The sequence below is a fragment of the Nitrospira sp. genome, from assembly GCA_029194535.1.
In the GTDB taxonomy this organism is placed as follows: domain Bacteria; phylum Nitrospirota; class Nitrospiria; order Nitrospirales; family Nitrospiraceae; genus Nitrospira_C.
In genome coordinates this window covers 1,612,163-1,727,505 of record JARFXR010000001.1, presented here as the reverse complement: position 1 = coordinate 1,727,505, position 115,343 = coordinate 1,612,163, and the positions used below count along the sequence as shown (strand labels likewise).

Genomic DNA, 115,343 nt, shown 5'->3' with positions numbered 1-115,343 from the left:
CATTATGCGGCATGACAACCGCTCGACTACTAGGGATGTCTCTAGGGCCGACCAGAGTACCTCCGGTAGGTTCCTGCACTCTTCCGATCCGCAGAAATCCATGCAGTCGGACGACCCGTTGCGCTAGACTGGCGATCCCAAAGCCGCGGATTTGACGTTCACTTGTATGGAGGCCATCCCATGTTCACAGAGTCGTCCGACCATCTGAAGCAACCGGCTCACGTTCAATTGGTTCACATGGCGACGGCGCACTGGGTGTCCCACATTCTCTATGCTGCCGCAAAGCTGGGCCTGGCAGACCATCTGGCGGCCGGGCCGGCGCGCGCGGAAGAGCTGGCTGCCGCCACGAAGACCCATGCCCCTTCCCTCGGTCGCCTGCTCCGGACCCTCGGGCATCTCGGCCTCGTCACCGAGGAGGGAACCGGCCGGTTCGCTTTGACGAACCTCGGCGAGGCGATGAAGACCGGAGCGCCGGGTTCGGCAAGGGCGGCGACCTTGACCCTGGCCGGTCCCATGATGACGCAGGGATGGGGCCGGCTGCTCGAATCGGTTCAGACCGGAAAGCCGGGCTTGGAGCAGGCGCTCGGCATGCCGCTGTTCGACTGGCTCGCGACACATCCGGAGGACGCCTCTCTGTTCAGCGAGACGATGGTCGGTTTTCATGGCGCCGAGCCGGCCGCCGTGGCTTCCGCCTACGACTTCTCCGGCATGCAGACGATCGTCGATGTCGGAGGCGCGACGGGCAATCTGCTGGCGGCGGTTCTGAGCAGGTATCCGACATCGCGGGGCATTCTCTACGATCTGCCGCATGTCGTGCGCGATGCCCCGGGATTGCTCCGGGCTCGAGGCCTCTCGGATCGCGTGACGATCCTCTCCGGCAGCTTCTTCGAGCGTGTACCGGAGGGAGGAGACGCCTACCTTCTCTCCCACATCATTCATGATTGGACCGAAGAGCAGTGCTTCACGATCCTGGACCGCTGCCGGAGCGCGATGAAACCGGGCAACCGATTGCTCATCATCGAGATGGTGTTGCCGGCCGGCAATGGGCCCCATCCCGGAAAGATGCTCGACATGATGATGCTCGTCGGCCCCGGCGGCCAAGAACGAACGGAACCGGAATATCACAGCCTCCTCGCCAAAGCCGGCTTTCGCCTGACCCGAATCGTGCCCACCGATTCAGCCGTGAGTGTCGTGGACGCTGTGCCGGCCTGACAGCGCCCCTGGCTGCTCCACGGAGCGGCCGGTCTCTTTGGTCGAAGCAACGGGCACTGTGCTGATCCTGTCGTGACAAGGGGAGCCTGGAGACCGACACCCTTCCCTCGCGGCTGCCTGCCCGCCCCGTGGCTTCGGCAGGCAGCCGCGTACGGTCTTGTATCTTGCGCCACAGGCGACACTGGTACGTCACAGGATCTCTGTCGCTGACAGGACGCCGCATAGATCAGCATCACGGACGGCCATCCTCGAACGTGTCCGGCGGATGCACGCGTGCTCGCTGCTCGTCGGTGAGCACCCGTCTGGCATCGAGATAGCCCTGCACTTTGACCCTGGTCATCCTGCTGCGATTCTGCTCCATCCCCTGCACGGCTGCCGTCAGCTTCTCCTCGGAAGGCTGGGTCGTATCGCCGCCGCCGCGAAGCAGGTTCAGCAGTTTCAGCTCGCTCGCCTTGAACTTGGCCTGCTCGATGAGCAGCGTCTTTCTCGTCTCGTTCTTGACCTGAACCAGCGCCGCGGTCTGCTCCTCGTTGATCCCCATCCTGCTTCCTTGATCCAGAAAATAGTCGAAGCCGGCCTGATGGATGGGAGTTCCGTGAGGACTACCGGGGTGGCCGGCCCGCTGCTTGTCGGACGACGTCCGCGTAGAGTGACGCTTGAGCTCCGACAGCTTGGTTCGCTGCTCTTCTGTGAGATGCGCCTGAATCTTGTCGGTCACCTCGAAGAGTTGGTTGAACAGCACCCCTTCTGTCTCGCCGGTCTTCTGCATCTTCGCGCGGATCGCTTCCGGATCGACATCGGGCCGCATGACAAGCTCATCGGCCTCCACGCGACTGAGATCGATCTCAGTCCCGACCCGCAGCACCTCCCGCCTGGCTTCTTCCAGAAGCGAGCGGATGTCCCGGGCCTGGGGATCGGTCAGGCCCAGCTCACGACGGAACCCGTTGTAGACCTGGCCGATGCCGTCCAATGACATCAGGCCGATCTTCGTATTGAACCCCTGCGACACCCGAAATGCCATCGTCGGATGCGCGAGTTCCCGGACCTTGGCCGCCTGCTCCGGCGTCAGCACGGCGTGAAGCGCGGTCAAGGTTTCGATAAACAAGTTCAACTCGTCGGTTTCGATGCCGCCGGTGAGGGCGTTGGCCGTCCGGTATTCATGGTCCTGGAGCAGTCCGCGCCGGCGCTTTTCTTCCAATTCCTGGAACATGCCGACCAACACCGCTTCCTTCAACCACATCTCCGTCTTCATACGTTGAACCAGATCCGCCATGCCCTGTTTCTGCTGCCCCGACAATCCGAGGCTGTGCCCCAGATGCGCGTAGGATCCGGCGATCCGCTCGATCATCCGGATCATCCGTGGGCCGGGCGTGAACTCCATCTCCGCCTGGGGCATCTGAGCCCGGCCCTCCTGACAGGTCAACCCGAACACCAGCACTGCCAGCATCCATCGCTTCATCGGTGCGCTCCTTCGCTAGAAAGAAGGACTATTGAACGCGCGTCGAACATCCTCTTCCTCAGACCGAACTATTGTGGCGCGACACCCCGGCGGCGAGCAGACCGAGGACGAGTCCGAATCCGAATCCCTGTGCGCGCATGATCCTCTTCCTTTCCCGTCTACCGCAGATTGGAGTCGCGGCCTTCCGGTCTATTGTACGCCGAGGACGCCGTTTGCGCCGCCGGGAGCCGCGTTCAACGACGGCGGCCTGGCTTCACGACGATCGCGACCCGGCATCGGATGCGGACAGGATGGAGAATCGCCCGCCGGGCTCCTCGATCAAACCGTTCCTCACTCGGACAGCAAGCCAAGTCAACAGCGCGCCCACGACGAATGCGGTGATGTCGATCGCCGCCAGCCCCCATCGGCCGTCTGGTACCGTCGTCAGCAGATGGCTCCTGGTGGTCAGCAGATTGAGTCCCGGTAGCAGCGCCAACAGGATGGCGGCCGCCGCCAATTGGTCGCGCCAGGCCAGAGCGATGTCGCGTCGCAGCGCACCAAAGGCGACACAGATCGCCCACGCGCTGAAGAAGACACGCACTTCCCAATCCGCTCGGTGAGGCACGACGGCGGGCAGGAGGCGATTGGTCCAGAGAAATGCGGCGACGGCGACCAGCAACCCGGCCACCGCCCCGACGGCGAGCCCATCCGTCACGCGAGAGACGATCGACTCTGATCGATCGACTCGACCCCTCCGGCGTTTGACGATCCGGGTCGCCAAGCCCGTTGCAATCACCAGGCTGGAGGCCAACCCCATAATGAAATAGGCCCAGCGGCTCGCAACCCCGCCGAATCTCCCGAAGTGCAACAGGCCGGGCAGCGAGACCCCAGCCTCTCCCGACGCCGACGTTCCTCCAGCCAGGTAGATGGACCATAGAACGACCAACCCGGTGAAGGTGATGGTCAGAAGGAACGGCAGCATCAACAGGCCGACCGCATTGTGAAGGTCCGACCAGGCGCGCAACGAGACCGTTCGAAAACCGGCCAGCAACAGATCCGCGAGAAGCCGCCGACGCCTGATCAGCACCCCGGTGAGCGTTGCCGCCAGCATGGCCATGGCCGACGTCCCCACCGTCCATACGCCGGCGAGGCCGGCGAGCAATCCATAGTGAAAGTGATAGAAGAGGTCTCCCCCTCTCGTCTCCCTAAACACCATGAGATGTCCCGTTGCCGGATCGATCGACTGGCCCGAGAACGTCCGCTTGTCCTGCCATTTGGCCGGCCGCGCCGACGGATCACCAGCTGACCTGTCCGGTGCGGACGCATGGCGAAATGCGGCCGTCCGGAGCCAAGCTCGTCGGGATAGGCCCGGCTCCGAGGCAGTCGTGATCTCGTGGATCTGCGGCTGCTGCATCCAGTAGGTGATCTCCTCGTCGAAGACCGTCAGGGTGCCGGTCACGAACACGGCAAAGAGAATCCAGACGGAGAGCAGAGCGATCCAGGCATGTACCCGATTCAACCATTGTGAAATGTGGTCTTTCATCAAGCCGGCTGAGGCTGTCCGGCCCATACCCGATGAGCGGACGCCTCAAAGATCGGACGCTCCGACTATAGTAGAGCGAGGGAGAACCGGCTTGCAAACGGCCGCGGGTTCGTCGTTTCCGGCGTAGGCATGCTGGCGAACGCGACCCTGATGTAGTACTGTCTGCACGTGGCGGCCTCCTCTCACCGCCCACCGAAGGGACCTCCGGGCCGGCGGCGTTCACACTCAGGTGATGACCATCCTGTTGGTACGAAACAACACGGCGCGAACACTACTGATGCTGCTCATCCTATTTTCCTGTGTGGGGTGCGATCAGGTGACCAAGGAGTGGGCCCGCACGTATCTGGCGTTTCAACCTCCCCTGTCCTGTTGCCGCGACGTCGTCCGACTTCACTATGTGGAGAACGCCGGCGCGTTTCTCGGCCTAGGTTGGAATCTGCCCGAGGAGATGCGCATCCTGGTCTTCCAAATCGCGGCAGGCATCGGCCTTCTCACGTTGTTCGTCGTCCTGCTACGGTCGCAGAATCAGCCCTATGGCTTCCTGATCGCTTGGACCCTGATCTTGAGCGGAGGCATCGGCAATGTGATCGATCGCCTGCTGCATCACGGCCGGGTGATTGATTTCATGAACCTCGGCGTCGGCCCTCTGCGCACCGGCATCTTCAACGTCGCGGACGTCTTCATTACGGTCGGTGTCCTGTGGTTGCTGCTCGCCCTCCGGCAAAAGGATCCATCGCGTGAGGCGGCGACGTAGGATGGAACCGGGACTCCCGCAACGGGCCTGGACGACACGAGCTGCAAGCCTGTCGGCGACCTTGGCCCTGTGGCTCGCCTTTGCGGCCGGCTGCGACGGCAATCGGGCGACCGGTCCCGCGTTCGAAGATCTCATCCATCCGAGTCCGGAAACCGCGCTTGTTTACTTCTACCGGCCTCCAAGACCGGACAGGGATCAAGCCCCGGACTGGGTCTACGCCTTCGACCGGATCATTCGACTGGATGACGGCGGTTACAGTTTTCACACCGTTCCGCCCGGCCGGTACCTGATCGCACTGCGATCGCAAACCGATCCCAAGGCCGACTGGTACGAGTTGGCCGGAGGCCGGGCCGTTTTTCTCAAATGGGACCGTGTGAAAGCGGAAGGGCAGTCGGACCTGATTCCGGTCGAAGAACGGCGGGCGCTTGAAGAGTTGCCTCGGTGCCGGCTCATGCAGCAGGACCCGGCCGGCAGGCCGTGAGTTCGCCCGACCTTATCGATTGGGGACGTTCCTCTGATTACCTGATCGAGAGGTTGCAACGATCCTGAACTATCGAATGGCAGAGTTCCCCAGGAGGCGAGAGTGGTCACACAGACGCTAGAGATCCTCGGATCATGGCCTACTCCACTGACCGGCCATGTACTCTGTGCACGACGCCCTCGACAAATCGACTAGCGATAGGACATGGCGTGCTGTTGCTCCGCCACCGCCACGAGCATTAAGGCCCGCCCGTCTTGCAGCCCCAGCGCATATCGCTCGAACACCGCCGCCCCGCAATCACGATAGAGGTTCGAGTGATCCTGGCTGAGGAGCGCATCGCGGAGGCCGTCCGCCTCCGCATGCCATCCTTCCCGCTCAAGGGGCTGGGCGGCCTTTGCCCTTTGCTGCCGACACCACTCAATACGTACCTCGACGGATTCAATCGCCAATGCCATGGTCGCCTCCCTTTCTCTGCCCGGGTGTTCATTTCCGTTCACCACGCCGTCCGGGCCGTCACACTCGAAGAGGGGAATCGCAAGGAAAGTACCACGTCATGGGCAGGTCATTCGGCTTTCTATGAGCCGGCGCGATACGCGCCATCTCGGCGGTTTGCGAGGAGATTTGACGACGAGACCGCTTTCCTGGTCCAGCCTCTAGTTATTTCCCTAGTGGTGGCCGCCTGCAGTTTCGCAGTCAAAACCCTACAGGTTTCCCCTATTCGACACAGTGGCGGCCTGTGCGCTTCCGTACAGGCCGCTCGATCGCACCCGCCGAATTCAGAAGCCTGTGGCGGCATGCGTGCCATGGATAATGCCCCGGCCGTCAGGCAACGCTTCAGCGGCAAGGACCGACTCGACGACTTCGGGCTCCATCGCCCCGCTCTCTCCTGAGACCTCAAACTCGAATGCCGACCACCTCCAGATATTCGGCAAACACCGTAGTGCATTCGCTGTCGGCCCGGTTATGCAACGTCCACAGCGCTTCGAGTTCTTCGCGCAGGCGCTCTCGACCTTCCGCATCCAGAGAGGCGAACGCCTGGTTGGCCGGGCCATAGTAGCGACGAAAGATTTCCACCACCTCCGCCGGAGAAAACGGATAGCTGAAGGGATACAGGCGCCGCGTGAGGGACAGGTCGGAGAGTCCAGGGCCGAGCCGCTCCTGGACCACGGCTTCTTCGCCCCACAGCAACGGTGAGGGCATTCCGGATGGTGCAATGAACTTCGAAATCGTCTTGAACATCTGCCCGACGAACCCTTGCGGCGTCCAATTGCCCATCGCGATGGTGCCCCCCGGTACACAGACCCGCAGCAGCTCCCCCGCAACCACCTCGGGACGCGGCGCGAACATCGCGCCGATCAGACTCACCACCGCGTCAAAGCTTCCGTCTTCGAACGACAGCGACTCGGCGTCGCCTTGCTCGAAGCGCACCTCAAGTCCTTCCGCCTGTGCTCGTGCGCGCGCCCGCGCGATCAGGTTGCTCGCGATATCGACTCCGGTGACCCCCAGCCCGTCCTTTGCGGCAATCAGGGCCACCTGGCCGGATCCGCATCCCACGTCGAGCACCCGGCATCCGGGCGCCAAACCGAGCCTCTCGTAAAACTCCCGGGCGCCGCTCTCCATGTAGCGTGAGAACCGGTCGTAATCTCCGGCCATCCACATCGTTTTGAGTCGAGCCTTGAGACGATCCGTTTCAGAAACCATGATGCCGGTAGACATGATGCCCTCCTTTGATATGAGAGTGATTCATGCAGCGACGCGTCACGTGCTTCGCCGCTTCAATGCTAGAGCACACTGTACGGGCAAAACGCGCCGGCGTCTTATCCGGGAGTCTGATTCTCTTGACAGCAGCCTGCTCACGCACATAAACCCGGATTCCGCAGTAGCAAAACAAAGATTCATCTCGAATGTCATTTCGACCCTTGTCACGAGTCTTTCGAGGGAACTTGCGAGCAAATCAAGGATTTCTCACTCCGTTCGAAATGACAACGTGATCATCGACATGACCACGCGATCAGGGGCTGATCGTCTGATATCCAGACTGGAGCACGCATCGCCCTTCCAACACCACAGGCCAAATCCAGCTGCGGAATCCTGGATTCTTCATACCTGAAGCGTGTCATTCCCGCGGAAGCGGGAATCCCGTCAAGACCTGCTCCTCAGCAGTGAGTCATGATCGAGCAGTGGATGCCCGCTGGAGCCTGCCCTCGACACCGATCGAGGGCGAGCATGACGCGAGCGGATACTGACCAATTACGCTTCGATGCGACGATCTGAACGTCGCCCGGTTCGACCGCTTGCGCCTCGTGTTGCGCCCCAGAAGGTCGTTCGTGGTGAGCCCTTCGACTGGCTCAGGACAGGCCTGTCGAACCATGAACGAAACTCATTGAACGTGGGCGCCCTTCGACCGGCTCAGGGCGAACGGATATTTTCGGACCTTACGGGACACCACACTAGCCCGCATTATTCACGAGAGTTCGTGACGAAACCGCCAAGACGCCATGCGAGACGGGCGCGCGGAGCGCCGAGAGGTCGAGGCATACTTGAAGAGGCATACTTGAAACAGTATGTCGAGGCCGCGAGGGGCGAGCCCGCCCGCTGGCATGCCGCACAACCGCATGTCAGCTTGTCGCAGCGGCGTATCGGCGGTTGCAGTAGAAGTCGTCGTGAATAATGCTGGCTAGGCCTTCGCGACGAGACCATGGACTCGTCCAGCGCGAGCCAGTAGAATAGCCGCGTTTTTGCCGAGCGAGGGCGAACCGCCGCACACCGCCTACCCGGAGGACTCACACCGTGACCGAGCGAGCCACCTATACCGTCACGACGTTGCTGGACGTGAACGACGTCCAGAACGTCGACGACCGGGCGGAGAGCCGCACGTACATCGTGGCCGACGGGGCGTCGCGGCTGGCGGTCATCATCGATTCGGTGCTGGAAAACGTCGACCGGGATCTGTTGCTGCTGAAGGAGTTGGACCTGACCCTGGCTTACGCGGTGGAAACCCACATCCACGCCGACCATATCACCGGAGCCTCGGCCATCAAGGATCGAACCGGCGCGCCGATCGTCTACGGAGGGGCCGCCGAAGGCGTGGTCACGGGAGCGGACCGCTTTCTCTACGACGGGAAGGATCTCACGTTCGGAGCCACCTCGATCAGAGCCCTGGCGACCCCCGGACACACCGACAGCTGCACCAGCTATCTCCTGCCAGGCGCGGTGTTCACCGGGGATACGGTGTTCATTCGGGGAAACGGCCGGACGGATCTCCAGGGCGGCTCGTCAAAGAGACTCTTCGAATCTGTCCATACCAAGCTGTTCACTCTGCCGGACGAGACGGTGCTGTATCCGGGGCACGACTATACCGGCCGCGTGGCGTCGACCATCGGAGAAGAAAAGCGGTTCAATCTGCGGCTCAATTTAGCCATCGACTTGGACACCTTCGTCGACATGATGAGCAAACGCCGGGTGCCGCTGCCGGCGAAGATTGACATTGCCGTGCCCGCCAACATGAAAGCCGGCCGTATGTGATGGCAGTCGGCTTCTCCGGCTTGACTCACGTCTCTTCTCCGCCTACCGTACGGTGCCCGGATCAACGGCTCACTTGACCGAGCCTGCCGTCGCACCGGGCCGACTCATCGCCAAAAAAAGGAGACCTGCATGCGATTCGTCAAGGTGAAGGATGAGGAACGGGCCGGAGAGGTGGCGATCAATCTGGATCTCGTGCGCGAAGCCCATTACGGCGGCGGCTTGCTGCATCTCTATTTCGAGCGCAGCTCCAGTGCGCAGGACGACATGACCTTCACCGGCGAGAACGCCCAAAAGATCTGGGCGGCCTTGGGCTGACGGAACCCACCCGCTCAGTCGAGAGTTTGCTTGAAGCGCGTGACCCCGATGGTCAGTGCCACCGCGGCGAACAGGGCGACTTGCCAGAGCTGTAACAAGACCTCCTCGACCCCGTTGCCTTTGAGCAGGATGCCCCGGACGATCCGCAGAAAATGTGTCAGCGGGAAGACTTCGCCGATGGCCTGCGCCCAGGCAGGCATGCCGCGGAAGGGGAACATGAATCCCGACAACAGCAGGGACGGCAGAAAGAAAAAGAACGACATCTGCATCGCCTGAAGCTGATTCTGCGCGATCGTAGAAAAGGTAATACCGACCGCCAGATTGGCGGCGATGAAGACCAGCGCCGCGGCGAGCAGCAGCACGAGATTGCCTTCCATCGGCACCCCGAACAGAAAGCGAGCGGCCAGCAGAATCAGCCCCAGCTGAACGTAGCCGACGAGAATGTAGGGAATGAGCTTTCCGATCATGACCTCGAACGGCCGCGTGGGCATGGAGAGGAGGTTCTCCATCGTGCCGCGCTCGCGTTCCCGCGTGATGGCCAGCCCCGTGATGACGACCATCGTCATGGTCAGCACCACACCCATGAGGCCCGGCACGATGTTGTAGTGCGTGACGGCCTCGGGATTGTACTGGGCATGCACGCGCAGCTCCACCGGATCCTCCTGCCGCGCCAGAAATCCGAGCGGCCCCTTGAAATCGTGCTGGAAGGCCGAATTCACGAGCATCCGCAACGAACCGATCGCGTTGCCGGTGGCGGCGGGATCCGTCGCGTCGGCTTCGACCAGGATGGCCGGCCGGTCGCCGCGCCATAGATCGCGGGTAAAGTTTTCCGGAATCGAGACCACGAACTGGACCTCCCCGCGCGCGATCGCCGCGCGAGCCTCGGTTTCAGTCCGCAGCTCTCGGACAAATTCGAAATAGTTGCTGTGGCGAATCGCTTCAAGCAGGCTGCGACCCTGCGGCCCCCGATCGGCCAACAGTACCGCCGTCGGGAGGTGCTTGGGATCGGCGTTGATCGCCAGCCCAAAGAGGATCAGCTGGATCAGCGGGATTCCGATCATCATGCCGAACGTCAGCCGGTCCCGACGCATCTGGACGAACTCTTTCACCACCATGGCCCAAAATCGTGCGGGTGAAAACACGTTCCGTGTTGTCATGATGAAAAATTGTCCTGGGACCCGCCCATCAGGTGGATGAAGACGTCTTCGAGCCCGGGCCCGATCCGACGCCAATCGTAGTCCGTCGTCTTGAACGGCGCGATGGCCTCGGAAAGCGCCGCGTCATCGTCGCCGCTCACATGCAGGCGGTTGCCGAACGCGACCGCCTGTGTGACACCGGGCCGCGTGCGGAGCGTGGCGGCTAGCCGGTGCAGGTCGGGGCCCGCCACGAGCCAGGTCGTGAGGCCGGCATGGTCGATCACCTCCTGCACGGTTCCATGGGTCAGCAGCTTGCCGTAGGCGATGTAGGCCAACCGGTGGCACCGTTCCGCCTCGTCCATATAGTGGGTCGTAATCAGGCAGGTCAGGCCGTCGGCCGCCAGATCGTGGACCTGCTCCCAGAACTCGCGCCGCGCCTTGGGGTCCACTCCGGCTGTCGGTTCGTCTAGGAGGAGGAGCTTCGGTCGGTGGATCAAACAGGCGGCCAGCGCGAGCCGCTGCTTCCACCCTCCCGACAGCTCCCCGGCCAGCTGCCGCCGGCGCTCGAGCAAGCCCAGCCGCTCGAGACTGAGGCGGACGGCGCTCCGCCGATCCGGCACGGCGAACATGCGCGCCACGAAATCCAGGTTCTCCGCGATGCTCAGATCTTCGTAGAAACTGAACCGTTGGGTCATGTAGCCGACATGCCGCTTGATGGCCCGGCTCTCCCGAATGACGTCGTACCCCAAACAGGTGCCGCGGCCGTCGTCGGCGCGCAAGAGCCCGCACAGCATGCGGATAAACGTGGTTTTGCCGCTGCCGTTGGGACCGAGGAAGCCGCAGATCTCGCCCTTGCGGACCTGCAACCCGATCCGATCGACCACGGTCCGGTCGCCGAAACGCTTGGTCATGTTCTGCACGTCGATGGCCGGCGCGTCCTGCGTCATCGATCGCCTCCGATCCGGACGTCCACCGGCTGTCCCGGATGCAGCTTTGCCGCAACCGACGGATCGAACCGCGCTTCGACCATGAAGACGAGCTTGGAGCGGCTTTCCCGGCTGTAGATCACCGGGGGAGTAAATTCCGCCTTCGGTGAGATATAGTTCACCGTGCCGACAAACGACTCTGCGATCCCGTCGACGGATACGCGCACGGACTGTCCCGGTTGCACCGTGCCGGCCAGATCCTGCGACACGAAGGCCCGCACCTTGACGTTTTGCGGCGGCAGGAGCGCGACGACGGGACGTCCCGCCGCGACCCATTCTCCTTCTCGATACAGTATCTCGAAGACCAGGCCCGCCTTGGGAGCCTGCTGCTGCTTCTGCGACAATTCCCAGGCGGCCTTTGTCAGGGCCGCTTCGCGCGCGCGCACTTCCGCTTCCGCCGCCGCGATCTGGTCGGTTCGGGAGCCGGCCTGCGCGGTGTCCAGCTCCGCTTCGAGTTCGGACACGCGATGGCGGTCCTGATCCCTCGTCGCCCGAGTCCGATCGAGTTCGATCTCCGACGTGGCGCCCGGCACCCGACTCAAGGCGGCCTGCCTGGTGAATTCCCGCTCCGACAACCGGACCGCGATGCGGGCCTGCTTGAGCTGGGCTTTGATGACCTGGATTTCCGAGGGACGTTTCCCCTTCTTCACATCCTCCAAGGTCGCCCTGGCTTGCGACAGTCGCCGCTCCGCTTCTTCCCGCGCCGCCTGCTCCGGCTCCCCGTTCAGACGAAAAAGCGGCTCACCCTCCTTGACCTCCTGCCCGCGCTGCACCATCAACGATTCCAGCGCACCCGCATAGGGCGAAGCCACATAGACGAATTCGCCCTCGACATACCCCTGCACCAGCGTCCGGTCGGGCGGCGTGCAGGCCGGCAGCCCCGTCCACACCCCGATCAGCGCGGCGAGCGTGCCGGCGGCTCGAACACCGGTCACGGCGGCGGACCGTATGGCTTTCATGACGTCCTCCGTGCCGTGCCGGCGATCAGTCCCTCGAAGATCACCGACATGATCGCGCGGTATCCCTGTTCGGGCGTCAGACCCAGCTCGATCAGCTTGGGTGGATTCATGACGGCACGAACGGCCCCGAGCAGAATTTCCATGGCCAGGTGTATCGGAATATCCCGCCGGATGACTCGGGCTCTCCGCCCCCGGCTCAGCAGTTTGCCGAAGTACCGCCGGATGAGCCCCCGGCGCTTCCGCTCGATCACCTCGAACAAATGGGGAGCGTCGCGTTGGATGTCACGCACGAAGGGCGCCTGGATCTCCTGGGTATGGGTCTGCACCGCGGCGAGCAGACGGCGCAATGCGCCGAGCACGTCGCCCCGGCCGGCGGCCGTAATTCGGCGCAGATCGGCTTCCACACACCGAAACTTCTCCAGAATCACCGCCTCGACGAGCGCTGTCTTGCTGGGGAACAGGCCGTAGAGGGTCTTCTTGCTCATCCCCAATTCATCCGCCAATTCATCCATCGTGACGCGGCGGAACCCCTGGCTCAGAAAATGACGGCGGGCGGTCGCCACGACTCGCTGCGTCGCGTCGGTCTCGGACGGCAGATGCGTGATCGGTTTGCGGGTCTGCATGCGGCTCGGATACTATGGAAACTTGAATAGTACTATCAGTTTCCCCAGGCCGAACGCAAGGGACCGCAGAGGCTGCGGCGCCTCCTCGATTCGTGTTATAGAATGCCACACCTTCTGGAGGACACTGATGGGCACTCACCGGTCCGATCTTCGCGGCATCGCCAGGCGCGCCATGATCGAGCGGGATTTCTACCCCGATTTCTCTTCCCCGGCCCTGGCGGAATTGTCACGAATCTCCGCCCCGGCGGACCGCAAGGGAGATCCGGGGGTACGCGATCTGACCCACTGGCCATGGGCCTCGATCGACAACGACGACTCCCGGGATCTCGATCAACTCACGGTAGCCGAGCCCGCACCCGACGGCGTCATCGCGATCCGTGTGGCGATCGCGGACGTGGACGCTCTGGTCGCGAAGGATTCGAGCCTGGACGCCCATGCCCTGCACAACACGACCTCGGTCTACACCTCGGGGGGTGTCTTCCCCATGCTGCCCGACAAGCTCTCGACCGATCTCACTTCACTTAATGAGCACCAGGACCGTCTGGCGATCATCGTGGAGATGAGCGTGGGGGAGGACGGCGAGGTGCTGGGCTCCCGGATCTACCGCGGCATGGTGCGCAACCAGGCGAAGCTGGCCTACGGCGCCGTCGGCGCCTGGCTGGAGGGCGACGGACCCGTACCCGGCGCCGTCAAGGAGGTCGAAGGCCTGGAGGCGCAGTTGCGGCTGCAAGACCGCGTCGCGCGCCGGCTCAAGGCCAGACGTCATCAGGAAGGCGCGCTCAGTCTTGAAACGCTCGAGCCGAAGGCCGTCTTCGATGGCGAGCGGCTCTCCAACGTCTTGGTGGAGCGAAAGAATAGGGCCAGGGACCTGATCGAAGATTTCATGATCGCGGCCAACCAGGCGACCGTGACCTTCCTGAAAGCCGAAGGCATGCCGTCGTTCCGGCGTGTGCTCCGGTCGCCCGAACGCTGGCAGCGTATTGTAGAGGTCGCGGGCCGCTGGAACGAGCCGCTGCCCGCCCAGCCGGATGCACGTGCGCTGGAGAGCTTCTTGGTCAAGCGCCGGGAAGCCGATCCCCTGAGGTTTCCCGATCTCTCTCTCGCGATCGTCAAGCTCATCGGCCGCGGGGAATATGTGCTCGACCGCCAGCAGAACGGAGCATCCGAACACTTCGGTCTTGCGGTGAAGGACTATACCCACTCCACCGCGCCCAACCGCCGCTTTCCCGACCTCATCACCCAACGGCTCATCAAAGCAGCCCTGGCGCAGGCGTCCCTTCCCTATCGTCCGGACGAACTTCAATTTCTGGCGGATCACTGCACCAGGAAAGAAGACGACGCCGAAAAGGTCGAGCGGCAGCTCCGAAAATCGGCCGCGGCGCTGTTGCTCGAATCGCAGATCGGCCGGCGCTTCGACGCCATCGTGACCGGCGCCTCGAGCAAGGGCACGTGGGTGCGCCTCCTCGATCCGCCGGTGGAAGGGAAATTGGTGTCGCGACTCGGAGGGCTCGATGTGGGAGACACGCTCGCCGTGGAACTGCTGCACACGGATGTCGAGCGGGGCTTCATCGACTTCGCTCGGGTCGGGCATGGTCAGGATCGCAACCAGTCGGCAGAATGACCGCCGCAACATCCCGATGCGCCGGTTGCCGGAAGGCCATTCGCACTCTGCGCAGGGCCGCGCCGCTTCGCTGCTACGCTTCATGGATCGGAGAGACCGGTCCATCGAGCTCGCGGCTTGAACTTCCCGCGTCAAGCTGAGTAGGATTACGCTTTACCGTTTTGACTCGTTCACCCTGAACAGGATCACTCGCGAGAGTGCTCGGTGAAGGATTTGGTGAGATTGTCCCATGCCAAAATCATTCTATTCTCCGTACCTGTTGTGGCTGCTGTGCTGTCTGCTGACCTCCTGCGTCACCGAGGATTCACCGACCGATCGCCCCAAGTCCGTGCTCCCCTATGAAGAGTCCGCGGTCTCGATCTCCGACCTACGCAAGGCGGCGGAGCAGGGCAACCCCGAGGCTCAGAATCGGTTGGGGACGCTGTATAGTGAAGGCCGCGGCGTGCCTCAGGACTACAGTCGGGCGAAGCAATGGTTCGATAAGGCCGCGGAGCAAGGTCATCCAGGCGCACAGGTCAACCTCGGCACTCTGTACTTCCAGGGCAACGGGGCGCCTGAAAGCGAACAGATGGCCCTCTCCTGGTTCCGCCGGGCGGCGGCGCAGGGGGATGCGCTGGCCTTCGCCAAGCTCGGCCTGATGTACGAGCAAGGCCGCGGCGTACCCCAAGACTTCATCCAGGCGCATATGTGGTACAACCTGTCGGCGGCGCACGGTGAGAAGCGGGCGCTCGAGCGTCGTGACGCGCTCACCAGGCAGATGACGCCCGCCCAGATCGCCGAAGCACAGCGGCTGGCTCGGGAATGGACCCCGAAACAGAAGTAGTTGCGGCTACACCCTGCCCCCATCGCGTAAGGGCTTCGCCAGATTCTCCGGTGTGCCGATATCATGGCGGCGTTGCGCTCATCGATCCGGCATTATCGCCGGATCTCGGCGTAAAGCCAAGACGGCGCAGTCCCTTTCTTGACAGAGTTTCAGGCGGCTCGTATTCTGCGAGTGCCGGGTCCGTCGCTTATCTGCCGCCTCTTCGGTCAAGGTGGAGATGCCCGATGAAGATGTTGGGTCATCGGTCCAGGCTGCCGCCGCTTCTCCCGATTCTCGCTCTGCCGGTCTGTCTCGCCGTGCCGTCCGGCGTGGCGACAGCCGCGCCGCCCGGGCCCTCCGTGCTGGTGGCAACCTACGACGGCGTCATCAACCCGGTCGCAGCCGAATTCGTGCACGATGCCCTCGCGTCGGCCCTGGAGACCGGAGCGCGGGCCCTGATCATTCGTCTCAACACGCCGGGTGGGCTCGACACGTCGATGCGCCTCGTCATCAAGGACATTACCGGGGCCGCGATCCCCGTCGTCGTATATGTCGCGCCGTCCAGCGCTAGGGCCGCCTCGGCCGGAGTCTTCATCGCGATGGCCGCGCACGTGGCGGCCATGGCTCCCGGCACCAACATCGGGGCGGCCCATCCCGTGGCGGTCGGAGGAGGCGAGCTGGGCGACGCGATGAAAGCCAAGATAGAGAACGACTCCGTGGCCTACATCAAATCGATCGCCGAACAGCGCAAGCGCAACGTCGTCTGGGCGGAAGACGCCGTCCGGAAGAGCCTGTCCGTCACGGAGCGCGAGGCCTTGAAACTGAAGGTTATCGACCTGATCGCCGACGACCTGCCCTCCCTGCTCAAGCAACTCGATGGCCGCGCCATCCAGCTCCAGACCGGACGGACCGTGGTGCGCACTGCCGGAGTCGAGATGCGCGAATTCCCGATGGGGCTGCGCCTCGAATTTCTGAAAGCCCTCAGCGATCCCAATATCGCCTACCTGCTCATGACCATCGGCACGGTCGGACTCATGGCCGAACTGTACAATCCTGGAGCGATTCTCCCCGGCATCGTCGGCGCGATCAGTCTCGTCATGGCGTTTTACGCCCTGCAGTCGCTGCCGGTAAACTATGCCGGTGTTCTCCTGTTCCTGCTGGGGATCGTCTTCTTTATCCTGGAAGCCACCGTCACCAGTTACGGCTTGCTCGCCATCGGCGGCGTCATCTCTCTCCTGCTGGGGTCGGTGATGCTGATCAAGACCGACGCGGAGTTTCTACAGATCTCCTGGTCGGTCATTCTTCCGGTCGTCACGCTGGTGGCCATCTTTTCGCTCCTGATCGTCGGTATGGGCGTCCAGGCCATGCGCCGGCCTCACGCCACCGGCCCAGAAGGCATGATCGGCCTCGTCGCTACCGCCAGAACGGCGCTGGCTCCGCACGGACATGTGGCGGTACAGGGCGAACTCTGGGACGCGGTCAGCGAGCAGCCGCTTCAACCCGGCGAAGAAGCCGAAATCACCGGCGTTGAAGGTCTGCGCCTTCGCGTCAAACCCTGCTCCACGAGAAAAGAGGCGTGACCATGCCGTTCAGTCCATTTGCGATCCTGATCCTGGGCGCCGTTCTCGTCCTGATGGGATTCAACGTCCTGCGGGAATACGAACGGGCCGTTATTTTCCGATGGGGGCGTCTCGCCCGGGGCCTGGTCGGCGGTAACGGCCCCGGCGTCATCATAATTCTCCCGTTCATCGACAAGCTGGTCCGCGTCAGCTTGCGAATCGTAGCCATGGACGTCCCGCCCCAGGACGTGATCACACGCGACAACGTGACCGTGAAGGTCAATGCCGTCATTTACTTCCGGGTGGTGGATCAGGAGCGGGCCATCATCCAGGTCGAAGACTATCTCCAAGCCACGTCCATGATGTCTCAGACGACGCTCCGAAGCGTGCTGGGACAGAGCCAACTCGACGACCTGCTGGCGAAGCGCGAGCAGATCAACGCCGATCTCCAGCGCATCATCGATCAACAGACCGAGCCCTGGGGCGTGAAAGTCACGGCCGTGGAGGTCAAGAATGTGGACTTGCCGCAGGAAATGCAACGGGCGATCGCCCGCCAAGCGGAGGCCGAGCGCGAACGGCGCGCGAAAATCATCCACGCCGAAGGGGAATTTGAAGCGTCACGGCGGCTGGCCGATGCCGCCGACGTGATCAGCAGAAACCCCGCGGCGCTGCAGCTCCGGTACCTTCAGACGCTCGTCGAGATCGCGGCCGAAAAGAACTCGACGACGATCTTTCCGATTCCGATCGACACCATCGCGCCATTCCTCAAACCATCGGGCAAGCAGCCGGAGCCGTAGCTCGTGCCGCCGCACCGGAGACTAGCCCGCTGCGTGCCGCCAGGAATGAACCGGGTCTTGACGCGCGCGATCATCCGCCGACGATCTCCTGATAGTACGTCTCCAGCATTGCGCCGCGCGCCGGTTCGACGATCACCAACTGACGCCGGTCGAATGTGTTGGCGCAATACAGATACTGACCCGCATCGCACCGTCCATACTCCGCATGCAGTTGCCGGCCGTCGGGTTCGGACAGGGTCCGTTCCTTGACGACGACGCGGCCACTCAGCCCCTCCCAGGCCGATTGGGCCGACGGATAGTGGTTTTCGTATAGCGGCGCCTCACCGCCGGTCGCGGGCGGTTCGACGGCCGGGTCGAACGGCGCTCCTTCATCCGGCTCGGGCGCCTCGTCCCACTCGACCGCCCCGTCCCCGTTCTTCTGTAATGTGTAGAACGGCCCGTCCTGGGCAATCTCCTCCACGAGGCTGTACCGGATGGGCCGGGGAGACTCGATCTGGATCAAGCCTCGCGCCGCCAAGGCCCGTTGAAACGGCACGCGACGGGACAACTGACGTGTCTTCTCAAACACCACCATGCGGCCCTGCGCCGTCAGGACCGAGCAGAGCGCGTCGAGTCGAGGGCCTACACCGGTACGCTCCTCGAACCCCCGCTGACCGCCCCTGTCTCGATCCCGTTCAAACGTCCGCCAATCGTGGCTCGGCAGGCCGGGGTCCTGCTCCGCCTGCAACAGGGCATGGGTCGCCACGACAAGATCGACCGTCATGGACGTGCGGCGATCCACGATGTCCAGACACTCAAACCGAATATTCTGCAGGCCGAGCGCGACCGCCTGTTCTTCGGCCCGACGCAGCGACTCGGGTGACCGGTCGACCCCGAGAAAGGACACGTGGGGAAATTGTCTGGCATAAAACGTCGTCAGCACACCGGTCCCGCAACCGAAGTCGAGCACCGACGTCGCCAGACCGATGCGCTCCGCAGTCAACGCTCCGACCGCCAGATAATACTCGTATCGTTGGCTATAGAGCACCGGGAGTATGCGCGGATCGGCCGTGGCGTCGTAAAAGGCGATTTCGTCGGCGGAGGTTCCCTGCCGCTTCTGCTCGACGTGGCGATGGAGGAGACTCAGCTCCTGCATCGAGAGGGATCGGCGCTGCCACTCGAAATAGGCGTCGTCGGAGTCGAATCGCTTGAGTCCCCAGAAGGCTAAGTGCTCGTGAAGCATCACTCGCATCTCGTCTTTCGACGCACTGGGCACGATGTACCTTTACGAGCTGCGCTTCACGTCCCACGCTTCATGAGGCTTAAGGCCGTTTGAGCATGATGGCGTCAAAATAGGTTTCAGGCACCGGGTGAGGCAGGCGCAACTGACCGCTGCCGAATGCCACATACTTTTCACAGGTCAACTGATCAAGTCCGATCGGTCCCTTCGCATGGAGCCGCGATGCACTGAGACCGATGTCCGCGCCAAGACCGAAGCCGTCGCCGGCGTTCAGCCGCGACGAGGCATTGACCATCACCGAGGCCGCGTCGACCTCCCGCGTAAATCTCATTGCGGACACGTAATTGGTGGTGGCGATGACGGCGGTCAGAACCGGGCCGTGCTGGGCGATGTGCTGCAGAGCTTCATCCAAGCCGGTCACCATCTTCACGGCCAGCAGAGGCCGTTCGAACTGCGTCGTCCAGTCTTCCTCCGCGGCCGGCTTGATGGACGTGTGTCCGCTCATGGCCATCTGTCCCATCAGCGCGATCGTCTTCGGGCAGCCCCGGACTTCGATCTTGAACTCATCAAGCAACCGGTTGATGAGCGCCGCTAAAAATTGCCGGCCCACCACCTGCTGCACGAGCAATGTATCGAGGGCATTCGGCGCGCCGGCCAGCTGCGCCTTGGAATTGACGACGATGTTCTGCGCCATCGGAATGTCGGTGTCGGCATCGACGTACAGATGGTTCAAGCCCCCGTCGTGACACAGTATCGGCATTCTGGCTCCCTCGAGCACCGCCTTGCGCAGGCCCGGGCCGCCTCGCGGAATGATCGCATCGAGATGCTTGCCCGCCCGGATCAGTTCGACCGCCACCTCTTTCTCCTGGCGCTCGACCAGCACCCACGCGCCGGCCGGCACGCCTTGCTGCTCCGCCGCTTCCCGCAACGCTTTACCGATGACCTGATGCGTCAGGGCCCACTCCGGCGCTCCGCGGAAAATGCAGGGGTTGCCGGCCTTGAGACAGAGCGCGATGGATTCGACGGTCACCAGCGGCTTCCGTTCCGAAATCACGCCGATCACCCCGATGGGAACGCGTACGCGGGATACTTGGAGCCCGTCCGGCTGTTCCCACCGAGCGGTCACCGCTCCGACGGGATCGGGGCCATCCGCGATCCTCCGGAGTCGCTCCACCATCTCCTTGATGTCGTCGGCCTGGATACGCACCCGTGCGACCGCCGCCTTGAGGCGATCTTTGTTCGACTCGCCTTCAAAAGATTTCCCCAACGCATCGACGTCCTGATCGTTGGCGGCAAGGATCGCGTCCGCATCCGCCTCGATTCGCTCGGCCATGGCTCGAAGAGCCCGATCTTTGATCGGCCCCGCCAGTAAGGCCACGGGAGACGAAAGCTTTCTAATTTCTTTCAATAGCTTATCGACATAAATCTTAACTGGAACTTCAGGCATTTGACCTCCTTCGTATCCTAAAATCTCACCGCGCGCCGCCGAACTATAGCACGCGATTTTTCGGACAGTAAACCATCACCCGATCGTCCCTTCCTTGACAATTCCGACCTGCCGTCTGCGTTCTTCCTGTCGCGCGAGCGACCATCCCAACCAGGCCCAGCAGCAGGCGATCGGAACCAGCATCCACGAGATCTGCGCGGCCGAGATCCCGAGCGCCTTCACTCCGTTCACCACCCATCCGGTGACGGCGTCCCCGCCGCGGGAGACCGCCGTGTCGATGAAGTTCTTCGCTTTGTACTTTTCTTCTCGGGTTACGACGGTAAAGAGCACCTCGCGGGCCGGTTTCGAGACGGCATATTCCCCCACGCGGCGGACGACCGTAAAGAGCGCATAGAGCACCAGAAGCGGCGCCGTCCCGATCAGCGCAAATCCCGCGGCGCTGGCCAGGGGCAGAGCGACCAACGCTGCGGCCAATCCCAATCGCCCGATCAGCTGGCCGGTGATGAAGAGTTGCGTCAGGAACGTGATGGCGTTGACCGAGAGATCGATCGTCGCAAAGAGTCTGGTCCGGCTCTCGGACGACGGGATCTGCTCGCTGACCAACCGCGCCTGTTCCAGGTACAGGAAGGTCGCCGTCGTCGTGAGGCAAAACAGATAAAGACAGATCCCCAACAAATAGCGTGACGAGACGACGAGCCGGACTCCCTCCCACATACCGCCTCCAAGCGGATGTCCGGCTCGCGCGTCCTCGGCCTCCGGCCGAGCAAAAGCCCATTCGTGCAGGCGGTGGATACAGAGCCCGCAGGCGGCGAGAAATCCCGTCGACACCAGCATCAGCCACGGAATGGGCGCCACGTACGTGACGGTCGCCGCCAGGATCGGTCCGCAGATGGCGCCCGTGCTTCCTCCGGCGGCGATCACCGCGAACAGCCGAGCCCCCTGGGCGGGCGTGAAGAGATCGGCCATGAAGCTCCAAAATACCGACACGACGAACAGGTTGAAGACGGACAGCCAGACGAAGAACATGCGCGCCACCCAGGCCGGCGCCGTGTGGCTCGCCATGAGCAGAAAAAATCCGACGAGATTGGCGCCGAAAAACGTATAGACGCTCAGGAGCAGCTGATGGCGCGGCACGCGGGCCGAGAGATAACCGAACAGCGGCGTCACCGTCAGCAGGGCGACAAAGGTGGCGGTCATCATCCAGGGAAGATGCTGCACGCCGCCTTCGATGGCCATCTCGTCCCGCACCGGACGGAGAATGTAGTAGCCGCACAGCAGGCAGAAAAAATAGAGAAACGACCAGGCCACCGGCACGACCTCGTCGGGCTCCGCCCCGGTCACGGCTAGAATGGTCGAGCGCACGCGCGTCACAGGGCGGCATCCTGACGGGCACGCTTGATGGGTGCAAGCGGAAAATCCCCGGAAGCCCGCCGGCCCGGGACTTTTCTCCCGCCTCCCGCTGTGGTATGCACTCGGGGATGACGGTGATCGACCTTCGCAGCGACACGGTGACGAAACCGACCCCAGCCATGCGAAAGGCTATGGCGCAGGCCGACGTCGGCGACGACGTCTACGGGGAAGACCCGAGCGTCAACAAACTTCAGGACACCGTCGCGGCCCTGCTCGGGAAAAAGGCGGCCCTCTTCGTTCCCTCCGGCACCATGGCCAACCAGTTGGCCATCCGCGTGCACACGCAGCCGGGCCAGGAAGTCATCGCGGAGAGCAAGGCGCACATCGTACGGTATGAACAAGGCGCGGCCGCCGCGCTCTCGGGCGTGCAGCTGCACTGCATCCCCGGAGAACGCGGCCTCATGGGCGCCGAACAAGTCGAAGCGGCGATCAGGCCGACCGATCCCCACACCGTGCGGACCGCGTTGATCTGCATCGAAAACACGCACAACAGCGGCGGCGGCACGATCTATCCGCTCTCGACGATCGAACGAATCAGAGCCGTCGCCGCCGACCGCCGTATCCCGATGCACCTGGACGGAGCGCGGTTGTTCAACGCGGTGACGGCGACCACGCTCCCGGCCGCATCCTACGCCCAGCATTTCGAAACCGTCTCGGTCTGCCTATCGAAGGGGTTGGGCGCGCCGGCCGGCTCGTTGCTCGCAAGCAACGACCTCGCCCTCATGGACCGAGCCCGCCGATTCAGGAGAATGTACGGAGGCGCCATGCGTCAAGCGGGCGTGCTCGCGGCGGCCGGACTCTATGCGCTGGAGCACCATGTCGCGCGGTTGAAGACGGATCACGACAACGCCAAACGTCTCGCCAGACGGCTGCAGCAGATCCCCACCGTCGCGATCAGCCCGCAGCACGTCGAGACGAATATCATCATCTTCGAGGTCGCGGGTCACCGGCTCGAGCCCGCCGCGCTTGTCGCAGCCCTCAAGCAGGAAGGCGTGTTGATCAACGCAATCGGCGGAACGAGTTTCCGCGCCGTCACCCATCTCGACGTCCCGACGGAGGCGATCGACCACGCGGCCGACATCTTCGCTCGGGTCCTCGGATGACCGCCGCGCATTGACAGTGCCGCCATCCAAAACTAGAATGCGTGACGAAAGGACGCATGTCGCCGTTGCAGGCCGTTTCATTCGCCCAAATCAGCCGAATTCTCGAATTGACCGACCGTCTCGGGTTGAATCGCGAATGGGTGGAAATTCCTCTCTCCCCTGAACAGCCCGGTCTCGTACGGCGCCTGGCGAACGGAAAGCTGGAGATCGTGGTCGACGCGGACGAGCCGTTTGAGCTTTGGCTTGCGTCGCTCGAAGCGCGAATTCTCCAAGCCCAGCGATCATAAAGTAAGCGAGGCCCGTACGTGATGGACATCGACCAAACCAAGGCGCTGCCGAGCCGTGAAGAGTTGCAAGCTGAACTCCTGGCTGTTCCGGAACCGCCCGAGCAGCCGGAGGCGGTCAACGAGCCGGGCTTCGAAGAACTCGTGCAACTGGCGCTGCGTCACGCAAAGGGACGCCGAGGAGGCGATCTGGTCAGCGTCATCCTGGTCGGCTCCGGCGCTCGGCGCTCCGTCACCGCGCACAGCGACATCGACCTGATCGCGCTGGTGAAGGGCCAGGCCGACGCGCACGAGATCGTGCGGGTTGCGGCTCGGTTGGCGGACATCCGGTATCACGGGCATCGCGAGCTGGAAGACGAACTGTCCTATTCGCCCCGTCTACCGCCCCTGCTGCGCAAGGGGCGGATCTTGTTCGACCATGACGCGATCGGCGCCAAGTTGATCGAGCGGGCGAACCAGCGATTCCGCCAGGGACCGCCCCCCGCCAGCGTCAACGAGCAGATTCGCCTGAAAGCGCAATGCCTGCACTGGCTGGGCAAGGCTCAGGATCTGGCGGACAAGCCGACGACGGCCAACTATCTCATGATGATGTTCTTCGACGACTGCACGAACGCCTTTTTCCGTCTGAAGGGCCTGTGGTTGACCGCCCCCGCCGACCTGGTGCGCTTCATCGCGTCCCGCGACCAAGCCTTGGGCGAGTTGGTCGGACGATTTCTGACCGCGAGCACTCTTCCGGAGCGGTTGAATTTCGGCCGCGACTTGGCGGATCTGCTGTTCCGGGAGGTGCCGAACCCCGCCAGAATCGACTAACCGAGCCACGCGGACCTCCGCGCGGCAGACAGGGCAGCGGATCTTCGACGACCGCTCCCGGGCACGACAAGGAGAGGATCATGGAGCTGGGATTCATCGGACTCGGCAAGATGGGGATGAACATGGTGACCCGTCTCCGCCGCGATCAACACCGGGTGGTCGTTTATGATCGTTCGGCCGATCTGGTCGGCCAGGCCGCCGCGCAGGGCTGCATCGGCACCGCCTCACTCGCCGACCTCGCCGCCCAATTGAACGCGCCGAGAGCGGTCTGGTGCATGGTGCCGTCCGGGACGGCGACTGAGGAGACGGTCCAGACGCTCGGAACGCTCCTGAAACCGGGTGACACCATCATCGACGGCGGCAATACGCACTTCCATGACGACGTCCGCCGAGCCGACGAACTCAAGCGCAAGAGGATCGCCTACGTGGATGCCGGAACCAGCGGCGGTGTGTGGGGCCTAAAGGTGGGATACTGCTTGATGGTGGGAGGAGAAGAACCGGCGGTCAAGCGCCTCGCGCCCATCTTCACGACGCTCGCCCCCGAGAACGGATGGGCGCACATGGGCGCCCCGGGCGCAGGCCATTACGTGAAAATGGTGCACAACGGCATCGAGTACAGCATGATGCAGGGGTACGCCGAGGGGTTCGAACTGATGTCGAAGAGCGACTATCGTCTGGACCTGGCCCGCATTGCCGACCTGTGGATGCAAGGGAGCGTCGTCCGATCCTGGCTGTTGGAGCTGGCCGCCGGAGCCCTCAAGGAAGACCCCAAGTTGGAACACCTCAAGGGCTTCGTGCAGGATTCGGGCGAAGGGCGATGGATGATCGCGGATGCGGTCGAAAAGGCGGTGCCGGTTCCGACGCTGACCGCCGCGCTCTTCACCCGGTTTCGATCCCGCCAGGAAGACTCGTTTGCCGAGAAGATGCTGGCGGCCCTGCGCAACGCATTCGGCGGACACGCGGTCAAACGGTAAGTGATTCCCGCCATGCCACCCGTCGCCAAGAAACTCGACGTCAAGCCGGACCCGGAAAGTCTGCCGCCCGCCGACCCCTGCACGCTGATCATCTTCGGCGGATCGGGAGACCTGGCTCGGCGGCGGCTGATTCCGGCCTTGTACAATCTGCTCCTCGACGGGCTGCTGCCGGCCAAGTTTGCGGTGTTGGGGCTCGGCCGCCGGACCATGTCGGACGAGGAATACCGAGCATCGCTGCGGGAGGGAGTCGCGAAATTTTCGCGGCAGGCCCTGGACGAAGCGAAGTGGGCGGCATTCGCCGAACACCTTTTCTATCTGGCCGGAGAGAACGAAGCGCCCAACACTTTCACCGAGCTGAAGCGGCGCGCCGAGGAACTTGAAAAGACGTTCGGCCTGCCGGGAAACCGCATCTTCTACCTGAGCATCCCCCCCAGTTCGTTCACGCCGGTCTGCGAAGGGCTCGATCAAGCCGGGCTGGCCACTCCTCCATCTCCGTCCTCTCCCTACTCCCGCATCATCGTGGAGAAGCCGGTGGGTCGCGACCTTAACTCGGCCAAAGAGATCAACGCCGTGACCGGCCGCGTGTTCGACGAATCCCAGATCTTCCGGATCGACCACTACCTCGGCAAGGAGACCGTGCAGAATCTCATGGTCGTGCGGTTCGCCAACAGCATTTTCGAGCCGATCTGGAACCACAAGTACATCGACCATGTGCAGATCACGGTCAGTGAGACGGAGGGAGTCGGCTCTCGGGCCACCTACTATGAGGAAGCCGGAGCCTTGCGCGACATGGTGCAGAACCACATTCTGCAACTGCTCTGTTTGGTCGCGATGGAACCCCCGTACTCGCTCGATCCGGACGTGGTCCGGAACGCCAAGATGGAGGTGCTCCGCTGCCTGCGCCCGATCGTCGGCAAGGACCTTGAGCGCTGCACGGTCCGCGCGCAGTATGCGCCTGGAACGATTCACAGCCGGCCGGTGCCGGGCTATCGCCGCGAGAACGGGGTCGATCCGAACAGCACGACGGAAACCTATGTCGCCATCAAGTGCTTTGTCGAGAATTGGCGCTGGTCCGGCGTGCCGTTTTATCTACGGACCGGCAAGGCGCTTCCCTTGCGGGCCAGCGAGGTCGCGGTCCAGTTCAAGGAAATCCCTCAAATCCTGTTCAACGCCAACGCGCGGCACCCCCAGCCGCCGAACGTGTTGGCGCTTCGGATTCAACCGGAGGAAGGGTTGTCGCTCCGCATCGTCTCACGGGTGCCGGGCACAAGAGCGCAGACCCTTCCCGTAGAAATGGACTTTCGGTACGGCGAAGTGTTCGGGCAAGCCTCGCCGGAAGCCTACGAACGGTTACTGCTCGACGTCATGACGGGGGATGCCTCGCGGTTCATGCGGCGCGATGCGGTCGAAGCGTCCTGGGCTTGGATCACCACCATCTTAGAGGGTTGGCAACAGCAAGGGTCCCGTTGGCTCCCGGAGTACCAGGCCGGTACCTGGGGACCGGTCGAAGCGGACCGACTGATCCAGGAAGACGGACGACTCTGGCGCACGCTTTGAGCCGGAGTCCTCAGTGCTGAGTGCTGAGTTCCGGCGGACAGCCTAGACGCTTCACTCAGTACCCAGCACTCAGCACTTGCTTCAGAATTTCCTCCTTCGTGCCGATCCCTCCGATAAATCGATCGAATCGACCCCCGCGATAGAGTGCCAGCGCCGGAAGCGACGAGATCTCCAACTCGGCCGGAATCTGGTAGTTCTCCTCCACGTTTATCTTGACGACGAGCAGCCTTCCCGCCGTTTCAGCCTGGACTTCGACGAGCCGGCACAGCAGGGCCCGACAGCCTCCGCAGCCGGGTTTCCAGAACTCCACCAGCACGGGCACCGGCGAGCCTTCTACCAGGTGATCGAACGTTCGATCCGTGACCTCGTCGATCATGCTCCGCGCCCCGGCGCGCCCGGACAGACCGGCTCGAAGATCTGATCGAACAGCAGTTCCGCGAACCGTCGATATCCCGCCGTCGTCAGATGGAGCCCGTCGTTCGAGTAGGGAGCCGCGAGCCGTCCCGTTTCGGGCTCCGCGGTGGCGGCGAACAGATCGACCGCGGCGAGCTTTTTGGACTCGGCATACGCGCGGATCAACTCGTTCAGCTGCCGGCGCCGCTGCAGATGGTCTTCGATCCAGGCGGCGGCCGGCGCGCCTCCCTCGTCCGCGATCCGAATCGACGGCACCGTGACCGGCACCGGAATCACCCGCTCGGCGCGCGAAAGTTCGTACATCTTGAGCAGGTTCTCCATGATGTCCGACGGCTGGGCGTTCCACCCGAGGTCGTTGGTGCCGCCGAGGATCACCACATAGTCCGGACGGTGCGACAGGACATCTTGCCGAAACCGCATGGCCATTTCGCTGGTCAGTTCTCCGCAGTGACCGCTCACGCGGACCAGACTCGACGCGCCCAGCCATTCCTGGAGAAAATCTCCGTACGGCGTGTCTCGTCCGGTCGGATGGGAGGGAGTCGGCGATTGAAAGCCGGCCGTCAGACTATCTCCGAAGCAGATGATGTGCCGCACCATGCCGACCTCCGCCGGCGGAGTCTACCGCTCCTCAAACCCGACCGCAACCTCGGACGGATCACGGCGCAATCTCGGGAAAAGAACAGTGATTTTCTTGACGAATGCCTGGATGACGGATAGGTGTACTGAATATGTCCGATCTCCAAAGAGCGCAAGAAATGATGGCGGCGGCCATGGCCTCCAAGGCCTCGGACGATCCCGAAATCGGCTCCCTCAAACGCGTTCTCAAACTCCTGGACAAGACCGCCAAATCGAACCGAACCTACGGGGCGAGCAATCCTGTCGCCCAAAAATTTTCCCAACAATTGTTTGAAGAAATTTCCGCGCACCTCTCCAGTTACGCCAAGCTGACCTTCCTCGTCCAACGCTCGGCGTTGCTGTGCCGGGACCAGATCGTCTACCAGCCGGAATCCGACAGCGGCGGCGAGAGCATGGCCTTCAAACTGTATGCGGACGGCGTTCGTGAAGTCGCGCTCTTGCAAGGCCTGACCCAGGAGGAACTCAGCTACTTTCTCGATTCCCTCTGGGGAGGCGACGAACCGGGGGCAGAGGACGACGACATCGTCACACGCCTGTGGTCCCAGAATCTCTCCACGGTCACGCTGGTGACGGCGGAAGAGGTGGCCAAGGCGTCCGGCGGCCACGAAGGCTTTCTGGTTCTCGACACGGGCATGTCGTCCGAGTCCACGTTGCGGGAGTTGCTGGACCGGGAACGAGCCCGCACCACGTCGCGGGAGTCGAGCCCGGCGACCGGCGGCGCGACGGCCGGCGCCGAAACCGGCAGGAGGCTCTTCAAGTCCAACCTCATCGGTTACGAAGTCACCGATGAGGAACTCGCGGCGTTGGCCAAGGAAATCGACGCGGAAACGAAGCGGGACGCCACGCTCTATGTCCTGGACATGGCCACCGCCATCATGGCTTCGGAAAAATCCCCGGCATTGCTGACAAAACTCATCGGGCTCTGGGGCAACGTCGTGGACTCCCTGCTGGGGCAGGGAAGGTGGACCATCCTGGAGAACGTCTTGGGCGTGCTTCACGAAACCGGGGCGGTCCGGCCGGACCTCAGCGAGGAGCATAAGGCTCAGCTGGCGGCCCTCTTCAGCGGGCTGGGCCAGCCGGAACGACTGAAGGCGATCGAATCGTATTTGAACAGGACGACGGGAGCCGATACTGAAGGTTTGTCGACGATCCTGCTCCTGATGAAGCCGGATGCCGTCCAGGGAATCTGCGGGTTGATGGCGGCGCTGGAATCGCAGGCCCACCAGGCCATCGTCGCCGAAGTCTTGCTGACGCTCGCCAAGAACCATCCTGAGCCGCTGCTGCGCGGCCTCTCAGACCGCCGGCCCGGCTACGTGCGAAACCTGATCACGATCCTCATCAAGCTGAACAATCCGCGTTTCATCGAATCGATCGATAAGCTGGTGCGATACCCCGACCCGCAGGTACGCAAGGAAGTCATCAGAGCCATGAGCGTATTCCGTCCGAACGGAAACGGCGCAAAACTGGTGACCTTTGCCACGGACGCCGATGAAAGCGTCCGAGTGACCGCCTTCAAGCTCCTCATGTCGGGTCAATACACGGCTCCGTTTTCGCTCTGGTCTCCGATTGTGTCCTCCGAGGAGTTCATGGAGCGTGCGTTGAGCGAACGCCGGCTCATCTACCACGCGATCCGCGCCACGTGCGGCGACGAAGCGATCCCTCATTGGTCACAGCTCTTCACGGAATGGCATTTCGCGAATCGGAAGAAAAAGGAGGAACTGGCGCTCTTGGCCGCGGAGGCCATGGGCAAACTCGGCACCCCGGCCGCCGTCGCCGCCTTGGAACTCGGTCAGAAGAAGGGGGCCACCACCGTGCGGCAGGCCTGCACCATGGCGCTGGCCCACATCAACAAGCACCGCGGCAAACCGCCGATGGCGGCCGCCTCGTGAGGAGCATTCCGTCGTGAGCGATCCCAGACCTGCCGACGCGCAAGCCTCGAACGATCAACTGCAGCCGTTCCTGACCCACGAGAAATCTCTCTCGCACAAGATCGCGCAGGGATCGGAAGCCGGGGACATCCTCGACCAGCAGATGGTGATGCTGGGCTTCCAGCTCATCACCCAACTGAACACGTTGATCAAGACCTCCCGCATTCACGGCCGCACGAACTCGGCGCTGGACAAGCCGGTCGAGGCGATGCTGACGATCGTCCACACGTTGACGCACGATCAACCCGTGACGCTCCGGCTCCAAAACGACTTCTTGTTTCTGGGTGACAGCCACCTCAAAGTCAACGCCCAGCAGATGACGGTGGTCGCCAGCGTCATCGACGCGATGAACAAATGGAGGATCGGCGGATTTACGTTCACCGCTTCGGTCACCTCCAAGGATCTCAGAGAATTCGCCCATTTGTTCGTCACGCTCGATCCGGCGGCCAAGACCGTCGAGGACTTTCGGCAGGAACTCAAGCAGCTCGGCATCGCGAGCATCGAGATCGAGGACCCTCGCGAGCTTGTCCTCAAGGAAGATGCCGGTACGACCGGGGCCGCCCCCTCGGAAGCTGAACAGAAGGAGCAGCGCAAAGCCAACGCCAAATCGGCATACGGGAAAGCGGGGGGGGCGCTGGGACACCTGTCGCAATCTGCGCGCGACGGGGGAACGCTCAACTTCAAGCAAGCCAAGCGGGCGATCCAGAACATCGTCGACCTCATGATGCACGACGAATCGACCCTGCTCGGCCTCACCAATCTTCGCTGCCACGACCAATATACCCACAACCACTCCGTCAACGTGGCCCTGCTCTCCATGGCCCTGGGCAACCGTGCGGGGTATCCGAAAGCCGAACTGGCCGATCTCGGCATGGCCGCCCTCTTTCACGACGTCGGCAAATGCGCGATCTCGCTCGACGTGCTGAACAAACCCGGTGAATTCACCAAGGAAGAGTGGGACATCATGCGGACGCACCCCACGGAGGGCGTGCTGACGCTCATTCAGCTGCGAGGCCTAGGCAACGTCCCGGCCCGCATGGCTTCGACGTCGTTCGAACATCACATGAACTTCGATTTTTCCGGTTACCCGAAACTGGCGGTGCCCTGGACGCAAAGTCTCTCCAGCCGCATCGTCACGATCGCCGACTGTTACGACGCGATGACGTCCTCGCGGGTTTATCGACGAGAGCCGATGTCGCCGGCGAACGTCTTGAAGTTCATGTTCAACAAGAGCGGGCAATCGTTCGATCCGGTCCTGCTGAAACTGTTCGTCAACTGCGTGGGCATCATCCCGATCGGCAGTCTGGTGATGCTGGAGTCCGACGAGTTGGCCGTGGTCATGAAACCGCCCGCGGACAAGGCCAACGCCGAGCGGCCGCTCGTTAAAGTCATCGCCGATGCCCAGGGCAACCTCAAAGAGGACGGTCCGGACCTGGATTTGAACCTTCAGGACAACACCGGCGCCTACCCGAACCGCATCCTGCGACTGGTCGACAATACCGAGTACAAATTCGACACCAGCCGCTATTTCGTCTAGCCCGTCGCTCCCTTGACAGCGTCCGGCGGCCCCGCTATTCTCGCCAGTTGAATTCGTCACCGACTTCTCACCATCAAGGAGTTCTCCCTATGTATAGACCGACCACTCTCGCGCGGCAGTCGATGCTGTCGTTCTGTGCCGCGGCTCTGCTCTGTCTTGCCTCGCCACCCGCGCAGGCGGCCGAAGCGTTCAAGATGGGCGTCATCGATCCCCAGAGCGTGCTGGAGAAATCCAAGGCGGGCCGGCGCGCGCTGGATGGGCTCAAGGAATACGTGTCGACGCGCCAGAAATTGCTGTCTCGCGACGAAGAGGAATTGCGGAACACGGAAAAGACGCTGAAGGAATCGGCCTCGAAGCTCAGCGAGGCGGAAAAGAAGGAAAAAGAAGCGCAGTTCCGAAGCAAGATTCAGGATTACCAGAAGCGCGCGCAGGAATTTAATCAGGAACTGCAGGGCAAGCAGAAGCAGCTCGTTGAAGAATACATGAAGAAGATCGCCGCCGCGACCCAAACGGTCGCGGAGAAGGGCGGCTTCTCCCTGATCGTCGATAAGGGCAGCGAGCAAACCGTCAAGATCGTGATCTACAACAAGGACACGATCGACATCACCGAGCAGGTGATCAAGGAATTCGACCGGGTCAACCCCAAGTAATTCTCGGCGGCGCGTGGCGGGACCGCCGGTTCGGAGGTCCCGTTACGGCGCCATCGGATAGCCCGCTTCCTTCCAAGCCTTGATCCCGCCGTCCATCGAGATCACGTTCGAATAGCCCATCTGCGCAAGGGCGTCCGCGGCCAGTATCGAGCGGAACCCTCCGCCGCAATAGAGAATGATCGAGGCGCCCTTGTCCGGCACAACCGATTCGATGTCGCGCTCGATGATGCCTTTGCCGAGATGGCGGGCCCCTTTCGCATGCGTCTGCCGAAATTCGTTGTCTTCCCGCACGTCGATGAAGTGCGCCACCTCACCACGGTCCAGCCGTCCCTTGGCCTCGGCCACCGTGCATTCTTTCACCCGGCGGCGCGCGCTCTCCACCAATCGCAGAAAGGATTCGTTGTGCTTCATACCGGCTCCTTATTGATGAACGCGACGAACTAAAATAACACAGCTTGCGCCCCCTCGGGGCGACGAAACGTCTGCGGCACGGTCTCATGGTCGAGCGAGGAGAATCCCGCCTTCCGCTTGGCCACCGCGAACAATTGTTCCACCATGCTCCAGTAGGTCCCCGTGCCGCGGTGACGGCTGAAATATGCGCCGTCGGTCATCGCCCCCGCACGAACCTCCTGAATACGGCGCACGATCTTCGCCCTGCGATCCGGAAAAGCCTCGCCGATTCTTTGGAGGAACACCTCCTCGACCGGCCCCGACAAACGCAGCAGCGTCAACATCGCCTCCGTAGCCCCAGCCGCTCCGGCCCGCGCGAGCAACTCCGGAATGTCTTGGTCGTTCAGGCCCGGAATAATCGGAGACACCGAGATACCCGTGGAGATGCCGGCGTCCCTCAGCGCAGCCATGGCCTCGAATCGCTTGCGGCTGGACGGCGCGTGCGGCTCCATCTGGCGGGCTACAGCATCGTCCGCGAACGGGATGCTGAAATAGACCCGCACCCAAGCGTCACGCCGCAGCCGTTCGAGCACGTCCAGATCGCGGAGCACCAGAATGCCTTTCGTAATGATGCCGACGGGATTCCGATATTCCGCGCAGACCTCCAGACAGGCCCGGGTCAGTTCGAACGACGCTTCCGCCGGCTGATAGCAGTCGGTGTTCCCGGAAAAGACGATCACCTCCCCGCTCCAGGATCGTTTGTCGAACGTCCGTCGAAGCAGACGCGGCGCATCCCGTTTGATGACGATCTTGGATTCGAAATCGGTCCCGGCGCCGAAGCCCCAATACTCGTGAGTCGGCCGCGCATAGCAGTAGGCGCAGGCATGGAAACAACCCCGATACGGATTGAGGCTCCACCGAAACGACAGGTCCGGGCTGTCGTTTCGGCTGAGAATCTCTCTGGTGGCATCGTCGTACATTTGAAGCCGGCTGGGAGGCGCGGGCTCGAGATATTCCCGATGCCGGGATTCGAACGGATTGGGAGGATTGGACATGGCGCGCATGCGCTATCGTCGCCTTCCGCGGCATGTGCTGTCAACCTGAGCGGACCACGACGGACATGGCACGCACCGACCAAACAGACGCGTTGCACGGGTACGTTGGGGATGCGTTGATTGACTCCCATCGACCTCGATGCTAGATTCCTCTCGACCGCGGGACTCCTCCATTCCATGCACGATCTACGTCTCCTTCGCGATCAACTCGACGATATCCGCGTACAGCTCGGCGCGCGAGGGGCCGACGTCCAATGGGACAGCCTCAAAAAACTCATCGACGAGCGACGGACTCTCACCATCGACGTGGAACAGCTCCGTCATGAGCTCAAGAAAGGCTCCGACGAGGTTGCGCAACTCAAACGAGCCAAGCAGCCGGTAGACGCAGCCATCGCGTCCATGAAGGCCGTCGGCGAACGGATCAGCCGGGGCGAAACGGATTTGCGACAGGTCGAGGACGCATTGAGCGACTTGGCCCTGCGTATTCCCAACCTTCCCCATTCCACTGTGCCGGCGGGCAAGGACGCGGCGGACAACGTCGAGGTCCGCCGGATAGGCTCGCCTCCCTCATTCGCCGCTCGCCCGCACAGTCACTGGGAACTCGGCGAAGCGCTCGGCATACTCGATTTCGAGCGCGCGGCCAAGATCGCCGGCGCACGGTTCGCCGTCCTCACGGGAGCGGGAGCCAGGCTGGAGCGGGCATTGATCAACTTCATGCTCGACTTGCACACGACCCAACACGACTATCGCGAGGTACTCCCTCCCTTCATGGTCAACCGGTCGGCGATGACCGGCACCGGACAACTACCCAAGTTTGAAGAAGATCTGTTCCGCCTTTCCGAAGAAGACTATTTTCTGATTCCGACGGCGGAGGTGCCGCTCACCAATCTGCACCGGGACGAAGTGCTCAACGAGGGGCTGTTGCCGATCCGGTACACGGCCTACACGCCCTGTTTTCGGCGCGAGGCCGGGTCGTACGGCAAAGACACGAAAGGCCTCATCCGTCTGCATCAATTCAACAAGGTGGAGCTTGTCGCCTTCACGATGCCTCAGGAGTCCGCTGCGGAGTTGGAGCGGCTCACCGGCCACGCGGAAACCGTACTGCAGCAGCTCGGACTCCATTATCGCGTGATGCTGCTCTGCAGCGGTGACATGGGATTCTCCTCCGCCAAGACCTATGACCTTGAAGTCTGGCTCCCGTCACAGAATCAGTTCCGAGAAATTTCCTCCTGCAGCAACTTCGAAGGGTTTCAGGCGAGGCGCGCGGGCATTCGGTTCAAGAGCGCCGCCGGAAAGAAGGACGCCAAAACCGACTTCGTGCATACGCTCAACGGCTCGGGCCTCGCAGTCGGCCGTACGGTGGTCGCCATCATGGAACAGTACCAGCAGCCGGACGGCTCGGTGCTGATTCCTCCGGTTTTGAGACCCTATATGGGGGGCTTGGAACGCATCACCTCTTAGCTTTTTCTCACACCATCACCGCATCCTTGTGAACCATGGCGGCGCTGGATGAGAAAACTGCTTGGTGAAGAATGATCCGGCAGGAGCTCAGGCAGCGGGCAGATCCTCGTCGGCCTCTCGCGATCGGTGGTCGGTATAAAAGCGCTGATTACAGGTCTTGCAGCGCCACGGGAACAGGCCGAACAGTCGGCGGAAGAAGTCCCGCCAGTGCTGACGGCTGGAGCGATAGCAGGCAGGAGACGCACAACGGGGGCACACCACCCCGCTTCCCAATAGTCGCCAATTCCTCACCCCGGTACCTTTGGACGCGAGTCTGAACATACTGACAGAGCGTAGCGCAGGTCCCGGATCTGTCAACTGAAAGCGAAGTTGTCAGAGATGAGGAGCCCTTGACTGCAGTGCCATATGGCAATACAATCACGCCATATGCTGACAGAGGGATTGGGTCATGACGCAGGCAGAAGAACTATTTAGAACATTAGGTGGAACCACGATTTTCAAGCGTCAAGTCCATTCGATGGAAGAGGTTCGTGCGATTATTCACAGAGGACTCCCCTATAAGTCGCTCGAAGCGATTCAAGCAAAATATCATCTTGATACACACGTCATTATGAAGATCCTGAGCGTCCCTGCTAGGACGATGGCTCGGCGCAAGGAAGAGCAACGCCTTAACGCACAAGAGTCGGATCGTTTGTCACGAGTAGCCAGGATTCTGGCGTACGCCACTCAGGTTTTCGGCACGGACGAAAAGGCTTCAGCGTGGCTCACGAGACCCAATCACCTTTTACAACGCACCGCTGCTCCAATAGATCTGCTTGATACCGACACAGGCACCCAAGTCGTTGAATCGATGTTGGGACGTATCGACCACGGTGTCATAGGTTAAGTGGTCGTCTGGCGCCTCACGCTCAAGAAGCATGTTGCCCCAGACGGAGAGGGAGCGAGACGGTATGGAGGACGTTGGAATAGACCCGGAACACGAGTCGTCTATACCTCCGGCACACTTTCGCTCGCGGTCCTCGAATACCTTGTTCATGTTGACTCGGACATGCTTCCTGACTCGCTGATCAGCGTGCAAGCAACGATTCCAGACGGCCTTGCGATAGAAACGATCTTTCCTTCCGATTTGCCGGGTAATTGGAAGGATACAATGATCCCTGTGACCTTACAGGAGTGCGGCACGACGTGGGCTCACAACGGTAAATCCCCCGTGTTAAAGGTTCCATCAGTCGTGATAGACCACGAGTGGAATTATCTCCTCAATCCTTCTCACCCCAACTTTTCCCAGATAACCTGGACCAGTGCCGTTCCGTTTAGGTTCGATCCTCGTCTTCCCAGCTGATCCTCACATCAGGTCTCTTCGACAATTCGCCAGGGATTTAGGAAGGACAGCAGAAGGCAGAATTCGCCTATCGGCGATACACTGTCGTGGGTGAAGCGGATTTCACTGAAGGGCGTAAGAAATTGGCTCAGTTAGAAGAGCCACAGGGAAGAAGCGGCGTAGTGGGTCAGTTTCCTCTTGCGTCATGCCCGCCCTCGATCGGTGTCGAGGGCAGGCTCCAGCTGGCATCCACTCCTCGATCAAGACTTCATACTGATGAGACGGCCTTGACTGGATTTCCGCTTCCGCGGGAATGACACACCTCAGTGGTTCTGATGGCCAACTGAGCCACTACCAAGAACTCCGACTCAGAACTCCCACGTAGCTGGAATATTTGGCGGAGGGGGCGAGATTTGAACTCGCGGACCCCTTGCGAGGTCTCCGGTTTTCAAGACCGGCACGTTCGGCCGCTCCGTCACCCCTCCATCTTGCGGGCTGTTCCAATTCCATTCTCGATCCTGTGCAAGTCTGGGTTTCGTGTGTCCCAAAATGTTTTCACCAGCCTGCCAGTGAAGTGTCCCGTAAGTTCCGCTAATACTCCGTTCGCCCTGAGCCGGTGGAAGGACGCCCACGTTCAAGGAGTTCGGGTCATGGTTCGACAGGCCTGTCCTGAGCCAGTCGAAGGGCTCACCACGAGCGAACTTCTGGGACGCAACACTAGGGTTTGATATCGCCGGCGATCGCGCTCAGGTTTTTCGGGAAGAGCACGATCTCGATCCGACGGTTTTCCGTGCGCCCTTCCTCAGCGGCATTGTCCGCCACCGGCCTGGTATCCGCAAAACCGACGGCCTCGAAGTTTTCCGCGCCGACCCCACCCTGCTCGATGAAATAGCGGACGACGTTGGTCGCCCGAGCCGTGGACAGCTCCCAATTGGTCGGGAACTTCTCCTTGAGCTTTCCGCCGATCCGGACGTTGTCCGTATGGCCTTCAATCCTGATCTCCTTATCGTGGACGTCCTTCAACACGTCCGCCACCTGCTTCAACACCTTCAATCCCTCTGGCTTCACCTGCGCCTGACCAGAATTGAACAGCACTTTTTCGACCATGTTGATGGTCAACCGGTCGCGGACTTGTTTGATCTTGATGTCGCCCCTGTCGATTTGCGCCTGCAGGGACTTGGTCAAATCCTCCTGCGTCTTCGTCAGCCGCTGAATTTCTGCTTCCTTCGCGACCCGTTCCTTCTCGAGTCTTGCCTTTTCCGCGGCCAGCGCATCCTTTTCCGCAGCCAAGGCTTCACCGCCCTGCGTCAGCCGCCCCACCTCAATATCCCGTTCGGACAACCGTTGTTCAAGATCCTTGGCTCGGCCGGCCTGACCTTCCAAATCACCTGCACGCTTCTGCAGGTCGGCAAGCTGTTGATCCAGATCCTTCGCGCGGCTCGCCTGGCTTTCTAGATCGCCCGCGTGCTTTTGCAGATCGGAGAGCTGCTTGTCCAGATCCTTGACACGGCTCGCCTGGCCTTCCAGATCGCCTGCGCGCTTCTGCAGATCGGCAAGCTGTTGATCCAGATCCTTGGCGCGGCTCGCCTGGCCTTCCAGATCGCCTGCGCGCTTCTGCAGATCGGCAAGCTGCTTGTCCAGATCCTTGGCGCGCGCGGCGTCCACTTCCAACTCTCCCATGTGTTTCTGGGCCTTGGCCAGTTCATCGGTGGCCCCCGTGGCCCGTGCGATCAGCATATCTTTGTCGCGTTGCAGCGACGCAACGGTCTCCTGCTCGGCCTTCAGCTTGTTCTCCAGATCCTGCTTGGTCGCGTCATGGTCATGCTGCAGATCGTTGAGCTTGCCCTGCAGCAGATCCCGTTCCCTCCGCAGCTCCCCGTTCAACCGCTCCATCCCCGTCGTTTCTGCGCGGATCTTCCTGACATCGTTTTCAAGCTCGCTCCGGCTGGCCAGGGTCGAATCCAGGCTGCCCTTCGTTTGATCGAGATCTCGCTTGAGCTGAGAACCAGCGCTTTGCGAGTGAAGCAGTTCGTCCGATAGCTTCGTCTTGTCCGCCTCCAGCGCCGAGATCTTCGCGTCGGATTCCTTCTTGAAAGCATCGAAGTCGGCCGTCGTTTTTGCCGAAGCCTTGCGCGCTTGATCCAGCTCAGCCAGTGTCTGATCATGGGTTCCCGAACTGACGCATCCGGTCGATACCAACAATCCGACGGAACACAGCATGAGGATGTTTCCGTTCATAGTCGCTCCTCCCGGTGAACGTTGGGCCTCTTATAGCGAGGCCCAAGAAGAATAGCAACATCGGGGGGAGACGCTTCGCCTCTATCTCATTGATGATCCGACATCTTTCCTTTTCACCGTCCTCATCGACTAGCTGGAGAGTCCGGAGAGAATCCAGGGTCCAAAGGCTAGGTTGCCTAGGTTTTTTACTATCTTGCCGCCGCTCAATCCAGGTTGCTTAAATGGAGAGGGCGAAGGTGCCTGCTTCGGTATGCCCACCCTGAAGCAGCAAGAGGTCTTTGCTCCCTCCTGAAGGACCTGCCTTCGCCCCGTATGGCTCCCTTGCTCTTTCTGCATCAAGCCGTCGGACGCCGATCCCTTCTTTAGTCCTGCTTCACCTACCTCCAAGGTATGTTCAACGGTCCCGCGCTGCCGCAATATCTCTCCATCGCCGTGACGACACCATCGGCAATGTCAGGGAGGATGCTCATGCAAAAACAACCGGGCAAGATCGGCGCGATACGACGGGAACTGCGAGGCAAGGCCTGTCCATGTTGCGGAAGCCGCACCTATCAACTCGTGCTCCGGAGCGATCTCCCCGCGCAGCCGGGAAAGTTGTTCGCCCGCTGCACGCAATGCCATCGCCCGAGAGGCATCGACGAAGATCTTGGACGTATCTTGTGGATGTGACTTTCACCCGCACCCAGGAGGAATGACCGTGAGCCTGTTCCTCACTCCGGTTCGATCGATCAAGCAGCGATTGGCCCGCCGCCGCCAGATGCGGATCGCCCTTCAGATGCTGGCCGTCAGCGGCGTGCTCCGGCCGGGCGGCAGCGAACTGCGATACGCGGTTCCCCTCAGCCGCAAACGACTCGGATCCGACGTCCATTCCCGTTCAGCTTCCGCCATTCCTGTGGCCCGACAAGCCTCGCCGGCGGGAGGATCCCGGCCCGCCGGGCCCGCGTCCTCGCTGGGTCGCATGACGTACTGAGGCTCGGCCGCCTGATTGAGGCAAATACAGGCCGGCGAGTGACGGAATTCTTCGCAACAGACGAGCCGGAACAGCGAACCGGCCAAGACGCTTGTACCTCCCACTCGCCTGAGGTATGATCACGCCTCGCTCGCCGGCAATCCGTGTCATTGAGTCGATCTCGACCAGACCGGGAACCCGCGTACAATCGGCAGTCTCGGAGGAGAGGTGGCCGAGTGGCCGAAGGCGGCGGTTTGCTAAACCGCTGTAGGGGCTAAAACCTCTACCGAGGGTTCAAATCCCTCCCTCTCCGCCAAACCAACCTTCGGTTGAGCCGTCGCCTCTTTATCGTCTTATCGGATTGATGGCGACGGATACGAACCTTCAGTGTGAAGGAGGGAATTGAACCGAGGGAGACGTGGGGGAAAAGTTCCCCCGCGTGGGGAGACTACGAGGGGTCCGCGACGCGAGGAATAACGAGCGTTAGGCCTGCGGACGCCGGCGAGATGGTGAGCCGGCCGGAACGTGGCCCCCTCTGTAGGAGCGCGAACGGCCGGTGAGCACGACATCAAATCTCCTCTCTCCGCCATTCATTCGACGCAGACGGTTCCACGCGCATTCTTTGTAAAAAAGCAAAGGGCCAACCTCCTTATCGAAGGTTGGCCCTTCTATTCCATTTGCTATACAGACTGTTTGGCTAGTCTTTCCGTGAAATCCGCCTCCAGATTCCAAGCCCAGCTAATCCAGCACCCAACAAGATCACGGATGCTGGTTCAGGTACGGATGCGCATCTCCGGCCACAAGGTCTGGGGGGTATGGGTCTGGGTCTAGGTCTAAAACGAAGAAGCTCAGTGCTCTCGGTGGTAATGCTAATGCTGGTGTTGCTTGTCACCTGACCCATCGCAAGATTCTCTGAGAATCCCATAGCGATGAGGATGGCACCGAAAAGCACAGAATGGATAAACCAACTTGTTTTCTTCACCCTTGCGATCCTTTCCTATCTGCTTCGTATCTTCCTACGCTCTGAGGCTGACTCCTGTCGTCATACCACGACCTCTGACCTTGGACGATGCATAGCTTGTGCTAGCCAAATGATTTATATAAGCATCGAAACTATTGTGACTTTTCCTCTGCTTTTCGGTCGAGTAAATTGCAAACTGTAAGGAGTCATTACATTCAGCTACTGGAGAATGGCGAAGCAAGAATTTACAGCAGTACTTTCAATTGGTTATAGAATTTTAAAACTGTAAAATACTTTTACATATCGAGAGCTTCATGACACTCATCTTTTTTCTAATCCATCGGTAGATCTGTGTAACCTTAACCCATACCGAGCAAGCAGCTGGTAGAGTGTGGGTCGGCTAATCCCCAATTCCACAGCCGCCTTCGACACGTTGCCCTCGGCCTTTTCCAGCGACAATCTCACCAGTTCCTTCTCGCGAAGGTCGCGCGTCACTCGGAGTCTCGTGGAATCCCTATCGACGGAGGAGAGGTCTTTCAATTCCAAATTCGCTGGGCTGACGTATTTCCCTTCCGCCATCACAACCGCGCGCCTAATCCTATTCTCCAGCTCTCGGACATTTCCCGGCCAATTGTGCGCAAGCATCGCTTCGATCGCTTCAGGTGTAAACCCTTTCAGTATTTTGTTTTGTGCCTCTGCAAACTTCTTCAAGAACGTTCGTGCGAGGAGCGTGATATCTGAACCCCGCGCCTTCAGACTAGGGACCGAGATGGACACCACACAAAGCCTGTAATACAGATCTTCCCTGAATCGACCGCCGTCGATCGCCGCTTGCAGATCAACGTTCGTCGCAGCGAGAACCCTGACATCGACCGAGACTGCGTCTTTCCCTCCCAGCCGCTGGATTTCATGCGCTTGCAAGAACCGGAGCAACTTGACCTGCAGATTCAGCGGAATATCCCCGATTTCATCCAGAAAAAGCGTGCCTCCCTGCGCAGATTCGATCCGGCCTTTTCGTTGCTGGACAGCTCCGGTAAACGCTCCTTTCTCATAGCCGAACAGTTCGCTCTCCAGCAGTGTCTCCGGAATTGCGCCGCAGTTGATGGCGACAAAGGGCGCCTCTTTGCGGCCGCTCAGTCGGTGAATCGCGCGAGCCACCAGCTCTTTCCCCGTCCCGCTCTCCCCGGTGATGAGAACCGGGACGTCAGACGGCCCAACGCGGCGGATGATGCCAAGTACATCTCGCAGAGGCTTGCTATTCCCCACGAGGCCTTCAAATTCAGTCCCGTCAGCCTGCCCTTTGAGAGTACGGTTCTCACACTCAAGATTGAAGAGATAGAGCGCACGTTGCAGGACCACCTTCAACACATCGAGCTGCATCGGCTTTTCAATAAAGTCGTACGCACCGCTTTCGATGGCGGCGACGGCCTTCGCTCTATCACTGTTGCCTGTGACAACGATCACTTTAGCCGCCGGATTCAGTCGCATCGTCTCACGCAGAATCGCCAGCCCTTCGGAGGCCCCGTCAACGTCGGGGGGCAATCCCAAATCCAGCAGCACCAGCGGCGGCATGGCCTGGCGAATCTGCGCGAGGGCAGCCGCACGATCCGATGCCGTCACCAGGTCGTAGTCCGATGCGAGGGCCCATTTCATCTGGTCGTGAATTGCTGCATCGTCGTCGACGAGAAGCAGCGCAGGTCGTGTTGGCATGGTTTGGAATTCTCCTGTCTCACGCTGGCAGAGACATGGCTGGATGAGGCAAGCCAGATTCCGCTCCATCGCCGGCCGATTGATGGGCGGGAAGCTCGATTCGCACATGGGTCCCCTTCCCGGCTTCGCTGCGCACCTGGATAGTCCCCCGGTGGGCTTGCACGATTTGCTTGCATTGGTACAGTCCAATTCCAAGCCCACCGGGGCGGACGGATTGCGACGGGCGGAACAGCGACTCGAGCATGACAGGAGGAATCCCGCCTCCCGTATCATCAACCGTGACGATGACCGAACCATTCTGCTGTGCCAATGCGACCGAGATCTGACCATCTCCCCCGATAGCCTGTTTCGCGTTCAGCACCACGTTGAGCAAGAGCTGGTGAATCTGATCTCGCACCGCCATGATCGGGGGAACCGGTGCGCCGGTGACCGCCAGCCGCACGGTAGGGTCCCGTTTCATCGGAGCGACGATGTCATTGAGCACAGCGGACAGGTCCACCGGTTCAGGCGTTGCAGCCTGGGACGACTGCACGGATCTGAGGGACAGTTTGCTCATCAGGGCCGCCATCTTGAAGGTGGTATCTTTGACGGTCCGCATCGCCGATTCTTGAAACGCGGGATCCCGGCCATGGCGTTCGGCATTCTGGGCGACCAACGACAGCCTCGCTGCCAAATTTTTCAGGTCGTGCACACAGAACAGGGCGAACCGGTGAAGGGCCTCCAATTCAGCGGACGCCTGCCGGTCCTCCGTCAAGGTCGCATGAGAGAGCAACATACCCACGTGATGAGCTATTCCACGCAACAAATCTTCATCGTCCGTGCCGTACAACACGCCGCGCAGTTGCGGGCCCAACGAGATAAAGGCGATGACTTGCCCCTGCGTGCGAATCGGGAAACAGAGCGCCACACCCGACGTCCGGAGAGGATCCGTAGGCACAAGGGAGTGGTTTCGGGTTCCAGTCGCTTGTGGTTCCACCCAGACCGCGCTATCCCGCAATGTGAGTGCTGTGACGATTGGATGAGATAGTTCGATCGGCTCCGGTTCAATCTTGCCGGTCATCGAGCGAACCCGACAAAATCGCTGATCAGCCTCGCGAAACGACCAGATGGAAACATCGGTGGCCGGGAAAGTCGTGATCAGCACATCCAACAAGCGGTCCATGATGGAATTCTTGTCGGCCGCCCCTTGAAACGCCTCGGTGGTTTGAAGCCACTGCATGCGGTAATCGTATTTCGATCGATGGAAATTTCTCGTCATGAACCGTCGAATCTCAGCGCGCACCGTCTTGGAGAACGCGGCAACCACCAACCCGACGATCGCCGTGAATGTCACGACCACACTGAGCCCGACACCCAGCGGTTGATTCGCTTCCCGCAGCCAGGTTCCCACAGCGCCGATTGTCAGGAGGTAGAGCCCGATGATGATAAAGGTCACCGACCCCACCAGAGCTTGGTGGGACACATACGCATGAACAAGCACCTCTCCAAGCCGGCTTCGCCAGAGCCCATGAGCGATCAGGCAGAGCGCCACGAACGTCACGATACTGGACACCACCACATGCTCCGCTTGCCAGACCGGGAACAGCAACACTTGGCCGGCCTGATAGATTTGATACCCTGCCAGCCCGCCCATCCCGATCACGATGAATTTCAGCTTGTGGCGGAACGGCTCACGGCTGGCTCGCAGGACCAGTTCCAATTGGGCCAACGCTAACGCCATCCCAACGACGATGAACACGTATGGGACACGTCCCCATGAGGTCAGAGACATCGCGCCCGGTTCGTCGTCAGCGACTTCCCACTGAAAGACGAAGCCGGTGATGGTGACGACCGCCATGACCACGCCCGCGATCCCGACTATGCGGGCACGCCAGACCGGCGAGAGATCCTTAGTTGATCCGACCGGAGTTAGGAAGGTAAGTCCGGCATACAGAACGGCAGCCGGCTGAAGAAGCCCGGCGGCCATGGCAACTTCTCGCCAGAACAGTGCGTGAGCCTCATCTACTAATCCGATTCCATCAGCAAGGTTTGCAACTGCAGCGAGGGCCAGGAGACCCGCAAGACTCCGATTAAAGACGCATCTTCGCCTCTGGACAAACAAGACCGTAGCCATCCCGGCTGCTGTCACTCCGGCAAGACTCGGGGCTATGACAAACCACACCAGGGAAGCCACGCTACACCTCTCACATCCTCAATCTCTATAATCTCTATGCCGGGCCATATCACTCAGCCGACATGTCGATACAAGAGCCGACCCACCAAGACCAGCATCTTGCGAGGAACGCGGGCACAAACGGCAGTTGCCAGACGCAGTTTCAGACGTTCCAAACCCGGTGACACCACATCGGCAGCACCACGCCGCTGGCTAAGAGGCACGCCGTGGGCACCCCAGCGCTCCTTGAACCTAATCAACCCCGGATTGTCGAGCTCCGAGCGACCAAGGTCCAGATCTTCTATCCCGGCCATTTTCGCTGCTTGGATGGCTTTCCACAAAAGCATCGGGGTCGCCCCCAGATGGTTAAACCGGGCATCGGAGCCGCCGTACTTGTAATACATCTTTTTCCCGTGATTCATGGTCAAGATTCCTGCAATGGGCTGTTCCCCCTTAAACGCAACCCGAATACAGACATTCTTTCCCATACAGGAGGCAAGGTTTTGAAACCACTCCAACGGCTGCGGCGGAAGATGTTTACGCGACCTCGACAGTACGATGAGATCATAAAATGAGCGTACTAGGCGTTCGTCCCTGCCATCCTCATACCTCAGTCCTTGGCGTTCCGCGTGACGAATTCTCCGCCTAATACAGCTTTTGTGGAATCCCTTATACAGGGCATCGAGGCTGGAGCGAAGGTCGAGCCGATGCCATCGAAAGACCTTGCACTCCCTAAGGCCACCCTCGACACCGATGAGGGCGCCGCTGGTCCGCACTTCGACATACTTCCACCGCTGTGTTTTTCGCAGCCTTTCGATATGAGTACAGAGCACCCGGAGTTGCTCGATGTTCTCGACAAGCGGTTCGCAGTGGTCCGTGAACGGCAGCGAGACCAATCTGCCGCGGGTCAGCCAACTTCGCGCCACACAAAACAGGAGGGCGTTCGTCAGCTTCTCAGATGGCGAAGAGGTCGTAAATGCGACCGGTTCATATCCATAAGTAGTGCGCAACGCATCAAGCCAACCGATCGTATGGAAGACGGAAGAGATCGGATGTCTATCGACGAATTCGGGCCACCGATTATCCCGAAGAGGGCTTATCGTCCACACACGACCCCGTTCCAAGACCATCGCGTCCCCGCTCCGCATCAGGTTCGCTCACGCTGCTCCAACTTACGCAGCAGCCAGACAACACAAAAGAGTACTGAGAGCGACAAGACAAAGAGGGGAATGCCGCCATTGCGATGAAGCGCGCTGTCGGTAATAAAGGCGGGGTCGACATAGTTCGCCAGCAGCGCCAAGCCGACGATTCGGAAGGCATTCTTCACGATCGCCAGGGGAACAACCATCGACACGAGTCCAATTTTTCCCCAGGTGCATCTAAGAAACAGATGGCCCGCGACCAGACTGGTAATGAACAACGAGAGAGCCGATCGGATGCCGCTACATTCTTCCGCCACATAGATCGTGAAGTCCGACAGACTGAACACGAACCCCTCCCGGACCACAGGGATGCCGAGCAACCAGAAGAGAACCTGAGTCGCTTCCGCCGAACTACGCTGCAGAAACCCGATAACCGCATCCAGGAGCATAGTGGGAAAGGGAACCATGAAGAGGAGCATCACCAGCGCAAACAACTCCGTTCGAAAGCATCCCGCTCCAAAACTGAAGAGAAACAGGCCCCAGCACATCACCACAAAGGCTAAAATCGCCACAGCTAGTCGATCGGGCGTCCAGTCTTGCCCATCGGCGACCCAGTAGCAGACGCCGCCACCTGCCATCACCAATGTGCCGACCGCCGGAGTCCATGCGCGGGAAGTCAGTATGGCGGTTCGATTCATAAGCAACAGACAGGTTGTCAGCGCCGGAATCAACAACACATGGGAAAAATGCTCGTTGTCCCAGGCAAGGACGGAGAGCGCCACGAGCGGCGCCCAAAACCACGCGCACAGACCAACCAACAACAGGAGCGCAAGGACATTCCGCTGACCCGGGCGCCAGGGCAAGGTGTGACTCGGCAGCCCGAGATCAGGAAGAGCAACCATGGAGGTCGTGTATCCTAAATCGGTTCTGCTATTGTCCGAACGAGGCTTTGTCATGGACGAGTACATGTGACGTTGTCATGTCGGAGGTCTCCGCGAAGACGCCTGCATCTCAACAGGCCCCCTTGCCGGTGATCATTGCAGCCGGTGTCGCCAGCAGGATTTTGGTGTCGCACCACAGGGACATCGTCCTGGCATACCGTAAGTCGAGGCGCACCATCTCATCGAACGTCGTGCGGCTTCGGCCAACCACCTGCCAGAGACCGGTCATGCCCGGCACGGCCTCTAACACGCGACCTCGGTGCCATGGCTTATACCGTTGCAGTTCGTACGGGAGCGGCGGCCGTGGCCCCACGAGAGACATGTCGCCGATCAGCACATTCCAGAGTTGAGGCAGTTCATCCAGACTCGTCCTTCGGAGAAACCAGCCGATGGGGGTGATCCTCGTATCATTCGTGAGCTTGAAGATGACCGGCTTCTCTTGCGACGGCGCCTTGTCGCTGGCGGTGATGAACCAGCTCACATAGTCGTGGTGTACCTGATGATCCGCGGTGGCATACATTGTTCGGAACTTATACATGGTGAAGGGCCTCATCAGATGCCCGATCCGTATCTGCCTGAATAGGACCGGCCCTGGTGAGGACAGTTTGATAAGGACGGCAAGGAGGATTAACACTGGGAACATGAAGAGTAACAACAGGGTACAGATCACAATATCCATGCCCCGCTTGAAGACTCGAAAATTCAGGACCGCAGACTGATCCACTGAGAGTTCCGGATACAGCAGCGGATCCATGGAGGGTACCTGCTCCTCCGTTGATGTGGCAGGATCCGGGTACACACGCAACCGGATCGAGAGGTGTTGCGCAAGCTCCTCGTGACCTTGAAGCCTGATCGCACTCCGGACCGTACTTTCGAGGCGATCGCAGATGCAGGCCTGGTCGGCTGAGGCGATCTCGGGCACGATCAGGCCGATGATCGACGATGGCTCAAACCAACCGAGAATATCGAACTCCGACGTGGCCGTCGACAAGGCCTTTGCCACGACGTCGGCGTGAGCCATGGCCTGCTTGCCCGACATGGTTGGAAGGCCGACCAAGAGCAGCACCATTGTCAGCCCGGAACGATCTGCACGTTTCCGCTCGCGCGTGACCGACTGTTTGAAGAGCCGCTCGTCAAGCAGCATTGGGCATTGTCCCGTCACGTAAACCTTCCCATCGCATCGGCATATCGGCGGTTGTACTAGAAGCGCTCATGAATAGTGTGGGCTAAGCCAACATAATCTCCCTGTGCTGGTTGAGCGATTGCTCTGCCGCCTCGAGAATGCGTACGACACGCAGCCCCGCCAGTCCATCGTTGATCGGCTTTGTCCCATTCATGACACAGTCCAAGAAATATCGTGCTTCCACCCTCAGCGCTTCGGCCTCTTCGATTTTAGGCGCATACATATCGCCGGTCCTATAGCTGACCAAGGCCGCATGCTTTCCTGATTCATTCTTGACGTCGGCGCCCTTATCGTAGATGCGAAGCTTTTCCGCCAGGTCGAGGTCATTCCAGACCAGCATTCGCTTTTGGCCGCCGACGAGCGTCGTGCGCACTTTCACAGGAGAGAGCCAATTCACGTTGATGTGCGCAAGCACATTGTCGGGGAAATACACCGTGAGGTAGGCGATGTTTTCGAGATTGTTCACGTGGGCACCGCCGGTAGCCACGACCAGCTCGGGCTCAAGCCCGATCAAATAATCCATAATCGACAGGTCATGCGGCGCCAGATCCCAGAGCACGTTCACATCGTGCTGAAAGAGTCCCAGATTCACACGCGTCGAATCGTAGTAGTACAGCCGACCCAACGTGTCCGCATCAATGAGTTGCTTGATCTTGCGGACGGCTCCAGTAAAGAGGAAGGTATGGTCTACCATGATCTGGAGCCCACGACGATCCGCCAGTTCGATCAAGTCCTCGGCTTCAGCGGAGGTTGCGGTAAAAGGTTTTTCCACAAATACATGTTTTCCATTCTCAAGCGCTTTGGTAGCCAATTCGTAGTGGTAGGACACCGGCGTCACGATCGCCACCGCGTCGATGTCCGGCGCGAGAAGCACAGCATCCGGGTCAGTCGTCACACCGACACCGGGATGTGCCGCCAACGCACGCGTCAAGGCAGCGGGAGACCTGTCGCAAACCGTGACGACCTTGCAATCGTGATGTCCGATAAAATTCCGTACCACGTTCGGACCCCAATACCCATAGCCGATCACACCGAGGCTTAGCATAACGACACTCCTTGAAAGAGGTTAGCGGACCTGTCCTTGGGACCGAGAAAACGGAACGAGAGGGTCGGTTCCGTTTGATGCTGAGAGCCGATCGTGCTCGAGCAGATGTGTCTGAAGGGAGTCGCCGTTCGTCAACATGAGGCCGCCACGGAACCTGTCCTCCAGGCGGCGCTTCACGCTATCGCGCCCATCTCTGGGCGAACCTGGCCGTACCGTCGTCAACAAGAGCCCAATGGTCCGGCCGTGCCGATACCACCCGATGTAATCAGTGTCACGAACGCTCATAGCCAACAGCGAGATCGCCTTCCCGGAAAGTTCCGATCCTAATGGCACGACTAGTCCTTGTGCGTTTGTGCGAGAGACGAGCAGGATCTGGCAGAGGTGACCCGATCGCTCGGAACGCTTCCACTCTCGGTGGACGAGATCTCGATATACCGTTTCAGAATAGATGCCTGCAGAAGAGCAGGACTTGTTGCCCCTCATCAGACCAAGCACAAACGCGAGGAGATTTTCTGAACCCATGAGCATGTCGTCAGAAGATGATATCGCCCTAGGAATAGGGCGTTTGCGAAGGACGGGATGCGCTCGTCGCTGGGCCGGCGCCCTCAACCGAGTTTGCGGTGAACTAGCGAAGGTGCGAAGTGCGAAGCGAACGCCGCCACCTCGCGGGGCAGGGCGTACCAACAGGTATCCCCGTAGTGGGTAACGACGTACTTGAGAAGACCTTCATACAGATCGGCGGAATATTCCGAGGAATTCGGTTTGCCGTCAAAAGACATGTAGTCAGGATGGATAATCGCCAAAGCCATGCCGCCGTGCAAAGCGATCCAATCAAGTTTCTTCGTCCATAGGTCGATCGTCCTTTCTTTCAGGAGTACGAACAACGTGAAATCCTGCGGAAGCGTATAGGGGAGTTCGAGATAGCCTCTCGAGCCGTTGCGTTGAATCCAGAAGGGAAAAATCGTCCCGACTCCATCCGGTTGCGGCTCGAACGGGTCGGTATCGAATGTGGAGGCATCGTAGAGTAGATCGAGTTTTTCAAGCCAATCGAGGTTGTGAAACATGTAGCCAGACCGGAACCCCGATGCCCCCCACATTTTGAGATACTGATTGATTTTCGGAGCTTGAGCCTCAAAGTGCCGCGGTGAACGATACAGCGACCCATCGTGATACAAATCATGGACACCGACTTCAAAGCCTTCGTGTTCGAGAAAAGCCCGGAACGTGTCGGAAACTCGGTACTCTCCTTCCGGAACGAAGTTGAACGCTGCGCGAATCCCCAACGCTTTGTCGAGATCGGCCAGCTTCCGGCAGCGCGCCAACCCACGCGCTCCCTCGACGTCATGTGTCACGACGAAGGCGAATTGCTTGCCGTTCGGCCATCCGGGCCAACCCTCCGGCGGTCGAGCTGCAGGCGATGAAATAGGCCAGGAACCGCTGACTTGTTTCCGCAGATGATTGGCGATCAGGCGTCGTGCTCGTATTCTAATGGCCCACGGGATAGCAGGCTTTAGAAGATAGTATGCCTTCGTCATGGCGGTTTAGTCTTGTCCCCTGTTCCAACCGAATCTTCGTCAAGACAAGGCTGAACTAGCATCCTGTCATTGATGTGCGTGGAATATGTTGTGCCTCGCCGGTGTCCTCAGGTATCGAAGGCAGGACACCATTGAGCGGGATGCCCGACACCCCCCTCGTGCGGTGATGACGTCCTTGGTCTTCAACTGTAAAGGTCCTGTCCGTCGCATCCGTCCACGGTGGCATCCCGCATGACCAAGCTGAGACGGCCAGAGCCTCGGATCATGAGCCGATCACAGGAGCTACGCGAGGGGCTCCAGGCTCAGACGTGTCATACCGACGAAGACAATTCAGTCACGCGAGTAGTTGACACGCAATTTGCCACAGTCTGTGTATAGGATGTGGCATACACTGCAGGGGTCACAGGCGCATAAGTTAACCGGTTTATTCAGAAGGGGAAAATGAAAATAGTTCATTATTATTCCATGCGTTAACTCGCCATTTGCAAATATCCACCTCCTAGTCTCGACAGGCATGCAGATTGCTTATTTCGTATGACCGAAAGTATCTACATCATTATGGTCTTGGCCGCGCAGATATCATGGCTAGACTCAGTGACGATATACTTTATGTTCTCAAGACGAGCGGTGCCCTGGAGCACCGATTTGCCGAATTCGTAAGCATTTTCTCCCAACCGAGGCACTGACTCCATCGTGTGTAACCTCGGTTGTTAAGGGACGATTCTTGATATTTGATAATGGATTCAGGGTTAAAGGGAGGTGAGCATGCGACGACTGTATGTGACGTTCGCTGTAATCTTCGGGCTCTGGGCGGGTCCAACATGGGCCGCCTGTAGCGGCTCGACCCCGACGTGGGTGAGCACGCCGGATCTTGCATCGGTCCGTTCATGCGTGTCCTCCGCCTCCCGTGGCGATACCATTAATGTCACTGCCGGGGATGGCGCGGAAACCTGGGGCAGTACATTGTCCCTCACCAAGGGTGTGCTCCTCATCGGCCCAGGCCGAGATAGGCTGACCGTCACCATCGCCAACACCGGCATTTCCATCGCCCCCGACGCCACGGCGATCAACAACGAAGAAACCATCAAAGTATCTGGCTTTACGTTTGACGGCAACAATATTTCATCGGAGATAATTCACGTTACTGGTGCGGGGGCGAGTTCCAGTAAACCCTTTAAGAAGCTCGTGCTCATGGACAATCGATTCAAAGACCCCTCGCAGTCCAGTAGTTCGGTCATCTATCAGACTGGTCAAGTGCGAGGCGTGGTCGCCAATAATCTCTTCGATCGCCCCCGAATCCTGCTCCGCTGTTTTGGAAATGACAACAAGATTGAGCATTCCAGCGGCACTTTTCCCCGGACCTACGGGAGCGGCGACAATCTCTACTACGAGGATAATACGATTCAATGGCCCACGCCAGGCTCCACCGATGGCTTTCCTGGCTGGGTCGAATGTGGGCAGGGCGGGCGTGTCGTAATGCGATACAACACTTGGGCGATGAAAAACGCAGCCGGCCAAGATGAAATTTGGGATGTCCACGGCTTCCAAAATTGGCCGAGTGGACAGACCGGCACGATGGTCGTCGAATATTACGGCAACACTATCACGAATAAGGCGGGCTATCGCACCTTGTTTCATCGTGGAGGCTGGGGGTTATACCACAACAACGTGATGACCGGGCTGAGTGGGTCTGGGGCGAACGTCTCCAACCACGATGCGGGCTGTAACAAATCCGTCGACAGCACCTGGCCGCTGCCCTACATCCAGACTGACAACACCTACTGGTGGAACTTCACGAACAACGGATCGAATGTCGATCTCACACCTTATCCCGCCGCGGATAACTACAACTCGAATTGTCCGCCCGTGGAAAATGTGAATTGGTGGAAGTATAACCCGAGCTGCACCTCCTCGGCCTGTACCGCAGGAATAGGGCGTGGGATCACGGCTCCCACAGGTACGTGTACAACAGGGGTGGGATACTGGGTGGCGAGCACTCCCACGCCGACGGTTGATCCCAGCGTTATTCAAAATGGAGCATTCTACAAATGTACGTCTACGAACTCATGGACACTGTACTACAGGCCGTATGCCTACCCTCATCCGTTGCGGAGTGGAAGCGGGAGCGGAACGGATACAGCTCCTCCTCAACCTCCCGTTGGATTAAGAATTTTGTAACTGCCCAGCCAGAGCTATCGACACCATGCACCTAATCGATTATCCGCTTAACTAAAATGGCCGAGCGCCAAGTGGCGGCGCTGTCGCTTACAGAACGCTTCGAGGCATTCAAAGATCTCTTGTCTGGCCTCTTCCCGCGTCCGGTACTGGCGGTGATGAATCAGTTCCCGTTTCACGATGCCGAAGAAACTGTCCACGCAGGCGTTGTCTGACCAATTCCACTTCTGCGATATGTTGACGGTGATTCCCGCCGTTGTGAGCGCCTCTTGGTAAGCGATGGCTGCACACTGTTTCCCGCGATCCGAATTATCGAGCAGGCTTGGGTTCGGTTGCCGTCGGCGCAGCGCCATCTGTAAGGCCCCTGCTGCGTCAACTCGCCCGTGCTCCGGGCCCGATAACCCAGCGCACCACGGCTCGTGACTAGAGATCCAGTAGAACGACTAAATAGAGACAGCCTTCCATCGTCCAGACTTACTGAGATCCCAGATTTCCACACCAAAAGACGATACCTCCCTGTCACATGCAGAATCGATTTCTGTCTGTAGCCAAGGATTGCCGCGAACACACGACCGCCAAAAGAGCCATAATAGGCCAAAGATTGCCGACTGACTGTAGGAAACTAGCCTCAGTGTTGTTATAGAGCATCGACATCACTAGGAAACATATTCCAAAAACCCCCCATTCTGATGCATGACTTAGTTCTCTCCCAACTTTGCCGCAGTAGGCCAGAATAAACAGTGCAAGCAACACAATTCCTGTGATCCCAAGCTCAACGTAAACGGCCAGATAACCATTGTGAGATTGAGCCAGAATGAATTGAGGGCTGAAAAGTTCTTCCAACTCCTGATTCCCTGGTGCCCAGAATCCTCCGTAACCAACTCCGAATATGGGGCTTTGGGACGCAAAATCAAGGAGGGGGCGCCAAATGTCTGTGCGACCGGTCAAAGTTGTATCACGCCCCAATATAGAAGCAGATATTTCCACCAATGAGTCAAAGAGGAGTAGGTACAGCGATACGAAGACCACCGTGATAGCTTTCAGCTGCCTCCCAACATACCTGGCAAGAGCTTGCATGCGATACAGCACCAACATTACAACAGTACTGACAACTACTATACTGACGGATGTCGCGCTGAAGGATACGCCTGGCCCCCAAAGCATGATGATCGTCATGATCAGTACAAAAGCGTCGGCTAAGTTTTGAGGGCTGATTTTGAAGAGAGTTCCTGCTCGCCATTCTCGCAGAAGCGCCCAAATCATAAACAATGCAGAAATGGCGCACAACGGTCCGAGACTGCTCTTGTGCAACGTAACCCCAGTCCACATTTCTATCCCGCTATAACGGCCATAGGCGCGCCCATAGAAGGGAAAGTAATGAATGAGCATAAGGGAAAATGGAATCAGTATATACGCCGAGCGACGAAGAACGCTCTCCAGGGCTTGGAATGGCATCCGTTCACTCAGAACGACCAAAGCCATGAGAATATCTCCCGCAGATCTCACCCATCTCTTGAAGGACACAAATGGGATATCCGACCATAAAATGCTGAGACCCGTATATAGGACCAAGACGGCAAGCCAAAGATTATCTTTCAATATTCCAGACCAATCGATCTTTCTCCTGAAAATGATAAACAGCATGAGAACAATAAAGATGCCGAGCACTAATCGGTCAAGCGGACTGCCTCCTCCCTCGCCACCTAGCGTGTCTAGCGGCCTGGTCTCAAACCATCTCTCAATTGGCCTTGACCCACTGATTAGCACCCACAGCGTCGGTACCCAAACAGCGAGTGAGACCGCTGAATTTTGTTTGCGTTCAATGCGCAGCAATACTATTACCAGCGCTATGCAAAGTATGAGCGCAACAGAAGGAGGCATAGCATCACGGCTCCCAAAAACTACTGAACTAAAACTGAAAGTAAATAAACGGCACGGATTCCGTGGCGCCAAGACAAACGATTAGGATCGCTAGAGTAGAATAACTGGCTACACGAGCCATGATCGACCTTTGAGGAAGCTCTTGTGCCCAGTTGCGATCCTTATGCACTAGCAAGTGTGTGAGGAATACAGCGACTAGGGCAGGAAATATATAGGGCGACACAAACCGAATACCGTCAAGATTCCACATCGCAAGCCGGCTGAGGTATTCGATGGCAGACGGCCAGGATTGCGCTCGAAAGAACACCCATCCCACAAGCACTACACCGAGGGTCAACACACGCGAGAACACCACCCACCCAAACCGGAAAGCCGGACGATTCTCTACTGAAGCAAGCGGAGCCCATGCTTTCCATGCCTTATGAATCGCAAGCGAGACGCCGTGAAGGCCTCCCCAGAACACAAAATTCCAACTGGCACCATGCCACAATCCGCATAGGAGCATCGTAATCAATAAATTTGCAAAAGTTCGCCCTATGCCTATGCGATTCCCTCCTAAAGAGACGTAGCAGTAATCACGAAACCACGTAGAAAGGGAGATGTGCCAACGCCGCCAGAACTCGGTGATATTCACAGAGCTGTAAGGCATCTGAAAGTTCTCCATAAATCGGAAGCCCAACATACGAGCAGCACCAATTGCCATGTCCGAGTAGCCTGAAAAATCACAGTATATCTGGATGGCATAACCCAATAATCCTTGAAGCAGAGTGAATCCGTCATAATTGCCTGGCGATGCAAAGATCATATCGACATGCGGCGCGATTCGGTCGGAAATCACCAGTTTCTTGATCGCTCCCACAGCGAACTGAGCAAGTCCTGTTTCAAAATCTATTGCAGCGAAACGAATGTGCCGCCCAAATTGCGGAAGCAAATTGACGGCTCGATTAATTGGTCCGGCTAGAAGTTGCGGGAAAAACGCGGAGAAAAGGAGAAAATCCCGCAGACTGTGACAGGGCTGAATGTTTCGTCTGTAGGTTTCGATTGTATATGTCATGCTTTGAAACGTAAAAAATGAAATGCCTACCGGGAGTATTATTTCGTAGTGCCAATGAGATGCCCTAACGCCAAGCGAAGTTACTCCCAACCAAATGTTATCCAGCACAAAATTTGTATATTTGAAGTATCCGAGGACCCCGAGGTTTGCCACAATGGATACTAGTAATAGTAGTTTGCGTCTTCCCTGGTCCTCAACTCGCCCCAACCCCACTCCGACCAAGAAGTCGACCGTCGAGGTTAAGAGAATCAAGGCTGCATAGGGAATACTCCAACTCATGTAGAAGAAGTAACTGGATAGCAGCAGAAACCACTTATCTACCGTAAAGCTATGGATACAGCTTCGTACAGAAATCACCACTGCAAAAAACACGACAAATTCGAAGGACGTAAAAATCATTGACGGCTCTTCACCGCCACAAGTTGACGCAGGAATTCCTCTGTTGCAATTTGCTGGCCGAAGGGATTCATATGCACGAGGTCCCAGAAGTACTCATTTGAGTTCAACTTATTCAACTGATCCAGACGAATCCACTGCACATTCGGAAAGCTGTGTTGGGCGTCAACCAACGCTTGTTCGAATTCACGCGTTACCTCCAAAGTCATAAACTCCTTGACATACGCAGGAGAAACCGGGAGCATCACCACAACCCCGCTGCTCTGCTCCTGCGCTTGTCGCAGCATCCGCGAAAAAGCCAACCGCTTTGGCCCGTTGAACCCCTGCATGCCTTGAGAGGCGCTACGCATTCCAACGAGTCGTCGAGCCATCATGCTGGGCGACCAATTGCTGATTTTTGCTCTCTTAAACTCCGGGGTAGAAGCAGTTTCATTGAATGACAATGTGGGACCTGCTTCGGACTCCAAGGGGACAAATGACTTTGCATACCTTTCGAACTTCTCACGAACCCCTCCAATCACGCCGAAGGAGCGTCCGACCGAAGGGAAAAGTGTCCTAAGATAATTCTGCGGGTACATACTGAGCACGCGCTTCCAGAAAGACCATTCAGAGTTGCTTTCCCGAAGGTCTTTCAGCGTTTGCCCAAAAGGGACCACCTCGGCTCGGAAATCCGACAGGAAGTATTCATTCAGATCATATGGTGACACCACGATGATGATCAGCTTAGCGCCCGTCACCGAATCCTGAAAGTGCTCCCACTCTCCGGGCGAAGACCCTGCAATCCCCCACCCACCAACTGTCAGATTAAGTTCGTCTGCGATCCGCCCCCAGGAAAGCCCATCCCCTGCGAGAGAAGACCCTGCCACAAACACGGAAGTTCTACCCTCGCCTTGCCCGAGCACCCAGTAGCCACTAGGGGTCGTCTCAATCCTCAGCCATGCGGTTATACCGTGGCTTACAACTGCGGTTAGCGCGATCACCGTGACTAGGATGATCGCTAACTGTAACCCGCGGTTCATACGTACTCTGGCGCTACAGACCGATTTGGAGCTTGTTCGTTCTTTATCTGTGCGAATATGTCGTCCATGATCCTTGCTGTGACGATAATTTCCCTATACGATAGCGGCAAAGGTTTATTGTTGACTATCGAACTATAGAACCCTGCTATTAAAGTTTTCATGCCCGCATCAAACGGCAGGTGGAAATCGTTGTGCAGAAATTTATTAACGTTTTGACCCCAATTCCCAAGGTACTGCCTTGCATAGTCGAGTGGTGGGAGAAAATACCTTGCAAAACTCTTGTACTCACGGTCCTTCACCGTGATGACAATTTGATGATCATCGTCAACAATCAACGAATGTTTTGGCCCATACAATCGCAATTGATGGAGCGCGGGCCGGATTTGCGAAGAGAATGTGAAGTAGGCAGTTGTTGAGTCCTCATCCTTAATGATTACCCTCACTTCATCGACAATATCCCCTTGTCCAATGTTTTTGAGGAATGGACTGCTAAAACCATGGGCTATTACCAGAGGCCTCTCGCTCCGTATGAATTCCGCTATCTTGCTGATGCCGTGGCTGATGATATTTTGCAATAATGATCCCGGAAGCTTCCTGACCCAGTGTCCACTGTCGCCCAAGAAAGCCTTGGCATAGCTCATATCACCCAAATCGTAACAATAGATGCTTTCCATGTGAATTGGTTTATCACCCAAGTAGCCCTTCCTCACCAGCTCCCGCATTCGCACCATGGCATGAGTGAATTGAGCGTTGTGCCCGGCGGTCAGCTTGAGTCCTTTCTGAGTTGCAATGCTTACTAGTTCTTCAGCCTCCGCCGCATTCAAGGTAAACGGCTTTTCAATATATACGTGACATCCGGCTTGTAGACACATCTTTCCCAACTGAAAGTGACTTTGCGGAGGTGTCGTAATATGAACAACCTCTACACCCCTGCCCTCAAGCATTTCCTTCACGTTCATGAAGTATTTCTTGGCCTTAACTCGTTCATACATCTGAATCGCCATTAATGGTTCGCTATCGCACACCGCCACGATTTCCGCGCCTCGGATCCTTTGGATTTGGGTTGCGTGCTGATCAGCCACTTTGCCACAACCGATGATGCCGACTTTGATCATTTTCGGTTCACCACGTCTCGAGCGTACGCGTAAAATCTGTCTAACCCCTCGGCCATCTTTACCCTTGGACGCCACCCTAGCAACGTCTTCGCCTTTTCGTTGGAGTAGGTGTTGCCTTTAAAATAGGCTGCACACGTTCTCGGGTTAAATACTGGAGGCAATTGGCCCTCTGACCACTCCGAGTAGTTTTTCCATATATAGTTGAAGAAGTAGAACAACGCGTACGGAATGGGTAATGACGGAAAACGACGAACCTGCTTCTTGTAGAGACGGAGAAACGTCCAACTCTGTGGGAGATCGTCATCGACAATATTGAATACCTCCCCTTCGATTCCTTTTCTTAATCCAGCCAAGACAATTGCCTCGGCGCAATTATCAACGTAGGTAAAGGGCATCCTGTTGAACAATCCGAGATGTAGGAACACACCAAAGGTATCAATCCCCACCCTACCAGGGATTTTGGGCTTTCCTGGACCGAATGTAAGGCCAGGACGAACAATCACATATGACAGGTTCCTTCTTCGTGCATAGTCTAGGACCACCTCATCCTGCTTGGCCTTGCCATACGCGTAAGGGTCGAACCTCTCCATTAACTCAGAGTCTATCTCGCACGACTCGTCCAACAAACCACCCCGCCGGATATGCTGATTGGAATACACAGCAAGCGAGCTGACATTCACGAACCGTTTTAGGGAATTCCTTTCCGTCAACGCATCGAGCAGGTTCCTCGTCGTTACAGCAGAATTCAAGACACATCCGGGGAAACTCTTGTCTATACCGGCTGCAAGGTGATATACGACAGAAACTCCTTTTGCTGCCCTTTTACACGTATCAGGGGACAGCAAATTTCCCCTTACAATCTCAAGGCGATCAGCGCTGAAATTCTTCATGACTTCATCAAGCAATCCGGCACCTGTTGTTGGCCTCGTCAGACATCGGACTCGTCTGAATCCATACAATAGCAGCGTACGAACAACGCGCGAACCAATAAATCCATTCGCCCCAGTTACAAGCACTGGCTCGTTGGGTTTCACGATAAATTCAGCACGATCCTCAGGTGAGATCCTCACATCGAAATCATTCATGTTCACTGAACTCATAATTTCTGCACCCCAAGCTCCTCGAACTTCAGTTCAAGAGCGAGGAGACTCCGGAAAGTCAGAGGGGGATCCGGTAATTCGGGCAGCGTGATAATTGGGAGCCGGGCCTCACCGAAGCCACCGCGTGGTGGCGAACCAGAGGAGCGAGGCAATGAAGCGATGGAGATGGAATCACCGAGCGTCCTTCAAGGCGCAGGTGGCGTCGACCGTGGTCAAAGGCGACAGTACGCTGGTCGAATTGGCCGACCAGTTCAATGTGCATCCCACCCAGATCACCGATCCGAAGCAGTAATTGATGGCCCGAGCCAGGGACGCAATTGGTGAGACGAAGGCGCCACCGGACACGCCCGATCTCAAAACGCTTCACGCGAAGATCGGCCAAACGGCGAGGAAAAATGATTATATAGGTCCCCTCGCCTTTACAGGCGGGGACCTTCTGCTGGATTAGATGGAGCGCCCATAAAGGCAGGATTGTTGTACGCGCCCTGACGATCGACCGCACCCACCCTAGCCTCTTTTGTCATGCCAATGTTTAAGCACGAACAATCTCCAGATAAAATCGCCATAATCTTCGCGCCCGCTCCTGCTGGCGTTCACAAGATTATGCATAACTCCACAATCGAGTCCAAAATCAGCGCTAGCTAGATCTTTCAGCCTTCGTTCAAACTGATCCTGCACAAACCATTCACGTAGTGGAACGCTAAATGGCATTTTCGGTGCCTTTACTATCGACAAAGGAAGCTTTGGCCCAAAAGTACGCTTGAGCAAGTTCTTTCGCTCCCAATTTGGCAACTTGATGCTCTTGTCTACGCAGTACGATAGCTCAACGAGACGGTGATCCAGAAAAGGTACTCTCGCCTCGAGAGAATGCGCCATGCTCATGCGATCCACCTTCGTGAGCATATCATCCGGCAATGACACTTTAAGATTGAAAAACATTAGCTGGTAAAATGGGTCGGTCAGTTTGCACTTTCCGAACACGTCCGACAAGTAGTCATCGATACTTATCTGAGGCTCATCAATTGATACGAGTCTTCTGATGGATAATGGGTCGAGCAAAGATAGCTTTGAAACAAATCTGTCTTGAAACGAAGCCCCTGACAAGTGCAGGAACCGCTTCAACCGATTTAGCTTGTATCGCATATCTCCTCTTGTGCTCGAGCACAAAAAGTTGACTGCGCTATACAAGGCAGTTCTGGCCATGCGAGGTACCCGGCGGTATTCCCCAGTAAGTTTTTCCGTGACGTAACTTGTATACCCCGAGAGCACTTCGTCTCCGCCATCTCCAGTCAGAACCATTGTGACTCTTTCCCTTGCCAGACGTGAGACCAATCCAACTGGAATCGCCGAGGCGTCGCCGAATGGTTCATCAAAATGAAACAGGATGGCCTCCAATGATTCATCGAAGGCTTCAGGCTTTGCCACCTGCTCATGGTGATTCGTGCGACAGTGCATGGCGACTTGCTTGGCCAACCCTCGTTCATCAAATGCTTTCTCAGCGAATCCGATCGTAAAGGTTTCGATTGGCATCGCACTTACTTCAGTCATGGCTGCCACAATACTAGAAGAATCCAACCCTCCACTAAGGAATGCGCCGTAGGGCACATCACTCCGCATTCTGAGCCTGACCGAGTGACGCAGATGCTCCTCAAACTCGTCACATATTCTTTGTGAATCGTTTCGCATGTCTCTTTCACTGATCGCCGGAAGATCCCAATAAACCCTGTCGTCCATCCTTCCGTTCTTCACTAGCAAAAAGTGCCCGGGCATAAGCTTGAATATACCTTTGTAGAAGGTGTATGGAGCGGGTATATAGCCCAGAGATACATATATATGTAGCAATTCATGTGCACATCGATATCGGCCGCCAGCGGCAAGAATGCTCTTGATCTCCGAACCAAAGATGAATGAACCGTCTTGTACCGAATAGTGGATTGGTTTCTCCCCAAGCCGGTCACGAGAAAGAAAGAGCGATCTATTTCGCGCATTCCAAATCGCAAAAGCCCACATGCCATTGAACTTTTCCTGACATCCCAAACCCCACTGTTCATAGGCCTTGAGGACGACTTCAGTGTCGGAAGCTGTGTCGAACCTATGGCCCAAGGTTCTCAACTCGTCTCGCAATTCAACATAATTGTAAATTTCCCCGTTAAAGACGACCGCAAGAGTCTTATCCTTACTAATCATCGGTTGCGAGCCCGTGGATAGATCAATCACTGCTAGCCGCCTATGTCCTAACCCAATGTTGCCTGCAACATAATATCCTTCCCCATCTGGCCCTCGATGCGACAGAACATTCGTCATGCCGTGAAGGGTTACTTCGTCAACCTTCTTGCCTTCGTCAAAATGCAGTATGCCTGCTATGCCACACATAATAGCGTGCTCACCCCATCGCTCGATAATTGCGATCGCCTGTCGTGCGCCTTCGAAACCAACCAGGCTGGTCGATTGATGTACGCGGTGTGGGATATATGGGATATCAGTTCCGCAACAAAACAACTCTCGTCCAGAGCACCTGACTTCTTTGGAGACCCAAATCAGGCCACGCTTCGGCCAGACCCCTAGTCTTCAGCGGCGCCCGTTCAGGGTACGGTGGAATCACTGGACCATTTTGCTTTCCGCCAAAGCGGTGCGCAGCGGAGCAACAAGATGGCCTGCAACTGTGCGGTGACCCTTTGCACCCCAGGCATGGCCTTCCGGCGTGCCGTAGTCGGTGACCCCCTCAAACCAGTTGTCTGTTTGCAGATGCCGCAACAAACCTTGGCGGCCCATTGCTTCGACCTCCCACAGAATCCCTGGCCACATGGCGAAGTCGCCAGGGACATCGAATAGGATCAGAGGAATTCCCCGTCGTTTTAGATCTTTGGCGAACGTCATGAGCAGCATGTTATGGAATGCCTCCTTGTCCTGCTTGACTCCAGACAAACTCTGCTCAACCACTTGCGTCCGCCAGAATGAATAAACGTAGTTCCTAGTCAAATTGTATGCAGCACTCCGCTGCAAAATAGAATCACTCAACCACTGCTTGACCTTTCCCATCGTGTCACTCATAGAGTGGGCAAGATGAAAACTGAAGCGACCTTCTTCGACCGTCGTTACCATTTCGTAGAGGTTATCGTTGGGATCACTCGATGCGAATTGCAGCACCACCACGGCGGGCTGAAACAAGAGCCCGAACTCGTAGAAAGTTCGTATCTCATTGGTCAGACCGAAACCTCCCACGCCAAGATTAATAACATTCGCCATTTCCGCCAACTCTTCCCCCAAAACAGCGGAATATTCCTCTCCGTCATTCACTCCGATCCCGAAGGTATTCGAGTCCCCCAGTACAACGACGTTCAGGCGGTCGTAGCTATTTGACAGTTTGGTCCTAGAAATACGATACCCGTACTCGTTGGTGCGATAGTTGAAACGCCACACGCCCGGTAATTGGTTAACGATAGTCGCGGACTCTGCCATCCGATGACCAAAGCGTTCAGAGTACTGGTACCGTGGATATAGCTCCGTCTGCGGCGCGATCAACCGAACCAAAATCTCAAAACAGAGGAGTGGCACGACAACCGCTAGTGACAACATGATTCCCCAAAACACGACCTTACGACTCAATGCATCCTCCAACAAGGACGGGGATGGTTTCGTAGCGTTTCTGATGACCTGCTCAATTAGCTGTCCCCCCATAGGAGTAACCTTTTACCATTACCATTGACCAAGACAGCGCCTCTAAAATTACTGGTACGCAGAGGTCTTGGCTGATCAACGCTGCACATGCTCATGAACCGCATTATTTGACCACGTATTGTTCCTTGACAATTTCTATCCTGCATGCAGCTAAAAGTTTCCCGAGGTGATCAAAATCGGAAACCAGGTACTTTACGAACACGTGTCGGCCCATTATTAGAAAAACAGGAAGCATCATCGTATAGAGAACACAGGCGGCAAAAGATCGCGCAATCCCAAGCACATTCCCGGCTGGGCTTGTCAGGGACGCCTTCCCCCTCAGTAGCGCTCGTCTTAACTGAAAGGATAGGCGAGTTCGTTCAATCGGCACAATTTCATATACAGCCGCTTCTTCACACCAAACAAATGCCTTGCCCAATTCCATCGCCCTTCGAAAGAAATCACAATCCTCTCCTCCACTGCCGAACTCCCTGTTAAAAGGGCCAGCCACCTCGTTAAGAACACCGCGTTTAACGAGCACGTTCCCCGTACCTGTCTGTCTCCAATCCAGCACTACCCCTGTTTGATAACACTGGGAGTTAGGCCGGTCAAAAAGCCCGGCCTTGCTAATCCACTGTGGAGGCACAGCCTGGAATAGTGGTTTCACCGGCCCAAGAACTCCATCTGCCCCGTATTTTAATAGCGTCGCATGCATTCTGAGGAGCCACTCCCTAGTTGGGATTTCATCATCATCGATAAAGGCTACGAAGTCGCCGGTGGCGTGCCTCACCGTCATGTTCCTCGCTAGCGCGATGTTCTGCTCTGGCTCCACATGATACTCGAGGCAAATCCTGGACTGTCGAGAACACGACTCCACCGTCTCACGCGCCGATTCAGACTTATCGTTATCGGTGATAACGATGGAGTACTCAAAGAGACCTGCCTTTTCTTGCTCTTCCAGCTTGGACAGCAATCGCCTGAGCAGTTCAGGCCTTTTGTACGTACAGATGCATACCGATATGTGATTCGTTCTTGGCATAAGTCATCGCTACAATTCAGGCATTCTTAAGCTTATGACTCTCCTGATCTACAATATCGCCGCCCCTCATGAAGCGGACTGACAGAGAATATGCTGCAAATTTGACCGGGTTGAAGGAATATTTCCACATGTACCCCTGGGTCAATCTTCCTCCAAAACGTTGTTTGAACGTCATGAGTCCTTCCTGCTTTGAACCTTTTTCTGGGTTAATTCGAACTCCGACGAAATCGTAACGTTTGACTCCAAGACTTTGGAATGTCCGAATTGCTTCCCATTGAAGGAGATTCATCGCCCCGGTCAGTGGACTCAAAACGCTACCGCCATATAAATAGTACGCGCTATGGCTGCTGAAAGGTAGCACAGCGCATCCCTGCGGCGAGCCTTGATAAAATGCAACGAAGATTTTCACATGCTCATTAAGCCCACACACGAAATGTTCAAATTCTCCCTCTGACATAAATCTGAGCTTGGATCGCTTAAGCGTTTCCCGTGTCAGATCATAAGCGGTCGAAAGATGCTCCGTCCCACATCGGATCTCCACGCCCTTGTTCTTTGCGCTGCGAATGACATTGCGATGTTTTGAGTGAAGATTCGTCCAGAGTGCTTCCTCCGCTTGGGTCAGGTCAATGATGAACGTGCCATAGGGTGCCGCTATCGCACCGTCAGGACAGACGCGAAAAATCGCATTATTTGTCGCCGGAATGATCATATCAGCCCCGGTGGAACGAAGGTATTCAACGGCCCTGTTCAAAAACAGCCTCTCCTCTTCTCTCTCAAGCACCTCTCCCCATGGAATGGTTTCAGCTCGGAACCGGACCATGCGAAACATCGTTTTCCGAATGATCGTATAGGGGAGTACGCAGCGGAGCTTCCCTGAATTGTCCACCCCCCCGATCCACCCATATTCGTCGCTTACCGATTTCAAGTAAGATTCGGAAGCGTATATGGAGAGGTCAGGCCGCCAGTCTATTTTTGTCGGCTCTGCCCATATGCTCTTCGTCACCGCTGACACCGGGGATACGCTCCGCCGAATGTGGTTACCGCGATTCCTTTTTCTTTCAAGTAGCTAAGGAAGGACTCGACTGTATCCAGGTCGACCAAATCCTTGGTGTGACCAATTGCGACGATAGGCCTAAATCCGGTCGGATCTTTCCGGTCTTCGAAGACTATTTCATCCATCATGTCGGTTAGTTCTCCGATTGTCATTCGGCAGAAATCCAATTTGAGGGGACATCGGAAGCGAAGAAAATCGAGATAGCGTCTAAGCTTTTTCAGACCTCTTAGCGAAGAGGCGGAGCTCTTCTGACCCATCCCGATACGCTTGAGAGTTACCATCTTCCAACTCGGAGTCATCACTGAATAGGTCGGCAGCTCAATCAACCGGCCATCGGAATTCGGCTTATTAACATCTTCCTGAAAGCGCCAATAGTATCCGTTCTTACGCGCCGGCCTATAATCTAATCCATGGTTATGTTGCAAACCGCCCTTAAAAACCGAAGAATCTATCTTTATTCCTCTGTCTGCTAAGACAGCCGCGGCATCCTTTGTCGGCTGAAATAACCAGTTTCCCGCCCTGAAGGAAGCAGGGGTAAAATCTGCGTCACCCAACACTTTCCGGAAGTAAGCGATCGCTCGATCGACTATGAGCACGATTCGCTCCCGCGGCAGTTTGCACAGGTTATATTCTTCGTGGTCGAGCAACCACCTTCCATTTTCGTACCGGCCTTGATACCACTGCGGATGGATGTGAAGTCCCAGTTCGAACCCCTCTTCGTAAAACTCCCTTATCTGTCGTTTCACCAGGTCGATACCGAGGTCCGCGCGTTCAGCCTCTATCATCTCCAACTCTGCGACTTCAACGAACACCACGAAACGGGTGTTCCATTTTCGGAAGATCGCCCTCAGGCGCTCCGATGGTTCATAAACCAGTTCTCTTAGAGACCCTTCTCCATTCCCGTATATTTCATAATCAATTGTGAAGATGCATTCAATCATGACTAAACCAAGGACATCCGCTCGAATGTTCCAGGTTATGTGACCCGGTTTCTATTTGAAGACACCTCCCTCATCGGAGGAGTTCCATACTACGGACAACCTTGCTGCGTCCTCTCGCCTCAGCCCACCCTTCGTTCAGACGCTCAGCGATGCGCTCGATCTCGCTTTTCTGGAGGCTGTAGTAGCTTGGAATAATGAGTGTCCTTTTTGATAGGCGTTCAGCCACGGGGCAATCGCCCGTATAGCCATATTGTTCAGTGGCAATCTCCACTATGTCGCCAAGGTATTTCATCGTATCGATCCGCCGTTTGAGGAGATAGCCGGCGATCAGGTCGCGGCTCTCCATCGAAGGAAATGCGACCGGGAAATGATATCGGTTATAAAACATGCCGGGCTTTTCCGTGCAGAGCATGTCGGACTCCAGTTTGAGCGCGTTGGAGTAGAAATCGGCGTTGTCCCGCTGTCTCATGATCGCCGAGTCCAGGAGAGGAAGCCGTTTTCGGATGAGAGCAAAATCAACCCTGAACATTTGGCCGAGTGCGACGCTGGGTTTCTCCGACAAGCGTCTCTTTCGATTTAAGAATTCCCAAAGGGGGTAACCTGCGATTCCATAGAGAGGTTTCCTCCGAAGAATGGACTTAACATAGGTTGTCGCTGCGTGAGCGCATTCGTCCGTGTAGCTGGGGGCTATCATTCCATCGGTCAATCGAAGGACTCGAGCGTTTATATCCGCATCCATGGAAAACAAGGCTCCGCCTTCTCCCACGGAGAGGTATTTCCCGGAGCGAAAACTGAAAAACGCAATGTTGCCGAACGAACCGACCATGCGGCCACGAATTTTGCTCCCGAGAGCCTGCGCGCAGTCTTCAATAATCGGTTTGCCCTGCGCCACCTCTCGCAAGGCTGGCACGTCGCAGAGGTTTCCATACATGTGAACGGCGATGACAGCGTCCAGTTGAGAGCGCTTCGCTAAGAAGTCTTCAGTGGACAGACAAAACGTCTCTGGCTCGACGTCAATGAAGCGGGCCGTACAACCGGCCTCCTCGATCGCTTTGAACACGGCTGAGCAACAGTACAGAGGCACTCCAATCCGTGCTTTCGACGGCAGGTTAAGTGCCTGAATGGCTGTGACAAGCCCCGCCCTGCCTGATCTGACCGGAATACAACCGCCGAGTCCCGATATCCTCAGCTTACCGGTTCGATTTCTCGGCGCCAGCGTTTCAGCCAAACCATAAAAAAGGTCGCTGAGACTGTACTCCCAGTGATCCCTGGGCGTGAGCCCTATCATGGATTTCTCTATTGGCGGATTACTGGAAAGTGTGCGAGCTTAATCAGATTAGACACTATTCCACGACATCACAATCGCTTAACCGCCTTTGGCCTTACCCATTATTATGTCATCGGACGATAGTCCGCCGACCCGGCCAGTGGCATAGGCCAACGCATCTCTAAAACCAGCGCACAAATTGTCGATGTTCCCATTGTCTGCAATTTCTCGCTTTGCCGCATCAGAGAAGCGGCTCCGAAGCTCGTCGTTGTCGATGAGAAGAAGCAATGTTTGAGCCATTTCCGGCACGTTATCTCTCGGTGTGATGAAACCATTCACCTCATCCTTCAAATACATAATCTCCGCAGACTCGTCACCCTCTTCAGTCACAAAAGGCAGCCCACAGTGGAAGGCGTCGATAATGCTTAATCCAACCGCACCGGGAAGACAGTAGACATCCGCCGAAGAAAGAATGTCGAACTTCTCGTCTCCGTAGAGGGAGCCGAGTTTGTAGATATTGCCGCCGACAAACTTGTCGAGAATTCGGTCTGGATCGGGCCCGACAAGGATCAACCCGATATCGGGCCGATTCATGTAAACAAATGCTTCTACGAGACGTTCCAATCTCTTCCGCTTCTGGATACGACCGACGCAGATAATGTTCTTCCTCGTCGTAATTCCGTATTTCTGGAGGACGTGCTCTTTCTTCACACCGGTCGGAAGCCCTCGATACCTTAAATAAAGCGTGTTGTTGGCTACAAAGAGCTTTTTGTGAAACTGCCTCGACACAAATTTCTTCAAATGTTCCGCATACAAAATAATGGCGTCACACATGCGTAGCTCGAACCAGTAAGCCAGATTCTTGATGACAGCGTCCGTAGCGGCGAGATCACACCCTTGCCCCCAGTAAACAATCTTCCGCCTCATGATTCCCTTTACGATCAGATATGTCGGAAACAAATACGAGTGTCTCAATTCCATATAATCAATGATCGCTTCAATCTGATGCCGATAGATGAACCGAGCGATACTAAGGAGGGAAAGGGGCATCTCCGTATATTGAAAATCGACGGCGTGCGGATTGCCCGACTCGATTCCATCCGACACAACGGTGAGGTCAAAGTCGCAACGCTTGAGATAGGAACTCAGGTAGCAGTATATTGGAACCCGATAGTGTGGAATCTTACCCGCGTGAATGAGAAGGACTCGAGTCATGTAGACACTTCTCTCGACTCATGACGGCACGTGCCCTCAGGCCCATGTTCGCGGTCCTCCAGAAGCGTCGCAAGCGATTTGAGCATCCATGCTTGAGACCATCTCATGTACGAGATGCGATTCGTAACCAAAGGGAGGACCTGATAGTAAAAGTACCCTCGCTCATTCCACATATGGTTCATTGCCCATCCATAAACTGCAAATGCAAGATCGGCATTGTCCTCACGGAGGTCCCTAAGCTCTAGTAGTGTAATAATACTTTGAGCCACACTATGAATATCGATAGGATATGTTTGGTTGTGAAAATATCTTGGCTCACCATCTACATTGATAAAATGCTTTCTGTAGAACTCAAACCCTAGGCGAAGATGGGATTCAAATTCTCCCGCTTCTCCATGGCGGACAATACTCCGTAGGGCACAAAGATTGTACCCGGTGTGAAAATTATCGACCCATCTCTGGCTTGGCAATTCTCCATAGTCCCACGATCCGTCATCCCGTTGTCGCCTAGCTGAGTAGCGCGCTACTTTTAGGGCCGGCTCGATGAACTGTTTCTCGCCGGTGAGCTTGTAAATCCTACTTAACAGAGCGGAACCTAAAAAGTTCGCATTGTGAACCCGCGCTCGTATCCCGGGGATGGGATAGCTAAATCCACAAGCAGAACCGTCCTCAGTCCAATAGAGATCATTTATGATGTACTCCCCCGCGCTGACCGCCATATTCAAGTACCGCGGCTCATGCTTTTCCTCATAAAGATCTAGCAAGGCATCGGCTACGAATGCTGTGCACACGAGATTCGGTGCCCAGCGAGGCACGAGATCTGTCCGCGTCTGCCAAGGAAAGCTGTACCCCCAGCACCAGTAAGAAGTATTTGGTGACCGAAGCGTGACTAACCTTTCGACCATGCCTTCGACAAGATCTTTCGGCTCAAGCAGCCCGAGCTTTGAGAGTTTCAGTAACGCCACCAGAAATAGTGCGATCGCTTTTGGGTTCTGTTCGCGTGGTACGAGAAGAAGAGGTCGAAGATTGAGCGGAAGCCGTTTCATGATTTGAGTGATCGCTATTCTGCAGACCCTGCTTCTTGCAAATGGTGTAAGGCTGAACAGTCGACTATTTAAGGCATCGTAGGGATCAAACCCCGCCCAGTTATTCCCGCCACAGTAAGCCATAAGGCTGGCGATACAGTCTCTGATGCCTGTCGCTGGGTTGTGAGTCATTTCGCACAATCCATGAAAGACCCGATACGATCTGTTAATGTGAACAACCCTGTTATGTTGCCGTTCTTCACCAAACCACTAACGGAGCAGCATCGATCGCTGTTCTGACCCTCCCCCGTTCATTACACCAAAGCCGAAGAAGTTAACTCCTGTGTCAACTGGGTCCTGGTTTGATAGTTGTGAATGAACTCCTGGGGTGACACATTCCCACCGGTTTCTCTGGCTGAATGAAGTGGGGAGGCACGCCGTGCTGAACCGCCAAGGCATACAAGGTCGTCCCGGCGCATTCCGAACTATTGTCAAGCATTAGGGCAACGGCCGTGGCCGTCTTCGTCGCCCGACGGCGACACGAGAGTCCTTCTTCTCAATTGATCCGCTCCACCTTCTGGTAATTCACCCGCCAACCCTCCCGCCGTAACCGCACATAGATCCGCGGGCAGCCATCGCGTCGTTTGGTCTCGGCAATCTCACCAATCCGCGTCTGGAGGCCCTATCCTCCTGACGGTGATGGCGGTACCGGAGCGTATTCCGGTCCAACCCGAGCAATCGACAGACCCATCGCTGACTCAGCCCAAAGCGCTCGGCCATCCACCGCGCCGCCGTTCGCTTCGTCTTGGACCCTACCAGTGCTTTGCGGTGATCGCTTTCAGCGCCTGGACGTAGAGCGCCGGCTCAGCCACCGTCTGTTATAGCCGCCGGTTTTCGTCCTCCAGCTGGCGGAGTTTCTTCACGTCACTGACTTCAAGGCCGGCAGATTTCGCCGCCATGTATAAAACGTAGCGTCCGAGATGCCGTGATTGCGGAAAATCTCTGGGGCTCCGATGCCCCCCTGGGCATCCTTGAGCATCGTGATGAGCTGTTCCTCCATAAGCTGTTTCCGTTTCCTGACCCCTCCTGTGGGCCCATCTCAGGACAGCCGGACTTCCCAAGCCAATGGTCTCGTTTTCGGGGGGACGGTCACCTCGATGGGACAACACCTTCGTCATCCATTCGAGGATTCCCTTGTCGATCTTTCTCTCATTTTCGAAATGGAGCACCCCTGCGATCCCACACCTATTTACCCCTATGTAGTACTTCGAGACCGCCTTACAGCAGATCATAAGGAGGTGAATTCCCATGAGATGCCAACGAAAACTGCCTGACTCGCCCTGCAGAGTGAATTGATGCAGACCCTCTCTGCATCTTGCGATCAAACCGGTACTCAAATTTGTCCAGCCATCCAATACTTTAGAAGACCGACATACTCATGAATAGCGGCCGCATTAGCGCCAAGATTACTCGCCGAAGGCACGAAATCACCAAGGTCCCAAGAATCGGTCGACGTGATGTAGTTGCAGGGAATCGGCGTCACATTAAACCCTTCCTTTTCAAAAGCGGCCACAGAACGCCGCAGATGGATTGCTGAGTCAACCAGCAGGATTTGATTGCTCGATCCCAAAATCTGCTTCAAGGCACGTGCCCTTTCGTGCGTTGCGCTAGCAGTATCCTCAACGATGATTGACTCAAGGGGATATCCCAATACCCCAGCCCACTTCTCCATCACGATGGACCCCGGGGTACTGCGTTGAAACACACCGGTTGCGCTACCTGTGAATACGACCTTTCGAGCAGCGCCTGCTTTCGCATACACAAGCCCACAGACGAGAAGATCGACGTTCCCGGTTCCAATGATCGTCGGTTCTCCGTGGTCGGGACGACCCGGGCTATCCGATCCGAAAATGACCAGAGCATCTTGATTGATGGGCATCTCAGGTGGGGAGTGATAGTAGGATTCCATGGGCCATACGAGTGCATGCGTCAAGGGGGATGTGGTGAGCGCATAGTAGAATCCCACCATCAGAAGGAGGAGACATCGCGTTAGATATGGACAAGGCCTCAACCAGGAGATAAGGCATCCCACTCCCAACCCAATAAGTATCCACACCTCGGGATACAACAACGACTTAATGAGGGCGTATGCAAGGTGTATCATAATCGGGTTGCCGCAGTTCCGAGCAGGTCATTCTATGGTCCGATCTGCATGGGCGCCTTCTCTATGCCGGATGCCGGCATTCCTGACGTTATACACCGCTTCAAATTGGGGCAACTTCTGAAGCAGAGTCAGCACATGAACGCCCCACATCAATGCACGCCCTTGTCTCGCTGCTGGGCTTCGTTGCAGCCATCCGGATCATCCGTATCTTCGCAAGTTCCACATCGCCCGCCCCCACCTCGTTGACGCGCTCGACGAAGTTCACCATCGTGATCAGCATCACCTTGCCGCAAGAACTTCGTCTCCACCAAGGGACAGCACCACACCCTGCCCCCCCGTAAGAACCTCTCCCCCGACCGCTGCCATTCCCTCGCCAAGCTGATACCGCCGCCTAGCGTTGCACCAACACCTAGGGATGTAATACATGGGCTGGAAATTCAGATATGTCCTTGCTCGAATAGTATTGGGAGAGTCGCTGTATGCTAGGCCTAGTCAACCGGTGACGACGACGTTGGTGCAGTGCAACTTACTGACTTCTGAATTGATCAGGATACCGACGTCGCACTAGATTTGTCGGTCGCGACTGCGGCTGATATGTTTGTACGCGCGAAAGAGAAGACATCGTGCTGGCCAAGGATGGAGAATCTCCTGGACCAATTCTGGTGCTTCTTCTGGGATATCATGAAAAGCCGACTCTAGAATTGGGCTTTTGCTTTTCAATGCTTGAGGGAAATACGCGATTATGTCTTTCGACGTGACCGACCGAGTCTCTTGGGCAGGTTGACCCGATATTTGGGCGATAATCGCTGCAATCAAATCTTTTCCCTTGCCAAGTCGCAGATGGGAAAGAGGAGTACATCGCGGATTCATCTCAATCAGGTAGGGCATACCGCTACCCTCCTCAATTATAAAATCTAATCCGAATAAACCGGACAACCTCAGCCTGCGCGCAATCCGCTCAGCGGCGCCCATCATCTCCGTGTTGTCAATTACGCGTACAACAATGGCGGGACCGGTCTGTTCCTTCGCACAAAGCACCTCAACGCTAATCCCAGCTAAAACCCTTCCATCTGAGCATACGACGGCACAATTCGCCGGATGCCCGTTAATGTAAGACTGAATAGTGATCCTCGGACTCCATCGGTTCAACCAATGTCGTAGCCAGAATGACTCACGATCCACGAGCAACCATTTGAGAACCTGGCCGAAGTTAGGCTGCTTGGACAGTTCCGAGAATCTTTGCTCAGCTTCCGTTAAAGTGTATACGATCTTCACGCTACGGCCACCCGATGTCCCATCGGCCTTCAACACCCAGGGGAATGCTTGTCGTGCGCGCCATGACTCCAGGTCGTTCACTGTATTGAGAAGAGCTGTATCGGGCACACGTATCCCTTCCTGAGCGGCCGTCTGGGTGAGGTCGTAGCGAGCGGAGACTATCGGGTAGCTTTCGGGAGAGCCTAAGGACCGCACTATCAAGTCATCGATTTCGCTTCCAGGCGACTCTCCTTTGTACTCATACGCATACAATTCGTGCAGATGTTCTACGGCAAGGTCATCGCAAGGGATAATGATAGAGGGAGCAATTGCATCAATCGCAGTTCTCAAAGAGTTTAGCGGACGAACGCCGCTGTAGGGGAATATTCGCTGGGCAACACCCGTCCTCGATACAGGGTGATGCGTTGGGCAGACGGCTGCGACAATACAGCCGGCCTCGGAGAGGTTGATCGAAAGTCGTGCAGCATTGTGCCAGCGATTTGTATTCGTCAAAAGCACTCTCGGAGGCCCAACTGCTCGGCCTTTATAATTAGAATTCTGCAACTCAGAGGCGATCCCATTCGCAGTTGAAATTGCGAAGCGGCCTCCTCTGTAGTTCATGCCCGATCTCCCGTCATCAGAGGGGAAATCGGAGGGTGCGGAAGAAAACTAGCTTCCATATTTGGCCTAGGATCAACGATCAGCATGCGGTCCATACCGCCCCCTGGGTCGCTCGGGTCAGGCGATCCGGTGCTCGCTCGCCGACTCTTGTTGGATCTCACGCCGGAGCGCCTCTTGGAGCTGAGACACATGCCGATAGCCTTTGACGCGACGCAAGCCCGGCTCAATTGCGAGCAAGGCACTCGATACCCAGCGGTGTTTTTTCTCGGGCGTACGCCAGAGATCCACACGATCGGTCAACTGACTCACCCAGGACAGCTGCGACTCCAGACAATTCGTGGTCTTGAGACTGATACCCTGCGTGTTGACGAGGCCCAGTCGATGCAGCATAAAGGTTTCCTCCAACCTCCATCCAGGCTGGTCGCCGCGGCCCGGTAATGTTCTAGCCAGGCGGCCTAGAAACCACATTGCGCTCTGGCTGTCCCGTCAATACCGGCGCATTACGCGGACAGGCTCCTAGCTCAGATCTCTCAGCGGATTCGTGTCGAGTATCCAAACTCTCGCTGACATGACCGCTCAGACTTTTGCGAGGTGCCTCGATAGCCGGGCTGCGGTGAATCTGGCTCCGAAAGCAAAGCGAAGCAGGGGCCCGAAGGTGTGTGTTGCGGAAACACCGACCAGATAGAGGCCTGGCACAGAAGATTCAAACTTGGAGGATAATATCGGCGTGTGATCGACGGATCGCATTCCTGATTGGATTTCTGAATCCAAGAAGGTCAACCGCCGTAGATCGACCTTATAGCCGGTCGCCGCGATTACGTGATCTGTTACCAGCGTCCTAGGAGAACCCGAACTATCAGTTAACTGAAGATATACACGGCCATTTTTAGCGCTTGCCTCCGTGATGGTCACCCCTAGGTTGAACGGCACCTTGTCTACCACCTCTTCCTTGATGAACCAACCTGGGGCCGGACCGAGGATCTTCTGCGCAACAAGGAACCGAAATCGCTCTGGCATCAGACGGAAGACCAGCGGTAAGTTTGTACACCAAAACAATTTCCAGCCAGGTCCGATTCCCGTAATTGGGGCGCGAAGCTGGTCAATCAGGGTCGGTGGCTTGATTCGCTGCGTATGAAAGTGAATTTCCGATCCTCTAGCGACCAATTGGACAAGAGCTCCAGCCTGATGAAGCAACGCTGCCAAATCCAGAGCCGATGCCCCTGCTCCCACTACGGCTACTTCACGCCCTTTAAATCGGTCAAGACAGTTGTGTGCGGAGCTATGACTTACGAGTTCTTTTGGAAGCGAGGACAAGATGGGAGGAAGATACGCGTAATAGGTCAATCCCACTGCTAGTACCACCTGTTGAGTCTTGACGATTTCTCCGTCTTCGATGCTCACTTGAAAGCCCATACCGGCTCTGCGCACTGAAACGACGAGCTTGTCCTCAAGCTCAGGCACAAATCTCTTTTGAAATTCCAAACCGTAAGAGGTAAACGTCTCCAACGGGACTGGAAGTCCGAGGTCAGCATATGCAAGCCCTGCCCGCTCACAGTAGTGCTTAAGAGTGAAGGCCGAATCCGGATCATACAGAAAGGAGGCAAAACCCTCTGATTTTAACCGCATGCCTTTGGGCATGTGCTTCAACCAAAAGCCCATCGGGTTGCCAAAGATTCGAAAGTTGACACCCCGTGCCTTGAGATATGCCGCGAGTGAGAGCCCGTACGGCCCCGCACCTATGATCACTACCTGTGCCATATTCATATAATTGATCTTTCCTCACCTGTTACCCAAATAGGGAGGCCGATTTTCTGCCGCACCCCCCGACTTGCCCGCTGATGACGGGAATCGGACAGGAACCGCAGAGGAGGCCGCTTCGCAATTTCACCTAACAATAGGATCGACTCGCTTCCGGAGCATCAGAGGCAACTCTATGCCTTCGAAGGACCTCCACAATTCTTCCTGCAGTTTTCCCATCCCAAAGCTCGATATCTACCTGTCTCCGAGTGGGCCCATTGAGAATATCGGCCGTTTTCTGCTTTAACTGACCCAGGTCACAGAGCTGGTTCGTTCCGTGTATGGTGGTAACTGGCCTCTCGGTATTCTTCCTCACCGTCAGGCACGGGATCCCAAGGTAGCTTGTTTCTTCCTGAATGCCACCGGAATCCGTTATAACAAAGCGACAATTAAGCACCAGATTCATAAAGCGAATATAATTGAGCGGTTCTGGCATAAACAGGTTCGATGATCTTTCCAGTAGGGACAAGAGACGATGCTCCTCCATTTGCTTTCTGGTTCTTGGGTGTACCGGAAAAACAAGGGACATTTTCTCTGCTATTTCTACGAGGACCGTACAGATATTCCTCAGAACAATGGGACTATCCACGTTTGAAGGCCGGTGAAGGGTGACAATTCCATACTCTCCGGCCTCCAACCCGAAAGTGCGACACACATCAAGACGCTCGATCTTGCTTCTCAGCATCTCAAGGGAATCGATCATGATGTTGCCAACCAAATGAATCTTATCTGGAGATATCCCTTCTCTCAGTAGATTCTCGGAAGCGTCCCTCGAAGGTGTCCATAGCATATCCGCGAGCACATCGGTGACCAAGCGGTTAATCTCCTCTGGCATACTTCGATCAAAGGACCGTAGGCCAGCCTCAAGGTGGGCGACCGCTATGCCCAATTTCGTCGCCGCAATCGTCGCCGCCATCGTCGAGTTTACATCTCCAACAACAACAACTAATTCGGGCCTCTGATCGGCCAGAACCTTTTCATATGACATCATGACCCTGCCGGTCTGCTCTGCATGAGATCCATTTTTCACATCAAGATAAGTGTCCGGAAGCGGCAGACCGAGATCCTCGAAGAATGCATCGGACATATTCGCATCATAGTGCTGACCGGTGTGGATAAGAACGGGTTCCGCCCAAGGCTCTTCCTTCAATGCATGATACAGAGGCGCTACTTTCATGAAGTTTGGCCTTGCCGCGCAGACAATGTGAATCAGCATATTTCGATTCCGCCTATACTATCTATCCGTACCAAATACCTCGGCGTACCATGGGGAATCAGACGCATCTGTGATTAGGTTTCATTCTTGTCTTCGATGACTTCTCCAATTGCAGTCATGATTTGTTTTAGAGGCACGCTGTGCCCAAAGAGTTCCGCCGTTCCTTCACGCCTCTTGACTAAACGAATCTTTGACTCCACCTCTTCCTGGTTTTCAATCATTATCAGGCGTCCACGTTCGGCTAAATACTTGTCCACTGCCCCAAGAGTTCCTCTAAAGATACTGTACACAGGAATGCCCAATGCCGCAGCTTCCCTGTTCATAGTTCCTCCACCGCTAATCACCAAATCGGAATGCCATATCAAATTAAGCCCGTCTACGACTCTGTCGGGAATAGTGATTTTCCCCTCTTGGCACCACTTAGGCCAAGTCCCAAGCACAAGATCTTTCTGAGCCTTTTCATTACGTGGCAAAATAATCATTCGAACCCCTGGACTTTTCCCCAAGAATTCTACGACTCTAGTAAATAGTTTATCGCTGTCTGGATTGTGGTAATGGGCCTCACTGGCCGGAGGACGAATTGTGACTACGATATCTTCCTCTCTGAGATTCAGCTGTTGAACAATTGAATAATCGGGCCTAAACGAGGGCACATAGACATCCTCCTTGATCCCAGAATACACTCGATGGCCCCGTTTAAAATGCTCGGTTAAGCGGGGATCATTTATGACTTCTGGTGAAATTCCCAATATTGGCTTGATGAAGGGGAGATTTCTGGAGTGCTCATAATCGAACAGAAGTACCGTCGGAATGCCGAGCACCGCAGAGAGCAAGATAAGAGAGCGCGAACCGTGGGATATCGATATGTCTGGTTTGTACCTGAAAATCACCCGTGCCAGCTGCACACTTCGCCATATCGTGCCGAGAACCTTAAGGAGCTTATTCGCCCCATAGTGCTTCCCTACCGTTATGTAGCCCAATTTGTAGTAGTCCGCGAGTCCCAGTACCTGAAACGTATCACGAGCGGTAACAATGATGGGATGCCCTTTTTTTTCCAGCTCCTTAATAATTGGGAAGAAGAAGGGTACGTGCGGAGAATTGTCCAGGTCTATCCATATTGTTCTGATTCTTTGGATAGAACTCATCGTAGCCCACCCCCATAACAATTGCCTTCACAAGGACTCTGTGAGCGTGGACGGCAAGCAACGTTGCATTTTCCCCACCCATCCAGTCAGATTCTGTGGTAGATAACGCGTACTAGCCGAGCGCTTTGCTTGACTTCAAGATAGGGAGAAGTCCACCAGGACCCATGACTCCTGATAATGACTTAAGTAAGTAGAGAACCATGGCTATGAGCATGGTGCCTCCGATAACCATGGACCAGAACGGTTTGAACAGAAATCCGGAAGCGAAGACGCCTACTACGGCGGAGAAGGTCACCAAGGCAACTCGAGCATTCGCACTTGAGCAGGTAAACCCCGTCAAATACTTTGCAATACTGTAAATGAGCACCGTATAGAATGCCCACATGCCGAAGAAAGCCATTCCGACGCCGTCCAATCCAGCGTAAGAGATCGCTACCACAGCTAACCCAATATAAAGGACGTTCGATATCGCAAACGTCGCAAAAAACAACTTCCCATATCCTTTGGCTAACAGAATGCTGAAGATCGGCCAACTTACTACCTGCAATAATATTCCCATAACCTGCCATCGCAGAATTTCAAAGGCAGCAATGAACTCGCTCGAGTAAAAGATTTGTAGGATCAGAGGTGCGAAAGTAAGCGTGGCAACGATTCCTGGCACGGCTATGAGAAGAGCAATCTTGAGTTGCTCATTGACGAGCTTGTTGCATGCCGCATCGTTGCTCGCAATGGCGGATAGGCGTGGCAAATAGTCTTTGCCCATAGAATCGATAATAAACCCCGCGTAAATCGAAGATAAAACCGTCGCAGCTTGGAGTAAGCCCACCCCTTCTATGCCAATTCGCTTTCTAACAAGGACATTGACCAGGTACGGTGTACCTCTATATACAAACACACTACCCATTACCGCCGCACCGAGAGCAAGCACAGGCTTGACTTCTCTCAAAACCTCTGTCCAGCCCATGCGTATGCAGGTTACCTCAATCTTCCTGGCATACCACCATGTGGCCAGTAGACTTATTCCAGAAACAGCTATCAAGGAGGGGACAACCCCCTTCTGCCCCCATATGTACACAATTGGAACGGCCAAAAGCGTTCCCCAAAATGCACCGATGATATTCACCTTCGCTAGATCGCCGACCCTGCGCATTCCCTGAATCAGAGCTATCTCTCCATTCATTATCGTCCCGCAGACAATCACAATGGAGAGGAGCATGATTTCAAACGAATGCACTTCGTTTCCAAATGTGAACTGGGAAATCAGGGGACTTAGTAGGATGACGATGATCATCCCACCGACCCCCAGACACCACATCGCCCTTCGGATCGCATGAACGGTACGAGCAAGTTTCTCTTGCTCAGGACTACCTGCCGATTCGGCGATTCGTTTCACGCCGCTACTATCGATACCCATCGCCGCTACCGCCCCTGCCATCTCCGCAATCGAATTAAAAATTGCCCATAACCCTATGCCGGCCGGGCCAAGGAGAATAGCCAGGAACTTCGTTCTCAGCATTCTTAGCACTATACTGATAAATGATGCCCCGCCAAGAATGGTCGTAGACCTCAGGATCTGGCGGTAGGATTCATTTGATGTATCAGCTTTCAAACTCATGCCTCATATAGTCTTTTCATTGATAGAAGAAGAGGAAGGAGGTCGCATCATGTATGGAGCGCGTGTGCGCTCCCTGGATGAGCAAGTCGTCGTTGCTCTTGCAGGGCGGACTTCCCGGAACTCTTCACAGCCATTTGGTTTAGTTGTTAAACGCTGCCCCTGACATTTTCACATCTTGGCTGCTGCCCCACGTGTGCTCAGCCGTGTAGATGGACCGGGACAAACAAACGCCTATGGGCTGTTCCGGGCCTTGCTCGCCGTATGGTGACCTTCATTGGTGACCCTTTCGAGCCAGATCTCTCGCCAATAGACATAAATGCTCCTGGGACAAAACCTGCGGCATTGTGCATACCGAGCCTGACAGCCTACCCCTTTCAGAATTACCGCATCGTTCTTTATGTTCATCATTCTCCCTGTCTTTTCATTGATAATCTTTTCTACGCGCCCAAGCACCTCGTAGGCTCCACCACAATAAGGAACTGCCTCTGCGTCAAAATACATCCCGCGGTTATGTGATATCTCGTTTAAGGTGCTCAGAATTTCCTTGTAGCTCTTTACTCTAACGAGTTCGCCTATTTCGAGATTCAAGCGGGCCGCCGGTGTCTGCGCTCCCTTTGGAATCTTACCCACACGTATGGGATACACGACTCCTCCACGGAGTTTCTGAAAACAATCGTACGCCCAGCGCATGGCAGCCCCCACACCGAACCCCCCTCGGGCTATGGTGGAGTAAATAAAGAACAGGAAGGTAGCTAGAATCTGAGAGAGCCGAACGTTACCGGAGGTGTAGTCCTCCATGTATTGCCTCGGATCCCACCAATACAATGGGTGAGTGGCCTTTGCTAAATTGGTGGACTGGCACACATACGTCACTTCAGCTGGATCTGTTTCATCGCGGGAAGCAAGAGTCCCTGCCCACACCTCTCGCTCAGTACAACCACTGAGCGTGCCGCATTGTTTTTCATTCAGCTGTGCCTTCGCAATCTCGAACCTTGAAAGAGATTCTGCTTCATCGTTTACCCGCTCTAACCAGGCATCCTTCCAGAATATTAAACACCCCGCCTGGCAGCCGCCATGGGCTCGCCCATCGCAACGAACATCAGTTAAATGCACCGCGTTCGTCACCCGCCGTCCCTCAAGACCATTCGGTGGATCACAGGTCTTATGGGCCCGCTTAAATACTCTAATGCGCTGCCCGCAATACTGAAACATTTCCGGCATAAAGGGGAGCTGCTCCAGTTGGCCGCTATTGTCCAGAGTCTTCAAGATCTCGATCTTGCTCTTGACCCGAACCCATTCACCGGCACGAAGTTTTGAGCAGTCATTCATGTCATTTCCCGACTCACTCGCCTCGGCCCCCCTTGGATAATTGTAATGCTGTCTCTGCGCCCATTCACGGCGACAGGTCTATCACACTGTCGTGATGTCATCACGCTTTGGCGCCTGCCTCAGATCAACGAACCATCAGGCGTTTCCTCGAGCTAGTAATGCCAAGCAACCTGTCGACGTCATTGGTGAAGCATGAGAGGTCAATCATTCCTCAATCATGGCATCCTAAGCCACTAATCCCCTTGTTCTGCCAAACCAACCATCCGATTCCGCCGGCTAGCAGGCATGTCACTGCGAGTAGGCCTCTCAGGCCGCCGAAGTTGCCGAACATGGCCAGGTATCCGACCAGGCCCAGCCCAATCCACAACAGCTTCCGAAGCTGGTAGGAGTCATATCTCTTCCCAAGCAGACGGTGGTTGGCCCAACATCTTTGAGCCCTTTCCGAGAAGGGTAGCAATCCTCTCACGATTGCCGGGACCAGTTTAAGTCCAAGTAAAACACCGAAAATGAACCAAATAGAGAGGTATCCCAAATACTGGCCAAAGAGGCGATGGTATAGAGGAAACATCAAGTAGCCGATCGCTGCGAGATAGATTTCATACAGCGGCGGCTTCCCAAGGCTCAACACGACTACTTCAATGCACCTCAACAGTCTCGTTGTCATGGCTTTCATGCTGTATCCCAGGCCCCGTACGATAGGTGTTTCACATCCACATGAATCCCTTACGCCACAATACCCCTGACTCACATCGTAGCTGGTACAACTACATTTTCCTGCTCCCCTTGAAATTGAGGCCACCTCTACGACATGGTCCTGCATGAATCGAGGAAGTGGAGAGGGCATCAGAAACCGCAGATCCCATTGAACGCTTGACTATGACGCCTAAGCGACGCGTCGCGACGGGCTGCCTGCGGTCGAGGACGAAGACTGGCGGGGGAAAATTGCTCCGTGGGGCCGAAACACCCAGCGGGGGCGGGCGAATGACGGAGACGCCGTGAAGGAGGAGCAGATCAAGAAGCTGACGGAGAAGCGGTGATTCGTACATCAATGGTCATCGAGCCCGCGCCCGCAGGTGTAGGGATGGTGAGTCGGGCAGGTCGCCGTAGTAAGCTCCCCATTGTCGCCTTCCTGGTTGAGAACGCTGCAGCTCAGCTGATTTTCCCAGCTTTGGGTGGTCTCGTTTTCTGGGAGGAGGTTACCAACAGTGTCTCCTTGACCGGAGAGCGCACACACCAGTCCATCTCTAACCAAACAACGCCAATTGCTCACACACCCCTGGCCTCGACGGACTCTGCCAGTTCGCTTAGGCGTTGCCTTCGCCTCACGAGTGCAGGTAAAGGCTCCATCCCCGCGAGACCGAGAACAATTTCCCACCTATATACCCAATCATGGTTAAGCAAGGACCCAACAATATTATTCTTGCGGATTCTCTTCTGCCAATCAGGTTGCAGGTCTATCTCTTCCATTACCTTATCTACATTTTCAGAATTGTAAGGCAATGGAATCACTGCATCGGGCCAAGGGAAAAACCCTCTCAACCCCTCCTCTCCGGGTATTTCTCCGATTAGTATGCATCCTGAAGCGGCACCCTCAAAGTATCTTGCGCCAATAATGAGCTCCCTACCAATGGCTTCAGGCTGGTCGATTTTGCCTGGGTTGACGATAAAATATCGGCTCCGTTTGCATAAATTTGCATATAAGAGCCTGTGTTCTGCTGGAGAGCTTGTCTCAGTCCCATTCGTGGAATCGAATACATACATGATTCGATTGTCTTCTGCCATTCGTATCAACTTTCTATGGGTTACCTCTGACCTTCTACCTATACTTAACACATCAATCCCCCTTTCAGGGCGATGGGGAAATGGGGAAAATTTGAATGCGTCCACACCCGGCCGCGAAAAGATACATTCGCCCTGAATTAGTGGTTTTATTAGGTCTACTCCCTGCTTACACCCAACTATAACGTGATCAAATTGGGATATCAGCTTCGCCAAACAGGCCCGATGAAGACACTCACTCAACAAAATCTCATCTATCCAGCACACTGCTTTACCGCATCGCTCCCGCCAGCCTTTCAAGGCCTTTAGGGCTAACAAGTCCTTGACGAATTCACACACAGTAAAAAATAAATCATATCTGCCTTCTACAATAATTTCGTCAATTCCTGGATTTAGAGCGATCGGAGTATCTTTTGCCAGTCTCTGTGAAATGCGCGTGCCGTATTTAAACCATTTCTTTGGCGACGGGACGATTGCCGTCACTGTATCTATTCGGCGAATTACTTCCTCGAACTCGTAATTGATACATCTGACGAGCAGCTTATCTGCAACATTGCCATGCGAGAACATGAGCACGCGAGAGATGCCGCCGCTTGATGGGACAGAGTTTTTCATTTTCTAGGCGAATGCCTTTTGGCTGGCCCCTCCACTGCCCTGAGCCGTGCGGCTAGATTATCGTCCCAGATCTCACCCGCAGTCGCTCGTCAAGTAATAGATACGGCCTGATCTCCTAAATACTCTCTTTACCCAATTACAATCTTCCGGCCATAAAAAGCTTCAGCATACTTCTCCGTCGCGTATGATTCGATGCCTCGAAGCCGAAGCAGCGCATAGAAGGTATCCTCTGTGAACCACTGCCTGCTTCGCTGCGAAGAAAAGCCAGTCATGAGTAGCTTCACCTTGGTTTTGCACACGGCGTCCGTTAGCGGCACATACAAATTCGGCTGGCCGAGATCGCCGTCGTATTTTGGTATTTCGAACTCAAGGATCTGATGCCTACGGAATGTATTCCACGTTAATTCACAAATGATTCGGTGGTCCTGATGGCAATCATGACGATAATGGGTAAAAATGATGTCTGGGGAGATCAGTAATTTGAGACTCTCAAAATATTCCTTGATGACCTCACCATGGTATGGAAAGAAGCTTTCCTTGAATGACTTTGCCTCGATACGTGCAGAGCCCGCTTGAGCAAGGTAGGCTTTCGCGCTAGACATTGCCTCTTGCTTGCGCTTTCCCCTTGCACTGAATATCACCCACAGTACTTCGCTGCCAGGATGTTCGCGCAAAAGCTTGAGCACCGTCCCACCACATCCTATCTCGATATCGTCGGAATGTGCTCCGAGGCATAAAACCTTGAGAGGTTTATGGGGAACCTGAAAAATACCCTGCACGGGCATGAGCCATTGACCTATGACGTTATGGTGTAACCTGAGGAGCTATCGAAGATCACACAGTACTTGCCCGATTCGCCTTCCATAATTCCCAAGGCGCATCTCCTCGTCCATACATCTCATCCAACCGTTGTTTATCCTTGAACGTATCCATGCACTCCCAATAACCATCATGCTTATAGCCAAGCAACTGGTGCTCTTTGATCAATCTCTGGAAAGGCTCGACCACAAGTTCTTCCCCAGGCTTGATATAGCGAAATATATCCTTCCTGAAGATAAAATATCCGCCATTGACCCTCATGTTACCCTGGCTCATACCTTCGATTTTTTCAACATGATCGTCTTTGCCCATAGAGATGATGTGATAACTCAAGGGCGGGATGACGCAAATACAGCTCGCGAGCTTCCCATGCGCACGAAACTGTTCGATTTGAGCAGGCAAATATAGATCGGTTAAGCCATCGCTGTAATTTGCCAAGAATATGTCCTCCCCTTCCAGATATCGCTCAACGGCCTTCAGTCGTTGACCTATATTGGAGGTCACCCCGGTATCTGCGAACGTGATGTTCCAATCTTGAATATCCGAATTGATCAGATCGATATGCTTTCCACCTTGGGAAAGGACGAAATCGTTCGACTGACATTCGTCGTATTGCAAAAAATAACGCTTGACGATATCCGCTCCGTGCCCCAAACATAGGATAAAGTCCTTGTGTCCGAAGTGAGCGTAGTACTTCATCACGTGCCACATGATGGGTCGATACCCGATCGGAACCATCGGCTTTGGAATCGACTCCGAGTATTCCCGCAGCCGCATGCCCAACCCTCCGCAAAACAAAACGACCTTCATGAATTCCTCACTTGTCGGATGGCCGACGTGTCAGACCTTCGCCGCACCTGTCCCCAAACGATCCAACACTCTTTGCGCGGCATTCTCGCCGCTCATGAACGATTCATCCGTCCAAATATATGCCCAATCGCCGTAGCGCCCGCAGTAGGCTATCTCGATGTCGTCAAGATAGCCATGAATGGTCTTGACCGCAGAGGCACGTTCTAAGTCGAAGATCACGTTCGCATACGGCACGAGCATCGCGTGTTTGAAGAGAATCCTATCCTCTTCACGCAAGATGCCGCAGCGCTTTAGGTCGTTGATCACCGGCTCAATACAGTCTTCAGGTTTTCGGTCGAGCGGGCGATACTTTGCGGAATAGTAACACTCAGCCTGAATACTCCCGCAACCCTCCGGCACATTGTTCGGTGACTGCAAATGTGGCGTGCTCAGCCGTGTAAAGAAGTAGTCACGATCATAAAAATATGTCCAGTGCGCGTCAATCAGATCGGCGCGATCAACCCCCACGCTCACAATCACGACTGTACTGCAAGATAGTCTCTGAGAAGCGTCCAGCACGTCGGTCGGCGCTCCGTCAACCATCTTGATCAAATCCGGCAGGGGGATGGATGAAACGACGTGGTCATACGCGACGACATTCCCGTTCTTGAAGCGGAGTTCTTTGCGCTTAGGAATAATTTGGATGAGCTCATGATCGGCCTGAAGCTCCGCTTGTTTCATGAACATTTTCAGATAGGATACAAAACCTCCGTGAGATGGATAGCGGAACTGGTCGATATAATGCACGTCAGGTGTGGATGGCGAGAGCGCACCGCGCAACACCTCTTCGATCTTCGCTCGGTAGAGTCGCGGGCCAACCCAATCTGTACTCATGTTTGCCGCTGTCGTGGTGTGGTACTTGACCGTGTATTCCATAGGAAAGGTTTCGGCGAATCTTTTACCGAAGCTCGCATAGAGCCAGTCCTGATAATTCTTGATCTCACCGTACTCCGTGTGCTGAGCATGGATAAAATCCTTCAGTATGTCGACGATGAGGTCCTGCGGAAGGCCGTAGAGATTGCACTGAGCCGGGTGCTTGATCCAGTGCCCTTTCCAATGATTGTTGACCTTCGTTCTGAGACGCTCAAACTTTTCGTCTACGCTCGCTGCAAGAAGCTTTTGAATTCGTTCGACTCGGGTAAACGAGACATGCGGTCCTTCGTCGATCGTAAATCCGTTGGCGAAAGAGTAGGAAGCCGTGTGCCCGCCGTAGTATGGACGCTTTTCGTACAGAGTCGCTCGATGGCCTTCAGCATGGAATCGATGTGCGGCGCCGAACCCCGCCATTCCTGACCCCAAAATCGCGATCCGTTCCACTTGTCCTCGTTACCTGTTTTCCACGAACGAGTGTCGCCACCACTCGATCGTGTGTTTGAGCCCTTCTTCTATTGAAAACCTGGGCATCCACTTCACCTCGGTGTTCAAGCGTTCGACATCGGCCACCACAAGCGGCGCATCGTTTGCGCGGCTCGCAATGGCTCCCAGCTTGACGAGATCTCCCCGGCCCAATGTGCAGCCGATCGTCGCGATCATCTCTCGCAACGTGACGGCTGTGCCGGATCCGATATTGACGTCGCCTTCAATTCCACAGTCCAGGACAGACACGATCGCATCTGCCACATCTTGTACATGAAGATAGTCGCGAATCTGCTTCCCGTGAGAACATCGCGCTTCTCGACCTTGCAGAAGTGAACGAATGACGGATGACACCAAGCGATCAGGATGTTCGTTCGGGCCATACAAAAAGAAGACCCTGGGCCACGCCTGGCTAACTCCATGCATCCGGCAATACGCCTGAGCCATCACGTTCAAGGCGTGTTTACACACTCCATAAATTGTATTCGGCACCGTCGGCGTTCTCGTTTCGTGGCAATATCCGAAATTCCAGTCGTATTCATAACTGGAGCCGGACATGACCACCCGTTGCCCTCCCTGCTGCTGAAACGCCCTCAATAAGTCCATGCTTGAACGAACCCAATCGAAGTTGAGATCGGACGAAATCAGTTTTCCCGGAACGACGTACCAGGCAAGATGAAGCAAATGTGTCGGCTTTATCGATTGCATCAGATGTAAAATAGATGAGTCGTCTAAAAGATCTGCCCGATGCCAGACTATCGACGAGTCCGCTTTCATTGCCAATTTCGTCGATACTGCGTGAATTTCGTAGCCTCGTTGGAGAAGAGGGGCCAGACAATGGGACCCGATAAATCCCGTCGCTCCCGTTACCAGTACTCGTTTGGATTCGTCAGATACGCTCATGACTCCCGCCCAGTCCTCTTAGTAATCAGGCCAATTGTCGTCCCCACTTGACACAACGCTCACGGGCAGCGGCCAGGCAATTGCAAACGCCGAATCGTTATACCGCACGCCTTTCGCAGCTTCCTTGACATAAAACTGCGAAGTTTGATAGACGAGGCGCGTCTCATCCTCCAACGTCTGATATCCGTGTGCGAATCCTTCCGGCACGTAGACCATGCGCCCGTTGCTCGCAGTTAATTCCACACCAACCCACTGACCCCTAGTAGAAGAGCCCTCCCGCAGATCGATAATTACGTCGTACAACGATCCCCTATTGCAATGCACCACTTTCACTTCGGCGTAAGGAGCAATCTGGAAGTGCATGCCTCGGATCGTCCCCTTCTTAGTACTATGTCCAATATTCACCTGCGCTATGACGGGGCTCAATCCATGGGATGAGAATTCTTTGGCACACCAGCCTCGCGCGAAAAATCCCCGTTCATCTGTAATTCGCTCAAGATCGATAACATACGAGCCCTTGAGCTTCGTTTCCGTAAAGATCATTTCGACTCAAACCCGATCCCTTCGTAACGCGCAATGGTTGTCTTATCGAGGAAACGACGACCGTCAACGAAGAGTGGCTGCGGGACCTTCCCCTTTATCAGCTCCGGAACTTTCCTGAATTCATCCCAACGGGTTACCAGCACGATAGCATCAGTTTCCGTCAGAGCATCGGAAAGACTCTCGCTCAATGCCAAATCTTGCAAGGAGAATATCTTCCTCGCCTCGTCTGCGGCCACAGGGTCGTAGCCTTTCACCACTGCTCCTTCCCGCAGCAACCTCCGCACAATTGGAATGGCTGGCGACTCCCTCATGTCGTTCGTGTCGGGCCGGAACGCTAGACCGAGAATCGAGACTCTTACTCCTTCTAGCAACGTAAAATGCTTCTTCAGCAGTTGAATGACCCGTGCTGGCTGCTGTTCATTCACCTTGAGGACCGAGTCGAGTACATGCATGGGCACATGAACTCTTTCGCCATGCGCCGTCAGAGCCTTTACGTCTTTTGGAAAGCAGCTACCGCCGAATCCGCACCCTGCGGCCAGAAAGGACACAATCTGTGGCTGAACTCTTTTCCCATCCGGCATATCGACACACAGGTAGCGACTGGAATGGACTCCGCGCATGACGTCAAGGACATCGACATCTTTTACGGCTACGCAGAGGTTGGCTATTTCATTGGAGAATGAGATCAAGCTAGCTAGTAAGGCGTTTGAAGTGTACTTGATCATCTCCGCTGTCTTATTGTTCGTTCGAAGCACCTCGACCCCTGGGAATCCTTCGTACAGTTTCGCCTGCTCATCGGTGGTTGCCTTATCCAATCCCCCGAGAACGATCCGGTCGGGAAACAGGAAATCATGTACGGCCTCCCCCTCTGTGAGGAATTCCGGGTTCATCCCGACTCCAAAATCAACCCCGGCTTTCTTGCCAGAGGCGTCTTCGAGGATGGGACACACCACGTCATCCGTCGTCCCAGGAACCACAGTACTCTTGACGATCACGACGTGATAGCCCAACTTCGTCCGCAATGCCTGTCCAATTTGTCGCGAGACGGCTTTGATGTGAGTAAGATCGATCTCGCGGCCGTCAAAAGGGGTCCCGACCGCGATCAAGGAGAGATCTGTCTGTTGCACAGAGCCTGAAAGATCCGTCGATGCGCGTAATCGTCCACCAACATGCTTCCTAAGTAGATATTCCAATCCTTGTTCATAAATAGGCGGCACCCCTTTATTAATCGAGTCCACTTTGGCCTGATCGACATCAACACAGGTAACGTCATGCCCCTTCTCGGCAAGACAAACTGCCGTTACAAGCCCAACATAACCTGCTCCTATGACCGACACCCTCATGCTATTCCTTTCGACGGAGCAAGAATCTGGGGCGACTCTCAATTACTTCAACGGCCTGTCATACTTTTACCGCAGACGCGCCACCCTGCTAGGCATCCGGCGCGTCCCGATTGTCGTTGTACCAAATCAGTGATCGCTTGAGGCCTTCGCCTAAGATTACGGTAGGATTGTATCCGAGATGCAGCCGTGCCTTAGTGATTACCGGGCACCGCCTGTTAGGATTATCGATCAAGTAATTCGTGTCTGGGCTAGGTTGTCGAATCACCTTTCCTTTGTACCCAAACAATTCCTTCGCCAAGCTCGCGAGTTTCTCAGCCAACTCGGCCATCGAGATTTCCGGCACTTCGACACCAATATTGTAGGCTTCCCCAACATGGCCTTTTATCAGCACCTTGTAGTAGCCAGTAACTGCATCTGCGGCGTAACAAAAGGTTCTACGAGGGGATCCGTCTGAGAGCATCACAAGATCTCGACCGTCCATAATATTTCTCGCAAAGTCAGGGATCACTCGACGATCACTGATTTTTAGCCCAGGCCCGTAGTTGTTGAACGGCCGAGCCACCTTTACAGGAATTCTAAACTGGTGCGCAAAATTCACACAGAGAGTTTCACCATACCGCTTCGCTTCATCGTAACAAGCACGGGGACCGGTACATGAAACTAAGCCTCTATAGGTTTCAGGGGTTGGAATGTTCTCCGGGGAAGGGTCTCCGTAGATCTCACTACTTGAGAAGAACAAGAAAGCCTCGACTGGCCTCCCCTTCTCGTTTTGCCCTCGAGCATATTCAAGCAACATGCGCAACCCGTTCACATTCGCATCCATCGTACCGATTGGGTCTCGTTTGTAGTACGTCGGTGACGCGATCGAGGCTGCATGGATGATGAATTGGAAATCACCTGCATCGGCCGGAAGAGGGTTTCTGATGTCGTGTCGAACCAACACAAGGTTTCGATCGGCTTCTATTCTTGACAACCACTGTGGCATTCCCCGGACAAAACTGTCATAGACCACCACCTGAATTGGCTCTCCTTGGGCGTGAACATGATTATTCCAATGAAGCGCCGACTGGATGAAATAGTGTCCAAGAAATCCGGCCCCACCCGTAATCAAGAGCCGCCTGCCGGACAAGCACGAGAACTCTTCCTTGAGGTCCGCACACATCGAGTCGAGATCAAGCCTTACCACTTCATCCGCGTTCATCTATCCGTTCCTTCGTCAGTGAATGTACGAGACATCCGCCACATTACAGAAGTGGCCATCGATATGATTGCTTCTAGCTACCGATCGCCAGATGTGCATGAATACAACGGGCATCCTCGCACTTGGACTGAACATCACCCCTTCCGATCTGCAATGACCAACCACCAGTGACAAGGTGTGTTCAAGTCGCCAAATCGGCCTGTCAGTATGAACCACAAAGCTGTTCTCGTTGGGAGATAGACGCGCTTAATATAATGCCCTGCCTCTGCTTTAGCGTCGTGCGTGCCCCCCCCTTCAGGGCTGCCTTCGGGAAACTCTTCAGTGAATCCCTGAATGCTCAACTTTGTGGTGTAGAGACGATCCCGCTTATATTGATTAGGGACGCTGAATGTACCGTACACGTGATGGGGGCCACGCCACGGCTGAACAACCGTCTGCGTCGCACGGAACCAATATTGCCTTGTTGCAGCCGGCGCTTCCGAACGGCACCCGGTGAGTGGCGGCGCACTGAGCAGCACCGCCGCAATTACCAGTAGCACAAGAGCGACTGCGGCTATGATCCATGCTGCCCGACTCGGCTTCAATGTACTCGACCAGCTCCAGCAAAGAATCAGGCACGCGACGTTACCGTTGCGTGCCTAATCTGAAGATTCGTCTTGAGGGCTTCCTACCTCGATCCGCTGCCGGGAGCAACTGCCAGAGACTTCAGCACTTCGGCCACAACTCGATCCTGCTGTCGGGAAGTGAGTTCTGGGAACATCGGAAGCGACAGCACCTGTGAAGCTGTTTTCTCCGCGATCGGGAAATCACCAATGCGAAAGCCAAGCCCTTCGTAAGCCTTGGTCAGATGAAGTGCGATGGGATAGTGAATCCCAGTACCGATGCCGGACTCGTCCAAATGTTTCTGAAGCTGTGTCCGATCATCCACTCGCAACACATATAGGTGGTAAACCGAACGAGACCACTCCGGCTCATGAGGAAGCGTCAAGCTTCCTGCCGTCCCAGCAATGAGTGCGTTGTAGCGATGGGCAATCTCTCGACGTTGCTCATTCCACTTCTTTAAATGCCGGAGCTTAACTTGCAGAAAACCGGCCTGAATGGCATCCAGCCGGCCGTTGTAACCTTCGATGTCATGCCAATATTTTTTCGACTGGCCATGGTCACGCAACAGCCGGCAGGTCTGAGCCAACTGTTCATCATTTGTAGTAATGGCGCCGGCCTCTCCACATGCACCCAAGTTCTTGCCTGGATAGAAGCTGAATGCCGCCGCATGGCCTATGGACCCTGCTTTGCGCCAACGGTTCTCCTTCTTGGAGAAATACTCCGCACCGTGAGCTTGGCATGCATCTTCGATCACCTTCAGGTTGTACCGGGTGGCCAAATCAACAATAGGGTCCATATCAGCCATCTGGCCGTACAGATGCACAGGAACGACAGCCGTCACCGGATTGCCCGTTTGCTTATGGAAGGCCCGCTTCGCGTCCGAATCCCACGAACAGTCCTTCTCCAAATACCGGCGGAGTCTCCCTGGATCCATATTGTAGGTCCTCTCATCAACGTCGACAAAGTCAGGACGCGCTCCCGCCTGGGAGATCGCCTCGGTCGTCGCGATAAACGTGTTCGGCACGGTGATCACCGTGTCCCCTGATCGTACCCCTGCAGCCATGAGAGCAAACCTCAAGGCGTCCGTGCCGCTGCTGACTCCCACGCAGAACCTTGATTCGCAAAACTGAGCGAAGTCCTGTTCAAATCCTTGAACCATGGGGCCGCCGATAAATCCTGCGGTCTTCAGTGCGGCAGTCAGCACTTCGACCAATTCGTCACGCAATTCCCGATGAACCGTGACCAGATCGAGAAACGAAATACGCTCGTTCGTCATGGCTGTCCCCCTAGCCCGCAATATCGCACCACCTTGCCTGGATTTCCTGCTACGACGGCATACGCCGGCACATCCCTCGTCACAACCGCACCGGCCCCGATCAGCGCATGTTCCCCGATCACCACACTGGCAAGAATCGTCGCGCCGGACCCGATCGAAGCGCCCCTCTTCACCACTGTTGTTTCGACATTCCAATCCGCCTCGGTCTGTAAAGAGCCCGCCGGGGTGGTCGCGCGAGGAAAGGTATCGTTCACGAAGGTGACGTTATGTCCGACGAAGACTTCGTCTTCAATCGTCACCCCCTCACAAATGAAGGTATGGCTCGAGATTTTGCACCGCTTCCCGACCTTGGCGTTCTTCTGAATCTCAACAAACGCTCCGATCTTCGTGTCGTCGCCGACTTCACACCCGTAGAGATTGACGAACTTGGAAAATTTCACATTCGTCCCGACCTTGACATCGGGTGCGATGCAGCGATACCCGTCGCTCGGTACCACATTCATCGCCGATTCCAGGATGTGATGCGCCAGATGGGGAGCCGTTCCATTGTTGTTCTCGGTGTTCGAGTCCCTATGCCCGAGCACTCGTTGCGTGGTATGTTCCATCGAATTCTCCGTAATGATGAGATCGGCTGTTGTGAGCCCGGAAGCCTTGAACAAAGGCGCTGCTGCAGTCGGAAGAGGAAGCGGGAACTATTGCGGCCCGCAACCGGGGGTATGAGCCGTGAGGACGATTGCTTCAGCTTACTGCCTGGCATGCTCGACCGAAGGGTCACGACCGTAGGACATAGAATATCCGTACAGATAGTTCGACATGCTCTGCGCATCGAGCCCGTTGAGAATCACTTGCCGTCGCGTGGTCAGGCTCAGCATCGTGAAGGCCTTTTGCACCAGATGTTTGGGCGAATGTCCCGCACGGATCACCAACACAAGCTCATCAGCCAGGCTCGCCAAGATGCTCGTGGTTGCGCTGGACAGAACCGGTGGCGTATTGATGATGAGATATTCAAATTGTACGCGTAGCTCCGGCAGGATCGATTTCAGCTGCTGAATCATCCCGAGTTCATTGCGTTCGCCGCACGTTCCCTCGTCTCCCCCGGCTGTCAGAATTGAGCATGGATTTTCGTCGATCACCGACAGACAATCATCCAGTGACGCCTGGCCATCCAGCAATTCAATCAACCCGGATCGAGCAGGCGTCCTGACATAGTGATGGAGGGCCGGCCGTTGAAAGTCGCACTCGATGAGCAGGGTCTTTTTCCCAAAGTCTCGCGCAATGACGTAGCCTAAATTTACCACGGTGGTTGTCTTGCCTTCGCCCATCAATGCGCTGGTGATTTCCACAATCGTGGAACGGCGACCCTCGGTGGAGAGGACCAGTTTCGTAGCGGCCATCTTATATTGTTCGGTGGCAATCGAACGGGGTTGCCACTTGGCGACTAGATTCAGGTTTGCCGGAGTGATCTCGTTCCTGTTCCCGGATGAGGTCCAGGAGATGCTTCTCGCCGCGCTTCTTACCGCCGGCACCCCGGATCTCTCGTCGCCGGGCACCCCAGGGCCGCTCTTCGGCATTGCGCTGATCTGAGGGTTCACGGTAAAGAACTGGGGTATGGTCGCCAACACGTGGATGCCGGGCATGACTTCTACGTCTTCTCGGCGTCGGAATGTCGGATTCAACCGATCCAGACCGACCGCAAGACCGACACCGAGTCCGCATCCTCCCATCAGGCCAAGCACCATGATCATCAATCGATTCGGCTTCTCCGGCTTCCGCGGAAGACTCGCGGGGTCCAGTACGCGGAACTGTTCGCCTTGTTGGCGCTTCTCAAGGTTCTCTGCCACGTGTGCGTTCAATCGTTTGTCCAGTAACGCTTGGTAGTTCTTTTTTCTGTTTTCGTAGTCGCGCAGCAAGATCATGAGCTCCTGTTCGCGCGACGGCGTCTGTCCCACAAACCGTTCCGTACTCACGATCTGTTCCACAAGCTTCGCTCGACGATCCTTGACCGCCGACAATCCCGTGCGTAAGTCGCTTTGTTGCTTTACCAGCTCTGTCAAATAGGGATCATAGATTTTCTGGCTCCCGCCGTTCTTGTCGGTCGGTTGCGCGCCGTATTTCTCAGCCAGCTGAGCCTTGACATGTTCGATCTCCCGCTTCGTAACGGCAATGTCGGGATAGGTCTCCTTCCACTCTGCTCTGAGCGAGGTCAGCCGCCGCTCCAATTCGTGCAAACGAGCGAGCAGCGGATTCAGCACTGTAGTTTTCACAGACCTCGGATTGTCTGAGTCCGCACTGGTGCCCTCGCTCGCTTCGTACTCCTTGATCGACTTTTCTACCCTGCGCAACCGGTCGGTTTGACCGTGCAGCAGATCATCGGTCGCGGTCAGTTCCGTTTGCAGTCGATCCAACGCTCGTAGATTCGCCTCCATTTGCTCCGGCAACTGGCCCATATATTGTGACTTATACCGGCTGATGGCCGCTTCTTGTGCCTCCAGCGCCTTGTTGGCCTCAAACAATTCCTGTTCGAGAAAACTGGACACGCCGGTCACGAGTTGTTCCCGTACTTTGACATTCTCCTCGATGAACAGCGAGGCGAGCTTCGCCGTCACCTGCATGGCCGTCGTCGGATCTTCATGAGCAAAAGAAAGCGTGACCGACTCGACGCTCCTGCCCCCTGCGCCAGGGGTGCCTACGGTCTCCACTCTGATCATTCTGCGAAATGTTTCGATGGCCGACTCGAGCCCCTCTCGGTCGACCTGTCCCTCATAGAGATCGTATTCGTCCAAAATCTGACCCAGGATAGTTCGGCTCATTACCTGTTGCTGAATCATCGTCAGCCGCTGCTCGACGCTTGCCCCTCCGATGCCCTTGACGTAATCCTCGGGGATCTTCTGATTTTCAATCAGGATCAGGGTGGTGGAGCGATAGCTTTTCGGCAGGACTGCGCAGAGCGTGGCCGCGAGAGCGGTCCCGGCCACAACAGAGCCAAGCACGAGCCATTTTCGGCGCAAGATGTTGCCCCAATACTCCCGCATCTGCACCGACAATGGCTCTCCCTGTGGATCTGGGACAGCGGGCATCTTGATTTCGTTCATGCTCATTTTCACTCTGTCGTCAAGCTGAGTTGAACCAGATTGCCGTCAAATGGGGAAGTCTGGAACGCGAAGGTGTGTTCAACACTCGCTTCCCGTTTTGACCAAGGCCATTCGCAAGCTGTTGTAGTCCACCCACAATTCGGCCACCTTGTTTTTCAGAATGCGATTTTCCCGCTCGAGATCGGCGACACGTCCCGCCTTTTTCGCCGGTTGTCGATCACCGTACTTTTCCAGCCACCGGCTGAACGTACGCCGCGAGATCCCGTAGCGTGCACACACGTCCTTTGGCGTTGCGAGGATGCCCTCCGCCACAATCCGCCGGCGATCGGCCTCTGTAAACGACGCCCGTTTTCGGGGTTTGTTGGCCATCGAGCGAGTTCGACGAGGAGAGTGCAGAGCGAGGTCGGTTACGCGGAGATGAGTTCTCCCGCATGCGTATCCAGCACGACTTCGTCCGTGTCGATATGGACGAGTGCCGCCTGCTGGATCAGGTGAGCGCGGATCACGAGGCAGTTGTGACTGTCTTTTCTGACCATCTGTCCCCGGAGTCCCTCCAGAGGCCCTCGCACGACTCGAACCCAGGCCCCTTCGATGAAGTACTCGCACGATTCAGCGTGACGTTGGCTCGTGCAGAGCTTCTGGATCGCGGCGATTTCATCCTCGGGGATCGGCTCGGGATTCAGACATCCGACGATGCGGACGATGCCCGGCGTTTGCAGGATCGCCAGGCGGTTCGACAGCGAGAACCGCGCGAAGCAGTATCCGGAAAAAAGGGGCAGAACCGTCCACACCTTGCGGTCCGTCCATCGACGAAGACTCTTCGTCAGAGGCAGCAACGGCTCGACGCCGATGGCGCTGAGTCGATCGCGCACCTGCTTTTCATGGCGTGAATGCGTCTTCAGCGCAAACCACTGCGGTTCGGGAAGCACGTTGCACACATGATTCGGTTGTTCGTGAGTTGTCAGCATAGCTTCGCCCCGTCAGTCCCATCCGGATGAGGCACTCTTTCTACAAGATGTCCGACTCGCCACGCATCGGATGAATGTGCTTTTCTCGGACAAGGCAGTAAGGAATCCAATCGGCACATATGTGCCGGCTGTGGGCAGCAAAAAAAACCGTGCCAGACAGGCCTCCGGATAAAGGCTGGCGGCCCGGGCTGGCAGAATATTGCAGCTATTATTTGGGAGACCGAAACATATCGAGCACTTAAGGACGTTGACCGAGCTTCGCCTCGGCGGCGGGGCCTGACGGATGCTGAAAGACGGTGATTATGTTAACAGGGAGGAACCATTGCCGATACCGGCAAACCGGCCGCTTTTCGTATTTCCCCCCTCCTTAGGTAGGGCTAATATGCCCTAGCGCCGTTTGGTATATTCGGCCCCGAACAGCGACCGGATGCTTCGAACCTTTTTCCCAAATCGAATTGCCCTCCGGGACCCAGCTGGTATCCAGAGGACTCGTCCATGACCATTGGGAAACAGGCATCGGGCATCAAGGTCCTGATCGTGAGCAGCAACACCTTCTTGAGAGTGGGTTTGCATCGCACCTTTGACGCCCATCCAGGAATCGAGGTGGTGGGCGAGACTCACGCCGGTCCCTCCGCACACGACCTGGTGCAGAAGACGCGTCCGGATCTCATCGTCATCGATCTCGATCAGGATATGAAGCGGGTCGACATCGTCACCATATTCCGGCAATCCGTTCCGCATGCGCGCGTGGTCGTGCTGGCCGGCTGGGGCGACATGGAATTGGGACGGCAGGCGCTGGAACTCGGCGCCGACGTGATCATGATGAAATGTCAGCCCGCGTCGATTCTCCTGGCCATTCTGGAGAGCATGGGCCGCCATCACACCACGCCGCCGAGCGTCACGCCGGCCCTCGCCCTAAGCGCGGCCACCAGTGAGAAGCCGCCGAACGGAAAGGTGGTGCCTGTGCCGGGTCCGAAGACCGATTCGTTGACCGACCGCGAGCGTGCCGTGGTGGCGCTGGTCGGACAAGGCCTTTCCAATCGCGATATCGGAGAACGACTCTGCATTTCGGAGACGACGGTGCGTCATCATCTGACGAGCATCTTCGACAAACTGGGCGTCTCGAACCGCCAAAAACTTCTTCTGTTCGCGCATCAGTGCGGACTGACCGAGATCACCGCGTCAGCCTGAGGTCAGTTTCCTTTTGCGTCATGCCCGCGAAGGCCGGCATCCAGTTCTCGATCAAGACTCAATCAATATTGAAGAGACGGCCTTCACTGGACTCCCGCTGAAGCCTGCCCTCCAGAGCGATCGGGGGCGGAATGTCAGACTTCAGGGCTTCTGATGGCAAACCGACCTGCCACCAATTTTCGGCGGGACCTTGATTTTCCCGTCGGTTTCTGCAAAAGTCCCTCCTCCTCAGAACCAATCCGCCATTAGGAGCGCCGAGGTAGCTCAGTTGGCAGAGCACAGCCCTGAAAAGGCTGGTGTCGACAGTTCGATTCTGTCCCTCGGCACCACACTTTCCAATGAGTTAGCCTGTTGCTTTTTGGCTCGCTTGGTTTTTGAGGTGGCACTTTCAAGCAGCGTCACAGCCCTTCTTAACGCTGATTTCCCACCATGCGAATAATCAAACGTCGTTCCTTTCACTCGATGCCCTGAAATCGCTCGCTACGCCCGAGTTCTCACTGGCGGAAGCAAGCACCACTATGCAGTTAGAGATTATTGAAAGCGTCTATGGAGAGGTTTGCCTGGCGGACTAGCTTTCGCAACAGCCCGATACCAAGCTCGTCATGTTGAGGGATTGACAGGGTATAATCGTACCCGGGTTTGACCATCATGACATGAGACCCGCGTTGCCGGGCCACTGTCCACCCTGCGCGTTGAAACTTTTTGACGGCTTCGGCCCCAGAACAGAGCCGAAGCGAAGGGGCCATTAAACCACGACCTCAATACTGTGGGCGGGGTCGAAGGTCTGCTTGGATTCCATCACCTCAAGCCACCCCTCGATAGCTTCCTTGACGTTCACCAAGGCTTCATCATGGGTTTTGCCTTGAGACAAACATCCCGGGAGCGCTGGAACCTCCGCTATATAGTACCCGGACTCATCCTTTTCAATGACCACGTGAAGTTTCATGGACCTCCCTCGCTTGTCTTAAAACAATAATACACGACTCCCTAACAAGCGCACAATTCGCATTACGGACTGCCTCCCCGAACTGTACACCTTGCGAACTGTCAGATCTGAACTATTGAAAGTTAACTGACATCCACTGCGTTGCCTCAAGCCACCGAATATATTCCATTGAACTCTAGCCCGTACTTATCGGACCGTTTCCGGGCTTGGAAAAGATTTGCCTCTGGGTATTTCTCGAAAGCAAACACATGATAGCGGCCTTGCTTTCAGAGGCAATATTGCATCCCAAATAGACTGCTTCGACTTCTTTCTCCAGGAGAGGATAGTCATAGTAAGGCGTTGACGAGGGCTGGGATCGCAGGTCCCAAACTCTCCATTCTCTCTCGTACCCCCAAACAGCACTCTTGACATAAGCATACTGGAAGTACAGTTCGGTGTGGTCAAGTTTGCGCACACCGAAGAAGCGATCGCACGCGATGATAGCCGCGCTTTGGTTTTCTGCTCCAACTCCCTTCATTGTTCGATGACACACGACAAGCCTCCGGCATCGTTCCCCTCCCATCACTGACGTGACGGCGATCAGCGAGTCGACGTCGCTAGCGTCGGTGCCACCTGTGGCACCACCGTCTGTAAGTTGTTGAATTTCAGTGGGGTCTGATGAGGAAGGCTCTGACGCTAACTCTGTGATATCAAGGAAGAGTATTGGACCTGAACAGGCTGGTGTCGACAGTTCGATTCTGTCCCTCGGCACCACAACCCCTTCAAAATCCCTCAAGCTCCCGCGCCAGATGAGGCGATGCGCGTGGGAGCGTTGTTGGGGTGTTTGGGCGCCTTTCGAGAACCTGGTTGGTCGGACGGTTGTCTCAGACGGATGGGCTGAAATCAGCCGAGAGGAGCCTCTCTCGGTTGCTGGCTTCTCAGGGAGTTGAGGGAATCGCCTGCGACACCATACATCCGCCTGACTCCGGCGAGAACCAGTGTGTCGATGAATAGCTCCGCCACCGTTTTCTTGCCCATGTGCCAGTGTCCTTTCTTCTTCGGTTCGCTCTCCGGCAAGCATGGTCTGGCATGCCGGCTCGCCCGACGCAGCCAATCTGCTGTCGCAGCAAAGCGTTTATGACGCATGTGGGTTAGGCTAGCGGGTATCCAATCGGACAGCCCGTGGTCCGGATGACCCTTTTAACGATCAGCGCCCACCACCCGGCTCGCTCCGTCTCCTCCTTTGAACGGCCTGCCGGCGAGGCTGGGCCGCCGAAACATCAAGATGGACGCCCCTCTGCTCCTCGCCGTCAAGGGAAACCAGGTTGTCGGCAGGATAGAGAATGCGCGTTCCGGATACCCGTGCGAAGGGCGTCAATGCATGCGCACGGGTGCGCGTCAGGTTCGTGATGTGCTCCACGACCAGGCCGCGGACGGTCAGCGCGTCGGCGATGAGTGATCGATGACAACGCCAGGGCACGGCTTCGGCGCACATCAGGGCGACCCGTTTCTCGGCCGCGGCCTTCATGAGTCGCTTCAACGCGGTTTCAAATTCATCGCTCTGCATATAATCGGCGTACCCGCGGAAGGAGGCGTTGCGCCAGCCCATGTTCGGAGAATCGGGCCGCGCCCGCCGCAGGCCTCCGAGACCGCTCATGTGGAGGTAGCCGATCTTCGCGAGCCTCAATGAGAGCGGCAAGGTCTCCCGATTGAATTGCGGATTGTGGCGCGAGCGCGGGATCGTCCGGACATCCACCACTCGCTGGACGCCGTGCGCGCGCAGCAAATCAAGGAAGGCTTCCAGCGATCGATTGCTGTGACCGATGGTCAGCACGACAGGCTTGTGCCGTTCGCGACGTTGATTCATCCCACCAATCCCCTTCGGTCGAGACCATCGAGCAGCAGATGAAAGTAAATCAACCCCGCATAGGGTCGCCACTTGCGCAGCACCTTGCGAACATGGTCATAGTCCGGTGACCGTCTGAGCTGTAACCAGCGTTGGAGACCCTTTTGCGCGCCGACATCATCGCCGGGAAACTGGTGAATCCGTCCGAGGCCGCGCAGCAACGTGTACTCCGCCGTCCAACGGCCTACCCCTCGCAACTCCATCAACCGACTCACGATCTCAGCGTCGTCCATGATTGTGAGACGATCGAGATCGAGCTTGCCTTCCTCAATCACTCGAGCCGCGTCAATCAGGGCCTGCCCCTTGCTCCGGCTATATCCCAACGTTCTCAGCGCCCTGACCTCGGCCTTGGCCACGTCTTCCGGACGTGGGAAGGCCCGGCCTTCGTCCCGGCTCCCTAACCCGTAGCGCTCCGTCAGCCGATTCATCAGAGTAATTCCGACCGTCAAGCTGAGTTGCTGGCATGAGATGGCATTGACCAGCGCTTCAAACACAGTGGGAAAACGAGGCGGTTTCAGCCCGTGAAAGCGCCGTGCCAACTGATGCAGCTTCGCTTCCCGAGTGGTCACCCGATAAAACTTCCGAAGGTCTACGCGGAGCCCCAACAGTTGATTCAATGCGGCCGTCACGTCCGCCTGTGCCCTAGACGGCAGGGCGGCCCCGCTCACGGTGACGGCCAGCGCGGCGCATGGCTGTTTGACGGCAACCTGAATCGGCAAGGCGTCGACGACGAGGGTTCGTCGATAGGTCCCGTCCTCCCAGCGATCCATGGTATTGTTCGGGCGCCGGCGCAACGCCCACACCGTCAGCGCAAGCCGAAACGGCGGAATCGGCGACAGGAAGAAATCAATCTGTTTCATACACTTCAGAAGTCCGAGAATCCTGGAGCAGTTTCACCGGCATCACCGGACAATCGGCACGGCGCAATACGGCTCCTGCAACACTTCCGATGAGCAGACCCGAGCCCTCATATCCTCTCCCGGCGGTAAGCGCTTATGACATCGGGATCCGGGTCAAGTCCCAGACCGGGGCCACGGGGGACCAAAATCCGTCCGTCCGTCGGAGTGAGGGCATCGCCATAGACGGACGCTTCCAGATCAAACCAGCGCCACTCAATCATGGAGTCAGCGGTGCCCAGCGCGGCGGTCGCATGGACCGCCGCGAGAAAGCCGGGGCCGTCGTAGAAGGAATGCGTCATCACCGGGATGTTGCGGAGAGCAGCGAGGGGGAAAACCTTACACAACTCGGTTATGCCGCCCATCTTGGCTGGGCTTGGCTGAACAAAGTCTACCGCTCCCTCGGCAAGCATGCGCTCGAATTCCATCAACGTAGAGACGTTTTCTCCACTCGAGATCGGAATGCCGGTGGTTCTTCTCAGTTCGGCGAGACCGGCAAAATTCTCGGGCGGCCACAGTGGCTCCTCGAGAAATTTGAGCCCGACGGCCTTGAGGTCTGGGGCGACAGCACGCGCCTGGGGCAGGGTCCATGGACAGCCTGCGTCAACGATCAGCTCGACGCCGAAGCCGGCCTCCTCGCGGGCTGCGTGGATCGCCGACATGTCTTTCTCGTGCAGCTTAAGCACTCGAAATCCAGCATCGATTGCTTGCCGAACCACGGCGCGGACCAGTCTAGGATCGAAATAGCAGGCCAGGCTTGCATAGCAGGGCATGACCGTCACTCCGCCGCCAAGAAGCTCGCACACGGGAACGTCGGCGAGCTTTCCGGCAATATCCCACAGCGCGATGTCCACCGCCGAGAGCCCATAGGTCAGCGCGCCGCCGCGACCGAACACGTGCAGCTTCCTTTGGACCTCCAGCATCAGCGGACCGATACGAGTGGCGTCCTGCCCGATGCATAGCGGTGCGATCAGTTCGTCGACGGCGAGCTTGGCCGCATCCACGGCGCGAAAACCGAAGGCTTCCCCCCAACCTTCCACTCCATCATGCGTTGTCACCTTGACGAGCAGCGAATCTGCGGCAGACATCTTGTCACCCCAGAGGGACGCACCGAGTATGCTGCCGGCCCTAAGCGGGATACGCAGCGGAACCGTCTCGATCGTAGCGATCACCGCGGTGCCGTTGGCGGAGGTGGGAGACATGCGCAACTCCTTTGTGGAATCCATAGAACTGTCGCATCGGACTTTCATTGTCGGCCCTCGACTCACCCCTGCACCGCAGCGTGAGTTACGGTGTAGAGTCGAGCACCTGTTGCAGTTTGTCGGCGCAGGTATCGATGATGCGACGAGCGCCTGCGTGGGATTAGCTGCTCCGCATTTCCTCCAGAATCGCCCCTTGCTGTCCGGTGGTCGTCATTCCCGCGCAGGCGGGGATCCAGTCTTTTCAGGTCATTCTGCATGCCCGCGTTCGCGGGCATGACCAGTTCTGACCGGAACACCCATTTTGAGATAGGTTCTAGACATGTTTCACAGTCAGCACCGGACAGTCGGCCCTGCGCAACACCGCCTCTGCGACACTCCCTAGAAGCAGATGAGATACACCGCGACGGCCGTGCGTGCCCATGACGATCAGGTCGCAGGTCTGCTCCTGGGCAACCTCCAGAATGAGGTCGGCGGGCAAGCCCACCCTGATCACGCACTGAGCGGCGGCACCTTCCGATTTCACCCGCTCCGTCAGCTCCAATAGCCGCGTCTCGACCGACTCTCGCAATTTTTCCCAGCCGGCGAAGGCGCTCATGCTGATGTCGCCCCCGAGCGATCGCCACTCCATCACATGAAGAATCGTCACCGAGGCGTTGAATGTCCTGACCGCCTGAAGGGCGTAGTCGACTGCCGGCAGCGACCATTCCGACAAGTCCGTGGCGAGCAGGATGCGACGCATTCTGATGGCATCAGTCGATTCACGAGCCGACGGTGCATTTCGGCCGAGATGATGAGTCCGCACCGTCAGAACCGGACAAGGCGCTCCTTTGACCACCCGCTCTGCAGTGCTGCCGAGCAGGACATGTTCCAGTTCGCTGTGTCCGTGAGAACCGACCACCACCAGATCCGATTTATGGGTTGCTGCCGCGGCGACGATCCGCTCGCTGGGTATGCCTTCATCCTGATGCGCCTGAGCACGCACCCCTGTTCGTCTCATCTGAGAGACCAGACTCTCGAGCTTGACCCCGATCTCTTGGCGGATGTGAGCAAGCCTCAGGTGGTCGAGCGCGCCCAGCAGGTCGACGTCGGGCCAGAGCGGGATCACGTGCAACAGATCCAGATGACTGTTCCATGCCGACGCAAAGAACGACGCATAGGCTGAGGCTTGGGTCGCGCCGGCCGAGAAATCGCTCGCTAACAGGATCCGCTCCATCTTGAACATCTCGTCCTCCCTGTCACTGTGATTTCGCCCTGCTGCAGGCGCAGCCGACAACTGGTGCTAGGCCGGCTTGAGCGCGCGCTCCAGATCGGCGACCAGATCTTCGATGTCCTCGCAGCCGACGGAGATTCTCACAAGCCCGCCCGTGATCCCCTGCCGATCCATCACCTCTTTCGGCGTCGTGACATGGGTCATCGACACCGGATGCTCGATCAACGTATCCACCGTGCCCAAGGATACCGCCAGCGTACAAAGGGTCAGGCCTTTCAACAGCCGCTTGGCCGCCTCGAAGCCGCCGGACAGCTCCACACTGAAGCACCCGCCGAAGCCGGTCATCTGCCGGGCTGCGACATGGTGGCCGGGAAACTTCGGATCGCCCGGATAGTACAGCCTGCTGACTTTGGGATGGCCGGACAAAAATTCGAAGAGCTTCATCGCGTTGTCGTGATGCCGCTGCATGCGCAGCGAAAGGGTTCTGACGCCCCGTAAGAGCAAATAGGCGTCGAACGGGCTGAGTATCCCGCCGGTGTCGCGCCGGTACAGGCGAATCTTATCGGCCAGCTCAGCGCGGCTCACGACGACACCTCCGATCACGTCGCCATGGCCGTTCAGATATTTCGTCGCGCTATGGAGCGAGATATCCGCGCCGAGATTCAACGGTCGCTGAAAATAGGGGCTTGCGAAGGTGTTATCGACGATCGTCAAGATGCCCGTGGGTCGGGCGAGTTCGGCGATCGCCAGGATGTCGGTGATCTTGCACGTGGGATTGGCGGGAGTCTCGTAAAACATCACCCTGGTGTGCTCTTGGATCGAGTTCTCGACCGCCCGCACATCCGAGGTATCGACCACCGTGGAGGTCACGCCCAAATCCGCCAAGCGCTTTGTGATCAAATGGAGGCTTGGACCATAGATCGCCTCTCCGCAGATCACATGATCGCCGGCTTTCAGCACGCTCAGTAAGCTCGCCTGGATGGCCGCCATCCCCGAGGCGAACGCGACGGCAGCCTCCCCGTTTTCCAGATCCGCGACCACCCGCTCGACGGCTTCGACGGTCGGATTTCCCATCCGGCTGTAGACATATCCGGTGCGGCGGCCCAGAAATAGGTCCGCGCCGGCTTCGGGAGAATCGAACGCAAACGTGGACGTCAGAAAAATCGGCATCGTATGGGCGTTCAACGGCTTCGTCCGCCCGTCGGCGTGCAGTTGTCTGGTGGTAAATCCATGCATGGAACGACTCCTCTCTCCGTATCCATCACTCCTGACGGACACCCTCACATCATCCAATCCGTCCTGCTCAGCGTTGGGACGTAGGGGGAACGGCCACATCCGTGACCTTGTTCTCGTCGTCCAGAAGCAGGATCACCGACTTCCCTTTCGGCAAATTGCCGAGCTTGTCCTCGACAAAGGGCCGAACTTCTACATGCTGCTCTTTCCCGTCGTTGGTGCGAACCGTCACCATCAAGACCGGCGGGCTGATGAGCGTGGCTTCGAGCCGCCGGTCCGGAGCTTTGGGAACCGATCGTTTCCATTCTTGGACTTGCCGGTGAGCTGCTGCTTCGTCCGCAAAGGTCGCATCCAGAATCTTGTTGGTCTCACCGATCAAAAAGAGTGCGGGTACGCCGATCGGGAGAGCCGCCAGCTTCAAGCGGGCCAACGGTCGAACGGCGAATGCCTCCTCTTTGCCGTCTTCCGTCCTGATCACCGCCCATTCGTATCCCACGACCAGCGGCTGCGCCAGTTGACCTTTCACGATCCGATGCCAACCCGGCTCATTGACCGGATGATAGTCGACCACGAGATTCTCCGCGCTCACCGCCAATTCGATCCGGTCGCCCTTCTTGATCGACCATTCTCCCTTTTCCAAGGCGGCCTTGAGCGGAATGAAGCGAGGCTCGAGCTCGCCGATATTCACTCTGATCATGCCGCCCTCGACGGCTTCCACGGTTCCGAGCACGATGCGTTCTCCGGGCAGCAGAACCAAATGGCCCGGATAGGCCTCCGTCTTGGTCGGGTCTTCTGCCCAGGCGGCGACCGTCATCACCAACGAGAGAACCAGGCTCATGCCGGCCCACACCGTTGAAGGAAGAACAGGCCTACGCTTCGACTGAACTCCTGAGACAGTCATAGATCGTTCCTTTCATGTTCGTACGGAATTGCCGCTGCTGCCGCGTCGTTCAACGAGTCGGCCAGTCGGCCGGTCGGCGCCGTCACGGCGAGATCCTATCGACGCACGGCCCGTGTTTCTTGCGGCGATCGGCTTGCGCTGTTCGCCGCCGCCCTGCGATCTCCTGCGCCTGCTTGACTTGCGACGGCGCTCGCCAGCCCGTCAGACATCTCGTTGACCCCCACGTCGACCTCATAGAACGCCTCCTGGCAACGAGGATCCAGATATCGCGGTGTTATGCCCAGTTGCATGACGGCTCCCTCATGTGCTTCCGCTCTGGAACGACCCCATCTCTGCTGCCTCTGCCGACAGTGCCGGCCTGCTCGGGTTCTTCATCCCGTGAGACTCCGCTCCACAGCACGGACGAGGCCGATCAGCGGGGCCGGATAGAGGCCGAGCCAGAACAAGAGCCCGCTAAGCATAGCGAGCACCAGACCGTCGGCGTATGTCACGCGCGGGGCCTGAGCGTGATCCGCTGCGCGAGCGCTGCGAGGCTCGTCGGCGGCCATCGCGACGATCACCCGCAAATAGTAGAAGAGGCCGATGACGCTGTTGACCACAAGAAGCAAGATAAGCAGCCAGAGCGAAGAGTCCACCCCTGCGGCAATGACGTAAAACTTTCCGATGAAGCCGGCCGTGAGCGGGATGCCGGCGAGCGACAACAACATAATGGTGAAGACCGTGGCGATCCATGGCCGATTCCAGAGGAGAGCGCGGTAGTCGTCCATGGCCTCGGCTTCGGCTCCCGGTTTGGACAAGACGCAGACGACACCGAAGGCGCCCAGGGTCGTGATGACGTAGGCGACGAGATAGAACGTCACGGCTTCGATCGCCAACGCCCCGCCGGCCAGAAACGCGACCAGCAGATACCCCATGTGAGCGATCGACGAATAAGCGAGCAGGCGCTTCACATTGTCCTGCAACAAGGCCAGCAGATTGCCGGCGAACATGGACAGGGTCGCAATTCCCGCCAAGGCCCACCAAAGGATCTCGGAACGAAAGGCCGCGATCTCCACGAAATAGCGGAGCAGCAACGCGACCATAGCGCCTTTCGAAACGGTCGCGACGAAGGCGGTTACCGGAGCCGGCGCGCCTTGATAGATATCGGGCGCCCACATGTGGAACGGCACCACCGCCAACTTGAAGCCGACGCCGGTCAGGATGAGCACCAACCCGACAAGAAAGGTGGACGAAAACTCACTCGCGCCGGCCAACCAAGCCGCAGTGCGGACAAACTCCATCGTGCCGGATTGGAAGTAGATCACGGCCATGCCGAACAAGAGGAACGCCGACGAGGCGCCCGACAGGATTAAATACTTGATACCGGCTTCGAGCGGACGAGGATCGGCGCGCAGATAGGCGATGAGCACGTAGAGGGACAGGCTGAGCAATTCCAGCCCGAGAAAGAAGGAAGCGAAATGCGACGCGGCGGCCAGTGTCATGGCCCCCAAGGTTGCGAACTGCAGAAGCGCGTAGAATTCCTCGCGCTCGCCATCCTGCTTCTTCAGGTATCCGTAGGACAGCATCGTCACGGCGAGGCTCGCGCCCATGATGAGCCCGGCATAGAACAACGCGTACCTGTCGATCATCAGCAACCCCGTCACGGGACGCGGCGCGACCCCGGCTGCGACCGGGAGTGTCAGCAATGAGATCGTCAATCCCAGCGATGTCACGATCGCGACGACTGCGTGATCCCGATGAAACGCCGCGAGCAGGAGCACGACCAACGACGAGACGGCCGTGACGAGCAGCGGCAGCAGCGCGATGAAATCCGCCTCGACCATGCCTTATCTCCTCGAGAGGACGGCGGTCCTGTCGCCGAAGCCGCGCAGACTCTCCAGCGCCTGTCCCGCCGTCTCCAGCACCGGTTGGGGATTGAGGCCCAGCCAGACCTGAATGGCGATCATGGCGCCCAAGGTGACCAGATAACGCGCCGGCAGATCCGGCACCGTCCGGCTTTCACCGACCAAGCCGTGAAACGTCCGTTGGATCAGCGCCAGGGAGTACACGACGGCCGCCACCAGGCCCAGGGCGGCGAGAGCCGTCATCGGCACATCGACTCGATAGCTCCCGAGCAGCACCAGAAACTCGCCGATGAAGTTCCCCGTGCCGGGAAGTCCCAGCGAAGCAATCGCAAACACGAGTGTGACGGCGCCGAAACGAGGGAGGGTCGCCCACAGCCCCCCCATACGGCGCATGTCACGGGTGCCCAGCCGCTCCTGCAGCGCGCCCGCCAGGATAAACAGGGCGCTGGTCGTGATCCCGTGGGCGATCATCTGCATCACCGCTCCTTCAAGCGCGATCGCATTTCTAGAATAGATGCCGAGGAGCACGAATCCCAAGTGGCTGATGCTGCTATAGGCCACGAGCCGCTTGAGATCGGTCTGAGCGAAGGCCAGCAACGCTCCGTAGAGAATGCCGCTCACGCCCAACGTCATGCCGATCGGCGCGAACGTCTGCGCGGCATCCGGAAAGAGCGGCACCGCGAACCGGATCAGGCCATAGGCGCCGGTTTTGAGCAGGAGTCCCGCGAGAATCACGCTCCCGCCGGTCGGGGCTTCGGTATGGGCGTCAGGGAGCCAGGCGTGAAACGGCACGGCCGGGAGTTTCACCGCGAAGGCGGCGAAGAATCCCAACATCAACCACAGAGCCACGGTCCGGTCCATCGGAGTCCCCAGCAATTGCGGGTAGTCGAACGTCAGGCTACCGGTCTGCCGAGCGTGGACGAACGTCAGGCCGAGGATCGCGATCAGCATCAGCAGGCTGCCGGCCTGCGTAAAGAGAAAAAATTTGACGGCCGCATAGACGCGGTGCTCATGCCCCCAGAGACTAATCAGAAAATACATGGGCACCAGCATCACTTCCCAGAAGATGAAAAACAGAAACAGGTCCATGGTCAGGAAGACTCCCAGCACGCCGGCCAGGACCCATAGCAGGTTGCAGTGAAAGAATCCGACGCGCTCTCGGATTTCGGTCCAGGAGGCTACGACCGCCGTGAGGCCGAGAAAGAGGGTCAGGAAGACAAGAACCACACTGAGACCGTCGAGGGCCAGATGAACCGTGATGCCGAAGCGAGGAATCCAGGGCAGGCTCAGTTCGGCGAGCCAGACGTCTTGACTCGAGAGCGAGACCCTGGCTGCTCGCTCGACCCAGAGGATGAGCGTCAAGACAAGATCGATCGTCAGCGCACCCAGCGCAATCCAGCGCGGCCACTGCGATCCACGCCGATCGAGCAGCCAGGCCGCCGGACCAGCCGCGAGCAAGAGCAGAATCAGCCATCCGAGGATCATGAGACCACCACCAAGGCAACGATCACGACCGAGCCTACGGCAAGGACCGCGGCATACCAACGGACCTGCCCTGTTTGCGTTCGATGCAACGCGCCATAACACTCCCGATTGAGCAAAGCCAGGCCTTCATAGCCTCGATCGATCAGGTCGTCCTTGTTTGCGCCTGTGACCCACAAGAACGGACGCACGAACAATAGGTCATACAGCCGATCGAAGCCCCACCCGGCAAACCACACACACGAGACGGTACCTCCCCACAGCGTCTCGGCCAGCGCATCGACCAGGCCGGTACGACGCAGGAACAGCAGGTATGCGGCGGCAATCCCAAACAGCGCGACGAGCATGGTGAGAACCTGGAAGGTCAGCTCCGTGGTGACGGAAGCCGTCCCCTCAACAGCCGGCAGGGCCGTCCCGACGAATTCGCCGAACAGAGAAACATTGCCGAGCGTGTTGGGCATCTGCATGAATCCCACAAGCAGAGAACCTCCCGCGAGCGCAACCAGCGGGAGCGTCATCACCCAGCCGGGCCTCGGCCCGACCGCCGATTTCGCCTCCCCGAAGAAGACCCGGAACACGAGGCGAAAGCTGTACAACGCCGTCAGCAAGGCGCCGATTATTCCGGCGCCCCAGAGCCAAGGACCGCCGATCGGCGAAGCCCAGGCTTCCCACAGAATCCAGTCCTTGCTGTAAAAGCCGGCGGTCACCAGCGGAAACCCGGCCAGCGAGGCCGCCCCGATGAGGAAGGTCCAGAAGGGCACGGGAAGCGTCTTTCGCAAGCCGCCCATTCTGAAGATGTCGTGCTCCTCGTGAAGGCTCTGGATCACGGCGCCGGCGGCCAGGAACAACAGGGCCTTGAAGAACGCGTGCGTGGTGAAGTGAAAGAGCGCCGCCGCCCAGGCTCCCACTCCCAGCGCGAGGAACATGTAGCCGATCTGGCTGATCGTCGAGTAGGCCAGCGCGCGTTTGAGGTCGCGTTGCACCAGCGCACTGGAGGCGGCCAGGAGCAGCGTGAGCGCCCCGATGGCGGCGACGAGAGCCTGTATGGAGGGCGCGAGGCTGTACAAGACATGGGTGCGCGCGATCAGATACACGCCCGCCGTCACCATCGTGGCCGCATGGATGAGCGCGCTCACCGGAGTCGGACCGGCCATGGCGTCCGGGAGCCAGGTCTGTAACGGAAGCTGCGCCGACTTGCCGACCGCGCCGCCAAGGAGCAAGGCCGCGGCGGCGACGGCGAGCCCGGACCCGACCGGCCATTCTCCGGCCGCGCGGACCATGAGGTCTTGAATGTTCAGCGTGCCCAGATGCGTGAACAGCAGGAAGAGTCCGATCGCGAGCGCCACGTCGCCGAGTCGCGTCACGATGAAGGCCTTTTGCGCCGCCGCTCCGTTGGCCGGCTCGCGATACCAGAATCCAATCAATAGGTAGCTGCAGAGTCCGACCCCTTCCCACCCGAGATACAAGAACAACAAATTGTCCGCGAGCACCAGCGTCAGCATGGCTGCGACAAACAGGTTCATGTAGGCGAAGAAGCGGCGGTACCCACTGTCGGCTTCACCCGCCCGCCCCAAGCCGGCCGAGACCGGCTGCGTCCCGTGGTCGATCATGAACTCGGCCGAATAGACGTGAATGAGAAACCCGACCACAGTGATGACCGCCGTCATCACGAGCGACAGCGGGTCCAGATAGAAGCCGATGGCCGGCGCGAAGCCGGGCACGTCCAACCAAGTCCACAGGGTTTGGCTGTACGCCCGCACTGAGGGGCTCGAACCGATGAATGCGACCCCGACGAATCCGGTCAGGGCCATCGAGAGGCCCACCGACCCGACTCCGACCGACGCGATCATTCTGCGTGAGAGCCATCCGCCGGCCACGGCCAAGACGAGGAAGCCGATAAGAGGAAGCGCCGGGATCAACCAGAGAAGATCAAGCATGTCATCCCCGCAGGCGAGACATCGCATCGGCGTCGAGCGTGCCGACGTGGCGGTACAGTTGCAGCACCAGCGCCAGACCGACCGACACCTCCGCCGCCGCCAAGGTCAGGATAAAGAGAAACATGACCTGCCCGTCCGCCTGTCCCCAATTGGCCCCCGCCACGATGAAGGCCAATCCGGCCGCGTTCAACATGATTTCCACCGACATCAACATGAAGATGAGGTTCCGTCGAACCAGGAGCCCGATCAGTCCGAGCGCGAACAACAGCCCGGCGAGCGCCATGCCGTGCGCGAGGGGCATCGACAGAGACACGGTATTCACCTCAAGATTTCTCGCACTTCAAGCGTCGACCCAGATGATAGGCGCCGACGAGGCCCGGCAGAAGGAGCATGGAGGCCAACTCCACCCCGATCAAATAGGGGCCGAGAAGCACGACGCCCACCTGTTTGGGATTCTGAACCGCGATGCCGCCGGCCTGGTTCAGGGCACCGGCGCCGAACAGATAGAGCCATTCGCCGACCAGGATCGCCGACAGAATTGAAGGCCCGATCCATACCCCCGGCGTGAGCCACCCCGCTTCCTGCTCGATCGCCCTGCGTCCGAGGTTCAGCATCATGACCACGAAGACGAAGAGAACCATAATGGCGCCGGCGTAAATAATCATTTCCAACATGGCGATGAACGGCGCGCCGAGGATGAAGAAGACCACGGCCACGGCCAGGAAGGAGACGATCAAGTAGAGCAACGCATGCACCGCGTTCAGGCTGGTGATGACCAAGGCGGTCGCCACCACCGCCACCACCCCCGCCAGGTACCATGCGCCCGTCATGGCAACAGGCTCCGTACATCGACGGGCGCGGATTCACGCTCCGCCTCGCCCTTGTCTTTCCCGCCGATCTGAATCCCGGACACCCGATAAAAGTTATAGCCGGGGTATTTGCCCGTGCCGCTGATCAGAAGATCCTCCTTCTCGTAGACGAGGTTTCGCCGGTCGTGCTCGCTCATCTCGAAGTCGTTGGTGAGCTGGATCGCATAGGTCGGGCAGGCCTCTTCGCAATATCCGCAGAAAATGCAGCGTGAAAAATTGATCCGGAACCACGCCGGATAGCGACGGCCGTGCTCGTCTTCCGTCGCCTGGAGCGCGATGCAGGCCACCGGGCAGGCGACCGAGCAGAGATAACAGCCGACGCAGCGCTCCTCCCCGTCCGGATCGCGCGATAAAATGATCCGGCCCCGCCAGCGAGGCGGCAGATAGGGTTTCTCGTCCGGATACTGCACGGTGACCGGCCGCTTGAACAGATGGAGGAAGACCAACCAGATTCCCTTGAGCAGCTTCAGCATCCCAAGCCTCGTTTACAGGCCGGACCGGCCGGCGACGACCAGACCTCCGGTGATCACCAGGTTGACCAACGCCAGCGGCAGCATGGCCTTCCATCCGAACGCCATGAGTTGATCGAACCGCAGTCGCGGAAGCGTGGCCCGGAGCAGGATAAACAGACAGATGAACAGGAAGGTCTTCATCCAGAACCACACCGCGGGCGGCAGCCAAGGACCCTGCCAACCTCCAAAGAACAACACCGTGATCATGGCCGATATCAGAATGATGCCGAGGTATTCCCCCACGAAGAACATGCCGAACTTCATGCCGGAATATTCCGTATGAAAGCCTGCGACCAGTTCGGCTTCGGCCTCGGGGATGTCGAACGGAACGCGTTTCGTTTCGGCCAGACCGGCGATCAAGAAGAGGACAAATCCTAAAACCTGAGGGATGCAGAACCAGAGGTCTCGCTGGGCCTCCACGATGTCTCTGAGATTGAAGGACCCCGCCAGCATGACGACCCCCATGAGCGACAGCCCCATGAAGACCTCATAGCTCAGCATCTGCGCCGAGGCGCGGAGCCCGCCCAGCAGCGAGTACTTGTTGTTGGAGGCCCAACCAGCGAGCACGACGCTGTAGGCGGACAACGACGACATGGCCAGCACGAACAGGAGGCCGACGTTCAGGTCGGCCACGACGATCGACGGCGTGAACGGCACGACCGCAAACGACATGAGGATCGTGACGATGATGACGGCCGGCGCGATCACGAACACCGCCTTGTCGGCGAACGGCGGCACCCAGTCTTCTTTCATGAAGATCTTGATCATGTCCGCCACGACCTGCAGCAGGCCGAACGGGCCGACGCGGTTCGGGCCGAACCGGTCCTGCCAGAATCCCAATAGCCGCCGCTCCAGCCAGATCAAGAGCGCGCTGAGGGTCAGCACCGTGACCAGCACGCCCGCGATAATCAGGAACTGAGACGCGACTCCGTTCATGGCTCCACAACCCGCATGATCGGACTCCAGATCGGGAGGGCCGCATCGGTGAAGCCGGGAACGATTGCGAGCCCCGCGGTTCCGCGAGGAACATCGGAGCCGAGCTTCACAGGCACACGATACGATTGACCGCCGAGCGCGAATTCCACCCGCTCGCCGGACTTCACTTGAAGTCTCGCCGCATCGTCGGGGTTCAGCATCAGGGCCGCTTCCGGAATCCGTTCTTCGACGGCTGAGGCGCGCGCGCTCAGTTCCTCGCTCCCAAAAATCTGATACCGGGGCAGGATCAGCCAGCCGTGGTCGCGAGCCTCGAAGGGCTTCGGTGCGTCGCCAAAATATGTCGCCACCTTCGCGCCCGACGGTTCGATCAGACGGAGGCCCGGCATCTCCTGTCGCAGGGAACCCCCGACTTCACTCTGGAATTTGTTCAACGCTTGGACCGAATTCCAGCCGGGAGCCCAGTAACGATTGATCAGTGGAGACGGCGGTTGCTCAAGATAGCCTTCCATCGAAAACGCCAACGGCGAGTCCGGATCATCCGCCGGTTTGGGTTCATGCATCGTCAAAGGAGCGTGCATGGCGGTTCGTCCCGTGAACCGATGCGTCTGCCGAGGGACCTTCTGGCCGACCAGGCGGAGATCCTCCGGCGGCGCCGCCTCAGTGAGACGCTGAAATGCCGGGATCGCCTGCGCAAGAGCCGATACGACGTCATCCAGCCGGTTCCAGGCCGCCATGTCCGGCTCGGCGGGATGACCGGACGCGGCCGCCACATCTCGGATCCAGCGCCAGCTTTCCTGAATCTCCCCCTCGGGAGGAAAGACCTGGTAGAAACGTTGGGCTCGCCCTTCGTTGTTCACCAGCGTGCCGTCCGATTCGGCGAACGTGCCGGCCGGGAGCCACACATCGGCTTTGGCCGTGGTGTCGTGTTCCAGGTGATCGAGGATGATGACCTTCTCGGCGGCATTCAGACAGCCGTCCACCGGCGCAACATCGGCTCGGCGGTACAGATCGTTCTCCAGGATGAGAATCGCGTCTGCCGCTCGATCCTTTACGGCGCCGAACACCTCCTCGAGGCTCGTGCCCCCCAGCAGGACGAGACCCAGGCTGTTCGCCTCCGGAAGGGCATAGCAGAGCTTCGCAGCAGCGCCGCCGTCGCACAGCGCCCAGGCCACATTCGCGGCTGCGCGGATCACCGCATCGCTCCGGCAACCCGTCCCCGAGATGACGACGGGACGGGTCGCCCGTCGCAGAGCGGCGGCGATGGACTCCGACAGGGACTTGATCCGAGAAGAGGGAGCCTGAGCCGGCGGCGCCGCCTGATCCAGTTCATGTGCGACCGCGAATCCGAGAGTCGCCAGATCATCCGGTGCGCCGTGATAAGTTTCCGCCGCGATGTCGGCAAACCAGGCCCCGTATGGAGCGGCAATGAATACCGGACCCAGCCGCGCCTGGGTCGCCTCCCGCACGGCGGCGTCATGCCAACGGGGAATGCCCAGCTTGTCGACGAGCTCCATCGGTTCCTGGCGGACCGACTGCCGCACCGCCAAGGCCAATCGTGGAGCGGTGTTGATCAGGTCCTCGCCCAGGACCAGCACCGCGTCCGCCTGCTCGACATCACGGATCGAGGCCGAACAGGCCGGCCCCCGTCTCAGAATATCTCCGATGAGGGAAGCCAAGCCGGCATCGCGCGCGGAAAGTCCATGAGAAAACCGTTCCGGTCCGACCAACTCGCGAAGCGCAAAATTGGATTCGAGCGAGGCGCGTGGAGAACCGATGCCGATGATGCGGGAGCGCTTCTCGGCCAGCAGCGCTCCCAACTCGCGAAGGATCAGATCCTTTTCCATCGGGAGCGTCCGGTCGCGGCGGTTCTGACGGACCCTCGGACGGCGGATCCGCCGCTCGCTATTCACGAAGTCGTATCCGAACCGTCCCCGATCGCAGAGAAAATACCCGTTGATCTCGCTGTGATACCGGTTGAGGATGCGCCGGAGGCTCCCGTAACGCTCGCCGGCGATCGTGTTGCACCCTAGGCTGCAGTGGGCGCACAGGGACGGCGCGGTCTGCAGGTCCCACTTGCGGGTATAGTGCCGCATCAACGTCTTGTCGTCGAACACCCCGGTCGGACAGACCTCGACGAGGTTGCCGCTGAATTCGTTTTCCAACGTGCCGTCTTCGTGCCGGCCGAAGTAGACATGGTTGCGCGAGCCGAACGCGTCGAAATCCCGCCCGCCTGCATAACCTCGGTAAAAACGCACGCAGCGATAACATTGAATGCAGCGATTCATTTCATGGGTGATGAACGGCCCCAAGTTCTGATTGCGGAAGGTGCGCTTGGTGAACCGATACCGGCGGTAGGCATGGCCGGTCATCACGGTCATATCCTGGAGGTGGCACTCGCCGCCTTCGTCGCAAACCGGACAATCGTGAGGATGGTTCGCCATCATCCATTCGATGACGCTCGCGCGAAACGTCTTCGCTTCGGGATCCTCGATCGAGATGCGCGTGGCATCGGCGGCGGGCGTCATGCAGGCCATGACCAGGTGCCCTTCGCGGTCGCGCTCGTCCCTGAACTGCTTCACCGCGCACTGGCGGCAGGCGCCGACCGAGCCCAACGCCGGATGCCAACAGAAGTACGGCAGATTCAGGCCGAGCGAGAGGCAGGCGTGCAGGAGATTCTCGCGCTCGTCCACCTGGTAGGGGCGATCATCGACGATGATGGTGGCCATGTCCTCGCTCCGGCTACGCCGGCGCGCCCGCCACGCGCGGGCAGCGTTTCTCGTGGATGTGCCGCTCGAAATCGGCTCGACAATATTTCAAGATGCTCTGCAGCGGGTCCATCGCTCCAGGCGCCAAGGCGCAAAAGGTTCGCCCGGGACCGATCAGCTTCGTGTGCGCTGCGAGGAGATCAATGTCCTCCATCCGCCCCTGTCCGTCCTCCAGGTTCTGGAGGATTCGCTCCGTCCAGGACAATCCTTCCCAGCATGGCGTGCACCACCCGCAGGATTCCTGCGCGAAGAAGTGTTCCAGGTTTTGCGCGAAACCGACCGGGCAGGCCCGATCGTCCAGTACG

The 115,343-nt window shown here is 57.3% G+C and carries 101 protein-coding genes and 3 tRNA genes (1 of these 104 cut by a window edge); 26 read left to right on the top strand and 78 right to left on the bottom strand.

Annotated features, from left to right (window positions below):
* Nucleotides 1-180: 180 nt before the first annotated feature.
* On the top strand, nucleotides 181-1,212 hold the full coding sequence (locus tag P0111_07820) for a methyltransferase (protein ID MDF0643923.1): 1,032 nt from the start codon (nucleotides 181-183) through the stop codon (nucleotides 1,210-1,212).
* Between the two features lie 232 nt (nucleotides 1,213-1,444).
* Here P0111_07820 and P0111_07815 read toward each other — a convergent pair whose 3' ends face one another.
* Together P0111_07815 and P0111_07810 are read right to left on the bottom strand one after the other, a co-directional pair.
* Complete coding sequence (locus P0111_07815) at nucleotides 1,445-2,671, bottom strand: hypothetical protein (protein ID MDF0643922.1); 1,227 nt, start codon at nucleotides 2,669-2,671, stop codon at nucleotides 1,445-1,447.
* 253 nt (nucleotides 2,672-2,924) lie between these two features.
* Nucleotides 2,925-4,220, bottom strand: a complete 1,296-nt coding sequence (locus tag P0111_07810) for a PepSY-associated TM helix domain-containing protein (protein ID MDF0643921.1) — start codon at nucleotides 4,218-4,220, stop codon at nucleotides 2,925-2,927.
* A 205-nt stretch (nucleotides 4,221-4,425) separates the two neighbouring features.
* On the opposite strand from P0111_07810, the gene lspA reads away from it, so the two are divergent.
* On the top strand, nucleotides 4,426-4,947 hold the full coding sequence (gene lspA / locus P0111_07805) for a signal peptidase II (GenBank protein ID MDF0643920.1): 522 nt from the start codon (nucleotides 4,426-4,428) through the stop codon (nucleotides 4,945-4,947).
* The gene (locus tag P0111_07800; GenBank protein ID MDF0643919.1) at nucleotides 4,931-5,428 is read left to right on the top strand and encodes a hypothetical protein; all 498 of its coding nucleotides are present in this window, start codon (nucleotides 4,931-4,933) and stop codon (nucleotides 5,426-5,428) included. Before lspA ends, P0111_07800 begins: the two co-directional genes overlap by 17 nt.
* Nucleotides 5,429-5,619: 191 nt before the next feature.
* Here the strand turns inward: P0111_07800 and P0111_07795 are convergent, their stop codons facing one another.
* Both P0111_07795 and P0111_07790 read right to left on the bottom strand, forming a co-directional pair.
* Nucleotides 5,620-5,883 (bottom strand): hypothetical protein, encoded by a 264-nt coding sequence (locus P0111_07795; GenBank protein MDF0643918.1) that lies wholly within the window; start codon nucleotides 5,881-5,883, stop codon nucleotides 5,620-5,622.
* Nucleotides 5,884-6,322: 439 nt separating this feature from the next.
* On the bottom strand, nucleotides 6,323-7,144 hold the full coding sequence (locus P0111_07790) for a class I SAM-dependent methyltransferase (protein MDF0643917.1): 822 nt from the start codon (nucleotides 7,142-7,144) through the stop codon (nucleotides 6,323-6,325).
* Between the two features lie 1,074 nt (nucleotides 7,145-8,218).
* Here P0111_07790 and P0111_07785 point away from each other — a divergent pair.
* Both P0111_07785 and P0111_07780 read left to right on the top strand, forming a co-directional pair.
* Nucleotides 8,219-8,953 (top strand): MBL fold metallo-hydrolase, encoded by a 735-nt coding sequence (locus P0111_07785; GenBank protein MDF0643916.1) that lies wholly within the window; start codon nucleotides 8,219-8,221, stop codon nucleotides 8,951-8,953.
* A gap of 129 nt (nucleotides 8,954-9,082) precedes the next feature.
* Nucleotides 9,083-9,268, top strand: a complete 186-nt coding sequence (locus P0111_07780) for a hypothetical protein (protein MDF0643915.1) — start codon at nucleotides 9,083-9,085, stop codon at nucleotides 9,266-9,268.
* Nucleotides 9,269-9,282: 14 nt separating this feature from the next.
* On the opposite strand, the gene P0111_07775 is transcribed toward P0111_07780, so the two are convergent.
* The 4 genes from P0111_07775 to P0111_07760 are packed head-to-tail and all read right to left on the bottom strand — an operon-like array spanning nucleotide 9,283 to nucleotide 12,972.
* Nucleotides 9,283-10,425, bottom strand: coding sequence for an ABC transporter permease (locus P0111_07775; protein ID MDF0643914.1), 1,143 nt, complete (start codon nucleotides 10,423-10,425; stop codon nucleotides 9,283-9,285).
* Nucleotides 10,422-11,351 (bottom strand): ABC transporter ATP-binding protein, encoded by a 930-nt coding sequence (locus tag P0111_07770; GenBank protein ID MDF0643913.1) that lies wholly within the window; start codon nucleotides 11,349-11,351, stop codon nucleotides 10,422-10,424. The genes P0111_07775 and P0111_07770 overlap by 4 nt, the downstream gene beginning before the upstream one ends.
* Complete coding sequence (locus P0111_07765; GenBank protein ID MDF0643912.1) at nucleotides 11,348-12,349, bottom strand: HlyD family efflux transporter periplasmic adaptor subunit; 1,002 nt, start codon at nucleotides 12,347-12,349, stop codon at nucleotides 11,348-11,350. Before P0111_07765 ends, P0111_07770 begins: the two co-directional genes overlap by 4 nt.
* Nucleotides 12,346-12,972, bottom strand: coding sequence for a TetR/AcrR family transcriptional regulator (locus P0111_07760; protein ID MDF0643911.1), 627 nt, complete (start codon nucleotides 12,970-12,972; stop codon nucleotides 12,346-12,348). Before P0111_07760 ends, P0111_07765 begins: the two co-directional genes overlap by 4 nt.
* A 127-nt stretch (nucleotides 12,973-13,099) precedes the next feature.
* Here P0111_07760 and P0111_07755 point away from each other — a divergent pair, with 127 nt between their 5' ends.
* The 4 genes from P0111_07755 (at nucleotide 13,100) to P0111_07740 (ending at nucleotide 17,751) form a co-directional block, all read left to right on the top strand.
* Complete coding sequence (locus P0111_07755; protein ID MDF0643910.1) at nucleotides 13,100-14,593, top strand: RNB domain-containing ribonuclease; 1,494 nt, start codon at nucleotides 13,100-13,102, stop codon at nucleotides 14,591-14,593.
* 229 nt (nucleotides 14,594-14,822) lie between these two features.
* Entirely contained in the window at nucleotides 14,823-15,416 is a 594-nt protein-coding gene (locus P0111_07750) for a tetratricopeptide repeat protein (GenBank protein MDF0643909.1), read from the top strand.
* Between the two features lie 224 nt (nucleotides 15,417-15,640).
* Entirely contained in the window at nucleotides 15,641-16,975 is a 1,335-nt protein-coding gene (locus P0111_07745; GenBank protein MDF0643908.1) for a nodulation protein NfeD, read from the top strand.
* A gap of 2 nt (nucleotides 16,976-16,977) precedes the next feature.
* Nucleotides 16,978-17,751 (top strand): slipin family protein, encoded by a 774-nt coding sequence (locus P0111_07740; protein MDF0643907.1) that lies wholly within the window; start codon nucleotides 16,978-16,980, stop codon nucleotides 17,749-17,751.
* A 70-nt stretch (nucleotides 17,752-17,821) separates the two neighbouring features.
* On the opposite strand, the gene P0111_07735 is transcribed toward P0111_07740, so the two are convergent.
* The 3 genes from P0111_07735 to P0111_07725 all read right to left on the bottom strand — a co-directional run bounded on the left by P0111_07735 (nucleotide 17,822) and on the right by P0111_07725 (nucleotide 21,788).
* Entirely contained in the window at nucleotides 17,822-18,973 is a 1,152-nt protein-coding gene (locus P0111_07735; GenBank protein MDF0643906.1) for a class I SAM-dependent methyltransferase, read from the bottom strand.
* A 79-nt stretch (nucleotides 18,974-19,052) separates the two neighbouring features.
* The gene (locus P0111_07730; GenBank protein ID MDF0643905.1) at nucleotides 19,053-20,417 is read right to left on the bottom strand and encodes a glutamate-5-semialdehyde dehydrogenase; all 1,365 of its coding nucleotides are present in this window, start codon (nucleotides 20,415-20,417) and stop codon (nucleotides 19,053-19,055) included.
* 75 nt (nucleotides 20,418-20,492) lie between these two features.
* Complete coding sequence (locus P0111_07725; GenBank protein MDF0643904.1) at nucleotides 20,493-21,788, bottom strand: MFS transporter; 1,296 nt, start codon at nucleotides 21,786-21,788, stop codon at nucleotides 20,493-20,495.
* Between the two features lie 107 nt (nucleotides 21,789-21,895).
* Between P0111_07725 and ltaE the strand changes: the two genes are divergently transcribed.
* The 5 genes from ltaE (at nucleotide 21,896) to zwf (ending at nucleotide 26,555) form a co-directional block, all read left to right on the top strand.
* Nucleotides 21,896-22,930 carry a low-specificity L-threonine aldolase gene (gene ltaE / locus P0111_07720; protein ID MDF0643903.1) on the top strand — a complete coding sequence of 345 codons (1,035 nt, stop codon included), beginning with the start codon at nucleotides 21,896-21,898 and terminating at the stop codon, nucleotides 22,928-22,930.
* Nucleotides 22,931-22,986: 56 nt separating this feature from the next.
* Nucleotides 22,987-23,217 (top strand): hypothetical protein, encoded by a 231-nt coding sequence (locus tag P0111_07715; GenBank protein ID MDF0643902.1) that lies wholly within the window; start codon nucleotides 22,987-22,989, stop codon nucleotides 23,215-23,217.
* A gap of 18 nt (nucleotides 23,218-23,235) precedes the next feature.
* Entirely contained in the window at nucleotides 23,236-24,024 is a 789-nt protein-coding gene (locus tag P0111_07710) for a hypothetical protein (protein ID MDF0643901.1), read from the top strand.
* 80 nt (nucleotides 24,025-24,104) lie between these two features.
* On the top strand, nucleotides 24,105-24,998 hold the full coding sequence (gene gnd, locus P0111_07705) for a decarboxylating 6-phosphogluconate dehydrogenase (GenBank protein ID MDF0643900.1): 894 nt from the start codon (nucleotides 24,105-24,107) through the stop codon (nucleotides 24,996-24,998).
* Between the two features lie 12 nt (nucleotides 24,999-25,010).
* Entirely contained in the window at nucleotides 25,011-26,555 is a 1,545-nt protein-coding gene (gene zwf / locus P0111_07700) for a glucose-6-phosphate dehydrogenase (GenBank protein MDF0643899.1), read from the top strand.
* A 55-nt stretch (nucleotides 26,556-26,610) separates the two neighbouring features.
* On the opposite strand, the gene P0111_07695 is transcribed toward zwf, so the two are convergent.
* Entirely contained in the window at nucleotides 26,611-26,931 is a 321-nt protein-coding gene (locus P0111_07695; protein MDF0643898.1) for a thioredoxin domain-containing protein, read from the bottom strand.
* A complete protein-coding gene (locus P0111_07690) occupies nucleotides 26,928-27,566 on the bottom strand; it encodes a GDSL-type esterase/lipase family protein (GenBank protein MDF0643897.1) in 639 nt (212 codons plus the stop codon). The genes P0111_07695 and P0111_07690 overlap by 4 nt, the downstream gene beginning before the upstream one ends.
* A 131-nt stretch (nucleotides 27,567-27,697) precedes the next feature.
* Between P0111_07690 and P0111_07685 the strand changes: the two genes are divergently transcribed.
* From P0111_07685 to P0111_07675, 3 genes are all read left to right on the top strand, one after another.
* Complete coding sequence (locus tag P0111_07685; protein ID MDF0643896.1) at nucleotides 27,698-29,494, top strand: HEAT repeat domain-containing protein; 1,797 nt, start codon at nucleotides 27,698-27,700, stop codon at nucleotides 29,492-29,494.
* A gap of 13 nt (nucleotides 29,495-29,507) precedes the next feature.
* Nucleotides 29,508-31,070, top strand: a complete 1,563-nt coding sequence (locus tag P0111_07680; protein MDF0643895.1) for an HD-GYP domain-containing protein — start codon at nucleotides 29,508-29,510, stop codon at nucleotides 31,068-31,070.
* An 89-nt stretch (nucleotides 31,071-31,159) separates the two neighbouring features.
* A complete protein-coding gene (locus tag P0111_07675) occupies nucleotides 31,160-31,720 on the top strand; it encodes an OmpH family outer membrane protein (GenBank protein MDF0643894.1) in 561 nt (186 codons plus the stop codon).
* A 42-nt stretch (nucleotides 31,721-31,762) separates the two neighbouring features.
* Here the strand turns inward: P0111_07675 and P0111_07670 are convergent, their stop codons facing one another.
* On the bottom strand, nucleotides 31,763-32,131 hold the full coding sequence (locus tag P0111_07670) for a rhodanese-like domain-containing protein (protein MDF0643893.1): 369 nt from the start codon (nucleotides 32,129-32,131) through the stop codon (nucleotides 31,763-31,765).
* A gap of 29 nt (nucleotides 32,132-32,160) precedes the next feature.
* Entirely contained in the window at nucleotides 32,161-33,174 is a 1,014-nt protein-coding gene (locus P0111_07665; GenBank protein ID MDF0643892.1) for a PA0069 family radical SAM protein, read from the bottom strand.
* Nucleotides 33,175-33,285: 111 nt separating this feature from the next.
* On the opposite strand from P0111_07665, the gene serS reads away from it, so the two are divergent.
* Nucleotides 33,286-34,626 (top strand): serine--tRNA ligase, encoded by a 1,341-nt coding sequence (gene serS, locus P0111_07660; GenBank protein MDF0643891.1) that lies wholly within the window; start codon nucleotides 33,286-33,288, stop codon nucleotides 34,624-34,626.
* A 448-nt stretch (nucleotides 34,627-35,074) separates the two neighbouring features.
* Nucleotides 35,075-35,512, top strand: a complete 438-nt coding sequence (locus P0111_07655) for a DUF2384 domain-containing protein (GenBank protein ID MDF0643890.1) — start codon at nucleotides 35,075-35,077, stop codon at nucleotides 35,510-35,512.
* An 830-nt stretch (nucleotides 35,513-36,342) separates the two neighbouring features.
* Here the strand turns inward: P0111_07655 and P0111_07650 are convergent.
* Together P0111_07650 and P0111_07645 are read right to left on the bottom strand one after the other, a co-directional pair.
* A tRNA-Ser gene (locus tag P0111_07650) sits at nucleotides 36,343-36,432 on the bottom strand.
* Between the two features lie 232 nt (nucleotides 36,433-36,664).
* On the bottom strand, nucleotides 36,665-38,185 hold the full coding sequence (locus tag P0111_07645; protein ID MDF0643889.1) for an OmpA family protein: 1,521 nt from the start codon (nucleotides 38,183-38,185) through the stop codon (nucleotides 36,665-36,667).
* Between the two features lie 468 nt (nucleotides 38,186-38,653).
* On the opposite strand from P0111_07645, the gene P0111_07640 reads away from it, so the two are divergent.
* From P0111_07640 to P0111_07630, 3 genes are all read left to right on the top strand, one after another.
* The gene (locus P0111_07640) at nucleotides 38,654-38,854 is read left to right on the top strand and encodes a hypothetical protein (protein MDF0643888.1); all 201 of its coding nucleotides are present in this window, start codon (nucleotides 38,654-38,656) and stop codon (nucleotides 38,852-38,854) included.
* Nucleotides 38,855-38,882: 28 nt separating this feature from the next.
* Nucleotides 38,883-39,155 (top strand): hypothetical protein, encoded by a 273-nt coding sequence (locus tag P0111_07635; GenBank protein ID MDF0643887.1) that lies wholly within the window; start codon nucleotides 38,883-38,885, stop codon nucleotides 39,153-39,155.
* A 201-nt stretch (nucleotides 39,156-39,356) separates the two neighbouring features.
* A tRNA-Ser gene (locus P0111_07630) sits at nucleotides 39,357-39,450 on the top strand.
* Nucleotides 39,451-40,416: 966 nt separating this feature from the next.
* Here the strand turns inward: P0111_07630 and prsR are convergent.
* From prsR to P0111_07595, 7 genes are all read right to left on the bottom strand, one after another.
* Nucleotides 40,417-41,805, bottom strand: coding sequence for a PEP-CTERM-box response regulator transcription factor (gene prsR / locus P0111_07625; GenBank protein MDF0643886.1), 1,389 nt, complete (start codon nucleotides 41,803-41,805; stop codon nucleotides 40,417-40,419).
* A 19-nt stretch (nucleotides 41,806-41,824) separates the two neighbouring features.
* Entirely contained in the window at nucleotides 41,825-43,933 is a 2,109-nt protein-coding gene (gene prsK, locus P0111_07620; protein ID MDF0643885.1) for a PEP-CTERM system histidine kinase PrsK, read from the bottom strand.
* Nucleotides 43,934-44,031: 98 nt separating this feature from the next.
* The gene (locus tag P0111_07615) at nucleotides 44,032-45,105 is read right to left on the bottom strand and encodes a GNAT family N-acetyltransferase (GenBank protein ID MDF0643884.1); all 1,074 of its coding nucleotides are present in this window, start codon (nucleotides 45,103-45,105) and stop codon (nucleotides 44,032-44,034) included.
* Nucleotides 45,105-46,001 carry an exosortase/archaeosortase family protein gene (locus P0111_07610; GenBank protein ID MDF0643883.1) on the bottom strand — a complete coding sequence of 299 codons (897 nt, stop codon included), beginning with the start codon at nucleotides 45,999-46,001 and terminating at the stop codon, nucleotides 45,105-45,107. The genes P0111_07615 and P0111_07610 overlap by 1 nt, the downstream gene beginning before the upstream one ends.
* 109 nt (nucleotides 46,002-46,110) lie before the next feature.
* On the bottom strand, nucleotides 46,111-47,184 hold the full coding sequence (locus P0111_07605; protein ID MDF0643882.1) for a sugar transferase: 1,074 nt from the start codon (nucleotides 47,182-47,184) through the stop codon (nucleotides 46,111-46,113).
* Nucleotides 47,185-47,266: 82 nt separating this feature from the next.
* Nucleotides 47,267-48,268 carry a Gfo/Idh/MocA family oxidoreductase gene (locus tag P0111_07600; protein MDF0643881.1) on the bottom strand — a complete coding sequence of 334 codons (1,002 nt, stop codon included), beginning with the start codon at nucleotides 48,266-48,268 and terminating at the stop codon, nucleotides 47,267-47,269.
* 605 nt (nucleotides 48,269-48,873) lie between these two features.
* A complete protein-coding gene (locus tag P0111_07595) occupies nucleotides 48,874-49,803 on the bottom strand; it encodes a hypothetical protein (GenBank protein MDF0643880.1) in 930 nt (309 codons plus the stop codon).
* A 765-nt stretch (nucleotides 49,804-50,568) separates the two neighbouring features.
* Between P0111_07595 and P0111_07590 the strand changes: the two genes are divergently transcribed.
* Nucleotides 50,569-51,981, top strand: a complete 1,413-nt coding sequence (locus tag P0111_07590; GenBank protein ID MDF0643879.1) for a hypothetical protein — start codon at nucleotides 50,569-50,571, stop codon at nucleotides 51,979-51,981.
* Nucleotides 51,982-52,028: 47 nt separating this feature from the next.
* On the opposite strand, the gene P0111_07585 is transcribed toward P0111_07590, so the two are convergent.
* The 6 genes from P0111_07585 to P0111_07560 all read right to left on the bottom strand — a co-directional run bounded on the left by P0111_07585 (nucleotide 52,029) and on the right by P0111_07560 (nucleotide 58,528).
* Nucleotides 52,029-52,331 carry an IS3 family transposase gene (locus P0111_07585; protein ID MDF0643878.1) on the bottom strand — a complete coding sequence of 101 codons (303 nt, stop codon included), beginning with the start codon at nucleotides 52,329-52,331 and terminating at the stop codon, nucleotides 52,029-52,031.
* Nucleotides 52,332-52,497: 166 nt separating this feature from the next.
* A complete protein-coding gene (locus P0111_07580; GenBank protein MDF0643877.1) occupies nucleotides 52,498-53,646 on the bottom strand; it encodes an O-antigen ligase family protein in 1,149 nt (382 codons plus the stop codon).
* 241 nt (nucleotides 53,647-53,887) lie between these two features.
* Nucleotides 53,888-55,312, bottom strand: coding sequence for an MBOAT family protein (locus tag P0111_07575; GenBank protein MDF0643876.1), 1,425 nt, complete (start codon nucleotides 55,310-55,312; stop codon nucleotides 53,888-53,890).
* Nucleotides 55,309-56,328 carry a hypothetical protein gene (locus P0111_07570; protein ID MDF0643875.1) on the bottom strand — a complete coding sequence of 340 codons (1,020 nt, stop codon included), beginning with the start codon at nucleotides 56,326-56,328 and terminating at the stop codon, nucleotides 55,309-55,311. The genes P0111_07575 and P0111_07570 overlap by 4 nt, the downstream gene beginning before the upstream one ends.
* Complete coding sequence (locus P0111_07565) at nucleotides 56,325-57,443, bottom strand: Gfo/Idh/MocA family oxidoreductase (GenBank protein MDF0643874.1); 1,119 nt, start codon at nucleotides 57,441-57,443, stop codon at nucleotides 56,325-56,327. The genes P0111_07570 and P0111_07565 overlap by 4 nt, the downstream gene beginning before the upstream one ends.
* The gene (locus tag P0111_07560; GenBank protein ID MDF0643873.1) at nucleotides 57,440-58,528 is read right to left on the bottom strand and encodes an NAD-dependent epimerase/dehydratase family protein; all 1,089 of its coding nucleotides are present in this window, start codon (nucleotides 58,526-58,528) and stop codon (nucleotides 57,440-57,442) included. Before P0111_07560 ends, P0111_07565 begins: the two co-directional genes overlap by 4 nt.
* A gap of 166 nt (nucleotides 58,529-58,694) precedes the next feature.
* On the opposite strand from P0111_07560, the gene P0111_07555 reads away from it, so the two are divergent.
* Nucleotides 58,695-58,835 carry a hypothetical protein gene (locus tag P0111_07555; protein ID MDF0643872.1) on the top strand — a complete coding sequence of 47 codons (141 nt, stop codon included), beginning with the start codon at nucleotides 58,695-58,697 and terminating at the stop codon, nucleotides 58,833-58,835.
* Nucleotides 58,836-59,050: 215 nt separating this feature from the next.
* On the opposite strand, the gene asnB is transcribed toward P0111_07555, so the two are convergent.
* From asnB to P0111_07400, 31 genes are all read right to left on the bottom strand, one after another.
* The gene (asnB, locus tag P0111_07550) at nucleotides 59,051-60,916 is read right to left on the bottom strand and encodes an asparagine synthase (glutamine-hydrolyzing) (GenBank protein MDF0643871.1); all 1,866 of its coding nucleotides are present in this window, start codon (nucleotides 60,914-60,916) and stop codon (nucleotides 59,051-59,053) included.
* A gap of 225 nt (nucleotides 60,917-61,141) precedes the next feature.
* Nucleotides 61,142-62,221 carry a hypothetical protein gene (locus tag P0111_07545; protein ID MDF0643870.1) on the bottom strand — a complete coding sequence of 360 codons (1,080 nt, stop codon included), beginning with the start codon at nucleotides 62,219-62,221 and terminating at the stop codon, nucleotides 61,142-61,144.
* Between the two features lie 103 nt (nucleotides 62,222-62,324).
* Nucleotides 62,325-63,239, bottom strand: coding sequence for a glycosyltransferase family 2 protein (locus P0111_07540; protein ID MDF0643869.1), 915 nt, complete (start codon nucleotides 63,237-63,239; stop codon nucleotides 62,325-62,327).
* 16 nt (nucleotides 63,240-63,255) lie between these two features.
* Nucleotides 63,256-64,059 carry a peptidoglycan bridge formation glycyltransferase FemA/FemB family protein gene (locus P0111_07535; GenBank protein MDF0643868.1) on the bottom strand — a complete coding sequence of 268 codons (804 nt, stop codon included), beginning with the start codon at nucleotides 64,057-64,059 and terminating at the stop codon, nucleotides 63,256-63,258.
* A gap of 179 nt (nucleotides 64,060-64,238) precedes the next feature.
* Nucleotides 64,239-65,234 (bottom strand): hypothetical protein, encoded by a 996-nt coding sequence (locus tag P0111_07530; GenBank protein ID MDF0643867.1) that lies wholly within the window; start codon nucleotides 65,232-65,234, stop codon nucleotides 64,239-64,241.
* 70 nt (nucleotides 65,235-65,304) lie between these two features.
* Nucleotides 65,305-66,522 carry a DegT/DnrJ/EryC1/StrS family aminotransferase gene (locus P0111_07525; protein ID MDF0643866.1) on the bottom strand — a complete coding sequence of 406 codons (1,218 nt, stop codon included), beginning with the start codon at nucleotides 66,520-66,522 and terminating at the stop codon, nucleotides 65,305-65,307.
* A 78-nt stretch (nucleotides 66,523-66,600) separates the two neighbouring features.
* Nucleotides 66,601-67,716 (bottom strand): glycosyltransferase family 4 protein, encoded by a 1,116-nt coding sequence (locus tag P0111_07520; protein MDF0643865.1) that lies wholly within the window; start codon nucleotides 67,714-67,716, stop codon nucleotides 66,601-66,603.
* A complete protein-coding gene (locus P0111_07515) occupies nucleotides 67,713-68,933 on the bottom strand; it encodes a hypothetical protein (protein MDF0643864.1) in 1,221 nt (406 codons plus the stop codon). Before P0111_07515 ends, P0111_07520 begins: the two co-directional genes overlap by 4 nt.
* 727 nt (nucleotides 68,934-69,660) lie before the next feature.
* On the bottom strand, nucleotides 69,661-69,801 hold the full coding sequence (locus P0111_07510; GenBank protein ID MDF0643863.1) for a hypothetical protein: 141 nt from the start codon (nucleotides 69,799-69,801) through the stop codon (nucleotides 69,661-69,663).
* Nucleotides 69,802-70,134: 333 nt separating this feature from the next.
* Entirely contained in the window at nucleotides 70,135-70,710 is a 576-nt protein-coding gene (locus tag P0111_07505) for a YdcF family protein (protein MDF0643862.1), read from the bottom strand.
* Between the two features lie 759 nt (nucleotides 70,711-71,469).
* On the bottom strand, nucleotides 71,470-72,780 hold the full coding sequence (locus P0111_07500) for an ATP-grasp domain-containing protein (protein MDF0643861.1): 1,311 nt from the start codon (nucleotides 72,778-72,780) through the stop codon (nucleotides 71,470-71,472).
* 117 nt (nucleotides 72,781-72,897) lie between these two features.
* Nucleotides 72,898-73,170: a hypothetical protein gene (locus P0111_07495; protein MDF0643860.1), complete on the bottom strand. Its 273-nt coding sequence runs from the start codon at nucleotides 73,168-73,170 to the stop codon at nucleotides 72,898-72,900.
* Nucleotides 73,171-73,356: 186 nt separating this feature from the next.
* Complete coding sequence (locus tag P0111_07490; GenBank protein ID MDF0643859.1) at nucleotides 73,357-74,544, bottom strand: NAD(P)-binding domain-containing protein; 1,188 nt, start codon at nucleotides 74,542-74,544, stop codon at nucleotides 73,357-73,359.
* A gap of 124 nt (nucleotides 74,545-74,668) precedes the next feature.
* A complete protein-coding gene (gene wecB, locus P0111_07485) occupies nucleotides 74,669-75,793 on the bottom strand; it encodes a UDP-N-acetylglucosamine 2-epimerase (non-hydrolyzing) (protein ID MDF0643858.1) in 1,125 nt (374 codons plus the stop codon).
* A gap of 74 nt (nucleotides 75,794-75,867) precedes the next feature.
* Nucleotides 75,868-76,938 (bottom strand): DUF354 domain-containing protein, encoded by a 1,071-nt coding sequence (locus P0111_07480; GenBank protein ID MDF0643857.1) that lies wholly within the window; start codon nucleotides 76,936-76,938, stop codon nucleotides 75,868-75,870.
* Between the two features lie 112 nt (nucleotides 76,939-77,050).
* A complete protein-coding gene (locus P0111_07475; protein ID MDF0643856.1) occupies nucleotides 77,051-78,553 on the bottom strand; it encodes an O-antigen translocase in 1,503 nt (500 codons plus the stop codon).
* A gap of 231 nt (nucleotides 78,554-78,784) precedes the next feature.
* Nucleotides 78,785-79,882 carry a hypothetical protein gene (locus tag P0111_07470; protein ID MDF0643855.1) on the bottom strand — a complete coding sequence of 366 codons (1,098 nt, stop codon included), beginning with the start codon at nucleotides 79,880-79,882 and terminating at the stop codon, nucleotides 78,785-78,787.
* Between the two features lie 211 nt (nucleotides 79,883-80,093).
* On the bottom strand, nucleotides 80,094-80,555 hold the full coding sequence (locus P0111_07465) for a hypothetical protein (protein ID MDF0643854.1): 462 nt from the start codon (nucleotides 80,553-80,555) through the stop codon (nucleotides 80,094-80,096).
* A gap of 593 nt (nucleotides 80,556-81,148) precedes the next feature.
* Complete coding sequence (locus tag P0111_07460) at nucleotides 81,149-82,276, bottom strand: glycosyltransferase (GenBank protein MDF0643853.1); 1,128 nt, start codon at nucleotides 82,274-82,276, stop codon at nucleotides 81,149-81,151.
* Nucleotides 82,277-82,404: 128 nt separating this feature from the next.
* A complete protein-coding gene (locus P0111_07455; protein MDF0643852.1) occupies nucleotides 82,405-83,061 on the bottom strand; it encodes a PIG-L family deacetylase in 657 nt (218 codons plus the stop codon).
* A gap of 49 nt (nucleotides 83,062-83,110) precedes the next feature.
* Complete coding sequence (locus P0111_07450) at nucleotides 83,111-83,905, bottom strand: sugar phosphate nucleotidyltransferase (GenBank protein MDF0643851.1); 795 nt, start codon at nucleotides 83,903-83,905, stop codon at nucleotides 83,111-83,113.
* A 30-nt stretch (nucleotides 83,906-83,935) separates the two neighbouring features.
* Nucleotides 83,936-85,261 (bottom strand): NAD(P)-binding protein, encoded by a 1,326-nt coding sequence (locus P0111_07445; GenBank protein ID MDF0643850.1) that lies wholly within the window; start codon nucleotides 85,259-85,261, stop codon nucleotides 83,936-83,938.
* Nucleotides 85,262-85,270: 9 nt separating this feature from the next.
* Complete coding sequence (locus tag P0111_07440) at nucleotides 85,271-86,203, bottom strand: NAD(P)-dependent oxidoreductase (protein ID MDF0643849.1); 933 nt, start codon at nucleotides 86,201-86,203, stop codon at nucleotides 85,271-85,273.
* 18 nt (nucleotides 86,204-86,221) lie between these two features.
* Nucleotides 86,222-86,746: a dTDP-4-dehydrorhamnose 3,5-epimerase gene (gene rfbC / locus P0111_07435; GenBank protein MDF0643848.1), complete on the bottom strand. Its 525-nt coding sequence runs from the start codon at nucleotides 86,744-86,746 to the stop codon at nucleotides 86,222-86,224.
* On the bottom strand, nucleotides 86,743-88,089 hold the full coding sequence (locus P0111_07430) for a UDP-glucose/GDP-mannose dehydrogenase family protein (GenBank protein ID MDF0643847.1): 1,347 nt from the start codon (nucleotides 88,087-88,089) through the stop codon (nucleotides 86,743-86,745). The genes rfbC and P0111_07430 overlap by 4 nt, the downstream gene beginning before the upstream one ends.
* Before the next feature lie 88 nt (nucleotides 88,090-88,177).
* Nucleotides 88,178-89,290, bottom strand: a complete 1,113-nt coding sequence (locus P0111_07425) for an NAD-dependent epimerase/dehydratase family protein (GenBank protein ID MDF0643846.1) — start codon at nucleotides 89,288-89,290, stop codon at nucleotides 88,178-88,180.
* Nucleotides 89,291-89,957: 667 nt separating this feature from the next.
* A complete protein-coding gene (locus P0111_07420) occupies nucleotides 89,958-91,118 on the bottom strand; it encodes a DegT/DnrJ/EryC1/StrS family aminotransferase (GenBank protein ID MDF0643845.1) in 1,161 nt (386 codons plus the stop codon).
* Between the two features lie 47 nt (nucleotides 91,119-91,165).
* Complete coding sequence (locus tag P0111_07415; GenBank protein ID MDF0643844.1) at nucleotides 91,166-91,774, bottom strand: acyltransferase; 609 nt, start codon at nucleotides 91,772-91,774, stop codon at nucleotides 91,166-91,168.
* A 138-nt stretch (nucleotides 91,775-91,912) separates the two neighbouring features.
* Nucleotides 91,913-94,261 (bottom strand): AAA family ATPase, encoded by a 2,349-nt coding sequence (locus tag P0111_07410; GenBank protein MDF0643843.1) that lies wholly within the window; start codon nucleotides 94,259-94,261, stop codon nucleotides 91,913-91,915.
* 78 nt (nucleotides 94,262-94,339) lie between these two features.
* Entirely contained in the window at nucleotides 94,340-94,630 is a 291-nt protein-coding gene (locus P0111_07405) for a transposase (protein MDF0643842.1), read from the bottom strand.
* Between the two features lie 38 nt (nucleotides 94,631-94,668).
* A complete protein-coding gene (locus P0111_07400) occupies nucleotides 94,669-95,229 on the bottom strand; it encodes a UpxY family transcription antiterminator (GenBank protein MDF0643841.1) in 561 nt (186 codons plus the stop codon).
* A gap of 495 nt (nucleotides 95,230-95,724) precedes the next feature.
* Here P0111_07400 and P0111_07395 point away from each other — a divergent pair, with 495 nt between their 5' ends.
* Nucleotides 95,725-96,420, top strand: a complete 696-nt coding sequence (locus tag P0111_07395; protein MDF0643840.1) for a response regulator transcription factor — start codon at nucleotides 95,725-95,727, stop codon at nucleotides 96,418-96,420.
* 253 nt (nucleotides 96,421-96,673) lie between these two features.
* A tRNA-Phe gene (locus tag P0111_07390) sits at nucleotides 96,674-96,749 on the top strand.
* A 416-nt stretch (nucleotides 96,750-97,165) separates the two neighbouring features.
* Here P0111_07390 and P0111_07385 read toward each other — a convergent pair.
* From P0111_07385 to nuoF, 17 genes are all read right to left on the bottom strand, one after another.
* Nucleotides 97,166-97,366, bottom strand: coding sequence for a type II toxin-antitoxin system HicB family antitoxin (locus P0111_07385; GenBank protein ID MDF0643839.1), 201 nt, complete (start codon nucleotides 97,364-97,366; stop codon nucleotides 97,166-97,168).
* A 1,186-nt stretch (nucleotides 97,367-98,552) separates the two neighbouring features.
* Nucleotides 98,553-99,212, bottom strand: coding sequence for a DUF488 domain-containing protein (locus P0111_07380; protein ID MDF0643838.1), 660 nt, complete (start codon nucleotides 99,210-99,212; stop codon nucleotides 98,553-98,555).
* Nucleotides 99,209-100,111, bottom strand: a complete 903-nt coding sequence (locus P0111_07375) for a hypothetical protein (protein MDF0643837.1) — start codon at nucleotides 100,109-100,111, stop codon at nucleotides 99,209-99,211. The genes P0111_07380 and P0111_07375 overlap by 4 nt, the downstream gene beginning before the upstream one ends.
* 107 nt (nucleotides 100,112-100,218) lie before the next feature.
* Complete coding sequence (locus P0111_07370; protein ID MDF0643836.1) at nucleotides 100,219-101,349, bottom strand: mandelate racemase/muconate lactonizing enzyme family protein; 1,131 nt, start codon at nucleotides 101,347-101,349, stop codon at nucleotides 100,219-100,221.
* A 313-nt stretch (nucleotides 101,350-101,662) separates the two neighbouring features.
* Nucleotides 101,663-102,571 (bottom strand): universal stress protein, encoded by a 909-nt coding sequence (locus tag P0111_07365; GenBank protein ID MDF0643835.1) that lies wholly within the window; start codon nucleotides 102,569-102,571, stop codon nucleotides 101,663-101,665.
* 57 nt (nucleotides 102,572-102,628) lie between these two features.
* Nucleotides 102,629-103,795 carry an aminotransferase class I/II-fold pyridoxal phosphate-dependent enzyme gene (locus tag P0111_07360; GenBank protein MDF0643834.1) on the bottom strand — a complete coding sequence of 389 codons (1,167 nt, stop codon included), beginning with the start codon at nucleotides 103,793-103,795 and terminating at the stop codon, nucleotides 102,629-102,631.
* A 67-nt stretch (nucleotides 103,796-103,862) separates the two neighbouring features.
* Complete coding sequence (locus P0111_07355) at nucleotides 103,863-104,630, bottom strand: hypothetical protein (protein ID MDF0643833.1); 768 nt, start codon at nucleotides 104,628-104,630, stop codon at nucleotides 103,863-103,865.
* Nucleotides 104,631-104,788: 158 nt separating this feature from the next.
* Entirely contained in the window at nucleotides 104,789-104,983 is a 195-nt protein-coding gene (locus tag P0111_07350) for a hypothetical protein (protein ID MDF0643832.1), read from the bottom strand.
* 81 nt (nucleotides 104,984-105,064) lie between these two features.
* Nucleotides 105,065-106,516 (bottom strand): NADH-quinone oxidoreductase subunit N, encoded by a 1,452-nt coding sequence (locus P0111_07345; protein ID MDF0643831.1) that lies wholly within the window; start codon nucleotides 106,514-106,516, stop codon nucleotides 105,065-105,067.
* A gap of 3 nt (nucleotides 106,517-106,519) precedes the next feature.
* Nucleotides 106,520-108,022 (bottom strand): NADH-quinone oxidoreductase subunit M, encoded by a 1,503-nt coding sequence (gene nuoM, locus P0111_07340; GenBank protein ID MDF0643830.1) that lies wholly within the window; start codon nucleotides 108,020-108,022, stop codon nucleotides 106,520-106,522.
* A complete protein-coding gene (gene nuoL / locus P0111_07335; GenBank protein ID MDF0643829.1) occupies nucleotides 108,019-109,956 on the bottom strand; it encodes an NADH-quinone oxidoreductase subunit L in 1,938 nt (645 codons plus the stop codon). Before nuoL ends, nuoM begins: the two co-directional genes overlap by 4 nt.
* Nucleotide 109,957: 1 nt before the next feature.
* Nucleotides 109,958-110,269 (bottom strand): NADH-quinone oxidoreductase subunit NuoK, encoded by a 312-nt coding sequence (nuoK, locus tag P0111_07330; GenBank protein MDF0643828.1) that lies wholly within the window; start codon nucleotides 110,267-110,269, stop codon nucleotides 109,958-109,960.
* A 10-nt stretch (nucleotides 110,270-110,279) separates the two neighbouring features.
* Nucleotides 110,280-110,786, bottom strand: a complete 507-nt coding sequence (gene nuoJ, locus P0111_07325; protein MDF0643827.1) for an NADH-quinone oxidoreductase subunit J — start codon at nucleotides 110,784-110,786, stop codon at nucleotides 110,280-110,282.
* Nucleotides 110,783-111,298 carry an NADH-quinone oxidoreductase subunit NuoI gene (nuoI, locus tag P0111_07320; protein MDF0643826.1) on the bottom strand — a complete coding sequence of 172 codons (516 nt, stop codon included), beginning with the start codon at nucleotides 111,296-111,298 and terminating at the stop codon, nucleotides 110,783-110,785. Before nuoI ends, nuoJ begins: the two co-directional genes overlap by 4 nt.
* A 12-nt stretch (nucleotides 111,299-111,310) precedes the next feature.
* Nucleotides 111,311-112,273, bottom strand: a complete 963-nt coding sequence (gene nuoH / locus P0111_07315; GenBank protein MDF0643825.1) for an NADH-quinone oxidoreductase subunit NuoH — start codon at nucleotides 112,271-112,273, stop codon at nucleotides 111,311-111,313.
* On the bottom strand, nucleotides 112,270-114,999 hold the full coding sequence (gene nuoG / locus P0111_07310) for an NADH-quinone oxidoreductase subunit NuoG (protein MDF0643824.1): 2,730 nt from the start codon (nucleotides 114,997-114,999) through the stop codon (nucleotides 112,270-112,272). Before nuoG ends, nuoH begins: the two co-directional genes overlap by 4 nt.
* 13 nt (nucleotides 115,000-115,012) lie before the next feature.
* A protein-coding gene (gene nuoF / locus P0111_07305) for an NADH-quinone oxidoreductase subunit NuoF (GenBank protein ID MDF0643823.1) crosses the window boundary here: on the bottom strand, nucleotides 115,013-115,343 show its 3' end. 962 nt of this gene lie beyond the right edge of the window; only the last 331 of its 1,293 coding nucleotides appear in the window; its start codon lies off the right edge, out of view — the gene reads right to left on this strand; it ends in the stop codon at nucleotides 115,013-115,015.

Coding starts and splice junctions, on each gene's coding strand:
- P0111_07820 (MDF0643923.1), top strand. CDS start 181: ATGTTCACAGAGTCGTCCGACCATCTGAAGCAACCGGCTCACGTTCAA.
- P0111_07815 (MDF0643922.1), bottom strand. CDS start 2,671: ATGAAGCGATGGATGCTGGCAGTGCTGGTGTTCGGGTTGACCTGTCAG.
- P0111_07810 (MDF0643921.1), bottom strand. CDS start 4,220: ATGGGCCGGACAGCCTCAGCCGGCTTGATGAAAGACCACATTTCACAA.
- lspA (MDF0643920.1), top strand. CDS start 4,426: ATGACCATCCTGTTGGTACGAAACAACACGGCGCGAACACTACTGATG.
- P0111_07795 (MDF0643918.1), bottom strand. CDS start 5,883: ATGGCATTGGCGATTGAATCCGTCGAGGTACGTATTGAGTGGTGTCGG.
- P0111_07790 (MDF0643917.1), bottom strand. CDS start 7,144: ATGTCTACCGGCATCATGGTTTCTGAAACGGATCGTCTCAAGGCTCGA.
- P0111_07780 (MDF0643915.1), top strand. CDS start 9,083: ATGCGATTCGTCAAGGTGAAGGATGAGGAACGGGCCGGAGAGGTGGCG.
- P0111_07775 (MDF0643914.1), bottom strand. CDS start 10,425: ATGACAACACGGAACGTGTTTTCACCCGCACGATTTTGGGCCATGGTG.
- P0111_07770 (MDF0643913.1), bottom strand. CDS start 11,351: ATGACGCAGGACGCGCCGGCCATCGACGTGCAGAACATGACCAAGCGT.
- P0111_07765 (MDF0643912.1), bottom strand. CDS start 12,349: ATGAAAGCCATACGGTCCGCCGCCGTGACCGGTGTTCGAGCCGCCGGC.
- P0111_07760 (MDF0643911.1), bottom strand. CDS start 12,972: ATGCAGACCCGCAAACCGATCACGCATCTGCCGTCCGAGACCGACGCG.
- P0111_07755 (MDF0643910.1), top strand. CDS start 13,100: ATGGGCACTCACCGGTCCGATCTTCGCGGCATCGCCAGGCGCGCCATG.
- P0111_07750 (MDF0643909.1), top strand. CDS start 14,823: ATGCCAAAATCATTCTATTCTCCGTACCTGTTGTGGCTGCTGTGCTGT.
- P0111_07745 (MDF0643908.1), top strand. CDS start 15,641: ATGAAGATGTTGGGTCATCGGTCCAGGCTGCCGCCGCTTCTCCCGATT.
- P0111_07740 (MDF0643907.1), top strand. CDS start 16,978: ATGCCGTTCAGTCCATTTGCGATCCTGATCCTGGGCGCCGTTCTCGTC.
- P0111_07735 (MDF0643906.1), bottom strand. CDS start 18,973: ATGCTTCACGAGCACTTAGCCTTCTGGGGACTCAAGCGATTCGACTCC.
- P0111_07730 (MDF0643905.1), bottom strand. CDS start 20,417: ATGCCTGAAGTTCCAGTTAAGATTTATGTCGATAAGCTATTGAAAGAA.
- ltaE (MDF0643903.1), top strand. CDS start 21,896: ATGACGGTGATCGACCTTCGCAGCGACACGGTGACGAAACCGACCCCA.
- P0111_07715 (MDF0643902.1), top strand. CDS start 22,987: ATGTCGCCGTTGCAGGCCGTTTCATTCGCCCAAATCAGCCGAATTCTC.
- gnd (MDF0643900.1), top strand. CDS start 24,105: ATGGAGCTGGGATTCATCGGACTCGGCAAGATGGGGATGAACATGGTG.
- zwf (MDF0643899.1), top strand. CDS start 25,011: ATGCCACCCGTCGCCAAGAAACTCGACGTCAAGCCGGACCCGGAAAGT.
- P0111_07695 (MDF0643898.1), bottom strand. CDS start 26,931: ATGATCGACGAGGTCACGGATCGAACGTTCGATCACCTGGTAGAAGGC.
- P0111_07690 (MDF0643897.1), bottom strand. CDS start 27,566: ATGGTGCGGCACATCATCTGCTTCGGAGATAGTCTGACGGCCGGCTTT.
- P0111_07685 (MDF0643896.1), top strand. CDS start 27,698: ATGTCCGATCTCCAAAGAGCGCAAGAAATGATGGCGGCGGCCATGGCC.
- P0111_07675 (MDF0643894.1), top strand. CDS start 31,160: ATGTATAGACCGACCACTCTCGCGCGGCAGTCGATGCTGTCGTTCTGT.
- P0111_07670 (MDF0643893.1), bottom strand. CDS start 32,131: ATGAAGCACAACGAATCCTTTCTGCGATTGGTGGAGAGCGCGCGCCGC.
- P0111_07665 (MDF0643892.1), bottom strand. CDS start 33,174: ATGCGCGCCATGTCCAATCCTCCCAATCCGTTCGAATCCCGGCATCGG.
- P0111_07655 (MDF0643890.1), top strand. CDS start 35,075: ATGACGCAGGCAGAAGAACTATTTAGAACATTAGGTGGAACCACGATT.
- P0111_07645 (MDF0643889.1), bottom strand. CDS start 38,185: ATGAACGGAAACATCCTCATGCTGTGTTCCGTCGGATTGTTGGTATCG.
- P0111_07640 (MDF0643888.1), top strand. CDS start 38,654: ATGCAAAAACAACCGGGCAAGATCGGCGCGATACGACGGGAACTGCGA.
- prsR (MDF0643886.1), bottom strand. CDS start 41,805: ATGCCAACACGACCTGCGCTGCTTCTCGTCGACGACGATGCAGCAATT.
- P0111_07615 (MDF0643884.1), bottom strand. CDS start 45,105: ATGCGGAGCGGGGACGCGATGGTCTTGGAACGGGGTCGTGTGTGGACG.
- P0111_07610 (MDF0643883.1), bottom strand. CDS start 46,001: ATGGTTGCTCTTCCTGATCTCGGGCTGCCGAGTCACACCTTGCCCTGG.
- P0111_07605 (MDF0643882.1), bottom strand. CDS start 47,184: ATGCTGCTTGACGAGCGGCTCTTCAAACAGTCGGTCACGCGCGAGCGG.
- P0111_07600 (MDF0643881.1), bottom strand. CDS start 48,268: ATGCTAAGCCTCGGTGTGATCGGCTATGGGTATTGGGGTCCGAACGTG.
- P0111_07595 (MDF0643880.1), bottom strand. CDS start 49,803: ATGACGAAGGCATACTATCTTCTAAAGCCTGCTATCCCGTGGGCCATT.
- P0111_07590 (MDF0643879.1), top strand. CDS start 50,569: ATGCGACGACTGTATGTGACGTTCGCTGTAATCTTCGGGCTCTGGGCG.
- P0111_07585 (MDF0643878.1), bottom strand. CDS start 52,331: ATGGCGCTGCGCCGACGGCAACCGAACCCAAGCCTGCTCGATAATTCG.
- P0111_07575 (MDF0643876.1), bottom strand. CDS start 55,312: ATGATTTTTACGTCCTTCGAATTTGTCGTGTTTTTTGCAGTGGTGATT.
- P0111_07570 (MDF0643875.1), bottom strand. CDS start 56,328: ATGAACCGCGGGTTACAGTTAGCGATCATCCTAGTCACGGTGATCGCG.
- P0111_07565 (MDF0643874.1), bottom strand. CDS start 57,443: ATGATCAAAGTCGGCATCATCGGTTGTGGCAAAGTGGCTGATCAGCAC.
- P0111_07560 (MDF0643873.1), bottom strand. CDS start 58,528: ATGAATGATTTCGATGTGAGGATCTCACCTGAGGATCGTGCTGAATTT.
- P0111_07555 (MDF0643872.1), top strand. CDS start 58,695: ATGAAGCGATGGAGATGGAATCACCGAGCGTCCTTCAAGGCGCAGGTG.
- asnB (MDF0643871.1), bottom strand. CDS start 60,916: ATGTGTGGCATAGCAGGCATACTGCATTTTGACGAAGGCAAGAAGGTT.
- P0111_07545 (MDF0643870.1), bottom strand. CDS start 62,221: ATGGGGGGACAGCTAATTGAGCAGGTCATCAGAAACGCTACGAAACCA.
- P0111_07540 (MDF0643869.1), bottom strand. CDS start 63,239: ATGCCAAGAACGAATCACATATCGGTATGCATCTGTACGTACAAAAGG.
- P0111_07535 (MDF0643868.1), bottom strand. CDS start 64,059: ATGGTCCGGTTCCGAGCTGAAACCATTCCATGGGGAGAGGTGCTTGAG.
- P0111_07530 (MDF0643867.1), bottom strand. CDS start 65,234: ATGATTGAATGCATCTTCACAATTGATTATGAAATATACGGGAATGGA.
- P0111_07525 (MDF0643866.1), bottom strand. CDS start 66,522: ATGATAGGGCTCACGCCCAGGGATCACTGGGAGTACAGTCTCAGCGAC.
- P0111_07520 (MDF0643865.1), bottom strand. CDS start 67,716: ATGACTCGAGTCCTTCTCATTCACGCGGGTAAGATTCCACACTATCGG.
- P0111_07515 (MDF0643864.1), bottom strand. CDS start 68,933: ATGACTCACAACCCAGCGACAGGCATCAGAGACTGTATCGCCAGCCTT.
- P0111_07510 (MDF0643863.1), bottom strand. CDS start 69,801: ATGGAGGAACAGCTCATCACGATGCTCAAGGATGCCCAGGGGGGCATC.
- P0111_07505 (MDF0643862.1), bottom strand. CDS start 70,710: ATGGAATCCTACTATCACTCCCCACCTGAGATGCCCATCAATCAAGAT.
- P0111_07500 (MDF0643861.1), bottom strand. CDS start 72,780: ATGAACTACAGAGGAGGCCGCTTCGCAATTTCAACTGCGAATGGGATC.
- P0111_07495 (MDF0643860.1), bottom strand. CDS start 73,170: ATGCTGCATCGACTGGGCCTCGTCAACACGCAGGGTATCAGTCTCAAG.
- P0111_07490 (MDF0643859.1), bottom strand. CDS start 74,544: ATGAATATGGCACAGGTAGTGATCATAGGTGCGGGGCCGTACGGGCTC.
- wecB (MDF0643858.1), bottom strand. CDS start 75,793: ATGCTGATTCACATTGTCTGCGCGGCAAGGCCAAACTTCATGAAAGTA.
- P0111_07480 (MDF0643857.1), bottom strand. CDS start 76,938: ATGAGTTCTATCCAAAGAATCAGAACAATATGGATAGACCTGGACAAT.
- P0111_07475 (MDF0643856.1), bottom strand. CDS start 78,553: ATGAGTTTGAAAGCTGATACATCAAATGAATCCTACCGCCAGATCCTG.
- P0111_07470 (MDF0643855.1), bottom strand. CDS start 79,882: ATGAATGACTGCTCAAAACTTCGTGCCGGTGAATGGGTTCGGGTCAAG.
- P0111_07465 (MDF0643854.1), bottom strand. CDS start 80,555: ATGAAAGCCATGACAACGAGACTGTTGAGGTGCATTGAAGTAGTCGTG.
- P0111_07460 (MDF0643853.1), bottom strand. CDS start 82,276: ATGAAAAACTCTGTCCCATCAAGCGGCGGCATCTCTCGCGTGCTCATG.
- P0111_07455 (MDF0643852.1), bottom strand. CDS start 83,061: ATGCCCGTGCAGGGTATTTTTCAGGTTCCCCATAAACCTCTCAAGGTT.
- P0111_07450 (MDF0643851.1), bottom strand. CDS start 83,905: ATGAAGGTCGTTTTGTTTTGCGGAGGGTTGGGCATGCGGCTGCGGGAA.
- P0111_07440 (MDF0643849.1), bottom strand. CDS start 86,203: ATGAGCGTATCTGACGAATCCAAACGAGTACTGGTAACGGGAGCGACG.
- rfbC (MDF0643848.1), bottom strand. CDS start 86,746: ATGATCTTTACGGAAACGAAGCTCAAGGGCTCGTATGTTATCGATCTT.
- P0111_07430 (MDF0643847.1), bottom strand. CDS start 88,089: ATGAGGGTGTCGGTCATAGGAGCAGGTTATGTTGGGCTTGTAACGGCA.
- P0111_07425 (MDF0643846.1), bottom strand. CDS start 89,290: ATGAACGCGGATGAAGTGGTAAGGCTTGATCTCGACTCGATGTGTGCG.
- P0111_07415 (MDF0643844.1), bottom strand. CDS start 91,774: ATGGAACATACCACGCAACGAGTGCTCGGGCATAGGGACTCGAACACC.
- P0111_07410 (MDF0643843.1), bottom strand. CDS start 94,261: ATGAACGAAATCAAGATGCCCGCTGTCCCAGATCCACAGGGAGAGCCA.
- P0111_07405 (MDF0643842.1), bottom strand. CDS start 94,630: ATGGCCAACAAACCCCGAAAACGGGCGTCGTTTACAGAGGCCGATCGC.
- P0111_07400 (MDF0643841.1), bottom strand. CDS start 95,229: ATGCTGACAACTCACGAACAACCGAATCATGTGTGCAACGTGCTTCCC.
- P0111_07395 (MDF0643840.1), top strand. CDS start 95,725: ATGACCATTGGGAAACAGGCATCGGGCATCAAGGTCCTGATCGTGAGC.
- P0111_07385 (MDF0643839.1), bottom strand. CDS start 97,366: ATGAAACTTCACGTGGTCATTGAAAAGGATGAGTCCGGGTACTATATA.
- P0111_07380 (MDF0643838.1), bottom strand. CDS start 99,212: ATGAATCAACGTCGCGAACGGCACAAGCCTGTCGTGCTGACCATCGGT.
- P0111_07375 (MDF0643837.1), bottom strand. CDS start 100,111: ATGAAACAGATTGATTTCTTCCTGTCGCCGATTCCGCCGTTTCGGCTT.
- P0111_07370 (MDF0643836.1), bottom strand. CDS start 101,349: ATGTCTCCCACCTCCGCCAACGGCACCGCGGTGATCGCTACGATCGAG.
- P0111_07365 (MDF0643835.1), bottom strand. CDS start 102,571: ATGTTCAAGATGGAGCGGATCCTGTTAGCGAGCGATTTCTCGGCCGGC.
- P0111_07360 (MDF0643834.1), bottom strand. CDS start 103,795: ATGCATGGATTTACCACCAGACAACTGCACGCCGACGGGCGGACGAAG.
- P0111_07355 (MDF0643833.1), bottom strand. CDS start 104,630: ATGAGCCTGGTTCTCTCGTTGGTGATGACGGTCGCCGCCTGGGCAGAA.
- P0111_07350 (MDF0643832.1), bottom strand. CDS start 104,983: ATGCAACTGGGCATAACACCGCGATATCTGGATCCTCGTTGCCAGGAG.
- P0111_07345 (MDF0643831.1), bottom strand. CDS start 106,516: ATGGTCGAGGCGGATTTCATCGCGCTGCTGCCGCTGCTCGTCACGGCC.
- nuoM (MDF0643830.1), bottom strand. CDS start 108,022: ATGATCCTCGGATGGCTGATTCTGCTCTTGCTCGCGGCTGGTCCGGCG.
- nuoL (MDF0643829.1), bottom strand. CDS start 109,956: ATGCTTGATCTTCTCTGGTTGATCCCGGCGCTTCCTCTTATCGGCTTC.
- nuoJ (MDF0643827.1), bottom strand. CDS start 110,786: ATGACGGGCGCATGGTACCTGGCGGGGGTGGTGGCGGTGGTGGCGACC.
- nuoI (MDF0643826.1), bottom strand. CDS start 111,298: ATGCTGAAGCTGCTCAAGGGAATCTGGTTGGTCTTCCTCCATCTGTTC.
- nuoH (MDF0643825.1), bottom strand. CDS start 112,273: ATGAACGGAGTCGCGTCTCAGTTCCTGATTATCGCGGGCGTGCTGGTC.
- nuoG (MDF0643824.1), bottom strand. CDS start 114,999: ATGGCCACCATCATCGTCGATGATCGCCCCTACCAGGTGGACGAGCGC.